This is a genomic window from Mesorhizobium sp. RCAM 05099, from assembly GCF_059683685.1.
Window position 1 is genome coordinate 2,882,680 of record NZ_CM185035.1, and the last position, 111,356, is coordinate 2,994,035.

A 111,356-nucleotide genomic window follows, 5' to 3' on the forward strand; every position below is an offset into this window, starting at 1 on the left:
CTTCTGGCAAAACTGCCTGATGTGGATGCGTCCCGCGCCAGCCTGCGCGAGCGGTTCGGACTGAAAGCGGACGTCAAGCTGTGCGTCGGGGTCGAACGCCTCGACTACACCAAGGGCATTCTCGACCGTTTCCAGGCGCTGGAAGAATTGTTCATCAAACATCCCGAATGGGTTGGGAAGCTGGTTGTGCTGCAGATCGCGGCACCCAGTCGCGGTACGCTGCCTGCCTACAAGCAACTCCACGACGAATGCCACCGCTACGCCGAAGAGCTTAACCAGCGCTATGGCAGCGAGGGCTATAGGCCGGTGGTCATGGTGGCCGAGCATCACTCGCAGGAACAGGTCTACGAGATCTACCGGGCCGCCGACATATGCATGGTCACCAGCCTGCATGACGGCATGAACCTTGTCGCAAAGGAATTCGTCGCGGCGCGCGACGACGAACAGGGCGTGCTGTTGCTCAGCACGTTTGCCGGAGCCTCGCGCGAGCTGCTCGAGGCCCTGATCGTCAATCCCTACGATCCGGCAATGATGAGCGAGGCGCTGTTGCAGGCGCTGACCATGACGCCCGACGAGCAGCGCCAACGCATGCGGCCCATGCGCGAGATGGTCCGCAACAACAATGTCTATCGCTGGGCCGGCAGCATGCTTCTGGATGCGGCGCGCTTGCGCAAGCGCGGTGACGTCGATCGGGCAACGAGCACTGCCGACCGGCCGCCAGGCATCGACAATGTCGTTTCCATGTTCGAACGCAAACGGGTGGCAATGTCATGAGCGACACCTTGCAAAGGCCGCAGGCCTTGCTGACAGGCGAATGGGCGCTGTTCCTCGACATCGACGGCACCCTGCTGGAACATGCGGAACACCCAGACGCTGTCTCGGTCAGTGACGAGCTTCGCTCTTTGCTGCGAGGCCTGGATCACAAGTTGAACGGGGCATTGGCCTTTATCACCGGCCGCTCCGTTGCGGCAGTAGACCATTTGTTTCAGCCTCTGAAACTGCGCGCAGCCGGGCTTTATGGCCTGGAACACCGGCTCCTGCCGGACGACGATGTCGAGGTTGCGGGAGAGCCGGCGGATATTGCCGCACTTGCCGAAGAGATCGAGGCGGAGCTCGGTCGTGGGCAGGTCTATATCGAACGCAAAGGCCGGGTGCTGGCCATCCACACACGCGCCGCCCCGCATCTGCTTCCACGCGCGACGCAGCTTGTCGAGCAAGCGCTGGCCAGCCTGCCCAAGGGCTACCGGGTGGTTCCGGGCAACGCCGGCGTGGAACTTTTGCCGCTCGAGGCCGCCAAGGGCGCCGCGATTCGGCGTTTCATGGACATCGCGCCCTTTACAGGCCGTCGCCCGGTCTTCCTGGGCGATGACACGTCGGACGAAAACGGCTTCGAAGCCGTGAATGATGCCGGCGGCATATCAATACGGGTCAGACCGCCAGCACATACCACCGCGCGGTACGGCCTTGCCGGTGTTGCCGAAACGCTCGCCTGGCTGAGAGGTCAACTTTAGGGCCAGCCGAGGACGCAACCGCGATCAGGCATCTTGGAAAAGGTATTTCGGCCAGGAAAGGAACGTCAATGGGACGCTTTGCACGTTTGGTTCGCGAGATCACGCCGAGCTGGCTTAGCCCTCAATCCTCCCGCCATGGGGCCGCCGGCGCGTCACTGTCCGGCGACGCGGATTCGAGTTGGCGGGAAGCGATCGACAACAAGATGTATGGGGCCGATACGTCGGACTATTCCCATGTCCCGGAACAACCTGCTTCAGGTGCGGCAAGACCGGCCGGCGACAGGCCCCTGGACGGCAAGAATATGCCTCCAAGGAAGGCCAAATGAGGTAGCAGGTCCTGTCGGTGCCTGATGCTCGCGGGGATCTCGTTCGCCGCGCCGGCTTTTGCCACTTTGACAGGTCTGGGACGGCCTCACGACCGCCACAATGACCCACGTCAGGCTGCAAACCGCAGGCCGCCGTCGCAGGTCAGCACCTGGCCGGTCATGAAGCCGTTCGAGACGAGAAAGGCGATGGCGCCGGCGACGTCCTCGGCGCGGCCGATACGGCCGACTGGTGTCTTGCCGGCATAGTCGGCAAAGATTGCCTGCCTTTGCTCTTCGCCCAGAAAGTCCCACCAGGGCGTGTCGATGACGCCAGGCGCCACGACATTGACGCGCAGTGGCTTCAACTCCACCGCCAGGATCGGCACCACGGTCAAAAGCATGCCGTTGATGGCGGCAATGCCGGCGACACCCGGTATGGCGAGCTGAGCCGAGACCGCCGAGATGAAGGTGACCGACCCGCCCTTGTTCAGGGTCGGCAAGGCGGCCTGCAGGCAGGACAATTGTGGCCTTACTTTCTCGTCGACGCCGCTGCCGATGTCGGTCAGGTCAAGCGTCTGGAAGGGGCCAAGGCCCTTGCCGCCGCTGGCCGCCAGCACCAGGTGATCGAAGGGGCCGAGACCGCTGAAGAAGCTGTCGACCTCGTTTGGCTTCGAGGCATCGAAAGCAGCCTTCTCGGCGGCGCCGCCAAGGCTCTTCCACGCGCTGTTGAGCTTGTCCTGGTTGCGGCCGGTGATGGTCACCTTCATGCCCGGCCCAATCAGCTTGCGCGCGGTCGCGAGGCCGATGCCGGAAGAGCCACCGATGATGACGGCGTGTTCGATCTTGTTGGTCATGAATGCTGTTCCTTGGATGTTGGGGAAGCCGGGCCGACGAGGTCTAGGCTCAAGGCTCGCAATTGCTGTCTTGCCCTGGTGTCGTAGGCCTGGGCGTTGGCGCGGGACTCGCGCAGGCCGTCGAAATAGAGGCCGCTGCGCCCTTCCAGTGCCGGGGAGGTGGCCAGATTGAGGATGGCGTCGGCGCCGGTCTCGACCGAACTCCATGGCGTCACGCCGGCCTGGCGGACCATGGTGGTGTTCATGTAGCTGGCCGGATGCAGCGCGTTGACGGTTACGCCGCTGCCTTTCAGGTCCTGCGCAAGGTCGACGGTGAACAGGATCTGCGCCAGCTTGCTCTGGCAGTAGGCGCGTACGCCGTCATAGGAACGGGTCAGCATGACGTCGCTGAAATCGATCGCCTGCTGGCCGGCCGAGGCGACATTGACGATGCGCGCCGGCGCGCTGGCCTTGAGCAACGGCAGGAGCTCCGTGGTCAGCAGGAAACCGGCGAGATAGTTGACCGCGAAGCGCAGTTCGTAGCCGTCGGCGCTGACCTGTCGTCTGGCGCCTTGGCCTGCCGTGCCGATGCCGGCATTGTTGATGAGGATGTCGAGCCGGTCGGTCCTGGCGCGTACGGTCTCGGCAAGGCGGCGGACCTCGGCCAGCGAGGAGAGGTCGGCGACCAGCAGCTCGGCCTTGCCGCCGGCGGCTTCGATATCGGCCACGGTCGCCTTGCCGCGCGCCGCGTCGCGGCCGTGCACCAGGACGCGGGCGCCCGCGGCGCCGAGCCTGTGCGCCACGACACGGCCGACGCCGTCGGTCGAGCCGGTGATGAGGATTATCTTGTCTTTCAGTTCCATGTTCGGAGCCTCCATTTCGTCGCTCCGAACCAAAGATGGGGCAGCTTGCGCGCGCCAAACAGTTCAAACTTTATCCTGGTATCAATACTGCTATAATAAGCTCATGGAATCCCGATCCCCCACTCAGTCCGCTGAAGACAGCCGCCGACGTGAGCTCGGCGCTTTCCTACGTTCGCGCCGTGAAAGGTTGACGCCCTCGGCAACGGGCATCGCCACCGGATTGCGGCGGCGCACGCCCGGGCTTCGGCGCGAGGAGGTGGCGATGATCGCCGGCGTCGGCACCACCTGGTACACATGGCTGGAGCAGGGGCGGGACGTCAGGCCCTCCGTGGAAGTGCTGACGGCCCTCGGCGAGGCATTGCGCCTCGATGCCGCCGAAAAACAGCATCTGTTCATCCTCGCCGGCCGCCAGCAGCCGGAGCGTCGTGTCGTGGCGCCGGAAAAGGTCGACGGTCCCTTGCTGCACATGCTGCAAAGCTTGGTCCTGCAGCCAGCCTATGTGATCGGCCGGCGCTGGGATGTGCTGGCCTGGAACCCGGCGGCGGTGGCGGTGTTCGGCGACTATGGTCTGCTGGAGGGGGACGCCCGCAACATCGTCCACATGGTGTTCACCAACCCGCACCACCGGCGCCTGCTGGTCGACTGGGAGCAAGTGGCGCGCACCGTGCTGGCCTCGTTCCGGGCCGCAAGCGCCAGATATGTCGGCGATCCGGATTTCGAGCGGCTGATCGAGTTGATGACGCGATCAAGCCCGGAGTTCCGCAGTTGGTGGCCGCAGCGCGACGTCGCGCGCCGATTGTCGGGGGTGAAGCATGTCCGGCACCCGATCGCTGGCGCGATGACGTTCGAGCATATGAGCTTTTCGATCGACGACGGCTCCGATATGAAGCTGATCGCCTACACGCCGCTTGCCGAGCAGAACTCGGTCGCCAAGCTGCAGACATTGCTGGACGCATTGCCGGCCGAGCGGCGCAGCGCGTGAGCCCCTCGGCCAGGGGTCAGCTTTTCGGCTTCAGCCCCTCGAGGAACAATTGCTCCAGGAAGCGGGCGGCGTCCTCGAAACGGCCGTCGCCGCCACGGTTCGGCCCAAGCACGGCGCGGACCTGAACGTCGAAATCGGCATAGTGCTGGGTCGTCGCCCAGATGGAGAAGATCAGGTGCCAGGGGTCGGTCCTGGCGATCTTGCCGGCCCGCATCCAGCCCTTGATGACGGCTGCCTTCTCGTCGACCAGCGTTTTCAGCTCGCCGGCCAGCAGCGGCATGATGCGCGGCGCCCCTTGCAGGATCTCATTGGCGAACAGCCGGCTCTCGCGTGGAAAATCGCGTGCCATTTCCAGCTTGCGCCTGATGTAGCTGCGCAATTCGGTCAGCGGATCGCCGATGTCGTCCAGTTCGCGCAGCGGCGCCAGCCAGGTATCGAGCAGCCGCTGCATCAGTGCCTCGTGGATGTCCTCCTTGCGGCGGAAGTAGTAGAGCAGGTTCGGCTTCGACATGCCGGCGGCTTCGGCGATCTGGTCGATGGTCGAGCCGCGAAAGCCATGGGTGGAGAACACCTCGAGCGCCGCCTCGAGTATGAGTTCACGCTTTTCCTGCTGGATGCGGGTGCGGCGAGGGGCGTCCATGCTGGTGTTCACCGTTGCGGGCCCTCGCGTTGACGGTCATCTGGACCAATTCTCTGGACCAGTTTTTCCTTAGGCTGTGGAGCGCGCTTCCGATGCCGCATTTCCGCTAGTAATCCCTTGACCGCCGACAGGGCGGTGCTAACGTTTGTCCAATCGGTCAAAAATTTGCGTAGCATGAAAACGTCGCGAAGACCAACAGTTGGGAAGACCAAGCGTTAGGCGCACCGAAACAGTTACAAGGGGAAGTCTTGGTCATGTCCAACCGGCTGAAAGTCACGCCGAACGATCTCAGCGCATTCTGGATGCCGTTCACGGCAAACCGGCAGTTCAAGCAGGCGCCACGCATGATGGTGTCCGCCAAGGACATGCATTACACGACGAGCGATGGCCGCAAGGTGCTGGACGGTACCGCTGGCCTGTGGTGCGTCAATGCCGGCCACTGCCGGCCCAAGATCACCGAGGCGATCCAGCATCAGGCCGCCGAGCTCGACTATGCGCCGGCCTTCCAGATGGGCCATCCGATCGTGTTCGAACTGGCCAACCGCCTGGTCGATCTCGCGCCGAAGGGCATGGACCATGTGTTCTTCACCAATTCCGGCTCGGAATCGGTCGAGACCGCGCTAAAGATGGCGATCGCCTATCACCGCGCCAAGGGCGAGGGCTCGCGCACTCGCCTGATCGGTCGTGAGCGCGGCTATCACGGCGTCAATTTCGGCGGTATCTCGGTGGGCGGCATCGTCACCAACCGCAAGATGTTCGGCACGCTGCTTGGCGGCGTCGACCACATGCCGCATACGCATCTGCCGGAGAAGAATGCCTTCACCAAGGGTGTGCCGGAACATGGCGCGGAACTCGCCAACGAACTGGAGCGCATCGTCGCCCTGCATGACGCCTCGACCATCGCCGCCGTCATCGTCGAACCGGTCGCCGGCTCCACCGGCGTCATCCTGCCGCCCAAGGGTTACCTGCAGAAGCTGCGCGAGATCTGCACCAAGCACGGCATCCTGTTGATCTTCGACGAGGTCATCACCGGCTTCGGCCGCCTCGGCACGCCATTCGCCGCCGACTATTTCGGTGTGACGCCCGACATCATGACCACCGCCAAGGGCGTCTCCAACGGCGTCATCCCGATGGGCGCGGTGTTCGTGAAGAAAGAAATCCACGACGCCTTCATGACCGGCCCCGAGCACATGATCGAGTTCTTCCACGGCTATACCTATTCGGGCAACCCGATCGCCTGCGCGGCGGCACTCGGCACGCTCGATACCTACAAGGAAGAGGGCTTGCTGACCCGTGGCGAGGAACTGGCGCCCTATTGGGAAGACGCGCTGCATTCGCTGAAGGGCGAGCCGAACGTCATCGATATCAGGAACATCGGCCTGATCGGCGCGATCGAGCTGGCGCCGATCGCCGGCCAGCCGACCAAGCGTGCCTTCTCGGCCTTCGTCAAGGCGTTCGAGCGCGGCGCGCTGATCCGCACCACCGGCGACATCATCGCGCTGTCGCCGCCGCTCATCATCACCAAGGGCCAGATCAACGAATTGATCGACCATGTGCGCGATGTGCTGAGGTCGATCGATTGACAAATTGGGCGCGGATATCCCTCCCCCTCGAGGGGAGGGTGGCCGCGAAGCGGTCGAGTGGGGTCGGTACGACGGGGCGCCGACCTGATCTTTTGCGAGGCCGCCACTAATGCCCCGCACTCGCGTGAGTTTCGAAATGCGCCAGAAGGCGCGGGCGCTTCGAGTTCACGCGACCAAGGGCGAATCCCTGCTGTGGTATGAACTGCGGGACCTGAAATCGGCCGGCATCAAGTTTCGCCGTCAGTGCCCGATTGGGCCGTATATCGTCGACTTCAAACGGTACGACGCCGTTCGTGATGCCTATCTGCGTTCGCTCGGGTTCGATATCTTTCGCGTTGACGAGCCCGATGTCATAAACAGCGCGTGGCATGTCGCGCAGGTGGTCAAAGGGAAGGTCGAGCTTATGTCAGGCGACCCCACCCGACCGCTTCGCGGCCACCCTCCCCTCGAGGGGGAGGGGAACCCCGCGCAATTGGAGAGGTTTTGAATGGCCGCGCCCGGCGAGAATCTGCGAATCAATTCAGACCGTTTGTGGGATTCGATAATGGAAATGGCGAAGATCGGCCCCGGCATTGCCGGCGGCAACAATCGCCAGACCGTGACCGACGAGGACGGCGAGGGCCGGCATCTGTTCAAGCGCTGGTGCGATGCGGCAGGGCTCGAAATGGGCGTCGACGAAATGGGCACCATGTTCGCCCGCCGCGAAGGCACCGATCCCAGCCTGCCGCCGGTCTATGTCGGCAGCCATCTCGACACGCAGCCGACCGGCGGCAAGTATGACGGCGTGCTCGGCGTGCTCGGCGGGCTGGAAGTGGTGCGCTCGCTCAACGATCTCGGCATCAAGACCAAGCACCCGATCGTCGTCACCAACTGGACCAACGAGGAAGGCGCGCGCTTTGCGCCTGCGATGATGGCGTCCGGCGTGTTCGCCGGCGTGCTTGATCAGGCCGATGTCTACGAACATGTCGACAAGGACGGCAAGAAGTTCGGCGAGGAATTGGAGCGCATTGGCTGGAAGGGCACCGAGAAGGTCGGCGACCGCAAGATCCACGCTTTCTTCGAACTGCATATCGAACAGGGACCGATCCTCGAGGACGAAGGCATCGACATTGGCGTCGTCACCCATGGCCAGGGGTTGAAGTGGCTGCAGGTGACGCTGACCGGCAAGGAGGCGCACACAGGGTCGACGCCGATGCCCAAGCGCCGCAATGCCGGGCTCGGCATGGCGCGGGTGATCGAGCTGGTGCACGAGATCGCCATGGACTACCAGCCCGACGCCGTCGGCGCGGTTGGGCACATGGAGGTCTATCCGAACTCGCGCAACATCATCGCCGGCCGCACCGTCTTCACCATCGACATCCGCTCGCCCGAGAAGGAAGTGCTGGATGCGATGGACGGCCGCATCCGCGAAGGCATCGACACGATCTGCGAGGCACTGGACATCCAGTACAAGATCGAGCAGGTCGGCCATTTCGATCCGGTCACCTTCGACAAGGGCTGCGTCAAGGCCATCCGCGATGCCGCCGAACGGCTCGGTTATACGCACCGCAACATCGTCTCCGGCGCCGGCCATGATGCCTGCTGGATAAACCGCGTCGCGCCGACCGCGATGGTGATGTGCCCCTGCGTCGACGGGCTGTCTCACAACGAGGCGGAAGATATCACCAAGGAATGGGCCTCGGCGGGCGCCGACGTGCTGTTCCATGCAGTGGTGGAGACAGCTGTCATCGTGGAGTGAGCCTAGAGATCTACATTCCAAACGCCGCTCACAAAGAAGCGCGAAGAGAACAGGGGAACGAGAAAATGACCAAAGTCATCAAGAACGGCACCATCGTCACCGCCGACCGCACCTGGAAGGCCGATGTGCTGTTCAGCCACGGCAAGATCGTCGCCATCGGCCCGGATCTGCATGGCGACCACGAGTTCGACGCCACCGGCTGCTACATCATGCCGGGCGGCATCGACCCGCACACCCACCTCGAAATGCCGTTCATGGGCACCTACTCGGCCGATGATTTCGAATCCGGCACGCGGGCGGCGCTCGCCGGCGGCACCACGATGGTGGTCGATTTCTGCCTGCCGGCGCCGCAGCAGTCGCTACTCGAAGCCTTGCAGATGTGGGACAACAAGACCTCGAAGGCGTCCTGCGACTACTCCTTCCACATGGCGATCACCTGGTGGGGCAAGCAGGTGTTCGACGAGATGGCCACCGTTGTCGACAAGGGCATCACCTCGTTCAAGCACTTCATGGCCTACAAGGGCGCGCTGATGGTGGACGACGACGAGATGTATGCGTCGTTCCAGCGCTGCGCCGATCTTGGCGCGCTGCCGCTGGTGCATGCCGAGAATGGCGACGTGGTCGCAGCCCTGTCGCAGAAGCTGCTGGCCGCTGGCAACAATGGGCCGGAGGGGCACGCCTATTCGCGTCCGCCGGAGGTGGAAGGCGAGGCGACCAACCGCGCCATCATGATCGCCGACATGGCCGGCGTGCCGCTCTATGTCGTGCATGTCTCCTGCGAGCAGAGCCATGAGGCCATCCGCCGGGCGCGCCAGAAGGGCATGCGGGTGTTCGGCGAACCGCTGATCCAGCACCTGACGCTGGATGAGAGCGAATATTTCAACAAGGATTGGGACCATGCGGCGCGCCGCGTGATGAGCCCGCCTTTCCGCAACAAATTGCACCAGGATTCGCTCTGGGCCGGCCTGCAGGCCGGATCGCTCCAGGTGGTCGCGACCGACCATTGCGCCTTCACCACAAGCCAAAAGCGCAACGGCGTCGGCGACTTCACCAAGATCCCCAACGGCACCGGTGGTCTGGAAGACCGTTTGCCGGTGCTGTGGACCACGGGCGTCAACACCGGCCGGCTGACGATGAACGAGTTCGTCGCGGTGACCTCGACCAACATCGCCAAGATCCTCAACATGTACCCGAAGAAGGGCGCCATCGTCGAAGGCGCGGATGCCGACATCATTGTCTGGGATCCGAAGCGCAAGAAGAAGATCACGGCCAAGAAGCAGCAGTCGGTGATCGACTACAATGTCTTCGAAGGGTTCGAGGTGACCGGACTGCCGCGCTTCGTCTTCTCGCGCGGCGAACTGTCGATCCAGGAAGCCGAGGTCAAGGCCAAGCCCGGCCATGGCGAATTCGTCGGCCGCGAACCGAATGCGGCGGTCAACCGGGCGCTGTCGACGTGGAAGGACATCACCGCGCCGCGCAAGGTAGAACGCACCGGCATTCCGGCGACCGGGGTTTGATGGTGAGGCGCGCGGGGCTCTTTTCAGCCGCTCTTCTTGTCCTGGCTGCCGGCCATGCGTCGGCCGCCGGCATCGATCTGTCCAAGCCCTATGGCAACAAGTCCGGCTGCATCAACAAGAACGGCCAGCAAGTCTATGCGGAGGACATGCTGCTGCTGAACGATACGGAATTCATCACCGCGACCAGCGCCTGCACCTTTACCGAGAAGAAGACACAGGCTGACGGGTCGCTGGTGGTGAAGTCAATGTGCGAGGCGGAAGGCGAGGATGGTCAGTCGCCGATACAGTTCACCGTGAAGCGCAGCCCCAAGAACGCCAAGAAGCTGGTGATTGCCGACGAGGACGGCACTGTCTACGGAGAAGTGTCCCGTTGCCGATGACGGCCTCTGCATCGATGCCGGCTTCAGGCGACCAGCGCATCCAGATCCGGCAACAGAACGACGCTTTCCTGTTCGTTGGGATCGGTGCGGGCAATGACGGCCGAGGCGGGAGCGCCGCTCAGATTGGCCGGCAGATGCGGCACACCGGCGGGAATATAGAAGAGATCGCCTGCCTTGACGACGATATGATGCTCCAGCCGGTCGCCATACCAGGTTTGGACTTCGCCGGAGAGCACATAGATCGCCGTTTCATGGCTTTCGTGCATGTGCGCCTTGGCACGGGCGCCGGGCGGCATGGTCAGCATGTGCATGCAGATGCCGGAGGAGCCGACCGTTTCGGCGGCAATGCCGGCGAAATAGGTCAATCCCTGCTTGCCTTCATAAGAGCTTTCAGGGCGGATAAGATGACAAGTCGGTTTAGGCGACATCGGGGAAACTCCGGGCGTCGATCGAGTGGGACAAGACCAGTGGGACGGGGCGAGTGGAAAACAACATCGCGATAAAAGCAATCGGAATCCAGCCGGCGCCCCAGGGACGGGAACAGGCAGGCCGCAGCCGATGACAGGGACCTCGCCAGCCGTCGTTGCGGCAAGCAGACTCGGACTGACCTTCCAGACCAATGACGGGCCGGTGCAGGCGCTGTCCAATGTCGACCTGACCATCGGCAAGGGTGAGTTCGTCTCCTTCATCGGGCCTTCGGGCTGCGGCAAGACCACCTTGCTGCGCGTCATCGCGGATCTGGAGAAGCCGACATCGGGGACGATTTCGGTCAACGGCATGACACCCGAACAGGCGCGTGAGAAACGCGCCTATGGCTATGTCTTCCAGGCAGCGGCCCTGTTTCCCTGGCGCACCATCGAGCGCAATGTGGGGCTGCCGCTTGAGATCATGGGCCTGTCCAAGGCTGAGCAGGCGGAGCGCATCAAGCGCACGCTCGACCTCGTCAACCTGTCCGGATTCGAGAAGAAATATCCCTGGCAGCTGTCGGGCGGCATGCAGCAGCGCGCCTCGATTGCCCGTGCGCTGGCCTTCGACGCCGACCTCCTGTTGATGGACGAGCCGTTCGGCGCGCTGGACGAGATCGTGCGCGACCATCTCAACGAGCAATTGCTGGAACTGTGGGGACGAACCAACAAGACCATCTGCTTCGTAACCCACTCCATTCCCGAAGCCGTCTATCTGTCGACGCGCATCGTCGTCATGTCACCGCGGCCGGGCCGGGTCAGCGACATCATCGAATCGACGCTGCCGAAGCAACGGCCGCTCGACATCCGCGAGACGCCGGAGTTCCTGGCGATCGCGGCGCGGGTTCGTGATGGCTTGAGGGCAGGGCACAGCTATGATGATTGAGCGGGCGGGAGATGAGTTCCCTCCTCTCCCCACCGGGGAGAGGGTGGCCGGAGCGAAGCGGAGGTCGGGTGAGGGGGCGGCGCCGACGTATCCAACCAAGAGGAAGGCCGGGGCCACGGAGCGCGCCCGAGAGCTGCGACTTGACGAAACCAAGGCCGAATACCGGCTTTGGGGGGAACTGAGAGGTCGTCACCTCAACGGCTACAAATTTGTACGGCAAGTGCCGCTCGGTCCTTTCATTGCCGATTTCGTTTGTCGCGAGAAAGGCTTAATCGTCGAACTTGACGGCAGCCAACACGCGGGTTCACCAACCGATCCGGCCAGAACAGCTTGGCTGAATGGCTATGGTTATTCGGTTGTTCGGTTCTGGAACCATGAGGTTTTGGCCGAGCGCCGAGCGGTCCTGGATACGATCTTGGCTTGCCTTGACGGAAAGATTTCTACCCCCTCACCCGGCCTCCGCTTCGCTCCAGCCACCCTCTCCCCGTTGGGGAGAGGAGGGCGCCTCACAGGCGAGGCCTGCTGATGGACTCCTTCCGCGACAAGCTGATCCCAGTTACCTCGATTCTCGCCGGCGTGGTCGTCCTCTGGTACGTTTTCGCCGTCATTCTCAACACGCCGTTCCAGCGCGATCTCGACCGCCGCGCCAATGAAACCCCTGCCTTGAGCGAATTCATCGGGAAGACGCTGTCGCAGCCGAAGCCGACGCTGCCGGCGCCGCACCAGGTGGCGGTGAACTTCTTCGAGAACACCTTCCTGCGGCCCATCAATTCGAACCGCAGCCTCGTCTACAACGCCTGGGTGACGCTGTCGTCGACACTGCTCGGCTTTGCCTTCGGCACGGCGCTCGGCATCATCATTGCCGTCGGCATCGTGCATGTGGCGACGCTCGACCGCAGCCTGATGCCGTGGATCATCGCATCGCAGACCATTCCCATCCTGGCGGTGGCGCCGATGATCATCGTCGTGCTGGCGGCGATCGGCATCACCGGCCTCATCCCGAAGGCGATGATCTCGACCTATCTGTCGTTCTTCCCGGTGACGGTGGGCATGGTGAAGGGGTTTCGCTCGCCCGAGATCATGCATCTCGACCTGATGCACACCTACAATGCCAGCGGCGCGCAGACCTTCTGGAAGTTGCGCGTGCCGGCCTCGGTGCCATTCCTGTTCACCTCGATGAAGGTGGCGGTGGCGGCAAGCCTTGTCGGCGCCATTGTTGGCGAACTGCCGACCGGTGCGGTCGCCGGCATCGGCGCCAAGCTGCTGGCCGGCGCCTACTACAGCCAGTCCATCGACATCTGGTCGGCGCTGGTCGCAGGCTCGGTGGTGGCGGCACTTCTGGTCATGGTGGTCGGCATTGCCGGCCGCATCGTCGACCGCGCCATGGGCGGGAGGCCGGCATGAGCTGGCTGAAACCCTCCGGCAAGCGGCGCTGGCCATCGTGCTGTGCGTGGCCGGACTTGCGCTTGGCGCGATCGCCGCGCCAAAAGTCGATCCGCTGGCGCAGCCCGCGGGGACGTTGATATATCCCTATGCGGCGACGAACTGGCTGATCTTCGGCGCGCTGCTTCTCGCGGCTTTGATCTCGATGGCCAGAATACCGTCCGTCGTCGAAGCCGTCGTGCTTTTCATCGGCGCCCATCTCGTGGCCTGGCTGCTGATTGGTGGCATCGCCGGCTTCGAAGGCCTGGCGCGGGCACCGTATTTCCTGCTGCTCACGGCGGCCTGGCTGCTCGGCTGGCGCTGCGTCGCCGTGCTGTCAGGACTTCGGCCGATGGCGAGCTGGGCCCGGAGCGCGCTGCGCCTGATCATCCCGGCTATCTTCGGCGCCTGGATTCTGATCATCTGGGAGGCGGTGACGCGCGGCGCCGGCATCCCCTTCATCCTGTTGCCGCCACCGAGCGCCATCGGTGCGCGCATCGCCAGTTCGCTGCCGGTGCTCGGCGCCGATGTCCGGCAGACCATCTTCAAGGCGGTGATCTTCGGCTACATCGTCGGCAGCGGCGCCGGCTTCATCACCGCCGTGCTCGCCGATCGCGTGCCGTTCCTGCGGCGCGGGCTTTTGCCGATCGGCAACATGGTCTCGGCGCTGCCGATCATCGGCGTCGCGCCGATCATGGTCATGTGGTTCGGCTTCGACTGGCAGTCCAAGGCGGCTGTGGTCATCATCATGACCTTCTTCCCGATGCTGGTGAACACGGTCGCCGGGCTTGCCGCTTCCGGCCATATGGAACGCGACCTGATGCGTACCTATGCGTCGGGCTACTGGCAGACGCTGCTGAAGCTCAGGCTGCCGGTCGCCGCGCCTTTCATCTTCAACGCGCTGAAGATCAACTCGACGTTGGCGCTGATCGGCGCCATCGTCGCCGAGTTCTTCGGCACGCCCGTCGTCGGCATGGGCTTCCGCATCTCGACCGAGGTCGGGCGGATGAACATCGACATGGTCTGGGCCGAAATCGCAGTTGCAGCACTTGCGGGTTCGGTCTTTTATGGCGTGGTCGCTCTGGTCGAAAGAGCCGTCACGTTTTGGCATCCCTCTGTCCGTGGTGGATAGGGGCGGTGGGTTTAAGGGTGCTAACTTCAGAGGGTAAAAACATGAAAAGACTTGTTATTCCTGTTCTGGCCGGCGCGATGTCGCTGGCCGCGTTCCAGGCGATGGCCGCAGACAAGGTGACGTTGCAGCTGAAATGGGTCACGCAGGCCCAGTTTGCCGGCTACTACGTCGCCAAGGCCAAGGGTTTCTATGAGGCCGAGGGTCTCGACGTCGACATCAAGCCGGGCGGCCCCGATATCGCGCCCGAGCAGGTCATCGCCGGCGGTGGCGCCGATGTCATCGTCGACTGGATGGGCGGTGCGCTGGCCGCGCGCGAAAAGGGCGTGCCGCTGGTCAACATCGCCCAGCCGTTCAAGAAGGCCGGCATGGAGCTGGTCTGCCCGAAGGACGGCCCGATCAAGACCGAAGCCGACTTCAAGGGCCACACACTCGGTGTCTGGTTCTTCGGCAACGAATATCCGTTCTACGCCTGGATGAACAAGCTTGGCCTCAAGACCGATGGCGGCCCGGATGGCGTCACCGTTCTCAAGCAGAGCTTCGACGTGCAGCCGCTGATCCAGAAGCAGGCGGATTGCATCTCGGTCATGACCTACAACGAGTACTGGCAGCTGATCGACGCCGGCTACAAGCCGGAACAGCTCACCGTGTTCAACTATTCGGCGATGGGCAACGACCTGCTCGAGGACGGGCTCTATGCGTCGGAAGACAAGCTCAAGGATCCGGCCTTCGAAGACAAGATGGTGCGTTTCGTGCGTGCCTCGATGAAGGGCTGGAAATACGCCATCGACAACAATGACGAGGCAGCAAGCATCGTCATGGACGGTGGCGGCCAGGACGAGAACCACCAGAAGCGCATGATGAGCGAAGTCGCCAAGCTGATCGACAATGCCGACGGCAAGCTCGACCCGGCGACCTACGAGCGCACCGCCAAGGCGTTGCTCGACCAGAAGATCATCACCAAGGAGCCGAAAGGCGCTTATACCACTGCCATCACCGACAAGGCGGTCAAGTAAGCCTACCGGATATCCTGATCATGAGAACGGCGCCTCTGGCCAAGTGTCAGAGGCGCCGTTCCTTTATGGTGTTCATGACGAAGCTGGTTTCGATCGAGGCGACGCACTTCAGCCGCGCGATCTTTTCCCTGATGAAGCGCTGGTATTGTTCGAGGCTGCCTGTCACCACCTTCAGCACATAGTCGCGCGAACCGGTGACGAGGTGGCATTCCAGCACTTCTTCCCAACCGCGGATCGCGTCCTCGAACATGACGATCTCGTCCTCGTTCTGGCGGCCGAGCCGGACGGTGGCGATGGCGACCATGCTCCAGCCGAAGGCGGCCGGATCGACCAGCGTGGTGTAGCCCCTGATAATTCCGGTCTCCTCCAGCCGCCGCACCCGCCTCAGGCAGGGCGACGGTGACAGGCCGATGCGCTCGGCAAGCTCGTTGTTGGGGATGCGGGCGTCGGCCTGCAGTTCACGCAGGATCTTGCGGTCGAAATCGTCGGCTATCTTCTGCTGCATTTTTGCGCTCTTTCAGCAATTTGTTGCGCAAACGCAGCCATGGCTGCCCAGAAATAGCAAGGACTGCGTGCTGAAGATCGCATAAATTGCCGCGCAACGCGCTCCAAAAGTAGGAAAAAGCCATGCCCGCACCACGCCCGTCGAAAACCCATATCGGCAACCACAAGCTCCATCCGGAGACGCTGATGCTGAGCTATGGCTTCGATCCGCAGCTTTCGGAGGGCGCGGTCAAGCCACCGGTGTTCCTGACCTCGACTTTCGTGTTCAAATCGGCCGAAGAGGGTCGTGACTTCTTCGACTACACGTCCGGTCGCAAGGAGCCTCCAACTGGCACGGCGTCCGGTCTGGTCTATTCGCGCTTCAACCACCCCAACAGCGAGATCGTCGAGGACCGGCTGGCGATCTACGAGGGGACGGATGCCTGCATCCTGTTTTCATCCGGCATGTCGGCGATCGCGACGACGCTGCTCGCCTATGCCCGTCCGGGCGACGTCATCCTGCATTCGCAGCCGCTTTATGGCGGCACCGAGACGCTTTTGACGCGCACGCTTTCCGGCTTCGGCGTCGCTGCTGTCGGCTTCGTCGATGGTGTCGACGAGACGGCGGTGCGCGCGGCCGCCGACGCAGCCGTCGCGAAGGGCCGCGTTTCGGTCATCCTGATCGAGACGCCGTCAAATCCGACCAACAGCCTTGTCGATATCGCGCTGATGCGAAGGATCGCCGACGAGATCGGCGCGAGCCAAGGTTCGACGCCGATCGTGGTCTGCGACAACACGCTGCTTGGCCCGGTGTTCCAGCGGCCCATCGAGCACGGCGCCGATGTTTCCGTCTATTCGCTGACCAAATATGTCGGCGGCCATTCCGACCTGATCGCGGGCGCCGCCATGGGCGGCAAGACGGTTACCAAGCCGATCAAGGCGCTACGCGGCGCGATCGGCACGCAGTTGGACCCGCATTCCTGCTGGATGCTCGGCCGCTCGCTGGAGACGTTGTCGATCCGCATGGAGCGGGCCAACGACAATGCGCGCCTCGTCGCCGAATTCCTGCGCGATCATGCCAAGGTCGAGAAGGTGCATTATCTGCCGTTCCTGGGCGAGGATACACAGGCGGGTCGCGTTTACCGGATGCAAAGCAGCGGCGCCGGCTCGACATTCTCCTTCGATATCAGGGGCGGGCAGAAGGCGGCTTTCGCCTTTCTCAACGGATTGCAGATCTTCAAGCTGGCGGTGAGCCTCGGCGGAACGGAATCGCTGGCCAGCCACCCGGCGGCCATGACCCATTCGGGCATTCCCTTCTATGTGCGCCAGCGCATCGGCGTGCTTGAGACCACGGTCAGGCTGTCCATCGGTGTCGAGCACCCCGACGACCTGATCGCTGATCTCACGCAGGCGCTGGCGGCCGTCTGACCATTGCCTTTCGCTTATTGAGGCGTTGATGGATGATCTGGGGTGTGCGGGCGCGACCGCCTCTTTTGCTCCATTGGTCATCACATATGCGTGCGCCCGCGGATACTTTTGGCCAGCCGACCGTTGTGCTGATACATCCATGCGGCCGGGGGGCCGCAAGGGTGTTACATCCAACGGAGGTTCTAAAATGCGAATGCATTCCTTTTCGCCGATCGTTTCGGCACTTGCCGTCTCTGCTTCCATCTTCCTTGCCTCGCCGGCCTTGGCCGACATGGAAAAGTTCAAGGCGACGCTCGATGGCGCCCAGCAAAATCCGCCCGTCACCACGAAAGGCAAGGGAACTGCCACTTTCACGTTCGACACGGCCAAGAAGAAGCTTAGCTGGAACGTCAAATATTCCGGCCTAAGCGGGCCGGCGGTGGCTGGGCACATTCACGGCCCGGCGGCGGTGGGTGAGAACGCCGGACCGGTGATCCCGTTCAAGAAGCTCAAGAGCCCGATCAAGGGTTCGGCTGTCTTGACCGATGCCCAGGCGGCTGACCTGGAGGCCGGCAAATATTACGTCAACGTCCACACCGCCGCCAACAAGGACGGCGAGATCCGCGGCCAGATCGAAAAGGCGATGTAGGGAAGCCACAACGCAAGGGGCGGGCAACCGCCCCTTTTTTTAGGCTTTGTCGCGAATCTGCGTCATCGTCCGGGTTGGCGTGATCGCCTCCGGGTCGAGCCTGATCTCGACGATCGCGGGCTTGCCGCTGGCGCGGGCACGCTCGAAGGCCGGGGCGAAGTCCGCCGTCTTCTCGACCGTTTCGCCATGACCGCCATAGGCGCGGGCTAGGGCAGCGAAGTCGGGATTCTTGAGATCGGTGGCGACGACGCGGCCGGGATACTCGCGCTCCTGGTGCATACGGATGGTGCCGTAGATGCCGTTGTTGACGACCACGACGATGATCGGCAGGTCATACTGCACAGCGGTGGCGAATTCCTGCCCGTTCATCAGGAAGCACCCGTCGCCGGCGAAGGCGACCACGGTGCGGTCCGGAAACAGCCCTTTCGCGGCGACCGCGGCAGGGGTGCCATAGCCCATCGAGCCCGAGGTCGGCGCGCCCTGGGTGGCGAAGCGGCGGAAGCGATGGAAACGATGGACCCAGGTGGCGTAGTTGCCAGCGCCGTTGGTGAGGATGGCGTCGTCGGGCAGCATCTTTTCCAGATAGTTCATGATCGGCCCCATCTGGACCGAGCCGGGGCCGCTTTCCGGCGGTGTCGACCAGTCGAGATAGGCGGCATGCAGCTTTGGCGTCTCGCCTGCCCAGACGGGTGCCGAGGCCGGCTTGCGCTTGGCGAAGGCTTCGACGAAGGCGGCGGGCGAGGCGTTGATAGCCAGTGTCGGCCGATAGACGCGGCCGAGCTCTCCGGCGTCGGCATGGATATGGACCAGCGTCTGGTCGGGGTAGGGGCTCTTCAAGAGCGTGTAGTCGGAGGACGGCATCTCGCCCATGCGGCCGCCGATGAGCAACACGAGATCGGCCTGCTTGACCGCCGTCGCCAGTTTCGGATTGATGCCGATGCCGACATCGCCGGCATAGTTCGGATGCAGATGGTCGAACAGCATCTGGCGGCGGAAGGAACAGCCGACCGGCAGGGACCACGCCTCGGCGATCGTGCGCATGCGTGCCACGGCCTCGGCGTCCCAGCGCGTGCCGCCAAGGATGACGAAAGGCCGCTTGGCCTTGCCGAGCAGCTTTTCCAGCGCATCGAGTTCAGCTTCGCCCGGCCATGTTTCGACCGGCGTGTGCGGCAAGGCAGCGGGCGCTTCGACGACACTGGTCAGCATGTCTTCAGGCAGCGAGATCACCACGGGACCGGGACGGCCCGATGTCGCCACCGCGAAGGCGCGGGTGACGAATTCAGGGATGCGCGAGGCATCGTCGATCTCGACCACCCATTTGGCGATGTCGCCGAAAAAGCGCTTGTAGTCGACCTCCTGGAAGGCCTCGCGCTCCTTGGCGTGGCTGGCAACCTGGCCGATGAACAGGATAAGGGGGATCGAATCCTGCATGGCGATGTGGATGCCGGCTGAGGCGTTGGTGGCGCCGGGGCCGCGGGTGACGAAGCAGATGCCGGGCTTGCCAGTCAGGCGGCCATGACAGTCGGCCATCATCGCCGCACCGCCTTCCTGGCGGCAGACAATGGTGCGGATCGGCGAGTCGTGCAGTGCGTCGAGCACCGCGAGGTAGGATTCTCCGGGCACGCAATAGATACGGTCGCTGCCATTGGCTTCGAGTGCGTCGACGATCAGCTGTCCGCCGGTCTTCATTTCTTGGACCTCTCCAGTTCGGCAAGGATTTCTTCGGTGTGTTCGCCCAGGCGCGGCGAGGGGCGCTCATAGACCAGCGGCGTGCCCGACATGACCATCGGCGCCCGCACCGAAGGCAGGAGATTGCCGTGGCCGTCGTCGAGATCGAGCCGCATGCCGCGAGCGATGGTCTGCGGGTCGGCGAACATCTGGCCGATCGTGTTGATCGGGCTCGCCGGCACGCCTGCCGCTTCCAGTCTTGCCAGCAGCGGGTCACGATCAAAAGTCTTCAGCGCTTCGATAACGTATTCGCGCAGCTTTACCCGGTTGACGACCCGGGCCGGATTGGTGGCGAAATCGGGATTGGCCGGCAAATCGTCCAACCCGACGGCGGCGCAGAATTTGGCGAACTGGCCGTCATTGCCGACCGCCAGGATGATGTGGCCATCCCGGACCGGCACCACCTCGTAAGGGGCGATGTTCATGTGCGCGTTGCCCATCTGGACCGGCGACTTGCCGGAGACGAGATAATTGAGGTTCTGGTTGCCGAGCGCCGAGATCTGGGTGTCGAAGAGCGCCATGTCGATGTGCTGACCCTCGCCGGTCTTTTCGGCATGACGCAATGCGGCCTGGATGGCGATGACGGAATAAAGACCGGTGAAGATGTCCGATATGGCGACGCCGGCTTTTTGCGGCTCGCGGCCGACCTCACCGGTGATCGACATCATGCCGGCCATGGCCTGGATGATGAAGTCGTAGCCGGCGCGCGGCGCATAGGGCCCATCCTGGCCGAAGCCGGTGATCGAGCAATAGACGAGGCGCGGGTTGATCCTACGCAGGCTGTCGTAGTCGAGCCCGTATTTCTTCAGGCCACCGAGCTTGAAGTTCTCGATCAGCACATCCGACGTGGCGACCAGTCGGCGCACCGTCTCGGCGCCCTCAGGCGTCGAGAAATCGATGGCGATGGAGCGCTTGCCGCGATTGCAGGAATGGTAATAGGCGGCCGACAGGTTCTCGCCGTCCTTGCCGATGACGAAGGGGGGACCCCATTTGCGGGTGTCGTCGCCGCCATCGGGGCTTTCGACCTTGATGACGTCGGCGCCCAGATCGGCAAGCAATTGCCCGGCCCACGGCCCGGCAAGGATGCGGGCGAGTTCGACGACGCGGACGCCTTTCAGCAGGGGTTCGGCCATAAATCACCGTGGTTGCCGCAATCACCGTGATTGCTGCGAAAGCAGAGCCTCTATCAAGCTGGGCAATGGCTGTCACGGCCCTTGCGATGGGCCAACGGTCCGGTTCGAAGAAGAGACGCGCCGCGTGACCGGGTCACGATTTCAGCACGCCGTCGGCCCAGGCGGCGAAATCGGCCATGATGACGTCGCGATTCACCTCGTTCAGGCTTTCGTGGCGGGTGTCGGCGTAAACCTTTGAAACGAGATTCGAAAAGCCCATCGCGCGCATGCGTTTCGCGAGGTGGTCGACAGCCTTGCCGTAATCCGAGGCAGGGTCCTTCTCGCCGCCGACGATGCTGACAGGCAGGTTGCGCCGCATCCCGGCAAAGCCGGCATCCTTGCCGCCATTCAGCGCCATGCCGACGACGTCGCGCCACATCGATACCGAGGCATTCCAGCCGCACAGCGGGTCGGCGATGTATTTCGCCACCTCGGCCTCGTCGCGCGACAGCCAGTCGAACAATGTGCGGTGATTGGGCACCGCCTTGCCCCAGGCCTGAAAGGTCAGCCTGGGCAGTATGCGCGACGGGACGTCGGAGCCGAGGCGGAACCGCTCCCAGGCGAGGATGCCGAGCGCCACCTGTCCGAGCAGGCCGGCCGAGAAATTGCCGTTCCAGATGGCGGCGGCGTGAACGCGAGCGGAGTGGCGCAACAGGAAGTTCAGCGCCACGGACGCACCCATCGAATGGCCGAAAAGGATGACCGGCAGGTTTGGCTGTTCGCTGGCGATCAGATCATGAATGGCATTGATATCGGCGATCACCTTGGCAGGGCCGTCCTTGTCAGCGAACCTGCCGAGCGGTGCGTCGGGAGCCTTTGTCGCGCCATGGCCACGGTGGTCGTGTGCATAGACATGGAAGCCGCGCTCCCCAAGGAAATCGGCAAAGCGGGCGTAGCGCGCGGCATGTTCGGCCAGTCCGTGATTGATCTGGACGACAGCGCGTGGCCGGCCATCGGCCTGCCTGATGAAAAGATTGAGGTCGGCACCGGTCGGCGAGCGAACCATGCGCTGCTGGCTGAATGACATGCCGCTCGGTCTCCAAGTTCCGCCGACCTTCGCGGCGCAGGCATTGTTTGCGCCGGCGCCGGTTTTGCGTCAATCCGCCACGGCTGCTTTTGCGCGACGATGTTTCTTGCGCTTGACCGGCGAAACATCGCAATTCTGACACGGAGACAGCGGCAGTCTGTCGCCCACTTTCTTCAGCCGGGGATTCCATATGCGCATTGGTTTTGTTTTCGGATTGGCCGTGCTGGCGGCGTCGCTGGCCAGTGCTGCGCGTGCCGACGTCAAGCTGAGCGGCACCTTCGTTGCCGACGCTGCCTGTCCGGCAACGCAGGCCATCAAGAACGGCAAGAATCCAGGCAATGTCTCGACCGATGCCGGGCAGGGCTACCAGCTGCTTGCCGGCAACAAGGATGCGCCGACGCACTATCTCATCCTGGTGCCGGGCGCCAATCCGGAGCGCCGCTGGGTGAAGGTCAGTTGCGGCCATGTGTCCGGCAGCAGCGCCGCGACAGTGCCGGCCGCGCCTGGCGGGCAGGGCAAGCCGGCGACATCCGCCTCAGGGAAACCCGACTATGTCTTCGCCCTGAGCTGGCAACCGGCCTTTTGCGAGACCAAGTCGAGCAAGACAGAATGCAGGGCGCAGAGCGCGAACGATTTCGACGCGACGCATTTCACCTTGCACGGCCTGTGGCCGCAACCGAGCGGCAATTTCTATTGCCAGGTAACGGCAGGCGACAAGGCTAACGACAATCCTGCCCACTGGAAGGATCTGCCGCCGGTCAATCTGGATGCCAGCACCCGCTCGGAACTCGACCGGGTGATGCCGGGTACTGCTTCCCAGCTCGAGCGGCATGAATGGATCAAGCACGGCACCTGCTACGGCAAGAGCCAGCAGGAATATTTCTCCGACGCGCTCAACCTGATGCGTGCGATGAACAGCTCGCCGGTGCGTGACCTCTTTGCCAAGAACATTGGCGGCAAGCTGACGGCGGACCAGATCCGCGGTGCCTTTGACACTGCCTTCGGCGCTGGAGCGGGCGACCGCGTGCGCGTGTCCTGCGTCATCGATCCGTCGAGCGGCCGGCGGCTGATCGGCGAACTGACGCTGGGCCTTGCCGGCCCGATCGGTCCCAACAGTTCGCTCAAGGATCTTTTGCTGGCCTCGGTGCCGACCAACAAGGCCGGTTGCCCGACAGGCACCGTCGACGCGATCGGGTTCCAGTAAGTACGGGGCGCGGACCCCAGTAAGCCGGCAGGGACTGTCGTCTCGCCCGCGAGGTGGTGCTATGCTGCCTCGCGCATCATTCGGCGGGACAGGCATTCGGCGGCAGAAGAAGCCGCAGCAAGAATACAATTACAGTTGCGCGGGCTTCGTCCATGCAACGGCGGTATCGGCCTCATGGCCAACGGGTTCGCCGACGACGCGATCGCGTCCGGTCGACTTGGCCCTGTAGAGGCGCTGGTCGGCAAGCGCGAAGATATCGGCAAGGCTGCGGGTCGTTTCGCTGACGCTGGAAACGCCGGCACTGACGGTCAGCTCGAAGCGGCTGGTGGTGGCTGACGTCTTGACCGCGTTGCGGATGCTTTCGCCAAACAGCCTGGCGACCGAGTGCGGACGCGTGCTGAGGATGGCGAATTCCTCGCCGCCGATCCGGAACACCTGGTCTTCGGCACCAGCCATTTCGCCAAGCAATGCCGCAACGGCTTTCAGCACCTTGTCGCCTTCGGCATGGCCGAAACGGTCGTTGATCGACTTGAAGTGGTCGACATCGATGATCAGCAGGCTGAGTGGCCTGGCCGTGCGCAGGCTGGCCTGAACCGCGGCTTCACCGTCGCTGTCGAAGCGCCCCCGGTGCAGCAGGCCGGTGAGGCCGTCACGGCCGACATGTTCGACCAGGGCTTCATAGCGCTCGCGATAGGTCAGTGTGTCGAAGATGTCGGTCAGCCCGCGCGGCACCGAAATCTCCCGGGCTTCGAACCATCTGAGATAGGCCACGAGCATGCCGCTGAAGGCCAGCGCCGCCGCCATCTTGGCAAACCAGCCACCGAAGAAGACCGCGATCGGCGCGCCGGCAACGAAATGCAGCGCGGTGAAGAACCCGGTCTGGTCGAAAGTGAGCACGCAGGCGACCGAAATCAGGATGCGCGCGAACTGTGCCCTGCGCAGGGTGCGCCCAAGCTTTTCATAGAGCAGGATGATCAGGATGGCGTCGACGAAGAGCAGCGTCGTGCCCCACACCATCAGCCAGCCCATCTCGTCGATGAAGCCGATGTCGGGGAGCCTGCCATCGGGAAGCGCGGCGATGGCGTGCAGGCGCAGGAGCAGCACCAGCGCAACCATCAGCGTATTGCCGAGCAGCAGCCCATAGATCGGCTGACGAACGGTGGCGGCGTCTTCCTTCATGTAGAGCAGCAAGAGCATCACCAGCTTGCCGGAAAACAGTACCGCCGAGCCCGGTGAGACCATGCCGAACGGCAGGTCGACATAGAAGACGCTGGCGAGATAGGTCTCGAGGAAGTGCATGACGCCGAGCGCGCAGACGAACACGCCGAGGCCGATACGCTTTCTGAAGCGGAAGAGCGTCACCATGACGCTGAAGTAGACGACCGCCTCGGCAAGGAGCAGGAAACTGTTCAGCAATGCCGTCGATCCGATCTCTCTCTCGAAATCGCGGCCAGCCAGCGATTCCACCCCATCCCTGTTTTGACGCGGAAGGGTTAACCGGAGCTTTCAGCGGGTTCGGTGGCCGGTGGAAAACCGCCCGGTTCGGCGGACACTTCCTCGTGTGACCGGACCGAAGCGGCGAAAGCGATTGCCGTTCGCCGCTGCATCGCCTACATAGCGGCCAACCTCCATTCAATTTGACAATCCAGTCAGTTTTTCAGGGAAAGCGCGCGTGGCACGCCAGTTCATCTATCACATGGCCGGCCTCAACAAGGCCTATGGCACCAAGAAGGTGCTCGAGAACATCCATCTGTCCTTCTATCCAGATGCCAAGATCGGCATTCTCGGCCCCAACGGTTCGGGCAAGTCGACGATCCTCAAGATCATGGCCGGGCTCGACAAGGAGTGGAGCGGCGAGGCCTGGCTGGCTGAAGGCGCCACCGTCGGCTACCTGGCGCAGGAGCCGGCGCTCGACGCGAACAAGACGGTGTTCGAGAACATCATGGAAGGCGTCGCCGCCAAGACCGCCATCATCGAACGCTACAACGAATTGATGATGAACTATTCCGACGAGACGGCCGACGAGTCGGCCAAGCTCCAGGACGAGATGGACCGGCTGAACCTGTGGGATCTCGAACAGCAGGTCGAGATGGCGATGGAAGCACTGGGCTGCCCGCCCAAGGATGCCGACGTCACCAAGCTGTCGGGCGGCGAGCGGCGCCGCGTCGCGCTCTGCCAGCTTCTGCTGCGCCAGCCCGACCTTCTGCTGCTCGACGAACCGACCAACCATCTCGACGCCGAGACGACCGCGTGGCTGGAAAAGCATCTGCGCGCCTATCCGGGCGCGGTGATGATCATCACCCACGATCGCTACTTCCTCGACAATGTCACCGGCTGGATCCTCGAGCTCGACCGTGGCCGCGGCATTCCTTACGAGGGCAACTACACCAAGTACCTCGAAGCCAAGGCCAAGCGCCTCAAGCAGGAAGGCCGCGAGGACGACGCCCGCCAGCGCGCGATCGGCCGCGAGCGCGAGTGGATCCAGTCCAGCCCCAAGGCCCGCCAGACCAAGTCCAAGGCGCGTATCCAGGCATTCCAGGATCTGCTGGATGCCGCCGACAAGCGGCGTCCGAGCGATACGCAGATCGTCATTCCGCATGGCGAACGGCTCGGCAATGTGGTGATCGAGGCGGAAGGCCTGTCGAAGGGCTTTGGCGACACGTTGCTGATCGACAATCTGTCGTTCAAGCTGCCGCCTGGCGGCATCGTCGGCGTCATCGGCCCGAACGGCGCCGGCAAGACGACGCTGTTCCGCATGATCACCGGCCAGGAAAAGCCGGACGCCGGCACGATCCGCATCGGCGAAACGGTCAAGCTCGGCTATGTCGACCAGAGCCGCGACCAGCTCGATCCTTCGAAGACCGTGTGGGAAGAGATTTCCGGCGGTGCTGAAGTGGTCAAGCTCGGCAAGTTCGAGGCCAACACGCGCGCCTATTGCGCGTCGTTCAACTTCCGTGGCGGCGACCAACAGCAGAAGGTCGGCAATCTGTCTGGCGGCCAGCGCAACCGCGTTCATCTGGCCAAGATGCTGAAGACCGGCGGCAATGTGCTGCTGCTCGACGAACCGACCAACGATCTCGACACCGAAACGCTGGCCGCCCTCGAAGACGCGCTGGAAAACTTCGGTGGCTGCGCCGTCATCATCTCGCACGATCGCATGTTCCTCGACCGTCTGGCGACGCACATCCTCGCCTTCGAGGGCGACAGCCATGTCGAATGGTTCGAGGGCAATTTCGAGGACTACGAGCAGGACAAGATCCGCCGGCTCGGGCCCGATGCCGTCAATCCACACCGCATGACCTACAAGAGGCTGACGCGGTAGGGGATCACTCTGAAGCGGTAAGGGCATGGGGCGGCGAATTCTCAAGGTGATATGAGGAGTTCAAATGGCTGATTGGTCCGCCGCCCAATATCTGAAATTCGAGGACGAGCGCACGCGGCCTGCGCGTGATCTCGTCGCGCAAGTGCCGGTGGACTTCCCGCGCCGGGTCGTCGACATCGGCTGCGGGCCGGGCAACTCGACCGAACTCCTGGTCGAGCGCTGGCCGGATGCTGAGGTGAGCGGCTTCGACACCTCTCCCGACATGATCGAAAAGGCGAGGGCGCGGCTGCCGAGCGTCACCTTCGACCTCGCCGATGCGTCCAAATGGCAGCCGGCGGAGCCGGTCAACGTGATCTTCGCCAATGCGGTCTTCCAGTGGCTGCCCGAGCACCCGGCGGTGTTCCAGCGGCTGATGGGCTTTCTGGCGCAAGGCGGCGCGCTCGCCATCCAGATGCCCGACAATATGGGCGAGGACTCCCATCGCCTGATGCGGGAGGCCGCCGCTGAAATGCCGTTTGCCGCAAAGATCAAGGGTGCGGCGCGGGCGCCGTTGCCGCCTGTGTCTTTCTATTATGACCTCCTGTCGCCGCTCAGCGGTCGGCTGGACATATGGCACACGGTCTACAATCATCCTCTGGCCGACGCCGAGGCGATCGTCGAATGGGTGAAATCGACCGGCCTGAAGCCTTTCCTCGATCCGCTGGAAGCCGGCGAGCGCAAGATGTTCCTCGACAGCTACACGGCCAAGATCGCCAAGGCATATCCGAAGACGGCGAACGGCAAGGTGCTGTTGCGCTTCCCTCGTATTTTCATCGTCGCCAAGCGGGTCGGCTAGGAAAGAATTATCTACATCGCCAGCAGCCAATCGCGGCTGCTTGACCCGGTTTCGCCACCGTGCGCATTTCATTGCCGCGGGAATTCGGTCAAGCTTGCGCGGCAGGGGGTGGATGATGACACTGGGAAAATTGCTTTTCGCCGGCAGCGTGTGCGCGGCGACATTTCTGGCCCTGTCGGTGTCGGCCGAGGCCAAGCGGGCGCGCTGCTTCACCAGCGATGACGGTTATTTTCCGTGCAGCTATCGCGCGATCGACGGTGCCGGCAGCTTCCGCATCTCGGCGCCGGGCTATCCGACCTATGTGCTGGAGGTCGACGGGCCAGGCTTCGCCTATGGCTATGTCAATCTCGGCCGCCGCAACGTGCCGCTGCCGGGACAGTTCGTGCGCAGCCGCGACGATGGCGCCTGCTGGAACAATCCGCAGACCAACACCAAGGTCTGCGCCTGGTGAAGTCACGTTTAAGTTGGCGTAAACCGCCTCAGTGAGAAAAGTGTTGCGCCGGAGCGTTACGGCGCCCACATGAAGCCGCAACGCTGCGGATGGGACAGACTGGACATGCATCGCGTCATCATCGGCGGCATCGGCGTTGAAATTCCTGAACCCTCGATCACCAATGAAGAACTGGTCGCCAGCTTCAATGCCTGGGTCGACATGGAGAATGCGCGCCGCCAGGGCACCGACGAGCCGCCGCTGCAGAAATCGGACAGCGACTTCATCGTCCACGCTTCGGGCGTGCGCACTCGCCATGTGATCGAGCGCGAAGGCATTCTCGATCCGACCCGCATGACGCCGCGCATTCCAGCGCGCCCAGACGATGCGCTGTCGCTCGAAGCCGAGTTCGGCATCGCCTCGGCCAGGAAAGCGCTCGACCATGCCGGGCTGCAGCCTTCAGATATCGACCTGATCATCTGCTCGGCCTCGCACCACCAGAGACCCTATCCGGCGATCGCCATCGAAATGCAGGAGGCGCTGGGCACAAAGGGCGCCGGCTTCGACATGGGGCTTGGTTGTTCGTCGGCGGCGGCAGCACTTCACATGGCGGTCAATCTGGTGCGCTCGGGCGCGCACAAGCGCATTCTGGTGACGACACCGGAAATCATCACCGGTCATCTCAATTTCCGCGACCGGCAGACGCATTTCATCTTCGGTGATGCCTCGGTGTCGATGGTGGTCGAGGGGCTCGCCCTGGGCGAGAGGCGACCGGGACGCTTCGAGGTGCTCGACACGCGGATCTGGACGCAGATGTCGAACAACATCCGCACCAATCTTGGCTACTACACCCGTACCGCCCAGGATGATCCCTATATGATCAATCTCGAAGGCAATCTGATCAAGCAGGTCGGCAACAAGGTGTTCAAGGAAGTCACCGTCGCCGGACACAAATTCATTGTCGAGTTCCTCGCCGAGCAGGGATTGACGCCACAGGCTGTCAGGCGCTTCTGGTTGCATCAGGCCAATGCCCGCATGAATGCCATGATCCTGAAGCTGTCGTTCGGCCATGAGGTCGACCATGACCGCGCGCCGATGGTGCTGGAAAAGCTTGGCAACACGGCGGGCGCCGGCGCCATCGTCGCGCTGTCGCAGAACCATGCCGACATGAAGCCGGGTGACCACGGCCTCATCTGCGCCTTTGGCGCGGGATACTCGATAGGTGGCGCGCTTCTCAGAATGCTCTAGCGTGTGCTGATATTCAGCCGGCCTGCGGAAGGCGGCGTCCCGCACTTCCTTACCAAGGCACGCTTCGTTCGGAGTCTCGAAATCCGACCAGTCTGGCCGATTTCTACTCCCCTCAGCCTGACCTCAATCTCGACTGCTCCCGGCGTTCGGGAGGGGTCTCACTTTGAAATCAACGCGATCTCACTTCAAAAAGGAGGGTTTTCCAATGGCTGATGCCCGATGCAGTTGCGGGGCTCTCACGTTAACGCTTCCAGGAGCGTCGAAACTGGTTGTCGCCTGTCATTGCCTTGACTGCCAGCGCAGAACCGGCGCGCCATTTGGCGTCGGCGCTTTTTATCCAGTCGACGCCGTCGGCATTTCCGGAACTGTCAAAGAGTTCACCAGGGATGCGGCAAGCGGCGGGAGGGTCCACAGCTACTTTTGTCCAAACTGCGGCTCAACGATCTATTGGAAGGCCGACAGGCTGCCGTCGCTGATCGGCGTTGCGGTCGGCGCGCTGGCGGACCCAAAACACCCACCCCCCATCAGGTCGGTTTTTGAGCAGTCGAAACATGACTGGGTTCAAATTGACGGTGCCGTCGAACATTTCCAGCAAGGCAGTGTAGCAAAAAATTCAAACTGAGCTGGCGCTCCACACGTCTTGTCGCTTCAGACTGGCGCGAACGGCACCAGCATCGGCACGCGCCTGGCGTAGTCGTCATAGGCGCTGCCCAGTTCGCCGCGCAGGAAGCGCTCTTCCAGTCTTGCCTTCATAACGATGCCGATGGTCAGCAGAATGGCGCCGGCAACACCCCAGACAGTGCCTTTCGCCGCCATGGTGGCGAGGATCGCCAGCAGCAGTCCGGTGTAGATCGGATGGCGGACGAGACGGTACGGGCCTGTGTCGACCACATGGTGCTCGGCCTTGGCGGTGACCGTGCCTGACCACAATCGACCGAGATGCACGCGCGCCCACCAGCAGAAGGCGAGGCCGACGGCAATCAACGCGACGCAGATCCAGGCCTCGGCAAGATTGGGAAACCACAGGCGAAGCCGCCCGACATAGCCGTGCGCCGGAATGAAGAGCAGGATGGTGCCAAGCATCAGGACCGCCCGGTAAGGCGCCTCGGCCTGAAAGCCGGCGCGCTTCTCGACCCGGTCGGCCCAGAAGGCGGCGGCGGCCCATGTCGCGGCCCAGAACAGCCAAAGCAGTGTGATTGCCGTCCCCGGACGCATGATGAGCTCCCTCCTATCTGGGCGGTATCATCAAACCGGCATGGCGCGGCGGCAATGCGGCGCGGTCCCGAAACAGGTCGGTTTCAGGTAAGAAGGTCGTGATCGAATCCCGATGCGTTCGCGGGGCCGGAGCATTCGCCCGCCTATCCCCAGATAAGGATCACCGGGGAGGCCAGGAACAGAATGCCGGCAAGGATCCACCGGCTACTGCCGTAAGATTGCACCTCCGAAAGCGGCAGCCACCAGCGTACCAGCGCATAGCCGACGGCGATGGCAATGCTGTAGATCAACGCCCACAGGAATATATGCCACCCCCCACCAAAAAGGCCGATGGCCAAACCGAAGCCCGTCAAGGCGCCAAGAACGCCATAGCCAACGTCGAACATCAGCGTCGTGGTCATGGAGAGCGGTCGCCAGATTACGGGAAATGCAATCGCGACGGCAGCTGTCAGAAGCCAGATGCTGATGATCGCCTGAAGCGTGGCGGAACTCGCGATCGAGGCGGCAACCCCGGTAAGGTGATCGGGTGTGGAAAGGCGCACAATCTGCGCAATCCGATCAATGAGCGCGGCCCAAATCCATAGCAGGAACGCGCAAGCCGCAAAGATCAAGAAGTTTCCGCCTGATCGTTTTATGATTTCACTTTGTTCCATTGCCGCCTCCTGCTGTTCTGAAAGCTAGCATTGAAACCGACGCACTGGAACTTCGATGGCTGGAAGCCCTCCTGATGGAAGAGCCTGGCAGCATCAGCCGCCAGAACAGCTGAACATCCATTGCACGCCAAATGGGTCCACGATCATGCCGAAGCTGGTTCCCCAGTATTGCGGCGCCAACGGCACGGTGATCCGGCCACCCGCCGCCATACGATCGAAGAGAGCCCGCATGGCGGCGAGGTCGTCGAAGTCCAGCATCAATGCCGAGCCTTTCATAGGCTCCGCGTCATCATTGTCGGAAGCATGAAACAGCACCCCTGGACCTTCGAACCGGGCATGCAACACCTTTCCACGCATAGCTTCCGTGCGCACCGGCATGTTGTTGTCGCCCCAGCGCAGCAGGATTGTTCCCCGGCCAAGGCCGCACTGTTCATAGAAGGCCAGCGCCAGCTCGCAATTGGTGGTGAAGAACAGCGAAGGGGAGAGCCGCATGGGTTCGCTTCCGCTCATCGCCAGATCAGTGCGCGGCTGCGGTGGCGGCAGCGACAAGCGCGTCCCCGGTATATTGCCTGTTGCCGATACCCCAGCCGCCATCGGGCGCGTTGACGATGTTGATCCAGGTGTTTTCAGGCCGGTGGCCGGGCACACAGAGCTCTTCGACAATGCCGCAGGCAGCGGTGATGAAGTCCTTGCGGGCTTCGATCGAGCCAAGGCCGATGTTGGGCAATTTCAGTTCCACCATGACGACCGGCCGATTGGCGCCGCCGGCATAGATGTGGTGAGGCGGCAGGACGTGGACCGTGCCGCCGACGATCGCGGTGAAGAACGAATTGCCGGTGGCGCCGGAGGCTTCGATGAGGGCGGCGCTAAGACGCGGCAGGATTTCGCGCTCTCCCGCCGGGGTCAGTACGCCTTCCGGCGCGGTCACGGTGATTGGCATTTGGCTCTCCTTGCCTTTGGTTGCATGGCCTTGCTGGCAGGATTTCATTCCGCTTGCCATGTTTCGTATCAATTGTTACGTTATGGGGGCAAGGCAAGTCAATAGGTTTCGTATCGATCACTATGGATAAATTGGAAAAACCTAGGGGTGGCCGGCCGCGCGCATTCGACCCCGACCGGGCGCTGGATGCGGCGATGCATCTGTTCTGGGAGCATGGCTATGAGGCAACGTCGCTGGCTATGCTGCGCGAGACAATGGGGCTGACGCCGCCGCAGATCTACAACGCCTTCACAGACAAGGAGACTTTGTTCCGCAAGGCGCTGACGCGCTATCACCAGACCGAGATAGGGTTTGCGCTCGAGGCATTGAGCGCGCCGGTGCCGACGCGGGAGGCGATCCGGCGGTTGCTGCTGGGCGCGGCAGAGGCCTATTCCCGGCCCGGCAAGCCCGGCGGATGCCTGTTCGTCAGCGGTGCGCTGGCGACCTCGCCGCAGGCGCAAGCCATTGCGGATGAGCTGAAGGCCTATCGCAAGGCGAGTGAAGCGGCGATCGCGGACCGGCTGGCCAACGGCAAGGCAGTGGGCGACCTGCCGGAAAACCTCTCGGTCGAAGGCTTCGCCAAATACCTGGCAGGTGTCATGAACGGCATGTCGATCCAGGCGCGGGACGGCGCATCGGTCGAAGAGTTGCGCGTTTTGGCCCAAACCGCCCTTGCGGCCTTGCCGGCCGAAGGGCAAAAACAAACGGCATCATCCAAGGAATGAAGCCATGCTGGATCTCTTCCCCGAGGCTGAAAAGCCAGTCGAAATCGTCCCGGCGCGAAAGCTTGCCGCCAGGGCGGCAGCACTTTACCTCGCGCCATCGGATCATTTCGAGACACGCCCGGTGGACGAGTTGCGCCTGGGCTTCGACGGCATATCAGGCGATTTCCATGCCGGATCGACGCGGCGTTCGGGCGGCCGCGAGCCATGGTATCCGCGCGGCACCGAAATGCGCAACGAACGGCAATTGTCTATCGTGGCGGCGGATGAACTGGCCGTCGTCGCCGAACGGATGGGGCTCGCCGAAATCAAGCCGGAGTGGATCGGCGCCAATCTGGTGATCGAAGGCGTGCCGCATTTGTCCATGCTGCCGGCCGGCACGCTGCTGTTCTTCAAGGGCGGCGCGACCATCAAGGTCGACGCGCAGAACGGACCTTGCCGCATCTCCGGCCGATCGATCGCCGAAAACGCCGGCATGGCCGACGTTGAGGCCGGCGCGCTGTTGTTCCCCAAGGCCGCCAAGCGGCTTCGCGGCCTCGTTGCCTGGGTCGAGAAGCCGGGAACGATCAGGGCAGGCGAAGAAATCTCGGTGCGCGTGCCGGAGCAGTGGATCTATCCGGCTTAGCAGGGCAGGGCTACGCCACCGGAGGCGGCGTAGCGGGATTTTGCATCGTCTAGGCTGCCTTGCGGTTCTTCTTCGCGCCTTGCGCCATGACGGAAACGTGGTCCCACTTTTCCCAGGTGGCGAGACGGTTGGCGTATTCCTGTTTGATCATCGGCAGGCCGCCATCGCCGAAGAACACGCGCAGCGGCGGCTCGGCGGCGTCAACGATGGCCAGCATCGCCGGGCCGGTGGCCTCGGGATCGCCGGCGACCGAATTGGCGCGGCGCTCGGCCATCTTTGCGCGCGCGGGAGCGTAGGCTTCGATCGGTTGGGAGACCTTGGCCGAGGGGCCGGCCCAGTCAGTGGAGAAGCCGCCGGGCTCGACCAGCGTGACATGGATGCCGAATTCCGCGACCTCGATGCTCAGCGACTGGCTGAAGGCTTCCAGCGCCCATTTAGAGGCGTGGTAGAGGCCGAGCGAGGCAAAGGCATTGACGCCGCCGATCGACGAGATCTGGATGATGTGGCCGGAACGCTGCGCCCGCATGATCGGCAGCGCGGCCTGGGTCACCCACAGGGCGCCGAACACATTGGTTTCGATCTGGTCGCGTGCTTCCTGTTCGCTGACTTCCTCGATGGCGCCGAAATGGCCATAGCCGGCATTGTTGATGACGACGTCGAGCCGGCCAAAGCGCTTGTGCGCCTCCGCTATCGCGGCATCGACGGCTTGCTTGTCGGTGACGTCGAGCTTTATGGCGGCAATGTTGTCGCCGTATTTCTCGACGAGATCGGCGAGCGTGCCGGCATCGCGAGCGGTCGCGGCGACGCGGTCGCCTCGCGCCAGTGCGGCCTCGGCCCAGACGCGGCCAAAACCCTTGGACGATCCGGTGATGAACCAAACCTTGCCTGTCATGATGGGAATCCTTGCCCCTGCGGGCGCGATTTTTCTGATGAAAGCGGAGGCTTCTCCGCTTCCGCGCATATACTGCGGATCCCGGGATTTTCCAGAGGTGAGGGAAATTTTTTGGGCAGCCGCCCCGTTTGATCAGGGATAGCGCACCGGGCTCGACCATGCCGGATCGTCATGCTTCTCCCAGTAGCGCGCCATCAGCCGGCTGGTGATCGCGCCGACCTTGCCGTCCGCCACCGGGGCGCCGTCGATCCGCGTCACCGGCATGATGCCACCGGCGGTCGAGGTGATGAAGACTTCGTCGGCCGCCTTGAGGGAGGCGACGCCGACATCGGCGGCCGTAGCGACAAGTCCGGCCTCGGCGCAGAGATCGAATACGGTGCGGCGGGTGATGCCGGGCAGCACGCCGACGGCCGGCGTCGACAGTTTGCCGTCCTTGACGCAGAAGACGTTGAAGCCCGGGCCCTCGGCGACATTGCCGTTGAAATCGAGGATGAGCGCGGTCTCGGCACCACGGTCATAGGCATCATAGAGGCCGCGTACCAGGTCGAGCCAGTGGTAGTTCTTGATCGCCGGGTCGATCGAGGCTGGCGGAATGCGCACCTTGTCGCTGACCGCGACATGCAGGCCGCGCCGCAATTGCTCGGCATTGGCGACCGAGCCGAACGGCACGGCGAAGGCCATGAAGCGGTTGACCGCCTGGCGCGGGTCACGGCTGAAGGTCGGTGAGGCGCCGCGCGTGCACAGCATTTCGACATAGGCTTCGCGATGACCCGACAGCGCGACGCAATTGTGCAGGATTTCAGCCACGCCTTCGCGGTCGAAGGGGATCGTCATCCGCAGCTTTTCCAGCCCGCCGAAGAAGCGCTCGAGATGCAGGTCGAGGCGGAAGAAGCGGCCGTTCCAGACATGCACCGTGTCGTATGTGGCGTCGGAATGCAGAAAACCCCAGTCCAGCACTGAAATCCTGGCTTGCGACATCTGCAGGTACTGGCCGTCCAGGAAGGCGATGCCCTGGGGATAGGAATGCGGGTCGACGTGGCGGTCGCTGACCGCGGGCAGTGGCTTCGCGTCCTGTATTGCCGTCGTCTGGCTCATCGGGGCCTCCTCTCGCGCAAGGCGGAATCCGCAGGCTATCGGCCCCAGGCGCAAGCGATAGAGCCACCCACCCGGCGCTGTTCGTCCTCCCTGGCGAACCGGCTGATACATTGGACTGAAATTGCCATACAATTGTGGGGCTCTGAACGGGAGGGGACATGGGCAGGCTTGGGACCGTCATCGCAGGCATGTTGATTTTCGCCGCCGCGGGCGAAGCCAGTGCGCAGTGCGCGAAAGAAGGCGAGGAGCCTGTGCCAAGGCGGCCAGACTTATCGCTGCGAGAAGACGGGCAGCGAATTGACGCCGATCTTCCAGAACGTTCCTTGCGGGGTGCCGACGCTGACCGGCACCTGGGTCGGCAACGGCCACCAGAGTCCGGCCGGCGACGCCGGCGCCGACTGGTCGATCGCCATGACGATCAATGAGGGCGGCGCGTCGATCGATTATCCATCGCTCGGCTGCGGGGGATCGCTGTCGCAGACGTCCAGGGACGACACCTCGGCGCAATACCATGAGAGCATCACTTACGGCCAGGACAAGTGCATCGACGGCGGCGACATCACCGTCAGGTTTTTCAAGGGGAAGTTGTCCTGGACGTGGGTCGGCCAGGCGGACGGCCAGCCCTACAATGCGGTCGCCGTCCTGACGCGGCAATAAGCGGACTTACTGTCTTATTCATCCTCGTCATCGGCGTCGAGCAGCCGTGTCGCGCGCCAGCGGGTGAGCACGGTGTTGGTCTGCTCGATGACGAAGAACCGCGCCGAGTCGCGGTCGTAGCCCTCGCTGAGCAGCTTCTCGTAGTCGGTGTGCATGTGGCGGATATGGGCAATGGTTGCGAGCCACACGGCGATGGTAGGCGGCAAGGTCTTCATATGAACCGCGCCAGCGTCGGTACGGATCTTCTCCATGTCGGCATAGGGCGCCAGCGGCAGAAGCGCGGTCAGCGCCTTGGCGATGGCGCGACGTCGGCCGGTCGGCGCTTTCATCGCTCGTCGCGGCCTTCAAAGGTCGCCTCTGATATGGCGTCGGTCGAGGCGAAATAGGGCTTGATGTCGATGACCGGCGTGCCGTCGAGCACATCGATGGCGTCAAGCTCGATGCGCCCGGTGGCGATGTCGAGCCCGACCAGCCTGGCCACATGCAGGCCGACCGGGTTCGGCCGGGCAGGGGAGCGCAGGCCGAATACACCTTTCGCTTCAGCCGCATGGCGGGGTTTCTGCACAATCAGATTCCGCGGCGCGTGGTGCAACCAGGACAGGATGATGACGTGGCTGGCTCGTTCCAGTCCCCGCAGGCCTTCACGGTAAGGCGCGTCGATGGTCAGCCTCGCCGGCTGCCCGGTCTCGCGCGCGCTGCGCATGTTTTTCGGGCAGGTGTCCCGCGTCTTCCATGGCGAGGCGATGCGGCCGATGAAGACGATCCCGCCATCTGGCGGCATCGTTGCCGGGTCGGTTTCCAGTCTCCGCTCGCCTTCGCGTGCCTCGAACATCTCACGCGGTGCGGTCATTCTGCCCATCTTCCTGTTAGCGCATGTCCTTGTCCCAAGATCGCTACACCGTTTTGGAAGGCATGGAGCGGGAAATCACGCATGCGGCATTTTCTTGTCCGGAAGCGACATAGCGCTTGCAAGGTTTCGAAAATCGACATAAACATATGTTTATATCTTTTTCAAAGAGAATGCGCTGATGCATGTTTCGCTCGACACCATGGTGGACACACTGAAGGCGGCGGCCGAATCCAGCCGGCTGCGCATATTGGCACTGTTGTCGCGCGGTGACCTCACCGTTTCCGATCTTACCGAAATTCTCGGCCAGTCGCAGCCGCGCGTTTCGAGGCATCTGAAGCTGTTGCTGGAGGCTGGGCTGATCGGCCGCTACCAGGAAGGGTCGTGGGCGTTCTTCCGCCTATCGGACACCGATTCCGCGCGCGACTTCGTGATGGGGCTGGTTTCCGGCATTCGCGGTGCCGACCCGCAGGTCGAGCGCGATCTCGAGCGGCTGGCCTCGGTGAAGCGCAAGCGTCAGGACCGCGCCACCGAATATTTTTCGGTGAACGCGGCGAGCTGGGACCATATCCGCTCGCTGCATGTGCCGGACCGCGCCGTCGAAGCCGCGATGCTGAAGCTGGTCGGCAAGCGGCCGTTCCAGTCGATGCTCGACCTCGGCACCGGCACCGGGCGGCTGCTGGAGATATTCTCGCCGCTCTACCGGCGCGGTGTCGGCATCGACATGTCGCGCGAGATGCTGACCGTGGCGCGCGCCAATCTTGACAAGGCAGGCATTTCGAATGCGCAGGTGCGGCAGGGCGACATCTTCGCGCCGCCGGTCGAGCGCGATGCCTTCGATCTCGTCACCATCCACCAGGTGCTGCACTATCTCGACGACCCCGCCCGCGCCATCCACGAGGCGGCGCGGCTTTTGCGCCCGGCCGGGCGGCTGGTCATCGTCGATTTCGCGCCGCATGCGCTGGAGTTCCTGCGTGACGAACACGCGCATATGCGGCTTGGCTTTTCGGACCGGCAGATCAAGGAGTGGTTTTCCGAAGCCGGCCTCGATCTCGAGGATGCCCAAGAGTTCGAGCCGCGCGGCGGCAATGAGGCCAAGCTCACCGTCAAGCTGTGGCTTGGCCGCGACCGGCGCCTGCTGATCGCCGATCCTTCCAATGAAAGCCGCCAGGCCAAAGTTAGCTCGATAGGGGAAATCGCCTGATGAACCAGTTCCGTTTTTCCCGCCGCCCGGACATTGGCGACAAGGTCAGCGTTTCCTTTGAATTCTTCCCTCCGAAGACCGACGAGATGGAAACGAGGCTGTGGGATACGGTCACCCGGCTGGAGCCGCTGAAGCCGAAATTCGTCTCGGTGACCTATGGCGCCGGCGGCTCGACCCGTGAGCGCACCGCACGCACCATCGGCCGTATCCTGAGAGAGACCAGCCTGACGCCGGCGGCGCACATGACCTGCGTGGACGCCGCCCGCCATGAGGTCGACGCGGTGATCCAGGAATTCGCCGACATGGGCGTGAAGCGCTTCGTCGCCTTGCGGGGCGATCCGGCCGCCGGCGTCGGAACCGCCTACCGTCCGCATCCCGACGGCTACGCCAACGGCGCCGAACTGGTGGGGGCGCTGAAGGATGCAGGCGATTTCGACATCTCGGTTTCGGCCTATCCGGAGAAGCACCCGGAAAGCCCTGACTTTGCCACCGACATCGACATGCTCAAGCGCAAGGTCGACAATGGCGCGACGCGGGCAATCACCCAGTTCTTCTTCGACAATGATCTCTACGAGCGCTATGTCGAGCGCGCCCGCCGCGCCGGTATCTACATCCCGATCGTGCCCGGCATCCTGCCGGTGCACAATTTCACCCAGGTCGCCAATTTCTCGGCGCGCTGCGGTGCGCTGGTGCCGGCTTGGCTGGCCGAGCGCTTCGACGGTTTGCAGAACGATCCGCAAACGCATGCGCTGGTGGCTTCGGCGGTGGCGGCCGAACAGGTGCTGGACCTGGTCGAGCGCGGGGTGGGCGACTTCCACTTCTACACCATGAACCGGGCTGACCTTGTCTTCGCGATCTGCCACATGATCGGCATCCGCTCGCATGAAGTGGAGGCAGCCGGGTCAGCCGCGGCATGAACAGGCTGAAAAAGCGAAAGGCCGGGTAAAAACCCGGCCTTTCGAATCGGTTGGACTATTGGGTGCTGGTCTTCCCGTCTTGGCGGGTCAGGGAAGAAAGCCCATAATAAGGGCTCCGATGAAGGCGAACGCAGCACAGATCATCAATGCGTTGATTGGCCTCGTAAGTCCCATGATATAGCCTCCTCTTAAAGAGCTATGGCTGGGAGTCTAGGTTCATTTGTGCCACAGGCAAGCGGAAAATGTGCTGCATTGCGACGTGATTGTGGGATTTGCGACCTCGGTTTTGCCGTTAGGTGTTGAAACTCCTAGGCAAAAACCGGGTTCGGACCTGTGAATAAATTATGGCGGTGGTGTGTCGCTGCCGTGGCATGGCAGCGCTACCGCATCGGCTCGAAAGTCGAATTCGACTTCCGGAAAGCACGATGAGGCGATTCAATCAAAGGGGCTGGAGCGTCCTTCGCGCGTCCAGTTGGACGCGGTGCTCTAACCTCGAGCGAACACTCGCCCGTCGATGGTGACGAGGCCAAGCGCGATCAGCACCACGCCGCCGATTTCGAACAGTTCGAGCCGCTCGCCGAGGAACAGGAAACCAAGCAGCATGGCGCTGGCCGGCACGATGAGCGTGACCAGCGAGGCGTTGGTGGCGCCGGCCGAGGCGACGAGGTTGAAATAAAGGATGTAGGCGAAGGCGGTGGACAGCAGCGCCAGCGCCAGCACCGCCGCCCACACCGGGGGCGAGGCCGAGAACAGGCCAGCCGGGCCATAGGTGAAGAGCACGATCGGGATCACGATGATGGTCGAGGCGGTCAGCTGTCCGGTGGCGATGACCGGCGAGGGCACGCCCTTGAAGCGGCGGGCGACCATCAGGGCAATCCCATAGGACAGCGAAGCGCCGATCAGCGCGAATTTGGCCCAGACCGGGCCGCCGAGCCCGGCAAGCAGGCCGGGACCGATCATCACCGCCGTGCCGGCGACGCCGAGCGCAATGCCGACGAGTTTGTTCCAGGAGAGTTTTTCGTCTGATGTCAGCGCGTTGGCGAGGATCAGCGTCCAGAATGGCGTCGTCGCGTTGAGCACCGAGGCGACACCGGCGCCAAGCTGGGTCTGGCCGGCGAAGATCAGCGAGAAGGGGATGACATTGTTGGTGAGCGCCAGCAGGAAGAACAGCCCGGCGTGAGGAAAAGCGAGCCGGAAAGACGGTCCGCGCAGACCGAGATAGATCTGCAGCGCGATCGCGGCGATGGCGACGCGAAACAGCACCAGCACCAGCGGGTGAAGCTCAGCCACCGCGATGCGGGCGAAGAAGAACGAGCCGCCCCAGATCGCGCCGAGCAGCAGGAGCTGTCCCCAGTCCTTGAGCACCATCGGCCCGCGTGGCGTGGATGTCGCGGCTATTGCCATGTGATCGTCCTCCCAGACGCCCTGAATGCCAGCCAGTCAGGCGGAAGGCATATCGGGTTTGGCGACAAGGGCCACCCGAAACCTGATTGATGGCAGACGTTGCCGTCAAAGACCTAGCGCCGCTGCGTCAGGGCCGCGAGACACAGAATTGTTTTCATTAGCCGCTAGCTTGGATTAATTGTGCGCAGCCGAGGTGAGGATTCGTCCATGCAGCGATTCGAGAATGCCCGCGAGGCGGCACTGGCGCTTCGCCCGGACGATCCGATCTATTGCTTCCGCCCGCAGGTGCTGAAGGCCGACGCGCGGCAGTTCATGGGCATGTTCCCGGGCAAGACCGCCTATGCGGTCAAGACCAATGGCGAGCAGATCGTGCTGAAGACCCTGGTCGAGGCCGGCGTCAATGCCTTCGACGTCGCTTCGCCCGGCGAGTTCGCCGCCGTGCGCGCCGTCTCCGCCGACGCCGAGATGCTCTACATGCACCCGGTCAAGGCGCAGTCGGACATCAAGCTGGCGCTGGAGAAGTACGGCATCCGCGTCATTTCGCTCGACCATGAGGACGAGATCACCAAGCTGACGCGGGTGGTGCGCGCGCTCGACATCGATCCGGGCTCGATCAGCGTGTTCGTGCGGGTGCAGACCAAGGGCCTCGCGGCCTACGAACTGTCGAAGAAGTTCGGCGCCGGGCCTGCCTATGCGGTCGAACTGGCGGAGCGGCTGAACCGCACCGGCTACAAGGTTGGCCTGTGTTTTCATGTCGGCAGCCAGATCGAGGATCCCGATACTTATGAGCGGGCGCTGGCTTCGGCCGACTGGGTGCGCAACCGGCTGACCTTCGACATTGCCGGGCTCGATGTCGGCGGCGGTTTTCCGGCCGAATACGGGCACGATCCCAACCGCAAGCAGATCGAAATGCCGTCGCTCGGCCAGATCATGTCGCGGCTGTCCGGCGACCTGAAAGAATACCAGTTCGACCAGATGCCGCTGGTCGCGGAGCCGGGCCGGGTGATCGTCGCGCGCTGCCTGTCGCTGATCGTGCGCGTGCTGCTGCGCAAGGGCAAGCGGCTCTACATCAATGACGGCATCTGGGCATCGCTGTCGGATTCATGGACCGGCAAGATCACGCTGCCGGCACGCTTCATTCCCGACCCGGCGATCCGCTCGCGCAATGGCGAGGAAAAGAACATCGTGCCGTTCAAGGTCTGCGGGGCGACCTGCGATTCCGTCGACATCCTGTCGCGGCCGTTCTGGCTGCCGGAAACAGTCGACACCGGCGACTGGATCGAGATCGGCCATATCGGCGCCTATTCGCTGTCGCTCAGGACCCGCTTCAACGGCTTTTATCCCGACACTTTCGTCGAGGTGACGACGCCGTTCGACGAGGGCGACGCGCCACAAGGGTTTGCGAGTTTGGAGACGATGGCGGATTAGGGAACAGGAGGATTTGCCGAGACAGCGGAAAGCCTCGCCAGCAGATCCGGCGTTGGCCAGCCATCCACTGGCAGGCCAAGCCGCATCTGCTCCTTGCGGATCGCTTCGCGGGTGTTGGTGCCCAGGATGCCGTCGACCGTGCCGACGTCGTAGCCCCTGGCTTCCAGCTTGGTCTGCAAGGCCTTCATCTGCTCATTGTCGAGGCCGGTCTCGGGATCGCGCGGATCGAACTGTGGCGCGCCCGCCAGCCTGTTGGCGAGATTGGCCGCGGTCAGCGCGTAGGTAAAGGACTGGTTCCACTCGAGATAGACGTCGAAATTGTCGTAGGTGAGGAAGGCAGGACCCTTGCGCCCCATCGGCAAGGCCAGGCCGGCCTTCAGGCCGTTGTCGACCAGCGGCGTGCCGTTCGGATTGGTGACCCCCCACAGCGCCCATTGCGACAGCGGCAATTTGTTGGTGCGTCCGGTCTGGTCCCACGGCATGTCTTCGGGCAGGCGGACTTCCTCGATCCAGGGCTGGTCGCGCTTCCAGCCGCGCGACAGCACCTTGTTGGCCGTGGTCATGATGACGTCCGGGACACTGTTGCGCAGGTCGACCTTGCCGTCACCGTCGCCGTCGACGCCACGCGCCAGATAGTCCGAAGGCAGGATCTGCGTCTGGCCGATCTCGCCGGCCCAGGCGCCCGTGACGTTCTCCGGCAGCACACCGCGATCGATCAGCGTCAAAAGAGGGATGAGTTGCGGCCGGAAAAGCTGTGGGCGGCGGCAATCATGGGAGAGCGTCACCAGGGCGCTCAGCGTGTGGAAATCGCCCTGCACGGCGCCGAAATCGGTTTCCAGCGCCCAGAAGGCTGCGATGATCGGTGCCTGGACGCCGAACTGCTGGTCGGCGCGAGCGAAGACGTCGGCGTATTTCTTCAGGTTTGCCGCACCCTGCTTCAGCCGGTAGGCCGAGATCATACGGTTGGAGAATTCGATGAAGGTCTGGGTAAAGACGCCCTGAGCTCGGTCGCGCGCCAGAACCTTGTCGTCGATGGTCGCATCCTCCAGCGCGTCGAGGCCGGCGGCGCCGACGCCAGCCGCCTTGGCTTCCGCCGCCACGCCCTGCTTCCAGGCTTCGAAGTCGCCGCCGCATTCCTGCGCCATCGCCGGCAAGGCCGTGGCGCACAAGAACAGCGCCGCGAGGGCTTTCGAACGCAGTCGCATCGGCTTCCTTTCGACATTCAGAATTCCAAGGCGTCCTTGCGCAGCCATAAGGGCGCGGAGCTTCGGAGTACCGGCGGTTGCAGACTTTACCGCTGGCTGTGTCGAAAAGCAGGCGGCAAGCCCGGTGTCAACGGGTGTTCTGCCGCAGCCTGTTGTTGCTGGCGGCTTGGCTGCCGTTGAATCTGGTTAAACGGCAACTCTGCTGGAGCGACATGGTTCAGTGGCTCGCAGCCGTTGAACCTGACATCAACGGGTGTTCTGCCGCAGCCACTTGTTCCAGGCGGCTTCACTGCCGTTGAAGACGTTGATGTCGGACTTGCCGGTCATGCCGGGAACGATGCCGGTTCCGGTATACTGCCAGAAGGTGAAGGGGTGGCTGCCGTATTTCTCGCGCGGATGGCCGGCAACGGAGCGCAACCAGTAGGGATAGCCGCGGAAGGTCGACAGCTGGTTGTCGTCGAAGAAATCGACAGAGGTGTAGATGATCGGTTTCTTGCCGTAGTGCCGTTCGACGATTTCGAGGAAGGTGGTCATCTCCGCGCGCACCGTGGCGGCGTCGGGGCGCAGCCTGCAGGTCGGCGATTTCGGGTTCCATTCCATGTCGAGGACCGGCGGCATCGCCGAGCGATCGACGGGGACATTCTGGATGAACCAGCGCGCCTGCTGGGCCGCGGGGGTGCAGAAATAGAAGAAATGATAGGCCGCGCGCGGAACACCGTTGGCTTTCGTGCGGGCCCAATGCTCGTTGAAATAGTCATCGAAGCGGTCGCCGCCCTCCGTCGCCTTGATGAAGGCGAATGAGATGCCGCTGGCCTTGGCCGCCGACCAGTCGACCGAGGTCTGGTATTTGGAGACGTCGGTGCCATGAACGGCATAGTTCCAAGGCGCGCCGCTGTCCCATTCATGCGGCTTGGAATCGCCGAAGCGGGGGGCGCGCACGGCAACCGTCTGACTGCTGGAGGGCGACAGCGGCGAGAGATCGTCCACGGTCGAGCAGCCGCCGAGCAGCGTCAGCATGAAAAGGGCCGCAAGACGGCGCATCGCAATTCCCGAGCCGGATTCAGCCGGTCGCTGATGGGTCTGTGCACTGATGGCCGCCGCTTGGTCAGGCCCCCTCCGAGCGATCGCCCCACAGCATCGCCCAGCATCATTTCATGCATGTCGTTGTCCCGAAACCGCTGCGCACTTTTGGGCGACATGCATCCTGTGATCGCCGATCATGGTTGATAATCAGTTGACGGCGCTCGACAAGCACTACGATTTGCGGAAGCAATGGCGGCAAATCGATGACATAAGGCTCAGGCGAGAGCCTGGGGGGAAATAAATGCGGATCGTCGTCAAGCTCATCAAATGGCTTCTCGGCCTGATCGTGCTGGCGGTCGCCGCCTTGTTTGCCTGGCTTTACATCGCGCCGCCCGAATTGATCCGCGTCGGCGCGGGCTATTCGGCCAAGATCGTGTGCTCCAATGTCTTCATCGCCGGCCGCGACCCCAAGGAGGTGCTTGCCGTCGACGTGCAGGCGCCCGGCCATCCTTTGCTGCGGCTGATGCAGGTTTCGGTGGACAAGAACCGGGGCACGGTCTCGGCGGGGCTGCTTGGTTTCCTCGGCAAGAGCATCGCCGTCGCCCGCGACGGGCTGGGCTGCGCCTCGGTTCCCGATGGCGATGTCGGCAAGGCGCGGCACACGGTGATCCATGGCGAGCCGTCGGCGACCAGTCAGGATGCGCTGTGGCCGGAAGGCGAGCGGGTCGATGCATCGCAGGACCCGGTGATTGCAAAGCTGCTCGACGATGCAGCGCTGACCGGCACCGGCATGCGCGCGGTGGTGGTGGTCAAGAACGGCCGCGTCGTCGCCGAGCGCTACGGCGCCGGCTTCTCGGAAAAGACGCCGCTGCTCGGCTGGTCGATGACCAAGACTGTGAACGCCGCGCTCATCGGCACGCTGGTCAAGGATGGCAAGATGGCTGTCACTGACAAGGGGCTGTTCGCGCCGTGGAAGGCCGACGGCCGTGCCGCGATCACCCTTGCCGACATGATGGCGATGTCAAGCGGGCTGGAGTTCAACGAGGATTATGGCGACGTCGCGGATGTCACGCGCATGCTCTACCTGGAACCCGATATGGCGGGCTTTGCCGAAGCCAAGCGGCTGGTGGCCGAGGTCGGCAAGGTGTTTTCCTATTCGAGCGGCACGGCGGTGATGCTGTCGCGCCTCTGGCAAAGCGCGATCGGTGACAAGGCCAAGGCGCTGACGTGGCCGCGCACGGCGTTGTTCGAGCCGCTCGGCATGCACAGCGCGGTGCTCGAGACCGACGAGCAGGGCACCTTCGTCGGCTCGTCCTATCTCTACGCCACGGCGCATGACTGGGCGCGCTTCGGCCAGTTCCTGTTGCAGGGTGGTGTCTGGAACGGCAACCAGGTGCTGCCGGCCGGCTTCGTCGACTGGATGCGGGAGCCGGCGCCCGCCTCGAAGGTCTACGGCAAGGGCCAGCTGTGGATCGAGGCACCGGGAGACGAGGATAGCCCGGGCGCCGGTGTCGCAGCCGGCCTGCCCAAGGACACCTACTGGATGGAAGGGCATGACGGGCAGACGGTCACCATCATTCCTTCGGAGCAGCTGGTGGTGGTGCGGCTCGGACTGACACCGGCCAAGCTCGGCTACCGCCCGCAGACGATGGTGGGGGCGCTGGTGAAGGCGCTGCATTAGCAGCCTACCGGGGCAACCCTATCACGCCGAGCCAGGCATAACCGCGATAAAGCGTGCGGAAACGGAAGCTTGCGCCGGTTCGCCGAGATTCCGATTCCAGAAGCTCGCGCAGGGTCGAGCGTGGTGCGACGTGGAATTTCCTGAGCCAGCCGCGCAGCAGGGTCCGGAACCAGCGCGGCAGGCCCTCCTGCTGGCCGAAGTCGACGACATGCAGCGAACCGTTGGGGGAGAGGGCGGCAAGTGCCGCCGACACCGTCTTCTCCCAGCCAGGGATCATCGACAGCGAATAGGACACGAAGATGCGATCGAAGCCAACGCGTCCGAACAGTGCCTTGGCATCGAATGCCGTGGCGTCGCCCTGGGCGAGCGTGACACGATCGACCAAGCCTTCGCGGGCAATCGCAGTGCTGGCCGTCTCCAGCATTTCGGCTGAAATATCGAGACCGAAGAAGCGGGCGTCTGGGTAGCGGCGGGCGGCGAGGACGATGTTGCGGCCGGTGCCGCAGCCGAGTTCCAGCGCGGTGCCGCCGGCCGGAACATCCAGCCCGTCGATCAACCGGTCGCGGCCGAGCAGGTAATATTTGCGGGTCAGGTCGTAGATGTGGCGCTGCCAGCGGTAGACGCCGTCCATCAGTTCGGCATGGCTGGCCGGCAGCTCCGTCGTGCTCATGCGGCGCGCTTCACATAGAGGTGGAAGCCGCCATAGATGGCCGAACGGTCACGGGCCGAGAATTCGCGCGAGGCCTCGTTCTGGTAGTCCCATTGGTCGAGCAGCGAGTTGGAGACGCGGCCGGGCAACAGGCTGGGTTCGGCGGCGGTGCGGAAGATTACGCGGGCGCCAGTGGAAGCGGTGCGGGTGATTTCCGCCCACAGCGCATTGAGCTGCTCGTCGGTCATCCAGTCCTGCGCGTCGAGCAGGACGAAACGGTCGACCGAGCCGGCATCCTTGCCAGCGAGGAACTCGATCAGATTGGCATGGTGGATGGCGACGCGGTCGATGTTGCCGCGGATGGTGTCGTAATTCTGCTTTTCCAGATAGGCGGGCAGGGCGGCCTCGCCGGGTTCGGGATAGCGGCGGGCGAAGGCCTGCCAGGCGAAGTAATTACTCTGCAATGGGAAATCGCAGGCAAGCTTTTCCAGTCGGGCTTTCAGCACGCTGGCCATGGTGCCGTCACCCGAGGTGATCAGCGAATCGTACTGCGCTGGTGGAATGCCGAGGCCGAACAGCGAAGCCTTGCGCGAGGTCGCCCATTTCAGCAGCGGTTTGTCGAAGACCGGCGCCAGCTCCTCGTTGAAGAAGCGCCGCTGCTCGCCGATGTTGCGGGCCTGCATGATACCGGCCGGGTCGACGCCGAAGAACTTCGCCGTGCGATGGCCCATGGCGATGAACAGGCCGAGCAGGCCGGTCTGGTAGAAATTGCGGTCGAAGACGGCGATGCGCTGGCGGCCGCGCCAGTTGCGGCGCTCCCAATAGTGACGGCTGACCGGATCGAGATGCCGCGCGATGAAGCGATCGTAGGCTTGCGAATTATGGCTGGTGTCGGCGGCGCCGAAGAAGCGGAACAGGTCGCCCTGCGACGGCAAATGGCGCACCGCCTCCAGCTTCATGCGGTTCAGCGCGATGTGCGCGGCGTTGAGGTCGACCGCGTCGACCCGTGCCGGCGAGCGGGTGAGGTAGGCGAGGATGTTGCAGCCGCCCGAGGCGATGGTGACGACGCGGTGGCCCTGGCCAAGCTGCATCGCTTCCATGTCGACATCAGGGTCTTCCCAGATCTGCGGATAGACGAGGCCGGAAAACAGGAAGGCGAACAGCCGCTCCGAAATGCCGGCTTTCGACAGCGGGCGGTTCTGGTAGACGGCTTTTCCAACTTCCTTGCCGCGGCGAAAAACCAGATCTGCGGAAACGTCCGTCATGGCAAGCTGATTCCCCATTTGCTTTGCCGCAAGCGGGTAGCGCAGGGTCATGACAGGCCGGTGACAGCCTGTTGACGTCAGTTCAGGCCTTGCCGAATCCGCCCGGCGTCGGTGTCGTCAGAATGACGGCGTCGCCCGCCTGAAGCACGGTCTGGTCACAGGCCTTCAGCATTTCGATCGTACCGTTCTTGCGACGGATCCTGGTCGAGCCGACCTCGCCGTCGCCGCCGCCGTCCAGGCCTCGCGGAGGTCGGTTGCGGTGCGAGGACAGGATCGCGCACTCCATCTTTTCGAGGAAGCGGATGGTGCGTTTGGTGCCGTCGCCGGCATTCCATCGGCCCTTGCCGCCGGAGCCTTCGCGGATGTGGAAATCCTCGAGCAGGACGGGAAAGCGCAGTTCCAGCACTTCCGGGTCGGTGAGGCGCGAATTGGTCATGTGGGTGTGGACGCCGGAGGTGCCGGCAAAGCCGCGTCCGGAGTTCATGTGCCCGGCCGGTGAGCCGGAGCAGATCGTTTCGTAGTACTGGTACTGCTTGTTGCCGAAGGTGAGGTTGTTCATCGTTCCCTGCGCATTGGCCATGGCGCCCATGGCGCCGAACAGAGCGTTGGTGACATGCTGCGAGGTCTCGACATTGCCGGCGACGACTGCCGCCGGATAGGAAGGTTTGAGCATGCAACCGTCGGGAATGATGATGTTGATGGGCCGCAGACAGCCGGCATTCATCGGGATCATGTCCTCGACCATGACGCGGAAGGCGTAGAGCACCGCGGCGCGCGCGACCGGTTCGGGCGCGTTGAAATTATTCTTCATGACAGGCGAGGTGCCGGTGAAATCGACCGTTGCCTCGCGCCTTTGCCGGTCGACCGTGATCTTCACCTTGATGACCTGGCCGGTGTCGGTGGGATACTCGTATTGCGAGGAATCCGGCAGCCGTTCCAGCACGCGGCGCACGCTTTCGGCGGCATTGTCCTGGACATGACCCATATAGGCCTCGACGACATCGAGGCCGAAATGCGCGACCATCTTGCGCAGTTCGGCGACACCCTTTTCGTTGGCGGCGATCTGCGCCTTGAGGTCGGCGATGTTCTGATGCGGGTTGCGGGCCGGGTAGCGGTGGTCGGTGAGCAGCGTATGCAATTCCTTCTCGCGGAATTTTCCACGATCGACGATGCGGAAATTGTCGAACAGCACGCCTTCCTCGTCGACCGTGGTGGCGAGCGGCGTCATCGAGCCGGGCGCCGTGCCGCCAATGTCGGCGTGGTGGCCGCGCGAGGCCGCCCAGAAGAGGATGTTCTGCTTGATGTCGTCGAAGACCGGCGTCACCACGGTGATATCGGGCAGATGCGTGCCGCCATTGTAGGGGGCGTTGAGGGCAAAGACGTCGCCAGGGTGGATGTCGCCGGAATTGAGCCGGATGATGGTTTCGACCGAACGATCCATGGAGCCCAGATGCACCGGCATGTGCGGCGCATTGGCGACCAGGGCGCCGCTGTGGTCGAAGACGGCACAGGAAAAATCCAGCCTTTCCTTGATGTTGACGGAATAGGCGGTGTTCTGCAACGTCACGCCCATCTGCTCGGCGATCGACATGAAGAGGTTGTTGAAGACCTCCAGCATGACCGGATCGGCTTCGGTGCCGAGCGCCGCTTGCCGGCGCTTTTTCTCGACGCGGCGCAAGAGCACATGGTTCCTGGCGGTGATTTGGGCCTGCCAGCCCGGCTCGACGACAACGGTCTGGTTCGGCTCGATGATCAAGGCGGGACCGGCAATGCTGTTGCCCGGCTTCAACGCGTCGCGAAGGAAGACGCCGGAAGCACGCCACGCCCCTTCGGTGAAGATTTCGCGGGTCTGCGAAGGGCTTAAGGTGAGATCTTCGGTTTCTGAATCATTTTCGTCGCGGCGAGCACCGCCGGTGTCGGTGCCTTCGACGCCGACTGTCTCGACGATCATCGGCTTGTCGTCATAGACGAAACCGAACTGCGCCTTGTGGGCGATTTCGAAATCGCGCTTGGCCTGGAAAATCGAGTCCTCCTCGAAATTCACCGGCAGTGTCGTGTCAGTGCCGTCATAGCGTATGTGCAGCACTGGCTTCGCGGCAACGGCACCCTCGGTGATGCCTTGCGCCGCGAGTTCGGCGATGACGGCTTTTCTCAAGGTGGCAATGAGGGTGTCGATCTCGGTTCTGGACTCTTCGGCAAGAGGCTTGAGCAGCGCCTGCTGACGCGAGGCAAAGACCGAGGCCAAACCGATGCCGTAGGCTGAAAGCAGACCGGAGAACGGGTGGATCAGCACCGCCTCCATGCCGAGCGCGTCGGCGACCAGGCAGGCGTGCTGGCCGCCGGCGCCACCAAAGCAGTTCAGGAGATATTCGGTGACGTCGGAGCCACGCTGCACGGAAATCTTCTTGATGGCGTTGGCCATGTTCTCGACGGCGATGGTGATGAAGCCTTCGGCAACTGCTTCCGGCGGCCGGCCATCGCCGATCTCGGCGGCGAGCGCCGCGAATTTCTCGCGCACGATCCCGACATCGAGCGGCTCGTCCTGGCCGGGGCCGAAGATCGCTGGGAAGAATTCCGGCTGCAGCTTGCCCAGCATGACGTTGGCGTCGGTGACGGCCAGGGGGCCGCCGCGCCGGTATGCGGCCGGGCCTGGATTGGCGCCGGCGGAGTCCGGCCCGGCACGAAAGCGGCCTGCCTCATAGTGCAGGATCGAGCCGCCGCCGGCGGCGACGGTGTGGATGCGCATCATCGGGGCCCGAACGCGCACGCCGGCGACTTCGGTATCGAAGGCGCGCTCATACTCGCCGTCATAGTGGGCGACGTCGGTGGACGTGCCGCCCATGTCGAAGCCGATGACCTTCTCGAAGCCGGCGAGCTTCGCCGTCTCGACCATGCCGACAACGCCGCCGGCCGGCCCGGACAGCAGCGCATCCTTGCCCTGGAACATGTCGGCGGCGGTGAGGCCGCCAGACGACATCATGAACATGAGATGCGGGGATTGGTCGCTCTCTCCCGCCGTGACGCCCAGCTCCCCCGCCACCCTTTGCACATAGCGCGACAGGATCGGCGACAGATAGGCGTCGACCACCGTGGTGTCGCCGCGTCCGACCAGTTTGATCAGCGGGGACACCTCGTGGCTGACCGAAACCTGGCCGAAGCCAAGCTTGCGGCAGATTTTTGCCACCGCCTTCTCGTGATCGGGATATTTCCAGGCATGCATGAAGACGATGGCGACGGCGTCGATGCCATCGGCTTTCGCCTGCTCGATCGCCGGCCGGCAGGCGGCGACGTCGAGCAATCGTTCGACGCAGCCGTCGGCGAGCACGCGCTCGTCAACCTCGATGACGCGCTCGTAGAGCTGCTCGGGAAGGATGATCTCCTTGGCGAAGATGTCGGGCCGTGCCTGATAGGCAATCCTGAGCGCATCGCGAAACCCCTTGGTGATAAGCAACAGGACGCGGTCGCCCTTGCGCTCCAGCAACGCGTTGGTGGCCACCGTGGTGCCCATCTTGATGTCGCCGATCAGGCCGGGTGGGATCGCGGCGCCGGAGCGCAGGCCGAGAAGGTCGCGAATGCCCTGGATGGCGGCATCGGCGTAGGCTTCGGGATTTTCGGATAGAAGCTTGCGCGGATGCAGGCCGCCTTGCGGGTCACGACCGATGACATCGGTGAAGGTGCCGCCGCGGTCGATCCAGAAATCCCACTTCGCGGTCATGCGGCATGCTCCGGCATTCTTGTCGATGCAATCTGTTAGTTCGCAATGGCTTAACCTGCAACGGCCATGCGCATGATGTTACATGCGGACATGCAACGTTACGAAACCCATATCCATCTGATGCATTTTCTCTTCGACCGCCTACCGGCAACGGGGGCGTTACTAGAAGGAGAGATATCATGAAGAAACTTATTCTTGCTTCAGTTTCGGCTCTTGCCTTGCTTGGCGTCGCAGCCTGCAGCGACAGCGGCAAAGATAACACCACCACCCAGAGCACCAACCCGCCGGCCGCCGAACAGCCGATGAAGCCTGCTGCTCCGGCCGATAATTCCACCAAGCCTGCCGAGCCGGCTCCGGCAACGCCTGCTCCTGCGCCCGCGCAGTAGTTAGTCCCAGTAGCAGTAGTTTGTATCAGTAAGTGTGTCTTGGGAGAGAAGGCCGGCCTCGCGCCGGCCTTTTCTTTGCCGGGGTCCTCTTTGCGGGGGGCTTCACAACCCCGACACCGGCCGTTATTGGCTTGATAGCGGGGACCGGTTGGCTCTATGAAGCGGGCCATGTCGATTTGGGATCGCCTCGGCGACTTCATCACGCGGGTTTCGTCTTCAGCCACGTCGGGTGTCGCCGACGTCGTCGAGGCCGTGCGCACGGTTTTCTCCGGCGATGCCGACCTGCGTCGCCGCGTCGCCTTCTCCGTGGCAATGATCGCGCTCTCGGCCAAGATGGCCAAGGCCGACGGCATCGTCACCCAGGATGAGGTGCGTGCCTTCCAGGAAATATTCGAAGTGCCGCAGAAAGAAGCGCGCAACGTGGCGCGGCTGTTCGATCTCGCCCAGCGCGACGTGGCCGGTTTCGAGACCTATGCCGAGCGGATGGCGCAGCTTTGCGGCTCGGGCCATTCGAACTGCGTGATGCTGGAGGACATACTCGACGGCCTGTTCCACATCGCCAAGGCCGACGGACTGGTGCATGAGCGTGAAGGCGTTTTCCTGCACCGTATTGCCGAGATTTTCCGCATCGACGAGGCGCATTACGAAAGCATCATGGCGCGGCACGTCAATCTCGGCGCCGGGGATCCCTATATCGTGCTCGGCATCGAGCGCGGCAAGCCGTTCGAGGAAGTCAGGAAGCGGTATCGCAAGCTGGTTTCCGACAACCATCCCGACCGGCTGATCGCGCGCGGCCTGCCGCAGGAGTTCATCAAGATCGCAACGACCAGGGTCGCGGCGATCAATGCCGCCTATGAGATGATCGAGCGGGGCCTGCGGCACGCATGAGCGGCTTCCTGCCCGACGAGCCGCGTGCCGAGGTCAGGGTGTCGCCGAATTTCGGGCCAAGGCGCGACATGCTCGGACCCGACATGATCGTGCTGCATTACACCGGCATGGCGACAGGCGCCGGGGCTGAAGCGTGGCTGTGTGATCCGGCCAGCGAAGTCTCGTCGCACTATCTCGTCCATGAGAATGGCCACATCGTGCAGATGGTCAGGGAAAGCGACCGCGCCTGGCATGCCGGGAAGGGCTCGTGGTTCGGACGCACCGACATCAATTCCTGTTCGGTGGGCATCGAGATCGTCAATCCGGGACATTCGCTCGGCTATCGCGATTTCCCCGGGCGACAGATCGACGCCGTGATTGGCCTGTGCAAGGGGATCGCCAGGCGGCATTCGATCGTTGCCGAGCGGGTGCTGGCGCATTCCGACGTGGCGCCGGGGCGCAAGATCGATCCGGGCGAGAAGTTTCCGTGGAAAGCCCTGTTCGAAGCCGGTGTGGGCCATCTCGTGCCGGCGGCCCCGGTCAGGCGAGGGGCCGCGCTCAAGATCGGCGCCGTGGGCGCCGAGGTCGAGGCGCTGCAGTCGATGTTGGCGCTCTATGGTTATGGTGTCGAAATATCGGGCATTTTCGACCAGCGCACGGAGATCGTCGTCGAGGCGTTTCAGCGGCATTTCCGGCCGCGCAAAGTGGATGGCGTTGCGGATGGCTCGACGCTGCGGACGCTGCAAAGACTGCTGGCTTCCGTGAGACCCTGACCCGGAGGAAGGTCTTGGCCAAGTAATCCTTTTCCAATCCTTAGGTTACAACGTGTCACGCAAAGTGACTTGCCCGGCCTTGTTTGACACCAAATCGAGCGTCAAACGCCTGACGTGCAGATATCGGACCCCCAGCCCCCCGGATGTTCCGATATTAATTGAGCGTTGCTGCGTGAATATCTTCGCGCGGTTCAGACAGAACAGGATCACATGCAGAAATTGACCGTTGTAACGGCAGCTCTTGCTGCCGGCGTAATGACTTTTGCGTTCAGCACCGCGAATGCCGCGCCACTCAGCCAGCGGGGCGATCAAGGTTTCATCGCGGTATCCGCAAAAAGCGGCAAGGCCACGTTGGCCAAAGGCGGCAAGACGCAGGCAAGCCACGGCGCGAAGCGGATTTCCGCCAAAGCGGAAAAGGTAAGCTGGAAAAGGAAGTCCACCGCCAAAAGGCCGACGAAGCGCGGCCGCAAGACCATCGACATGACGACAACGGCATCGATTGGTCTCAGGAACGCGGCGGCGTCGACAGCCGCAGTGGCCAGCAGTGGTCAGTATTCCGCGATCGTAGCACGCTATGCCGCGAGCTACGGCGTACCGGTTTCGCTAGCGCAGGCAGTCATCAGGATCGAGAGCAACTACCGGCCGAACATGGTCGGCAGCGCCGGCGAGATCGGCCTGATGCAGATCAAGCCGGCGACGGCACGGATGATGGGCTACAACGGTTCGGCCAAGGGGCTCTTCGATCCGGATACCAACATCAAATACGGGATGAAGTATCTCGCCATGGCGCAGGATCTCGGCGGTGGCACCACCTGCGGCACGATCCTGAAATACAATGCCGGCCATGCCGCGACACGGATGAACCCGGTGTCGGCCGCCTATTGCAGCAAGGTCAAGGTGCAGATGGCGGCGCTGTAGCCATTTGGCTGTGGGGAGCCGGCCGCTTAGAGCGACGTGTGGTCATTCGACCGCACAAAGTACGCTCTAACTCTTTGAGCTATGCCGGCTTTTTCGTTTGCGTTTTCGGACGTGAACCCCTTTATACGCCTTGCCAGCTGGCCGGGCGGCCGCACCCACAAATGCCGAAAGGCTGTGGGTGAGGAAAGTCCGGGCTCCATGGAAACACGGTGCCGGTTAATGGCCGGCGGGGGCGACCCCAGGGAAAGTGCCACAGAAAGCAAACCGCCACGGTTTACCGTGGCAAGGGTGAAAGGGTGGGGTAAGAGCCCACCGCGCGACTGGCAACAGGAGCGGCACGGTAAACCCCACCGGGAGCAAGACCGAATAGGGGCGGTGCGAGGGGAAACCCTCGAGGGCTGTTTCCGGCTCACCGTCCGGGTAGGTTGCGTGAGGCGCATGGCAACATGCGCCCAAGATGAATGGCCGCCACGTTCTCGCGCCGCAAGGGGCGAGGGCCATACAGAACCCGGCTTACAGGCCAGCTGGCAATTTTCTCCCACGATATCGAAGAGAAATCTTTTGAGATCAGCAGGTTGCGCTTTCGGGCGGGCCTGTTGATTCAAGCTGTCAGCTGTTTATCTAGGCGATGTAGCACTGGTCGTTGCTTGAACCTGGTGCGATTAAATCGTACCATCGATTAGCGAATGCCATCAGGAGCCTATCATGGGACAGGTCGACAAACGCAGCATCACGCTGTCGCCGGAACTGGCGGCGGCGGTGGACGATGTGGTCGCCGCCGGCGAATATGCCTCGGCGAGCGAAGTGATCCGCGATGCGCTCAGGCAATGGAAGGACCGGCGCGATCTGCATGGCTACACCGTCGAGGAACTGCGAAAGCTGGTGCGGGAGGGAATCGACAGCGGGCCCGGACGATTTGCGTCGATGGATGAAATCAAGGCCGAGGCACGGAGACGTTTGCGATCTGACGACGCGGCATGAATTTGCTGCCCATCGTTCGGAACACGCGCGCTGAAGACGATCTGATCGCGATCTGGCTCCATGTCGCGCGCGACAGCGAGGCTGCAGCTGACCGGTTGCTCGACCGCATCGAGGCACGGTGGCAGCAACTGGCAATCTATCCTCTCTCAGGCGCGCCGCGCGACGATATCGGGCCCGGCATTCGTCATCTGGTCGTCGGCGACTACCTCACCTTGTATCGTGTCGGTAGTGGCGCGATCGAAATCATCCGCGTGCTGCATGGCAAGCGCAACATCGAAGCCGACGATCTTGGCCCGTAGCCCATTTCTCAGCCGCTGATTTTATCCAGCGATGCCTCGATCGCCTTCCAGAGTTCTTCCACAGGCTCGCAGCCGACCGACAGGCGGACGAAACCGGCGGGCACCGCATCGCCTCGCTTCAAGCGCCGTTCGGCGGAGGTGTGGACGCCGCCGAAGGACGTCGCGGCCTCGATCAGTTGGCAATTGTTGATGAAATCCTCGGCCTTGGCTTCCGAGGCGAGTTGGAAAGAGATCAGGAAGCCGAAGCGCTCCATTTGGGCGCGGGCAAGGTTGTGCGACGGATCGCTTTCGAGGCCCGGAAAACGAAGTCCGCTGATCGCCGGGTGGCCTTTCAGCCGCCGTGCGATCACTTCCGCCGACGAGCACATGCGGTCGAAGCGCACCTCCAGTGTTTCGAGGCCGCGATGCACCAGCCAGGCTTCAAACGGCCCGGGAATGCCGCCGGCCATTGCGCGCCAGTCCGTCACTTTGGTGACGATGTCGGCGTTGCGGCTGGCGACGTGGCCGAACAGCACGTCCGAGTGGCCGTTGACCGCCTTGGTGTCGGCGGAGACGACGAGATCGGCGCCGAAGTCGAGCGGACGCTGGCCGAATGGCGTCATCGTCGTGTTGTCGACGACAAGGATCCCGCCCTGTTCGCGGACAGCCTTGGCGACGGCCGAGATGTCGCAGATGTCCAAACGCGGGTTGGATGGGGTTTCCACGAAGACCAGCGAGTAGCCTCCGAAGCCGCCGTCAAGGAAGGTCGGCGTCGGCCTGGTGTCGCAGGTGACGCCGAGCGGCTTCAGGAAGCGTTCGGCCATGGCGCGCGTGGCATGATAGCCGTCCGCCGGCAGGAGCACGCGATCGCCCGATTTCAGCAGCGCGAAAAACACCGACGAAATCGCGCCCATTCCAGAGGGAAAACTCACGCATTTGGCGTCTTCCAAATGGCCGAGCACATGTTCCACGGCGCGCCAGGTTGGATTGTCGTAGCGGCCATATTGATCGACCCCGGTCTCGGCGCCCGGCGTGTGAAAGATCGAAGCCATGGTCAACGGCAAGGGGATCGGATCGCCGTTGGCAAAATCGCGGCTGCGCAAATGGGACAGTTCGGCGGCGCGTGACTTTGCCGTCTCGGACATGAACTCGATCCTTGTTATCTGGGCGGAAGACGTCGCTCGACGCTATGCGCGCGGGGGATCGGCGGCAAGCCACGTCTTTTGGGCCAGAGGGCTCTAAACGCTTCGTTAGGCTTAATGATCCATAAAGACGAGACGTGCCGTCAAGGCTGCTCTCATTGGTCGCGGTGCGCATGCTTGTGAAGCCTATTCCCGTTGACGCCCATAGTGCCCCATGATATCCCATTTCGACATCAAAGCCTTCGTTCCGCGTCAGGGTAAAACGTACGCCAATCGGGCAGCCGCGGCGGCTGCGCGTTTGCCGGGTTTTGCCTATGCGGACGAGGCTGGTACGGGGCAGGGAACGCGCTGCGGCGGTGCGTTTGACAAGATGAAGAGGGGTGCGGCGGCGCAAGCGGCTGTAACGCGTGATGGATCGGTTTCTGTCAAACACGGTGAGCAGGATCGATGCGAAGGGACGGGTGTCCGTTCCGGCGCATTTCCGCGCCGTCGTGCAGAAGCGCGGCTATTCGGAGCTCTACGCGCTGCGCTGCCTGGACCTGCCGGCGATGGATGTCGGTGGGCTGGACCTGCTCGACCGCTACGAGCAGCGTATCGCGCTCGAGGATCCCTTCTTGCAAACGGCGGACGACATGTCGTTCTTTTGCCATGGCGACGGCACCTTCCTGAAGCTCGATCAGGACGGCCGCATCACGATGAGCGAATTCATTCGCGAGCACACCGGCATTTCGGCGGAAGTGGCCTTTGTCGGGCGCGGAAATTTCTTTCAGATCTGGGAGCCGGGACGGCTTGCTGCCTATGGCGCGCAGGCGCGGGCCCGGCTTTTGCAGCTTCGGCAGGGGACGAAGCCTGGGGAGCGACCGGAATGACGGTGGGCCACGGCGATGACCTTCACGCCGTTGGCGGATCGGCCCGCCACATTCCGGTCCTCCTTGGCGAAGTGCTCGAGGCACTGGCGCCGGCGGAGGGCGACATCATCATCGACGGCACGTTCGGCGCCGGCGGCTACACCAGGGCCATTCTGGCCACCGGGGCTTCCGTGGTGGCCATCGACCGCGACCCCGACGCCATCGCCGCCGGGCGCGATCTCGAAGCGCAATCAGGCGGCAGGCTGAGGCTGGTCCAGGCGCCGTTCTCGACGCTGGACGAGCATGTCGAGAACGCCGACGGCGTCGTGCTCGACATCGGTGTGTCCTCGATGCAGATCGACCAGGCCGAGCGCGGGTTTTCGTTCCGCGCCGATGGACCACTCGACATGCGCATGGCGCAAGCGGGCCTCAGCGCCGCCGATGTCGTCAACAGCTTCAAGCCGGGCGACCTTGCCCGCATCTTCGGCTTCCTCGGCGAGGAACGTCATGCTGGGCGCATTGCCCGCATGATCGAGGCTCGCCGCGAAAAGCGTCCGTTCGAACGCACGCTGGAACTCGCCGATGCTATCGAGACGCATGTCGGGCGTGCGCCGAAGGACAAGATCCATCCGGCCACGCGCGTCTTCCAGGCGCTGCGCATCTTCGTCAACGACGAACTCGGCGAGTTGGCCAAGGCCTTGTTCGCCGCCGAACGCGTATTGAAGCCGGGCGGGCGGCTCGCCGTGGTGACGTTTCATTCGCTGGAAGACCGCATCGTCAAGCGCTTCATCGCCGATCGCGCCGACGTCGCGACCGGCTCGCGTCACCTGCCCGAGGCTCATGCGCGCACCGCGACCTTCCGCAAGGCGGGTGGCGGCGTGACCGCCGGCGACGCCGAGGTCGCGGCCAATCCGCGCGCCCGTTCGGCCAGGCTTCGCGCGGCGATCCGCACCGAGGCGCCGGCGCGCAGCAGCGACTTTTCGATCTTCGGCCTTCCAAAGCTTCCTGGCATCGACCTGCCGGGAGAGAGGTGAGCACGTGTTTCGTACCAGCGACATTGTCCTGATCGCCGTCATGGTTTCGGCGGCCGCCCTTACCTACAAGACCAAACGCGAGGCCGAGGAACAGCTGGCGGCGGTGCAGAAGATCCACGCCCAGATCCGCTATGAGGAGGACACGATCGACCTGCTCAAGGCCGACTGGAGCCTGCTCACCCAGCCGTCGCGGCTGCAGAAGCTGGCCGAACTCTACAAGTCGCAGCTCGAGCTCGAGCCAGTCAGTGCCCGCCAGATCGTCGGCATCGGTGATCTGCCGGCAAAGGCCCTGGACATTCAGGACATCCTGAAAGGGCGCCAGGACGGCATGGCCGACAATTCCGACAAGGCGCCCTCGGGCGACAAGGATCCAGTGGTTACCGGAGGCATCGCCCAATGATCGGCAAACTGCTGAAACGCCGCGCGAGCACGGGTGAAGCCGGATCGATCGTGGTCGAGGGCGCCCGCAAGGCGACCGGCGGCAAGGGCAGGACGCGCATCATGATGACGATGGCGGTGTTCTTCGGCATCTTCTCGATCATTTCCGGGCGGCTGATCTATCTCGGCTTCCAGACCCCCGACATGTCGGGCGGCCCGCAGAGCCGGGTGACGGCATCGCGGCCCGACATTGTCGACCGCAATGGCGAGGTGCTGGCGACGGACATCAAGACGGCGTCGCTGTTTGCCGAACCGCGCCGCATCGTCGACGCCGACGAGGCGATCGAGAAGCTGTCGACGGTACTTCCCGAGATCGATTACGAGCAGACCTACCACAAGCTGAAGAGCGGTGCCGGCTTCGTCTGGCTGCAGCGGCAGCTGACACCCAAGCAGCAGGCCGACATCATGCAGCTTGGCATTCCGGGCTTCGGCTTCCGCACCGAAAAGCGCCGTTTCTATCCGAGCGGCGAGACCTCATCCTACATTGTCGGCCTCACCAACATCGACAACCAGGGCATCTCCGGCATGGAGAAGTATATCGATGAGCAGGGCCTGAGCGACCTGCAGGCGTCGGGCCTGGCGGTGGCGAAGGATTTGAAGCCGGTGAAGCTGTCGATCGATCTGCGCGTCCAGCATATCGTGCGCGACGAGATCGCCGCCGGCCTGGAGCGCTATCGCGCCATCGGTGCTGGTGCCGTTGTGCTCAACGTCAAGACCGGCGAAGTGGTGGCCATGGGCTCGGTGCCGGATTTCGATCCGAACAATCCCTACAATGCACAGGAAAAGGACCGGCTGAACCGGATGTCGGCGGGCCTCTATGAAATGGGCTCGACCTTCAAGAGCTTCACCTCAGCCATGGCGCTCGATTCCGGCAAAGCGACGATGGCGAGCCGCTTCGACGCCTCGCATCCAATCCGGGTCGGCCATCAGGCCATTCACGATTTCCACGGCAAGAACCGCGTGCTGTCGTTGCCTGAGGTGTTCCTTTATTCGTCCAACATCGGGTCGGCCAGGGAGGCCGAACTGGTCGGCATCGAGGGGCACCGCGAGTTCCTGCATCGCCTTGGAATATTGGACAGGATGCAGACCGAACTGCCGGAAGTCGCCCGCCCGACTGAACCGAAGGTCTGGAAACAGGTCAATTCGTTCACCATCGCCTTCGGTCATGGTGTGTCGACGACGCCGCTGCAAGCGGCTGTGGGCTGCGCGGCGCTGATGAATGGGGGCTACCTGATCGAGCCGACATTCCTGGTCCGCAGCGAGCAGGATGCGATGGCGGTGGCCAAGAAAGTGGTCAGCGACAAGACGGTCGAAGGCATGCGCTACCTTTATACGCTCAACGCCGAGAAGGGCTCGGCCAGAAACGCCAGGGTCCCCGGCTACCGCGTTGGCGGCAAGACCGGAACAGCCGAGAAGGTCATCAATGGCCGCTATTCGAAGGACTTGAATTTCAATACCTTCGTCGCCGCCTTCCCGATGGACGATCCGCAATACCTGGTGTTCACGATTGCCGACGCCCCGCACCCGGAAAAGCCTGGCATGACAGACGTCGCGGCCGCGAATGCTGGGGTTATAGCCGGCAATATCATCAGGCGCTCAGCGGCCATACTTGGCGTCAAGCCAGATTTCAGCCATGAAAATGGTGCAACGCTGGTTTCCTATCAGTGATTCTTGGGGCGCGCCGGCAACTGCGCGCTATTTTGTTGTGGTGAACGGGACTCGATGAAGCTCAGAGATCTAGCCGGTATCCTGCCAGTCGAAGGAACAGCTTCCGCCGATCTGGAGGTTACCGGGATTTCGTCGGATTCCCGCCAGGTAAAACCGGGCGTCGTCTTTTTTGCGCTCGCCGGCACCAAGGCGGATGGCGCGGCCTATGCCCCCGACGCGGCCGGGCGTGGGGCCATCGCGATCGTTGCAAGCCAGGGCAGTGACCTTGCCGGTCTGTCCGTTCCGGTGCTGGCAGTCGATGATCCGCGCCTGGCGCTGGCGCTGAGTGCGGCACGCTATTTCGGCAAGCAGCCACAGACCATGGTCGCGGTGACCGGCACCAGCGGCAAGACGTCGGTCGCTGCCTTCACCAGGCAGATCTGGGAACAGGCCGGCCATGCCGCCGCTTCGATCGGCACCACCGGCGTCGTGGCGCCGGGCCGCAACGACTATGGCTCGCTGACCACGCCCGATCCGGTCGCGCTGCACCAGTTGCTCAGGGAATTGGCGGATGCCGGCGTCACGCACGCCTCGATGGAAGCCTCCAGCCATGGGCTCGACCAGCGCCGCCTCGACGGCGTGAAGCTCGCCGCCGGCGGCTTCACCAATCTCGGCCGCGATCATATGGACTATCATCCGACCGTCGAGGACTACCACCGCGCCAAGCTGCGCCTGTTCGACGCGCTCCTGCCGAAGGGCGCACCGGCCATCATCTTCGCCGACGATCCGTGGTCGGCGCCGACGATCCAGACGGCGCAGGTCGCCGGGCTCAAGGTGCTGACGGTTGGCCGCCATGGCGATTTCCTCAGGCTGAAGCGGGTCGAGCACGAGCGCCATCGCCAGCGCGCCGAGGTCGAGGCCGACGGCGTGCTCTACGAGATCGACCTGCCGCTTGCGGGCGATTTCCAGATTTCGAACGCGCTGGTTTCGGCGGGACTTGCCATTTCCACCGGAACACCTGTCGCCAAGGCCTTGATGTCCTTGGAGAAACTTAAGGGCGCGCCGGGCCGGCTCGATCTCGTCGGCACCACCGCCAACGGTGCGCCGGTGTATGTCGACTACGCCCACAAGCCCGACGCGCTGGAAAATGTGCTGGCCTCGGTGCGTCCGTTCACCACCGGCCGTGTCATGGTCGTGTTCGGCTGTGGCGGCGACCGCGACCGCGGCAAGCGGCCGATCATGGGCGAGATCGCGACACGGCTCGCCGATGTCGTCATCGTCACCGACGACAATCCGCGCTCGGAAGTGCCCGAGACGATCCGCGCCGCCATTCTTGCCGCCGCACCCGGGGCGATCGAGATCGGCGACCGGCGCCAGGCGATCCACGAGGCGGTCGGCATGCTGCATGCCGGGGACACGCTGATCGTTGCCGGCAAGGGCCACGAGGAAGGCCAGACGATCGGCTCCGAGACCTTGCATTTCTCCGATCATGAGGAAGTGCGCGCCGCGCTGCGGGAGCGTGCCGCATGAGCTTGCTTTGGACCTCCGAGGCTCTGGTTGCCGCCATGGACGGCCGGCCGCTCGGGCCGATGCCGGACGGCATAACGGGCATTTCGATCGACAGCCGCAGCCTGCAGCCTGGCGATGCCTTCTTCGCCATCAAGGGCGAGGCGATGGACGGTCATGACTTCGCTACATCAGCCATCAAGGCCGGCGCCGGCGTGCTGGTGGTGGCCGAAGGCAAGCTGCCTTCGCTCGGCCGGCTGACGGCGCCGATCATCGTCGTCGAGGACGTGCTGGCCGCACTTGAAAAACTCGGTGTCGCGGCGCGCGCCCGCTCGAGCGCCAAGATCATCGCGGTGACCGGTTCGGCCGGCAAGACCACCACCAAGGAAGCACTGCGCCACGTGCTGTCGGCCGTCGGCAAGGTGCATGCCTCGGCGCAGTCCTTCAACAACCATTGGGGCGTACCGCTGACATTGGCGCGCATGCCAGATGATTGCGACTATGCCGTGTTCGAGATCGGCATGAACCATCCCGACGAGATCCGGCCGCTGGTGAAAATGGTGAGGCCGCATGTCGCGATCGTCACCATGATCGCGGCGGCGCATCTCGGCTTCTTCCGCAACCTGGACGAGATAGCCAGGGCCAAGGCTGAGATTTTCGAAGGGCTGGAGCCCGATGGCGCGGCGGTCCTCAACCGCGACGACGCGCGTTTCAAGCTTCTCGACAAGATGGCGCATGCCGCCGGCGTCGAGCATGTCTACGGCTTCGGCGAAAATGCGCGCTCGAACTTCAAGCTGGTCAAATGCGAGTTGCATGCCGACCATTCCGATATCGCCGCCAGGATCGGCGGCCACGATATGATCGCTCGTATCGGCGCTCCCGGCCGGCATATGGTGCAGAATGTGCTGGCGGTGCTGGGGGCGGCGCATCTGGTCGGTGCCGATCTCGACAGGATAGCGTTGGCGCTGGCTGATCTTTCGGCCGAGCGCGGGCGTGGCAAGCGCCATGTGCTGCGTCATCCCAAAGGGCCGATCACGCTCATCGACGAGAGCTACAATGCCAATCCGGCGTCCATGGCTGCCGCCATGGCGCTGCTCAACGCAACGCCGGTGACGGGCGAGGGCCGGCGCATCGCCGTGCTCGGCGACATGCTGGAGCTCGGCGACCATTCTGCCAAGCTGCATGCCGCTCTGGCGGATCTTATCGTAGGCACCGGGACGCAGACCGTCTTTCTCGGTGGCCCGAAGATGCGGGCGCTGGCCGAGGCATTGCCAAGCGAGGTCAAGACGGAATACCGCGCTGGCGCCGAGGAACTGAAGCCGGTGCTGCTCGCCGCCCTGCAGCCGGGCGACGTGGTGATGATCAAATCGTCGAAGGGCATCGGTTTTGCAAAACTGGTCGATGCGCTGCTGGGCAAATTCCCGGCGGAATCCGCAACCAGCAAACTGACCTAGGTCAAGTCGGGGGACGAAAAGCGCATGTTTACACTACTCGTCGATTTTGCGGACAAGATCTCGGTCTTCAATGTCTTCCGTTACATCACCTTCCGCACCGGCGGGGCGCTGATCACATCGGCGCTGATCGTCTTCATCTTCGGGCCGACGATCATCAATTCGCTGCGGCTACGGCAAGGCAAGGGCCAGCCGATCCGCGCCGACGGGCCGCAGACGCATTTCAAGAAGGCCGGTACGCCGACCATGGGCGGGCTGATGATCCTGTCGGGCATCATCGGCTCGTCGCTTTTGTGGGCGAACCTGTCGAGCATCTATGTCTGGGTGGTGCTGCTGGTCACGCTGGGTTTCGGCTCGATCGGCTTCTACGACGATTATCTGAAGGTGACGAAGCAGTCGCATCTCGGTTTTTCCGGCAAGGCGCGGCTGGCACTTGAATTCGTCATCGCCGGCATCGCCGCGTGGGCGATCATGCATAACGGCCAGGCGCCGTTCTCGTCGTCACTGACATTTCCCTTCGCCAAGGAATTCATCATCAATCTCGGCTGGTTCTTCATTCCGTTCTCCTGCTTCGTCATTGTCGGCGCCGGCAATGCGGTGAACCTGACCGACGGCCTCGACGGGCTGGCGATCGTGCCGATCATGATCGCGGCGGCCTCCTTCGGCGTCATCGCCTATCTGTCCGGCAACGCCGTGTTCGCCGAATATCTGCAGATCCATTTCGTGCCCGGCACCGGCGAACTGGCTGTCGTGCTCGGCTCGGTCATTGGCGCCGGCCTCGGCTTCCTCTGGTTCAATGCGCCGCCGGCGGCGATCTTCATGGGCGACACCGGATCGCTGGCCATGGGCGGCCTGATCGGCACGGTCGCGGTCGCCACCAAGCACGAGATCGTGCTGGTTATCGTCGGCGGCCTGTTCGTGGTCGAAATCCTGTCTGTCATCATCCAGGTCGGCTACTTCAAGATGACTGGCAAGCGGGTGTTCCTGATGGCGCCGATCCACCATCATTTCGAAAAGCTCGGCTGGACTGAAAGCCAGGTGGTGATCCGCTTCTGGATCATCGCCGTGATCCTGGCGCTGGTCGGCCTGTCCACCCTGAAGCTGAGATAGGAAAATCCCTTGATCCCCGCCGCATCCTTCGCAGGCAAGCGCGTTTCACTCTTCGGGCTCGGGGGCTCGGGGATCGCCACGGCGCGCGCACTGATTGCCGGCGGCGCGGAGGTGCTGGCCTGGGACGACAATCCCGACAGCGTCGCCAAGGCGGCGGATGTCGGCATCGCAACCGCCGATTTGCGTGGCGCCGACTGGGCGAAGTTCTCGGCTTTCGTGCTGTCGCCGGGCGTGCCGCTGACACATCCCAAGCCGCACTGGACGGTGGAGTTGGCGAAGGGCGCAGGTGTCGAGGTGATTGGCGACATCGAGCTGTTCTGCCGCGAGCGGATGCTCGGCGCACCAATGTCGCCCTTCATCGCCATCACCGGCACCAACGGCAAGTCGACGACGACCGCACTGGCCGCGCATATCCTGAAAGCCGCCGGACGCGACACCCAGATGGGCGGCAATATCGGCCGTGCGGTGATGACGCTCGATCCGCCGCAGCCGAGTCGACACTATGTGGTCGAGTGCTCGTCCTACCAGATCGACCTCGCCCCCTCGATCAACCCGACGGCCGGCATCCTGCTCAATCTGACGCCCGACCATCTCGACCGCCACGGCACCATGCAGCACTACGCTTCGATCAAGGAGCGGCTGGTGGCCGGCAGCGAGACGGCCATCATCGGCATCGACGATTCCTGGTGCGCGCAGATCGCCGAGCGGCTGGAGCGGGCGGGGCGGCATGTGATCCGCATTTCCAAGCGCCTGCCGCTGACCGATGGCTATTTCGCCGACGCTGGCAATCTGATGGAAGCGGTGCACGGCCGCTACAGCCGTGTCGCCTTCCTCGAAGGCATCGGCTCGCTGCGCGGCCAGCACAATGCGCAGAACGCGCTGGCAGCGGTTGCCGCTTGCCTCAAGGTCGGGCTGGACCTCGGCGAGATCCAGTCGGGACTGGAGAGCTTTCCCGGCCTCGCGCATCGCATGGAGCAGGTCGGCCGCAAGGATCATGTGCTGTTCATCAACGATTCCAAGGCGACCAATGCCGATGCGGCGGCACCGGCGCTGTCGAGCTTTCCGCGCATCTACTGGATCGCCGGTGGCTTGCCCAAGGAAGGCGGCATCGAACCGTTGCGCGGCTTCTTTCCGCGCATCGCCAAGGCCTATCTGATCGGCGAGGCGGCGCCTGCCTTCTCGGCGACCCTGGGCGAGGCCGTGCCCTACGAGATATCGGGCACGCTGGCGGCGGCGGTCGAGCACGCCGCGCATGACGCTGCTCGAGACGAAAGCGGGGAGGTGGTGGTGCTGTTGTCGCCGGCCTGCGCCAGTTTCGACCAGTTCAAGAATTTCGAAGTTCGGGGCGAAGCCTTCAGGCAAGCTGCGAATGCTATCGAGGGTGTGAAACCCATCGGAGGGGCACGATAATGCAGAGCCGTCTCGACAAAAGTCCGGTTGCGACATGGTGGTGGACGATCGATCGCTGGTTCCTGGCGGCGTTCCTGTCGCTGATGGGGCTCGGCATCGTGCTTTCCTTCGCGGCCAGCCCGGCGGTGGCCGAACGCATCGGCCTCGACAGTTTCCACTTCGCCACTAGGCAGATCATCTTCACGGTTCCGGCGCTCGGCGTGATGCTGGCCGTCTCCTTCCTTGAATCGCGGCAGATCCGGCGCATGGCGCTGATCATGCTGTGCCTCATGCTGGTGCTGATGGTGGCGGTGCTCTACATCGGCGTCGAGGTGAAGGGCGCTCGCCGTTGGGTGTCGCTTGCCGGCCTGTCGATCCAGCCCTCGGAATTCCTCAAACCTGCCTTCGTCATCATGTGCGCCTGGCTGTTCGCCGAGCACAAGCGCCAGCCCGACATTCCGGGCAATCTGTTCGCGATGCTGCTGCTTGCCCTGGTCGTCTCGCTGCTGGTCGCGCAGCCGGATCTCGGCCAGACCATGCTGGTGACCGGCACCTGGGGGGTGATGTTCTTCATGGCGGGACTGCCATGGCTATGGATCATCGCGCTTGGCGGCGCGGGCGTGGGCGGTGTGTTCGCCGCCTATTCGGTGTTTCCGCACGTTGCCCTGCGCATCGACAAGTTCCTCACTGGCGAAGGTGACACCTTTCAGGTCGACATGGGACGCGAGGCGCTGATCAATGGCGGCTGGTTCGGCGTCGGGCCGGGCGAGGGTACCGTCAAGCGGGTCATTCCGGACAGCCATGCCGACTTCGTCTTCTCGGTCGCCGGCGAGGAGTTCGGGCTGATCATGTGCTTCTTCATCATGTCGATCTTCGCCTTCATCGTGCTGCGCGGTCTCAATACGGCGCTGAAGGAGCATGACGATTTCACTCGGTATGCGGTCGGCGGGCTCGTGACCGTCTTTGGTCTGCAGGCCGTTATCAACATGTGCGTCAACCTGCAGCTGGTGCCGGCCAAGGGCATGACGCTGCCTTTCATCTCCTATGGCGGCTCCTCGCAGATCGCCATCGCCATCTCGATGGGCATGGTGCTGGCGCTGACGCGCAAGCGGCCGGAAAAGCGCAAGCAGATGGGCTTTGCCCTGTCGCAACGCGCCGTGCCGGCGGAATGAGGCTGGATGTCCAAGGGTGTCATCCTTCTCGCGGCGGGCGGAACCGGCGGACATCTCTTTCCGGCCGAGGCGCTGGCGCATGAGCTGAACGAGCGCGGCTGGAAAGTCCATCTGGCGACGGATGACCGCGCCGAACGTTTTGCCGGCCACTTCCCGGCCGCCGCCGTCCATCCCATCCAGTCGGCGACGATGGGTTCCAAAAATCCTTTCGCCCTGCTTGGCGCCTTCTGGAAAATCTGGCGCGGGGTGCGCCAGGCCTCGGCCATCATTGCCAGGATCAAGCCGAATGCCGTCGTCGGCTTTGGCGGCTATCCGACCCTGCCGCCGCTCTATGCGGCGACGCGGCGCAAGGTGCCGACGCTGATCCACGAGCAGAACGCCGTGATGGGCCGCGCCAACCGGGCGCTGGCCGGCCGTGTCGACGCGATCGCCGGCGGCTTCCTGCCGCAGGACACGAGTGCGGCCGGCGTCAAGACGGTGACGACCGGCAACCCGGTTCGCCCGCAAGTTCTGGAAGCAGCCAAGACGCCTTATGTGGCGTCGACCGGGGAACAGCCGTTCCGCCTGCTGGTGTTCGGCGGCAGCCAGGGCGCCCAGTTCTTTTCCGATGCCGTGCCGGCGGCCATCGCGCTGCTTTCCGATGCCCAGCGCAAGCGGTTGGTGATCACGCAGCAGGCGCGCGCCGATGACGTGGCGCGGGTGAAGGCGGCCTATGCAGCGCTTGGTGTCGGTGTCGAGGTCTCGCCCTTCTTCACGGACATGGCAGCGCGCATCGCGGCGGCGCATCTGGTGATCTCCCGCTCCGGCGCTTCGACCGTCTCGGAGATCGCCGTCATCGGCCGGCCGGCGCTGCTGGTGCCTTATCCCTATGCGCTCGACCACGACCAGGCGGCCAACGCGGCGGCCCTTGCCGCCGCCGGCGGTGGCGAAGTGCACCCGCAATCCTCGCTTTCGCCCGAGCGCATCGCAACGCTCGTCGGCGGACTGATGGACGATCCCGAGCGGCTTGCGGCAATGGCCGCGGGCGCGAAATCGGCCGGCAGGCCGGACGCGGCACGGTTGCTCGCCGATCTCACAGAGGCTATTGCGTCGAAAAAAACCGTTTCGGATTTCAGGAAGGGGACGCACGCATGAAGATGCCGCAGACGATCGGCCTTGTGCATTTCATCGGCATTGGCGGCATCGGCATGAGCGGCATTGCCGAAGTGCTGCACAATCTCGGCTACAAGGTGCAAGGGTCCGACCAGGCCGAGAGCGCCAATGTACAGCGGCTGCGCGACAAGGGCATCGAATGCTTCGTCGGCCACAAGCCCGAGAATCTCGGTGATGCCGAGGTCGTGGTCGTCTCGACGGCGATCAAGAAATCCAACCCCGAGCTGAAGGCCGCGCGCGAGAAGCTGCTGCCGATCGTGCGCCGTGCCGAGATGCTGGCCGAGCTGATGCGCTTCCGCCAGGCGGTGGCGATCGGCGGCACGCATGGCAAGACGACGACGACCTCGATGGTGGCGACCTTGCTCGAGGCCGGCGGGCTCGATCCGACCGTCATCAATGGCGGCATCATCAATGCCTATGGCACCAACGCGCGCATGGGCGATGGCGAGTGGATGGTGGTCGAGGCCGATGAGAGCGACGGCACCTTCCTGAAGCTGCCGGCAGAGATCGCCGTCGTCACCAACATCGATCCCGAGCATCTCGATCACTATGGCAGCTTCGACAAGGTGCGCGAGGCGTTCCGCCAGTTCGTCGAGAACGTGCCGTTCTACGGCTTCGGGGTGATGTGCACGGACCATCCCGAGGTGCAGGCGCTGGTCGGCCGCATCGAGGACCGCCGCGTCATCACCTATGGCGAGAATGCGCAGGCCGATGTGCGTTTCACAAACCATCGCATGGCCGGTGCTGTTTCGGAATTCGACATCGTGATCCGCGACCGCAAGACCGGCGGCCATACGACGATATCGGACCTGCGGCTGCCGATGCCCGGCCGTCACAACGTCTCCAACGCGACAGCGGCGATCGCGGTCGCGCATGAACTCGGCCTGTCCGCCGAGGCGATCAAGAAGGGCCTGTCGTCCTTCGCCGGCGTCAAGCGCCGTTTCACCCATACCGGCTCCTGGAACGGCGTCGACATCTTCGACGACTATGGTCATCATCCGGTCGAAATCGCGGCGGTGCTGAAGGCGGCGCGCAGCGCCACCAAGGGACGCGTCATCGCCATTGCCCAGCCGCATCGCTTCACCCGGCTGCATGATCTGTTCAACGAGTTTTCCACCTGTTTCAACGATGCCGACACGGTGATGGTGGCGCCGGTTTACGCAGCGGGCGAAGAGCCGATCGATGGGGTGACCTCGGACGCACTGGTGTCGCGCATCCGCGCCGGCGGCCATCGCGACGCCCGCTACATCGACGGTCCGGCAGCAATCGCGCCGATCATCCGCGACCTGGCCAAGCCCGGCGACTTCGTTGTCTTCCTCGGCGCCGGCAACATCACCCAATGGGCCTATGCGCTGCCCAAGGAGCTTGGCGGGACCGTCTCATGATGCACGGCCAGGCTTTGATCGACAGACTTGGCGACCGGCTCGCCGGCCTGCGCGGCCGCCTCACGCCGAATGCCGAGATGGACAAGATCACCTGGTTCCGCGCCGGAGGGCAGGCCGAAGTGCTGTTCCAGCCGGCCGACGAGGAGGATCTTGCCGCGTTCCTGCGTGCGGTTCCCGAAGAGATCCCGCTGACCGTGGTCGGCATCGGCTCGAACCTTCTGGTCAGGGATGGCGGCATTCCGGGCTTCGTCATCCGCCTTTCGGCCAAGGGTTTTGGCGAGGCCGAGGTGATTGGCCCCACCACGATCAAGGCGGGGGCCGCGACGCCTGACAAGCGTGTCGCGGCAGTCGCCTGCGAGGCCGGCATCGGGGGCTTCCATTTCTATCATGGCATTCCGGGGGCCATTGGCGGCGCGCTTGTCATGAATGCTGGCGCCAACGGTGTCGAAACGCGCGAGCGCGTCATCGAACTGCGGGCGCTCGACCGCAAGGGCAATATCCAGACCCTGAGCAATGCCGAAATGGGCTACGCTTATCGTCATTCGTCGGCACCTTCCGGGCTGATCTTCACCTCGGCCGTCTTCGAAGGTTTTTCCGAGGACAAGGCGGCGATCAAGGCGGCGATGGATGCGGTGCAGAACCACCGCGAGACCGTGCAGCCGATCCGCGAAAAGACCGGCGGCTCGACCTTCAAGAATCCCGAGGGAACATCGGCCTGGAAGGAGATCGACAAGGCGGGCTGCCGCGGTCTGATGATCGGCGGCGCGCAGATGTCGCCAATGCACTGCAACTTCATGATCAACACCGGAACCGCGACCGGCTACGACCTTGAATATCTCGGCGAAACGGTGCGCACGCGGGTGCTGGAGAATTCGGGCATCCGGCTGCGGTGGGAAATCAAGCGCATCGGCAATTTCCGGCCGGGCCATGCTGTCCAGGAGTTTCTTGGGCAGCTACTTTAGCACCGTTGAAGTTCAAGTGATGCATGAACTTCAACGGGACCAAAAATAACGGTGTGACCGTTGCTGTAATGGCTCAACGGCACGGTTTTCGCATCCATTTTCTCAGAAAGTGAATCTCTCGGAATCGTAAGCACTTGCCAGTGAATCAACTCTCTGATTCTCTGCTGGAAAGCGTTTCCTGATTTGAGTCGTTCGACGCGTTACCCGCGTTTTCCGTCTGGGGGGCAACCTGCCGGGAGACTCGGACTCAATGTTGCGGAAAATCTTGGTTTTTGGTCCGCCGTGAGAGGGGATGCCGGGGAATGAAAAGCAAGCATGTGGCCGTCCTGCTGGGTGGTTTTTCGTCCGAGCGGCCCGTGTCTCTGTCCTCCGGAAAGGCTTGTGCCGATGAACTGGAGAAGGAAGGTTACCAGGTCACGCGCGTCGATGTCGGGCGCGACGTCGGGTCGGTGCTCGCCGAGCTCGGGCCCGATGTCGCCTTCAACGCGCTGCATGGTCCATTCGGCGAGGATGGCACCATCCAGGGCATCCTTGAATATCTCGGCATTCCCTATACCCATTCCGGCGTGCTCGCCTCGGCGCTGGCCATGAACAAGGAGCAGGCCAAGCGGATTGCCAAATCAGTCGGCGTCCCGGTCGCCGAATCGAAGGTTGCAAGCCGCTTCGCCATCCAGAGCAAGCATCCGATGAAGCCGCCCTATGTGGTCAAGCCGGTCAATGAGGGTTCGAGCTTCGGCGTCGTCATCGTGCATGAGGGGCAGTCGCATCCGCCGCAGGTCATCGGCTCGTCGGAGTGGAAATATGGCGATACCGTCATGGTCGAGCGCTACGTCCATGGGCGGGAGCTGACCTGCGCGGTGATGGGCGATGTGGCGCTCGGTGTCTGCGAGATCATCCCGACCGGCCATTCCTTCTACGACTATGATTCAAAATATGTCGCTGGCGGATCAAAGCACGAATGCCCCGCAAAAGTTTCACCGAATATTTACCAAAAAATACAAACACTGGCGCTCAAGGCTCACCAAGCGATCGGCTGTCGGGGCGTTTCCCGGTCGGACTTCCGTTATGACGATCGTCACTCCGAAAACGGCGAGGTTGTCTGGCTCGAGGTCAACACCCAGCCGGGCATGACGCCGACGTCTTTGGTGCCTGAAATCGCCGCCCAGGCCGGGCACTCGTTTGGCGATTTGTTGAGTTGGATGGTGGAGGACGCTTCGTGTCTGCGTTGAAATGGGGACAAGGCAAGGGGGAGGGCGTGGCTGGGCCGGCGCTGTTCGGTCTGCCGTTGTCGTCAGGCCATTTCGTGCTGCCGCGTGTGCTTCGCCGCCCGGTGCGCATTCTGGCGCGCCTGGGCGTGGGTGATTTCCAGGCGCCGCGCTTTTCCGCCGCGATTCTGTCGGGCGTGCTGATCGCCTCGAGCAGTGCCTATGGCGCCTATCTCGGTGGTGATGTCGATGGCATCGTTCAAGGCATCACGGCCCGCACCGGTTTCGCCGTCGATCAGGTCAAGGTGGTCGGCAATCGCCAGACTTCCGAGATCGATATCCTCGACAGGCTGGAACTCGACGGCTGGACGTCGCTGATCGGTTTCAATGCCGAGGCGGCGCGCGAGCGGATCTCCAGCCTGCCGTGGATCGAGGTTGCCGCAGTCCGCAAGGTCTATCCGCATACGCTGGAGGTGCGCGTCGAGGAGCGCGAGCCCTTCGCGCTCTGGCAGCAAGGCAATGATCTGTCCGTCATCGAGAAGGATGGCGCCGTGATCGCGCCGTTCTCGGGTGGCAAGCAGGTGCTGTTGCCGTTGCTGATCGGCGCCGGCGCGCCGGCCAAGGCGCCGGATTTCCTAGCCAAGATCGAAAAATATCCCGAGCTCGCGAGCCGGGTCAAAGGCTATGTCCGTGTCGGCGAGCGGCGCTGGGACCTGAAGCTGGACAACGGCATCACCGTCAAGCTCCCCGAGGATGGCGAGGACCAGGCGATCGCCGAGCTCGTCAGCATGGATCATGACAAAGGGCTGTTGTCGCGCGACATCGCCGCCGTCGACATGCGCCTGTCCGATCGGCTGGTCGTGCAGCTGACGCCGGAGGCGGCGACGCAGCGCGAAGCCGCACTCAACGAGAAACCGAAGAGCCTGAAGCGCAAGCCGGAGACGAAGATATGAGCTGGCTTGGCGGTCATGGCGATGCCTCGTCGCGCCGATCCGGCACCTTGACGGTGCTGGATGTCGGTTCGAGCAAGGTCTGCTGCATGGTGGCGAAGCTGAAGCCGCGCGATGACGGCCAGTTGCTGCGCGGCCGTTCGCACCGCATCCAGGTGATCGGCATCGGCCATCAGAAGTCGCAAGGCGTGAAGTCGGGTGTCGTCATCGATCTCGACCGGGCCGAGCATGCCATCCGCCTTGCCGTCGACGCGGCCGAGCGCATGGCGGGGCTGACGGTCGATTCCCTGATCGTCAACATGACGGCCGGCCGGCTGAAGAGCGAAGCTTTCGCCGCCACCATCAACCTTGGCGGCCACGAGGCCGACGAGGCCGACATCAAGCGCGTGCTTGGCGCCGGCGCAAAGCAGGCGATGAAGGCCGAGCGCGAGGTGGTCCATTCGCTGCCCGTGGGCTTCTCGCTGGATGCCGAACGCGGCGTGCGCGATCCGCGCGGCATGGTCGGCGACGCGCTCGGTGTCGACATGCATGTGCTGACGGGTGACGCAGCACCTATGCGCAATCTGGAGCTTTCCATCAACCGTTCGCACCTGTCGGTCGAGCGTATGGTGGCGACGCCTTATGCCAGCGGGCTGGCGGCCCTGGTCGACGACGAGCTGGAAATGGGCGCTGCCTGCATCGACATGGGCGGCGGCACGACCACGATCTCGGTGTTTTCGGAAGGCAAGTTCGTCCATGGCGATGCGATCGCCATCGGCGGCAACCATGTCACGCTGGACATGGCCAAGGGGCTTTCGACCTCGCTCGATGCCGCCGAACGGCTGAAGGTGATGCATGGTTCGGCGCTGCCGGGCAGCGCCGACGACCGCGACCTGGTTTCGATCCATCCGATCGGCGACGATGGTGACGTGCCGCTGCAGATCCCGCGTTCGGTGATGACGCGCATCGTGCGCGCCCGCATCGACGAGACGCTCGAACTGTTGCGCGATCGGCTGAACAAGTCAGGCTACGGCAATGCGGTGGGCAAGCGCGTCGTCCTGACCGGCGGCGCCAGCCAGCTTGCCGGCCTGCCGGAGGCGGCGCGGCGCATCCTGGGACGCAATGTACGCATAGGCCGACCGCTCGGCGTGGCTGGCCTGCCGGAAGCGGCGAAGGGGCCGGCCTTCTCGGCCGCGGTGGGGCTTCTGATCTATCCGCAGATGGCGAGCTTCGAGAGCCATCCGGCAAAGGAATTTCCGGTCTCAGGATGACCGGAACGGGCGGAAAACTGCATCGCATGAGTCAGTGGTTGAGAGACAGTTTCTAATTGACGGGGACAGCCCCAATAGGCGGCCGCGGCGGCGAAGCGGCGTGAAAGGCAAAGGACGGAGACAATGACCATCAATCTGCAAAAGCCGGACATCACCGAGCTTAAGCCGCGCATCACCGTGTTCGGTGTCGGCGGCGGCGGCGGCAATGCCGTCAACAACATGATCACCGCCGGCTTGCGCGGTGTCGAGTTCGTGGTGGCCAACACCGACGCGCAGGCGCTGACCATGTCGAAGGCCGATCGGCTGATCCAACTCGGCGCGCATGTCACCGAGGGCCTCGGCGCCGGGTCGCAACCCGAAGTCGGCCGCGCGGCGGCGGAAGAATGCATCGACGAGATCATCGATCACCTGTCCAACACCCATATGTGCTTCGTCACCGCCGGCATGGGCGGCGGCACCGGCACCGGTGCCGCTCCGGTCGTGGCGCGCGCTGCCCGTGAGAAGGGGATTCTCACCGTCGGCGTCGTCACCAAGCCGTTCCACTTCGAAGGCCAGCGCCGCATGAAGACCGCCGATCTGGGCATCGAGGAACTGCAGAAATGCGTCGATACCCTGATCGTCATCCCCAACCAGAACCTGTTCCGGCTGGCCAATGACAAGACCACCTTTGCCGACGCCTTCGCCATGGCCGACCAGGTGCTCTATTCCGGGGTTGCCTGCATCACCGACCTGATGGTCAAGGAAGGCCTGATCAATCTCGACTTCGCCGACGTGCGTTCGGTCATGCGCGAGATGGGCAAGGCGATGATGGGCACCGGCGAGGCTTCCGGCGAGGGCCGCGCGATGGCCGCCGCCGAAGCGGCGATTGCCAACCCGCTGCTCGACGAGACCTCGATGAAGGGTGCCAAGGGCCTGTTGATCTCGATCACCGGCGGGCGCGACTTGACGCTGTTCGAAGTCGACGAGGCGGCGACCCGCATCCGCGAGGAGGTCGACCAGGACGCCAACATCATCCTCGGCGCCACCTTCGACGAAGAGCTGGAAGGTGTCATCCGCGTCTCGGTGGTCGCCACCGGTATCGACAAGACGGCGGCGGAGATTGCCGCCGCGCCGATCTCGATCCGCACGGCGCCGCCGAAGCAGGCCAGCCGTCCGGCCGTTGCCGCGGTGGAAAGCCGCCCTGCGCCGGTCCAGCAGGCAGTGTACGAGCCGCGCGGTATGGACCCGGTCGCCGAAGCCATCCATCTGGCCGAGGCCAATGCCGCGGCCATGGCCCAGGCCCGCCCGGCTCCCGTCGCCCAAGCGGACGATTTCCGCCCGCAGAGCAAGATCTTCCAGGCGCCGCCCGCACAGCCGCAGCCGGTGGTCCAGCAGGTGATGCAGCCATCTCCGCAGCCGCGTGAGATGCTGCAGCGCGAAGCCCCGCAGCCGGTTGCGATGGCACCGCAGCGGATGCCTCGCGTCGAGGACTTCCCGCCCGTCGTGAAGGCCGAGGTGGATGCCAAGAGCCGTCCGGCCGACCATGAGAACAACAGCGGACCGATGGGCCTGCTGAAGCGCCTGACCAACGGCCTGACCCGCCGCGAAGAAGAGCCAGCAAGGCTGCAGCCGGCCCAGCCGCGTGAACCCAAGCTGCGCCAGGCCGCACCGGAAGTGCGCCGTCTCGCCAGCCAGGATGCGCAGCTCTATGCGCCGCGCCGCGGTCAACTGGATGACCAGGGCCGCCTGACGCCGCAGGTCAGATCGACTCAGGACGACGATCAGCTGGAGATTCCGGCGTTCCTGCGCCGCCAAGCCAACTGATTGGTAAACGGGTTGTAATAATTATTAACAGGCGAGCAAGGAATTGCTTGCCTGTTAACGTTTTAAATCCTGTAATTTCAAGCGCTTAGAAAGTCGCGCACGTTCCATCTCGCGGTTACAAAGGGTAAGAAACCGTGATTTGGAGACTCCCTCCCGGGACATTATCTTCGCTGCCTACCATAGTCGGTTTGCCGGGATTTCGGGGGAAGTAGCCCTGCCTGCCGATTTCAAACAAGAGCCGCGCCCTCGGGCTGGAGAAGCGGACCTAGGCATTACGGGCTTATGGGGATTGTCTTGCACGACTATCAGACGACATTGAAGACGCGCGCGTCGCTTACTGGCACCGGCGTCCACAGCGGCAAGGAAGTTTCCATAAGCTTTGTGCCAGCGGATGCCGACACTGGCATCGTTTTCCAGCTTTTCAAGGGTAGCGAACAGGGCCGCGAGTTCCGCGCCCTGGTCTCCGAGGTCGGCGCTACCGACCTGTGCACCATGCTTGGCGATCCCGCGGGCGAGCACATCGCCACGGTCGAGCACATCATGGCCGCGCTGTTCGGGCTTGGCATCGACAATGTCGCCATCGAGATCGACGGCCACGAGGTTCCCATCCTTGATGGCAGCGCCATGGCGTTTGTCGAAGCCATCGACCAGGCGGGGATTGAGACGCTGCCGATCAAGCGGCGCTACATCAGGGTCATGAAGCCGGTCCGCATCGAGAACGGCGCCTCCTGGGCGGAATTCAGGCCCTATGACGGCACCCGCTTCGAGATCGAGATCGACTTCGAAAGCCCCGCAATCGGCCGTCAATTGTTCGCTTCCGACCTCAATGCCGATATTTTCCGCCGCGACATCGCGCGCGCCCGCACCTTCGGCTTCATGAAGGATGTCGAGCGGTTGTGGGCCGCCGGCTACGCGCTCGGCTCGTCGCTCGAGAACTCGCTGGTGATCGGTGACGACAACCGCGTCATCAACATGGGAGGCTTGCGCTATCCCAACGAATTCGTTCGCCACAAGACGCTTGACGCCATGGGCGACCTGGCGCTGGCCGGCGCCCGCTTCATCGGCTGCTTCCGCTCCTACCGGGGCGGCCACAGGCTGAATGCCGCCGCATTGCGCCGTCTGCTGTCGGACCGTGCGGCGTTCGAGATTGTCGAAACGACGCGCCGCGAGCGCGGCCGCGCGGCCGAGATGAACGCCGTCAATGCGCCCCTCTACGCGCCCTGGATGATCTGATTTTCTCAACTTTTTCGGATTCCACGGCGGGGAGCTGGTGTTGCATGAATGCACCACCTGCCGGCGAAATAGCATGGATGTTCAAGCTGCGTCCGACCGCCACAAAAATGTGCGATTGGCCGGAGATAGCGTTGCCGGGTAGGGCGATTATGGTTTATGGCTGCTGCCGTTGACTGGTGCATGTCGCCCAAAAGTGGGAGCCGGTTTTGGGACAACGACATGCAGAGCACATTAAAGTAACGCCGAAAGGGCGGAATCCAATCATGTTCTTCAAGCGAGTTGGTCAATCGAAAGCGCCGCAGCGGGCTGTTTTCCTGGCGCTTTCGGTGGTTGTTCCATCGCTCTTCCTGTCGGCCTGCATGTCGTCGGAGAAAGATATCGACCTGTCGACCTATGTCGACCAGACCGAACCGGCCGATGTTCTCTACAATCAGGGCCTCGCCAATCTGAATGCCGGGCGCCTGCAAGAGGCGAGCCGCAAGTTCGACGCGGTCGACCGCCAGCACCCCTATTCGGAATTCGCTCGCAAATCGATGGTGATGGGCGCCTTCGCCGATTATCGCCAGGGCAACTACGATGAGGCCATCGGTTCGGCCAAGCGCTATCTCACGCTTTACCCGTCGACCGATGATGCCGCCTATGCGCAATACATCATTGGGCTGAGCTACTATCGCCAGATCAAGGACGTGACGCAGGACCAGAAGGAAGCGCGCCTGACCATGCAGACGATGCAGGATCTGGTGACGCGCTGGCCGACATCGGAATATGTCGACGACGCCAAGGAAAAGATTCGCTTCGCCAACGATCAGCTGGCCGGCAAGGAAATGCAGATCGGCCGCTACTATCTCGAGCGGCGAGAATACATCGCCGCGGTCAAGCGCTTCCGTAACGTGGTTGAGAACTATTCCAACACGCGCCATGTCGAGGAAGCGTTGGCTCGCCTGACCGAAAGCTATTACGCGATGGGGCTGACCTCGGAGGCGCAGACCGCCGCCGCCGTGCTTGGCACCAACTACCCCGACAGCCCGTGGTACAAGGATTCATACAAGCTGCTACAGAGCAATGGGCTTGCGCCGCGCGAGAATGCCGGGTCGTGGATATCCAAGGCCGGGAAGCTGATCACCGGCGCCTGACCCCAGAGCATCGGACCGAAGCGTGCGCAGCGGTTTTCGGATTGATCCGATGCTCAAACAAAAAGATAGTGCGACGCTGCGATTCCAATTGGTCGCATGCCGCTCTAGGTCCAGGTTCTGATGCTATCCAGACTGTCGATCCGCGATATCGTCCTGATCGAGAAGCTGGACATTGATTTTGCGCCGGGTCTTTCGGTGCTGACCGGCGAAACCGGTGCCGGCAAATCCATCCTGCTCGATGCCTTGTCGCTGGCGCTCGGCGCGCGCGGCGACGCCTCGCTGGTTCGCCATGGCGCGGCGCAAGGCCAGGTTATCGCCGTTTTCGACGTGCCGCGCAATCATCCCGCCCGAGCGCTGCTTGCCGACAACGCAATCGACGATGATGGCGACATCATCCTGCGCCGCCTGCAGACGGCCGACGGCCGCACCCGCGTCTTCGTCAACGACCAGCCCTCCAGCGTAACCTTGATGCGCGATGTCGGCCGCGCGCTGGTCGAAATCCACGGCCAGCACGATGAACGCGCCCTGGTTGATCCCGGCGCCCATCGCGAGGTGCTCGATGCTTTTGGCGGCCATCTCGGAGCCGTTCGTTCAACCGGCGAGGCATGGCGGCACTGGCGCGCCTGCGAGCAGGAGCTTTCCCGACATCGTGCCAAGGTGGCGGCAGCAGCGCGCGAGGCCGATTATCTGCGTGCGGCGGTCGCGGAGCTGACAAAGCTCGACCCGCAGCCGGGGGAGGAGACCGATCTTGCCGAGCTGCGCGCGTCGATGATGCGGGCCGAGAAGATCGCATCGGAAATCCATGATGCGCAGGATGTGCTTTCCGGCCCGTCCTCGCCCCTGCCGCAACTGGCGAGCCTGTTGCGCCGGCTGCAACGCAAGGTGACGGAGGCGCCCGGCCTGCTCGATGACGTGGTCAAGTCGCTCGACGAGGCGATGCTGTCGCTCGACGCGGCGCAGTCGGGCGTCGAGGCCGCACTGCGCGCCACCGAATATGACCCGCAGCGGCTGGAGAAGGCCGAGGAGCGGCTTTTTTCATTGCGCGCGGCTTCCCGCAAGCACAGCGTCGCCGTCGACGACCTGGCGCAATTGCGCGATACGATGTCGGCCGACCTCGCCGATCTCGATGCCGGCGAGGAGCGCCTGCACGGGCTGGAGAAGCAGGCCGCCGCGGCGCGCGAGACCTACGACATTGCCGCCGCACAGCTCTCCTCGCTTCGTCATGCGGCCGCGGTCGGCCTGACCAAGGCCGTCATGGCCGAACTGCCGGCGCTGAAACTCGAGCGCGCCGCCTTCATCGTCGAGATGAAGAGCGAGGCCGAGAGCCGCATGGAAGAAGGCATCGACCAGATCGAGTTCTGGGTGCGCACCAATCCCGGCACACGGCCCGGGCCGATGATGAAGGTGGCGTCCGGTGGCGAACTCTCGCGCTTCCTTTTGGCGCTGAAGGTGGCGCTGGCCGATCGTGGCTCGGCGCCGACACTGGTGTTCGATGAAATCGACACCGGTGTGGGCGGCGCCGTCGCGGACGCCATCGGCCAGCGGCTGGCGCGACTGTCGAAGCGCGTCCAGGTGCTTTCGGTGACCCACGCGCCACAAGTGGCGGCGCGCGCGGCGACGCATTTCCTGATCTCCAAGTCGGGCAGCGCCGATCGCGTCGCGACCGGCATTGCCGAGATGGACCGACCGGCGCGGCAGGAAGAGATCGCGCGCATGCTGGCCGGCGCCACCATCACCGACGAGGCGCGCGCCGCCGCCGAGCGCCTGCTGCGCGAGAACACGGCCGCTTCCTGACCGCATGGTCGCCGAGCCGGCATGATCCGGGCTTTGGCACGGAGTCAGCTTGTGGCGCCATCCTGCTGTTTCGGCGCGGTTTTGTCAGAATTTTGGCTCCCTTGAATCCGAAAGCTGATCTATGGTCGCGGACCACCAAAGCGCGTCGCGTCCGAACGGATTCGGGCGACGCGCTTTGGGTCTTTGTTTTATGCATGTCGTTCTCCCAAAACCGGAGCCACTTTTGGGCGGCATGCACTGGGAGCCGGATCTGAAACCATGTCGGAAAAACCAGTCGATGCCCTGACGGAAAGCGAGGCCGAGGCCGAGCTGAAACGCCTGGCGGAGGAGATCGCCGAGCACGACCGGCACTACCATACCGAGGACGCGCCTGTTATCACGGACGCGGAATATGATGCGCTGACGCGGCGCAACCTCGCCATCGAACAGCGCTTCCCCGCGCTCGTGCGCGAGGATTCGCCATCACGCAGGGTGGGTGCAGCGCCGGCCGAAGGTTTTGCAAAGGTACGCCATGCCGTGCCGATGCTCAGCCTCGCCAAGGCCTATACCCATGAGGATGTCGCCGATTTCATCGAACGTGGCCGGCGGTTCTTCGACCGCGACAAGGACCTCGACATCGCCTTCACGGCCGAGCCGAAGATCGACGGGCTGTCGGCTTCGCTGCGCTATGAAGGCGGCGTGTTCGTGCAGGGCGCAACGCGCGGCGACGGCACGGTCGGCGAGGACATCACCGCCAATCTCAAGACCATCGCCGACATCCCAAAGACCTTGAAGGGCTCGGGCTGGCCGGAGGTCATCGAGATACGCGGCGAGGTCTACATGACCTACGCGGAATTCGAGGCACTGAAGGAACGGTCGGCGGCGGCCGGCGGTCAGGATTACGTCAATCCGCGCAACACGGCGGCAGGGTCGCTGCGGCAGAAGGATCCATCCGTCACCGCCAGCCGCAACCTCAAATTCTTTGCCTATGCGTGGGGCTATACAACGGAGGATCCCGCTCCGACCCAATATGAATCGGTGCAGAGATTCGCCGATTGGGGGTTCAAGATCAGTCCGCTGATGGTGCGGGCGAAGTCGGCCGACGAGTTGATCGCGCACTATCATCGGATCGAGGAACAGCGCTCGTCGCTGGGCTATGACATCGATGGCGTCGTCTACAAGGTCGACCAGCTGGAACTGCAGCGCAGATGGGGTTTCGTCACCGGCGAACCGCGCTGGGCCGTCGCGCACAAATTCCCGGCCGAACAGGCGATGACGATCGTGCAGAAGATCGACATCCAGGTCGGCCGCACCGGCACGCTGGCACCGGTTGCGCGGCTTGCGCCTGTCACGGTTGGCGGCGTCGTGGTCGAGAATGTCACGCTTCACAACGAAGATTATATCAAGGGTCTGGACAGTACCGGCCAGCCGATCCGCGACGGCATTGACGTGCGCATCGGCGACACGGTGGTGATCCAGCGGGCAGGGGACGTCATTCCGCAGATCGTCAGCGTCGTCATCGACAAGCGTCCGCCCGATGCCGTGCCTTACGAATTCCCGCACACCTGCCCGATCTGCGGTTCGCCGGCCACGCGCGAGATCAACGAGAAGACCGGCAAGGAAGATTCGCGCCGACGCTGCACCGGTGAACTGATCTGTCCGGCGCAGGCCGTGGAAGGACTGCGCCATTTCGTGTCGCGCGGCGCCATGGATATCGAAGGCCTGGGCGCCGAGAACATCGATATCTTCTTCAATGCCGGACTGATCAAGACAGCCGCCGATATCTTCACGCTCAGGGATCGGCGCTCCGCCGTCACCAAGGCGCTGGCCGAGCGGCGCGAGGAGCAGGCCGGGCAGCGCGAGGCCGCCTCGGGCAAGACGCGCAAGAATGTGCGCAGTGTCGAGGAACGCAACTACGAAGGCCTCGACAAGCTCTTCGCTGCCATCGACGCTCGCCGCGAGCCGGAACTCGATCGTTTCATCTTCGCGCTGGGCATCCGCCATATCGGCGAAACGACGGCCGCCGTGCTTGCCCGAACCTTTTCGACCATCGAGGAACTGATCCGTGTCGGCAAGGAGACAGCGGCGGCGGCCGATCCACACACCGTTTTCCCATCGGTCAACGGCATCGGCGACACGGTGATCGGCGCGCTGCGCGATTTCTTCGGCAATGAACGCAACGACGATGTGCTCGAAGCACTGCTCGCGCAGGTCAAGCCGAAGCCGTACATCGTGAACGTCTCGGCGGACAGCGTGGTCGCCGGCAAGACGATCGTGTTCACGGGCTCGCTGGAAAAGATGACGCGCTCCGAAGCCAAGGCGATGGCAGAACGTCTCGGCGCCAAGGTGGCGGGCTCGGTTTCGGCGAAGACCGATCTTGTCGTGGCCGGACCGGGCGCCGGCTCCAAGCTCAAGCTGGCCAGCGAACTCGGCATCGAGGTGATCGACGAGGACGCCTGGCTGGAGCGGATCGGCAAGGCGTGATGGAAAGTGCATTCAAAGGCTTCGGCCAAAAGGCCATTCCGTTCCTGAAGGCGCTCGATTTCCACCAGAGCCGGGAGTGGTTCCTGGAAAACCGAGACCTGTTCGAAAGGGAATTGCGCGAGCCGTTTGGCGATCTGGTCGAAACGCTGACGGAGCGTTTCGCGGCAGCGGGGCTCGGCCTGCGCGGCGACCGCAAGAAGTCGCTGTTCCGGATCAACCGCGACGTGCGCTTCGCCAAGGACAAGCGGCCTTACAACCGGCATTTGTCCGCCATTCTGTCGCCCGACGGCACCAAGATGGAGCAGGGCGTGTTCTACGTCCATATCGGGCTTGAAGGTTGCTTTGCCGGCGTTGCCTGGTGGCAGCCGGGGGCCGTGCTGCTGTTGGCGATGCGCAGGGCCATCGCGACGCAGCCCGACAAGTTTCGCGCCATGGTGAAGGCGTTGAAGAAAAACGGACTCGAACTCGACACCGAAGGCTGCATGAAGCGCACGCCACGCGGCTTCGATGATGTCACCGACGCGGATCTTGTCGCCGCCATCCGCAATCGGCATTTTGTCGTTCGCCACGCAATCGATCCGGCTGGAATCCATGATCCGGCACTGGTCGACGAACTCGTCGATTTTACCGTACGCGCCAAGCCGCTGCTCGACTGGGGCAGGGCGATAGAGGGCAAAGTCCTCGCGGACTAGCCATTCGACAGGGCGCCGTGACGATCATTTCCGCTGATCGTTTGGCTCAAGCGAATTCGTGTGACAAGGCCGGCGGCGCTTCCTACATCAGGCCCTTGCCCAGGGAGTGGTCATGACGGCAGAAGCAATTTCCGAAAGCCGCGCGAAGAGCGATTTCTGGCAGGGCGTGCGGCTCTCGATGCCTGTTGTCGTGGCGTCGGCGCCGTTCGCGGTGCTGTTCGGGGCGCTTGCCGTCGACAATGGCTTCTCGGTCTTCGAAGCCTTTCTGATGAGCGCGCTGGTCTTTGGCGGCGCCAGCCAGATGGTCGGCATCCAGCTGTTTGGCCAGCATGTCGCGCCGTGGCTGATCGTGCTGTCGATCTTTGCCGTCAACTTCCGCCATGTTCTCTATTCCGCCGGCATCGGCCGGCGCATCGCGCATTGGCCGATCATTCAACAGGCGCTTGGCTATTTCATCCTCACCGATCCGCAATTCGCGGTGGCCGAGGCGAGGGCGGCGTCCGGCCGGACGGTCGGCTTCGCCTGGTATCTGGGACTTGGCCTGCCGGTCTATGTGTTCTGGGTGATCGAAAGCGCGCTCGGCGCGGTGTTCGGCAAGCTCATCCCCGACACGCATGCGCTGGGGATCGATTTCCTATTGCCGATCTATTTTCTCGGCCTCGTGATGGGCTTCCGCAAGCGGCCCTTGTGGCTGCCGGTGGTCATCGCCAGTGCCGCCGCTTCCATCATCGCCTACAAGACGGTGGGCTCGCCCTGGCACGTCTCGATCGGCGCCGTTGCCGGCGTGCTGCTTGCCGTCATCCTGCCTCCCCACCACAGCGGCGTGAAGGCACGGCCATGAGCACGACATTCTGGATCATCATTGCCGGCGCGCTCGCCACCTATCTCACGCGCATCGGCGGGCATCTGGTCATCTCGCGCTTCGACAACATCCATCCGCGCGTCGAGGCCGGCCTCAACGCCGTGCCGGCGGCTGTGCTGACGACACTGGTGGCGCCGGAGCTTTTGAATGCCGGGCCGGCGGAATGGGCGGCGCTGGTCGTCACGGCCGTGGTTTCGCTGCGCGGCGGGCTGATGTCGATGTTCCTGGCCGGTGCTGCGGTGCTGATCCTCGCGCGGCAGTTCGTCGGATAGGCGTATCGATATTCAAGGTGATGACGGCCTGCAAACGGCTGATACCAGCGCTTCCGGTGCTCACGTACAGAAAAGCATGCTCCGCTCCGGTTCTCGGAAACCATCTTGTTTGGCCGCTTCGCGCCCGTCTTCGACTCCGGCTCGTCCTGACCTGAATCTCAATACGCCTTAGCCCCTCAAAAAATCAGATCTTCGCGTCGTGCGGCAGCGGTGCTGTCGCTTTCTCCAGCCAGGCCAGCGTTTCACCATCGAGCATCGGCCCGATCTCGGCCAGCACGCGCGCATGATATGCGTCGAGCCATTGCAGTTCGTCGCGCGTCAGGAGGTCGGTGCGCACCAGCCGCTTGTCGATCGGCGCGAGCGTCAGCGTCTCGAAGCCGTGCATGGCGATGTCGCCGCCTTCGACCTGTGCCGCCGGAGTGACCAGGATGAGGTTCTCGATGCGGATGCCGTAGGCGCCTTCCTTGTAATAGCCGGGCTCGTTGGACAGCATCATGCCCTCGAGCAGCTTTTCGGTTCCGGTGCGGGCGATGCGCTGTGGGCCTTCATGCACGGCAAGGTAGGAGCCGACGCCATGGCCGGTGCCGTGGGCGAAGTCGCAGCCATGCTTCCACAGCGCCATGCGCGCGACGGCATCGATCTCCGAGCCGCGCGTGCCGGCGGGAAAGCGCAGCGTGGAAATGCCGATCATGCCTTTCAGCACCAGCGTGAAGCGTTCTCGCATTTCCTCGGTCGGCTGGCCGACCGGCACGGTGCGGGTGATGTCGGTGGTGCCGTCCTGATATTGCCCGCCGGAATCGAGCAGGAACAGTTCGCCGGCCTGCAGCTTGCGGCTGGTGGCGCGCGACACCCGGTAATGCATGATGGCGCCGTTCGGGCCGGCGCCGGAAATGGTGTCGAAGGACACATCGCGCAGCGGCATCTGGGTTTCCTCGCCGGTCTGCCGGCGCGTCTCCTCCAGCCTGGTGACGACCGATATCTCGTCGAGCGAGCCCGGCTCTTGGCGCTCCAGCCAGCACAACAGCTTGGCCACCGCGGCGCCATCGCGGCGATGCGCGGCGCGAGAACCGTTGATCTCGGCCTGGTTCTTCGTCGCGCGCGGGATGCGGGCGGGATCTGGCGCGGCAATCACGGTGCCGCCATTGTCCTCGACCAGCATGCGCAACCTGTCGGCCGCCAGCACCGGGTCGAGCGCGATTTTCGCGCCACCCTTGGCGAGAGCCAAGATCGCCGCTTCGAATTCGTCGGGCTCGTGCAGATCGGCAAGCTGGGTGAGGTAGGCCGCGACCTGACGCGAGAATTTGCGCCGATCCATGAAAAGCTGGTGCGATCCGTCGGTCGCCAGTATGGCGAAGCCGAGCGCCAGCGGCGTGTGCGGCACGTCGCCGCCACGGATGTTGAAAGCCCAAGCGATGGAGGAGGGGTCGGTCAGCACGGCATGGGTGGCGCCGTCCTTGCCGATCGCCATCGCCAGCCGCGCCAGCTTGTCCTTGGCGAGTTCGCCAGCAAAGCCGATCGGGTGAAGCTCGACCAGGGCCACCGGCGCCTCGGGCTGATCCTTCCAGATGATGTCGATCGGGTTCTTGTCGAGTGGCACCAGCACGGCGCCGGACTTGTCGGCCGAGGCCTGCAACGCCTTGACCTCGCTTATGGTGTGCAGCCAGGGATCGAAGCCGAGCCGCGCACCCTTGCCGATGTTTTCCCAGAGCCAGGCAGCCGGCGGGTTGTCGACAAGGCTTTCGATCGAAAAGATGTCGAGATCGACCTCGCCCCGCACCTGCAGCGTATAGCGTCCATCGACAAAGACGAAGGCGCGGTCGCGCAGAACGATGGCGACACCGGCCGAGCCGCTGAAGCCGGTCAGCCATTTCAGCCGCGCCGAACGGTCGGCGACGTATTCCCCCGGTGCTCGTCGGCGCGTGGCACGATGAAGCCGTCCAGCCCGTTGGCCGCCAGCCATTGGCGCAGCAGCGCCACGCGCGGCTTGCCGACTGTCGGGTCGCCGGCGGAATCGAAGGTCTGGAACATGGTGGGCCTCCTTGTACTCGCGCGACCGTAGCGTATGGCCCTGGAAAGCGGAATCGATTTCCAGCCGGCGCAAACTGCTACAGCGCTGCCTGGCTGACAACCAAACGCGCTTGGTCCAGGCCGGCCGGTCTTAATGCTTGAGATGGATCGTTACCCAGCCTTCGCGGTGCAAGGTGCGCACGTGGCGGAAGTTCTGGCCGACATAGGCCGAGATCACGGCGTCGCGCTGGCGTTCGAGGATGCCTGACAGCACGATCGAGCCGCCTAGCGCGATGTGATCGGCCATTTGCGGCGCAAGCCGCATCAGCGGCCGAGCCAAAATGTTGGCGACGATGAGATCGAAAGGCGCGCGCTTGCCGAAGATCGGGTGATGAAAGCCCGGCGCGGTCACCGTTTCGACCAGCGCCTTGACGTGATTGAGCCGCGCATTGGCGGCAGCGACCCTCACGGCCACCGGATCGATGTCGGTGGCGAGCACCGGAATATGCGCCAGCTTGGCGACGGCGATGGCCAGCACCGCGCTGCCGGTGCCGAGGTCGAGCGCATTGCGCGAATGTTCGCGCCGCACGACCCTTTCCAGCATCTCCAGGCAGCCGGCGGTGGTGCCGTGGTGGCCGGTGCCGAAGGCAAGGCCGGCCTCGATCTCGATGGCGAGTTCGCCGCTGTGGCGCTTTCTGCGATCATGGGCGCCGTGGACGAAGAAACGCCCGGCACGCACCGGCTTCAACCCTTCCAGCGAGCGCGCCACCCAGTCGATGTCGGGCAGGGACTCACGTTCGACCGGCCTGGACAGCGCGAGGCCAGCAAGAACGTCCTTCACCCGCGCCTCGACCGCGTCGACATCGCCATCGGCATAGAGCGAGACTTCGTGGATGTCCTGGTCCTCATCGACCCCGAGCACGGCGATCGGCAGGCCCTCATCCTCGAAGGCGGCCTCGAACGCCGCGAAAATGAGGTCTGCCTCGCTCTTTCGGGTGATGAAATGAAGCCGCGTCTGGGTCATGAATGCGTTTCTTGTTTGAGCATGATCTCTGGACAAACGGAACCGTTTGTCTGAGAAAACCGGTTCCCGCTCTTGGGGATCATGCTCTAGCCCTTCGCCGCCAGCCGCTTCAATTTTGCGATTGCCGTATCCGCGCTTTCGCCATAGGCGATCGTGCCGGCGAATTCGCCCTTGGCGTTGAGCAGCAGCACCGAGGCGGTGTGGTCCATCGTGTAGTCGCCGTCGCCGGTGTCGACCTTCTTCCAATAGATGCCGAACGACTTGGCCATGGCATGGACCTTGTCCGGGTCGCCGGTGATGCCGGTGATGCGGTCGGAAAAATTGCTGACATAGGCGTTCATCACTTCCGGCGTGTCGCGCTCCGGATCGACAGAGACGAAATAGGCATCCAGGTTCTTGCCGTCGTCGCCGAGCGTCTTCAGCCAGCCGGCCAGCTCGAACAGCGTCGTCGGGCAGACCTCGGGGCAATGGGTGAAGCCGAAGAAGACGACGCTGGGCTGGCCCCTGAACGCGCCTTCGGTGATCGGCGTGCCCTTCTGGTCGACCAGGGTAAAGGCGGTGCCGAAAGGCTCGCCGCCATAATGGCCGCGGTACCAGTCGAAGGTCAGCCAGCCGATGCCGGCCGCCATCAGTACGAGAATGCCGACCAGAATAGAACGCATCATCAGTAAGGTCCGTCTGCAGAAACCATCGGTGGCGCCGGCTCCATGCCGCGCCAGCGCGACAGTCTTAGCGGTTCGACCCCGTCCAGGCAAAGTGCCGCGTTGCCGCAACAGCATATGGTGTTGACGTATCTGCTTGCAAAGCCAAGCTGTTCGCCCCACCTGAGACCGGAAGACTCGAACCGCGGGAGACTCCCTTGCGAAAACTGATCGGCGGCGCGCTGGCCGCATGTGTTGTCCTTGGCGCCGGTGCGGCCGTCGCCGAGGAAGTCGGCAAGGTCGGTGTCGACTGGCTCGGCAACGACATCATCGTCGAGGCGATCAAGGATCCGAGGTGGAGGGCGTGACTTGCCACGTCTCCTATTTCGATCGCGGCATCATCGACCGCCTGCACAAGGGCAACTGGTTCGAGGATCCTTCCGATTCCTCGATCTCCTGCCGCCAGACCGGACCGATCACCATCGGCGACATCGACATGAGCGAGGCCGGCGAGGAAGTTTTCAAGCAAGGCATCAGTCTGATCTGGAAGAAGCAGGTGGTGAACCGCATCTACGACAAGGCCAACGAGACGCTGATCTATCTGTCGCATTCGCGCCAGGTGCAGAACGGCTCGGCGAAAATGTCGGTCACCACCGTGCCGCTTTACGGCCAGAACGTCGTGTGGACCAACGGCAAGCCGAAGTAGGTGGATCTAACTCTTTCCCGGAACTGGTCTGACGGACGATTGGCCCCGCTTGCGGGGCCAATCGTCCGGGGGTAAAGCCGCCGGCATGGATCGTTCAGAACGTCTCGTCCCGAAGGACCCCGAGCCGCGCATCCATCCGACCGCGGAATTGAAGGGGTGCAAGCTCGGTCGCTATGCCTCGATCGGCGAGCGGGTGGTGCTGCGCGAAGTGACGGTTGGCGACTTCTCCTATTTCGAGCGCCATTCGGAAGCAATCTACGCGACGATCGGCAAATTCTGCTCGATCGCCGCCAACAGCCGCGTCAATGCGCTGGACCATCCCATCGAGCGGCTGACCCAGCACAAGGTCAGCTACCGGCCGAACGAGTATTTTCGCTGGCTGGGCGTCGATGCCTCGTTCCGCGAGCGACGCCAAGCGCAAGCCGTGACCATCGGTCATGACGTCTGGATCGGCCACGGTGCGGTGATCATGCCGGGCCTGCGTATCGGCAATGGCGCCGTCATCGGTGCCAATGCGGTGGTGACGCATGACGTGCCGCCCTACACGATCGTCACCGGCGTGCCGGCCAGACCACTCAGGCCACGTTTCGTCGCCGACATCGCGGCGCGCATCGAGCGCCTTGCCTGGTGGGACTGGCCGGTCGAAAAGCTGGCGAGGGCGGTTCCTGACATGCAGGCCATACCGATCGAGGCCTTCCTCGATCGCTGGGAAGACAGCGCGGTCTAAGCCGCATGCGAGCGCTTGAGCGTTCAGGGCATCAACGGGCCTATGCTCCGCGCCATGCGGGGTGGCGCGACGGAAGGCGCTGGAGGCAAACGCTGTGAAGCGGAGGGAGCAGGCTCTCTGCCTGTGGGAGTGGGTGTGTTTCCGCTTCTTCGCGCGAAGCGTGTATTGAATTGTGCCGGTTGTATTGTTTCCGGCGGGAACCTGAAGCGCCGCCAGTTGTTTCTCGTCGCACGGCAGCCATCGAGGGATCTCGATAATGGAAAAGCTCTTCACAAGGATCGCCAACACCGTCGCCCATCTCGCCGGCCTGCCGCCGACATTTGCCGCCTGTTGCCTGATCATCATCGTCTGGGCGCTGAGTGGGCCGCTGTTCGGCTTTTCGGACACCTGGCAGCTGGTCATCAACACCGGCACGACCATCATCACCTTTCTGATGGTGTTTCTCATCCAGAACACCCAGAACCGCGATGGCGCGGCGATCCAGGCCAAGCTGGATGAGCTGATCCGGGTCAGCGAGGGCCATAACCGCTTTATCGGCATCGAGCACCTGACCGAATCCGAGGTCGAGGAAATCCGCGACAAATGCGAGCGGGCGGCGAAGCGGCATGACGAGAAGATAGCAACGATGGCGGCAAAAAAGGCCGTGGCGCGCAAGCGCGGGCCGAAAAAGCAGGCGGCCTGAAGCGTCAGGGACTTAATTCGGAACCAGCATCGGTTTCTTGTTTGGCCATGATCTCTCCACGCCGGAGGTCAGTGCATGCAGTCATGTTCATTGTTTCATGAACGCAGCGAAGGGCTCCTTGTAGTCCGGATGCCAGCGCGACAAAGCGGGCCGGTTCTCGATGATGTCGCCGATCGCCCATGCCATGCGCTTTTCATCCAGCGGCCGTGCCGCCTCATTGTCCGGGCACAGGATGTAGAAGTCGCCCCTGGTCAGGGATTCCAGCATGAAATCAACAACCTGTTCGCCGGTCCAGGCGCCGGCCGGCTTCTCCGTCGCGCCTTCGGTCAGGCCGGTATAGGTGAAGCCGGGGATGAGCAGATGGGCGGCGACATGGGCGCCGGGTTCGTTGCGCAAGGCATGCGCCAGGCCTTCGGTGAAGGTCTTCACCCCGGCCTTGGAAACATTGTAGGCAAGATTGCCAGGCGGCGTGGTGATGCCTTGCTTGGAGCCGGTGTTGATGATCAGGCCGGGCTTGGCCGATGCCAGCATGCGCGGCGCGAACGCCTCGACGCCATGCACGATGCCCCAGAAGTTGATGTCCAGCAGCCGCTTCCAGGCGTCGCGGTTTTCCCAGGGCTTTCCCGGGTTGTTGCCGACGCCGGCATTGTTCATCAGCAGCGACACGTCGCCGAAGGCGCCGAACGCCCTGTCGGCGAGACGGTCCACGTCTTCCGCCTTCGAAACGTCGGCGGCGACAGGGAGCACCGCATCATCTCCGGCAATGGCCGCCACCGCGCGGGAGGCATCGTCAAGGCGTGCGCCGGCAACATCGGCGAGGACGATCTTCATGCCCATCAACGCAAGCCGTTTGGCGGCCGCGAGACCAATACCGCTGGCCGCGCCGGTGATGACGGCGGTGTTGCCCGGGCCAAGCGCGGGCAGGGCGGTCTGGATCTCGGCGTCGGTGATCATGGGCTATCGGTTCCTTCTTTCAGTGACGCCGAACTTAGCGCTGGAACGGGCTTGCGCAAGCCCGTCTCCACCCTTGTCCGCGTTCCACGGTTGTCCGGGTTGACCACTCCGGCCGAGGCTGCGCATGCTGCCTTGGCAAAAACGGAGATTTCCTGATTGACGGACTGGGTCGAAATTCTGAAGCAGCAGACCGCCACCGGCGACCAGATGGGCCGCGAGGTGCCACAGATGCTGGCCAACCCCGATATCAGCGAGGCACAGGTGAAGACGCTGTTTTCCGCGTTGGAGAAACAAGCCGAGTTCGTCGAGAAGCTGCGCATGGCGCTGGAAAAGTTCGGCCATGATTTCTCGATCATCAAGGCGGCGGAACGGCTGGAGGAACGCTATGCCGATCTTGCCGCTTCGGTGGCGGAAAAGCTGAAAGCGATGCGCACGTAGAGCAATTCCAGGAAAAGTGTGGAGCGGTTTTCCGTCCGGAATTGCGTCAAACAAAAGAGCTACTTTTCGACCATCCGAGCGAAACGCGTATCCGGCACGAGCCATACGGTCGCGACCATTACGTAGATCGCGACGCCAATCCATTGGCTGACAAAGGTGAGCGGGATCGCCGCGAGGTAGAAGGCGAGCGAGATCTTGCCCTTGCGGTCGCTGCCGAGAGCCCTGGCAAAGGCGCTGTCGCCGCCGTGAAGCCGGTGCAGAGCGCTGGTCAGGATGTTGAAGCCAATAGCGCATAGCGCAAGGTCGGCGCCATAGACGGCGACCGGCACCGGCGCGAAATGATTCTCGCCCATGAATGCCGTCGTTGCCGGCATCAGCGACAGCCAGAACAGCAGATTGAGGTTCGCCCACAGCACGCGGCCGTCGACGCGCTGCACCGTGTGGAACATGTTGTGCAGATTGTTCCAGTAGATGCCGACATTGATGAAGGACAATACGTAGCAGAGGAAGACAGGCCACAGCGGCACCAGGGCTGAAAGGTCCTCGCCATGCGGAACCTTCAGTTCAAGCACCATGATGGTGATGATGATCGCCACCACGCCATCGGTGAATGCCTCGACCCTGCCTTTGCCCATGGAACTCCCCCGAATGTCGGGCGAAATCTACGCGATGGCGGGACGTGCGGCTACCCGCCATGTGGCCGGGCGACCGGAAGATGGCCCGCACTTTGTGCAGGCGGACCATGAGAGCCATTGAGTATTGCCTGGCCGGCGGTCGACGAACCCCCGCTGGTGCCAGATCGTTCAGCCGTTCGGTGTCTCGGGCGTCATATGCGCGCGCTGGCGTGGCACGCCAAGCCCGGTGTCCGGCGGCTCGCCGGCGGCCGGCCTGTTCTCGATCATGTGCATGGTGCGCCAGCGGCCGAAACGGTAGTAGGCCGCGGCCAGCATCAGCGACGTGATCGAGCCGGCTGGAAAACTCCACCACAGCGCCTCCTCGCCGATCACGCCGCGCATGAAATAGGCAAAGCCGGTGCGCACGACCAGCACAGAGATCACCAGGATGATCAGCGGCGGCATCACCGCACCCGTAGCGCGTACCGTGGCGAACAGCACGATGGTGATGCCGAACAGGATGAACGACCAGGAGGCGACCTTGTTGATGTGGGCGGCGATGTCGATCGCCGTGCTGTCGCTGCTCAGGAACAGGCTGAGGATCGAGCGATCGAAGACCCATAGCAGCGCGACGAGAGCGCCGGTCAGGACAAGGTTGAAGCCAACGCCGGAGGCGGCGATGCGGCCGATCCGGTCCCAGCGCTTGGCGCCGACATTCTGCGCCGCCATTGAGGAGACCGCCGCACCGATGGCGAGCGCCGGCATCTGGATGTAGGTCCATAGCTGGGCGGCGATGCCATAGGCTGCGGCGACCCGCGAGCCGTAGGAATTGACGATGCCCATCACGGTTAGTGCTGCCGCCGAGATGACGATCATCTGCAGGCCCATCGGCACGCCCTTGAAGACGACGATGCGCAGCAATGCGGGATCGGGCCGCAGCAAGGCGAGATTGGCGCCGGCCAGCCGCAACGGATGCTTGCGCGCATAGAGCACGACGAGGATGGCGATCACGCTCACCGTCTGGCCGATCAGCGTCGAGGTAGCCGATCCCGCGATCCCGAGTTCGGGAAACGGGCCGATGCCGCGGATAAGCAGCGGGTTGAGCACGATGTCGAGGACGACGGCGAGCGCCATGAAGATGAAGGGTGTGCGCGAATCGCCGGCGCCGCGCAGCACGGTCATGACGAAGGACAGAAGGTTCATCATCGGCACGGCGACGAAGATGATGCGCAGGTAGGAGCGGGCGAGCGGCAAGGCGTCGGCCGGCGTGCCGAGCGTGTTGAGGATGCCGTCGACCCAGATCCAGCCGCAGACCGCGAAGACGACCGAGACAAGGAAGAAGAAGGTGGCGCTGGTGCCGACGATGCGGCGGGCTTCGGGCAGGTCGCGGGCGCCGACCGACTGTGCCACCAGGATGGTCGCCGCCATGCCGATGCCGAACACCGTGCCGAGGATCAGGAACAGCACGAGGTTGGCATTGGAGGTGGCGGTCAGCGCCGCTTCACCAAGGAAACGGCCGACCCAGACGGCGTTGATCGAACCGTTGAGCGACTGCAGCACGTTGGAGCCGAGCACCGGCAAGGCGAACAGCAGAAGCGTGCGCGGGATCGGACCGCTGGTCAGGTCGCCGGTGCGCCGACGCGCGGGCATTTTTTCGTCCATGGCTGGCAACTCGGCGAAGCTTCCGTGAGTCCGGTTCGCGATGATCGCCGATTCAACGAGGCAGGTCGATGCGGCATCGGAAAAGATTGGCCTGAGATGATCTGGCGTGCCTCGATCCAATCATGTTCTCAAAGCCTCTGGAATAGGATATTGATCGTCGCCGCGTGGGGCCGCATATCTTTGTTTGAGCATGATCTTTCCGAAAACCGGTTTCCACTTTTCGGGATCATGCTCTGAAATCTGATGGATAGACCGGGGGGTTCATGTCCGATATTCCGCTTTTTTCTGAGCGCCTGAGCCGGCGCGCGTTTCTTGGTGCGTCCGCTTTGGGCGCGGCCTCCGTGGCTCTTTCGGCGTGCACCACGACGGAGGTGGTGACACCACCGGTGACAGCGCCGCCACCCGAGCCGGCTTTCGGCGATGCCGCAAGCATGTACGCGGCGCGCGTCGACGAGGGCTATCAACTGCCGGCAATCCCGGTGGCCAAGCTCGATCCGAAGTTCGTGCGCCAGATCGTGTCCGATCCGACCGGGGAAAAGCCCGGCACGATCGTCGTCGATGTCTCCGAGCACTTCCTCTATCTGGTGCGCGACGGCGGCAAGGCTATCCGCTATGGCGTCAGCCTCGGCAAGGCCGGTTTCGGATGGACCGGCAGCGCCGTGGTTCAGGCGAGGAAGAAGTGGCCGGTCTGGACGCCGCCACCGGAAATGATCCAGCGCCGGCCGGAACTGGCCAAATACAAGGACGGCATGCCGCCCGGCCCGCAGAGCCCGCTGGGCGCCCGCGCGCTCTATCTGTTCCGCGACGGCAAGGACACGATGTACCGGCTGCACGGCACGCCGGAGTGGGATTCCATCGGCAAGAACGCATCGTCGGGCTGTGTGCGCTTCATGAACCAGGACATCATCGACCTCTACAGCCGCGTCAATGGACCCGCGCCGGTCTTCGTGCGTCCCAACCTGTCGGCTGCCGGCAAGATCATGGCCGTGTCGAGCAGGACGGCCGATCCGATCGATGCCGGCGTGCCGAAGGACGCCGAGTTCTTGAAGTAAGCCTTCACCCTCTGCTCGGGCGGACGCGCCAAGCGCGCCCGCCCCGCAGTGATCGCTACTTCCTGGCGAGGCCTGGAAGCGTGACCTGATAGACCAGGAACATGGTGTCGACATTGGCGCCGTCATCGGCCTTGTAGGGCGCGCCGACCTGGAAACCGTCCTGTGTGAGGAAGTCGTTGTCGTTGGCGACGAACAGGAAATAGTCGTCGGGCAGCTTCGGGTCGAGCACGCTTGCGAGCGACATCGCCTCCCATTTCTCGGACAGGTTGTTGTGGTCGTTCGGCGCGCCATTGTGCAGGGCGAAGCGGCCAAGCTCGGCGTTGTCGTTGATGTCGATGAACGGCGTCAGCTTGGCTGGTGTCACCGAGGGATCAAGCACGCCCTTTGGCGCCACCGGCTTGTCGGCAGAGTCGAAGGCGCCGCCGGCGATGTCGGTTGCCGAGGAGAGATCGACGATGTTGATCTCGCGGTAGAGCGAGGTGTCGCCTTTCAGCCCCTGGCCGTTGTTGCTGTCGCGCGTGATCATCAGAAACGTCTGGTCCGAGAGCGCCACGATCTCGCTCTGCGCAGCGATTTTGGTCTTGCCCTTGGCATCGGTGAACACCGGCAGCGGCACGATATATTCATGCGCCAGTTTCAGATGGGCGAAGTCGGAGGCGTCATAGACCAGGGCGCGGGTGTTCTGGCGCGTCGAGCCGGAATCGCCGCCATCCTGCCTCGCCGCCGATTGCAGCACGGCGATCAGGAACTTGCCGTCCGGCGTCATCGCCATGCCTTCGAGGCCCTGGTTGTTCTGGCGGCCGGTGTCGGGATCCTTGGGATCGGGGTCGGTCGCGCCGGGGCCGGGGTTGTCCGAGGAGAAGTTCGGCGCGCCCTTGCGCATCGGCACCAGCGCCGCCGGTGGCTGGGTCGCCGACAGCAGGCGGCCTTCGGCGGAAAACCGGTAGATGTTGGGGCCATATTCATCAGAGATGAACATCGAGCCGTCGGGCAGCCGCACGATCGCCTCGTTGTCGAGGGCGAGCTTGCCATTGGTTGCGGCGGGCAGCATCGGCATGTCGCCGGCGGCCGGACGCACATCCGACAACGGATCGAGCCCGGTGGTGTCCGCGCCCTTGTCGTCGGTGAGAAGCAGGCTGTCGGCCAGCGTCGCCTTGACGCCTGTCTGCTCCTGGCCGGCAGCAGGAGCGGCGCCCGGCGCGACGGGGGAGAACTCGATGGCGATGGTGTTGAGGCGCGGCCGGTAGTCGGTGGTGCCGGCGACATTGTAGCCGCGATCCGGCAGTAGCCAGAGCGAGCCCTTGTAGCCAGCCGCATCATGCGTCCAGCCTGATGTGTCTATCGCCATGCCGGAGCCCGAGCCGAACGTCTCGCCGAACTTGTCGCGCAGACCGGCCGGGATGCGGCCGACGCCGACCAGGCCCTTGTTGACGAGGCCGCCGACGGTCGCGGTGCTGTCGGCGAGCGCCGGCGTCAAGGCGGTGAACAATGCCAGCGCGACGCCAAGCGACGCGGTTCGGTACAGGTGTTTCATGGATGATCCCTTGTGACAAAGCGAGCCGAAGCGGCCGAAGGATGAAAGCTGAAAGAGGCGCCACATCGACGATGCCGCGCGCGCCTCTCCAAAAACGGTCTACGGCGCGAACATGATGCTTGCATGACAGCGGGCCACGCATGCCCGCCGGCTTGCTCACGCGTCGATAAAACCGTGCGCTGGCGCCACAGGATTGGTCACCCGGTCACGCATGGTTCGACTAGGCATGATGTGTTTGCGTTGCACTAGACACTTATGTCCAGTGCATATATGGTGCCGCTTCTGACAGGGAGGGGGATGCGTTGAAATCGCGCTACCGTGCAGTCGTCATCGGAGGTGGCGTGGTCGGCGCCTCGGTGCTCTACCACCTGACGCGGTTCGGCTGGAGCGATGTGGCGCTGATCGAGCGCGCAGAGCTGACGGCCGGTTCGACCTGGCACGCCGCGGCCGGTTTCCACGCGCTCAACGCCGACCCCAACGTCGCGGCGCTGCAGGACTACACCATCAACCTCTACCGCGAGATCGAGGCCGAATCCGGCCAGGACATCGGCCTGCACATGACCGGCGGCGTCAATATCGCCAGTGATCCCGCGCGCTGGGAATGGCTGAAATCGGCCTGGGCGGTGTTCCAGTCGGTCGGCATCGAGACAGCCCGCCTCGTAACGCCGGAAGAGATCAAGGAAATCTGCCCGGTCGTCGATGTCACGGGTGTGCTCGGCGGCCTGCATGATTCCAACGAAGGTCATCTCGATCCCTATGGAACGACGCATGCCTATGCGGGCGCCGCGAAGAAGCGCGGTGCCGACATCATCCTGCGCAACCGGGTCGTCGAGCTGAAGGCGCGCGCCGACGGAAGCTGGGACGTCCTCACTGAACAGGGCACCATCGTCGCCGAGCATGTCGTCAATGCGGGCGGGCTGTGGGCAAAGCAGCTCGGCCGCATGGCCGGCGTCGACCTGCCGGTGACGCCGATGGAGCACCATTATTTCATCACCGAGGACATTCCGGAGGTTGCCGCTCTCGACAAGGAGCTCGGCCTTGCCGTCGATCTCGACGGCTTTTCCTATCTTCGGCAAGAGCGCAAGGGCGTGCTGCTCGGCGTCTATGAGCAGAACCCCAAGCACTGGAACATGGATGGCGCGCCGTGGGACTACGGCATCGAGCTGATCCCGGAAGATATCGACCGCATCAGCCCGGAGCTGTCCAAGGCCTATGAGCGCTTTCCTTGCCTGGCGACGGCCGGCATCCGCAAATGGGTCAATGGCGCCTTCACCTTCACCCCGGACGGCAATCCGATCGTCGGGCCAGTGCGTGGCCTCAGGAACTACTGGGTCGCCTGCGGCGTCATGGCAGGCTTCAGCCAAGGTGGTGGCGTTGGAAAATCGCTGGCCGAATGGATGATTTTCGGCGAGCCGCAAGCCGACATCTTCGGCATGGATATTGCCCGCTACGGCGCCTTCGCCGCCAACCGCTGCTATCTCAAGCAGACGACGCGGCAATTCTATTCGCGCCGTTTCGTCATGACCTTTCCCAATGAGCGGCTGCCCGCCGGCCGGCCGCTGAAACGCCCCGGCGCCTATGACGGCATGACGGCGGCGGGCTGCGAATGGACGGCGTCATGGGGGCTGGAAATTCCGGCCTATTTCGCGCCGATGGGGTTTGCCGAGAACACGACGTTGCGGCGCTCCAACGCCTTCGACATTGTCGGCGACGAGGCGCTGCAGGTGCGGCGCGCCGCCGGCCTCGTCGATATCTCGGCCTATTCGCGCTATGCCGTGTCCGGGCCCGGCGCGGAGGCATGGCTCGACCGGCTGCTTGCCTGCAGGCTGCCAAGGCCGGGGCAGGCGAGGCTCGCGCCGATGCTCGGCCATGACGGGCGGCTGAAGGGCGACCTCACCGTCTTCAACTGGGGTGGCGGCGACTATTGGCTGATGGGCTCCTACTATCTGCGTGAGTTTCACATGCGCTGGTTCGAGAGCCATGCGGCGGCGGGCGTCACCGTCACCGACCTTTCCGACACGATGAGCGGCTTCCTGCTGACTGGACCGAATGCGCGCAGGATCCTGGAACGCACGACGCATCAGGATGTGTCCGGCGCGGCACTGCCATTCATGGCCTGCGGCGCATTCGACATCGGCATGGTGCAGGCTCGCATGGCTCGGCTGTCGATCGCCGGCGAGCTCGGCTTCGAGATCAGTTGCCCGGTGACCATGCATGCCAGCCTGCGCGAGACACTGCTGGCCGCCGGCGAGGATCTCGGTTTGGCCGAGATCGGCTACTACGCGCTCAACGCGCTGCGGCTGGAGAAAAGCTTCGGCATCTGGTCGCGCGAATTCACGCAGGGCTACACGCCCGGCCAGACCGGTCTCGACCGCTTCATCGCTTTCGACAAGGGCGACTTCATCGGCCGCGCGGCGGCATTGAAGGAGCGCGATGGCGGCGATGCTTGCCAATGCGTGGTGACATTGGAGATCGATGCCATCGACGCCGACGCCAGCGGCTTCGAGCCGGTCTGGCACCGGGGCCGGCGTGTCGGCTTCGTCACCTCAGGCGGCTACGGCTACGCGGTCGGCAAAAGCCTGGCGCTGGCGCTCGTCGACCGCGATTTCGCGGGCGAGGGCACCGCGCTTTCGGTCCATATCATTGGCATAGAGCGGCCGGCGCGCGTCATCGCGGCCTCGCCCTACGATCCCCAGGGTAACGCGATGCGGCAATGAGGAGGATTTCCGATGATCGATGACGCGGCACGAGACAGCAGGCGCGAACGCCGGCGCGGGCGTACGGGCGAGGCCGGCAGCGAGAGCAGCCGCCATCCCAACTACCGTTCACTGAAGAACCCGTTCCTGCCACAGCCGATCTTTTCCGCCGATCAGGTCGCTTCGATTCACGACACGGCATTGCGCGTGCTGGAAGAGCTCGGCATCAAGGTGCTGCTGCCGCGGGCGCGTGAGGTTTTCGCCGACGCCGGCGCCCTGGTCGACCCGGACACCGACATGGTGCGCATCGGCCGCGACATGGTGACGGCGGCACTGGCCTCGGCGCCGAAATCGATCCTCGCTCATGCCGGTTCTCGGTCCCGCGACCTCAGCCTCGAACTCGGCTCGATGACCTTCCTGGCCGGATGCGGGGCGCCGAACGTCACCGATCTCGGGCGCGGCCGGCGGCCGGGAACGCTGGCCGATTTCGAGGACCTGATCCGGCTGGTGCAGCATTTCGACGTGCTGCATATGCTGGGACCGTGCATCGAGCCGCAGGATGTCGACAACCGTTTTCGCCATTATGCCGTCAACCGCGCGCAGCTGACGCTGTCCGACAAGTTTCCGTTCGTCTTCGCGCGCGGCACGCCGCAGGTCGAAGACGGCTTCGAGATGCTGCGGCTGGCGCGTGGCCTGTCGGAGGACGAGTTCCTGGCAAATGCCCATTGCTACACCGTCATCAACACCAACTCGCCGCGCCAGCTCGACATTCCGATGGCGCAAGGCATCATCGATTTCGCCAGGGCCGGGCAGGTCTCCGTCATCACCCCGTTCTGCCTGGCGGGGGCCATGGCGCCGATCACGGTCGCCGGTGCGCTGACGCTGCAGCATGCCGAAGCGCTGGCCGGGCTGACGCTGGCGCAGATCGTGCGGCCCGGCGCGCCGGTCGTCTACGGCTCCTTCTCCTCCAATGTCGACATGAAATCGGGTGCGCCCGCCTTCGGCACGCCGGAGCACGTCAAGGCGACACTAGGGGCCGGCCAGCTGGCGCGCTTCACCGGCCTGCCGTGGCGGTCGGGCGGCGGCAGCGCGGCGAACATCTCCGACGCACAGGCGGCGCACGAGACGCAGTTCGCGCTGTGGGGTTCGGTGCTGGCCGGAGCGACGATGTGCATTCATGCCGCCGGCTGGCTGGAGGGGGGCCTGAGTGTCTCCTTCGAGAAGCTGATCACCGACATCGAGGCGCTGCAGACGGTGGCTGAACTGTGTGCCGCGACGCCTGGCGACACCGATACGATCGGCTTCGAGGCGATCGCCGAAGTGCAGCCGGGCGGCCATTTCTTCTCGGCCGGCCACACGATGGCACGCTACCGCACCGCTTTCTATGAGCCGCTGGTGGCCGACTGGTCGAATTTCGGCAACTGGACGCAAAGCGGGTCGAAGACGGCAAGCGAGCGCGCCACCGGTGTCTGGAGACGCACACTTGCCGATTTCGTACCGCCGGCAACGGCTGCCGCCACATCAGGCGTGCTCGACGAATTCATCGCGCGGCGCACCGCAGAGGGCGGGGCAGCACCGGTGTCGTGAGGCGCGAGTAGCCGCCAGAGACCCCCGCGCCTGCCGCAACTTTCGCGGTGCGATGGGTCCTTGCCATTGGCAATTGGCGCATGCCGTGCAGAAATGAGCGGCATGCGCGAAGCCTTGATCGCAGTGATGATTTTCCTGTGCCTGGTGGCGGCGCCGCTGGTCAGCATGGCGGTCTGGCCCAAGCTGCCGGCCAGACATCGCGATGACGACACCAACAATGTGGTCCGGCTTGCCGCCAACCTGTTCGGGGTGATGACCTCGCTGGTGCTCGGCCTGATGATCAACTCGGCCAAGAACACCTTCGAGTCGGTCGATCACAATGTGCACGCCTATGCGACGGAGCTGATCCTGCTCGACAGGACCTTGCGCCAGTATGGCCCGGAAACCGACGCGGTGCGCCAGCCGTTGGTCGCCTACGTGCAGAGGGTGGTGGCCACCTCGTCACAGACGAGCGAAACGCCTATCGTCGCCAACCAGCTGTCCGAACGTCTGCTGACGGAGATCGGCTCACGGCTGAATGCGCTGACGCCGCCCGACGCTGTCCGTGGCTCCCTTCTGCAGGATGGACGCCAGCGCCTGCAGAAGGTGCTGGAATTGCGCTGGATTCTGGTCGAGCAGTCGGAAGGTGCGATCCCTTGGCCGCTGATTGCCATGCTGGTTGCGTGGCTGGCGCTGATCTTCGCCAGTTTCGGGTTCAGGGCACCGAAGAATGCGATCACTGTCGCAACCTACGTTGTTTCGGCCGTGCTGATCGCCGGGGCACTCTACCTGATCCTCGACATGGACGTGCCGTTCTCCGGCCCGATCCAGATTTCACCGATGCCGCTGGAGAGGGCGCTGGCGGAATTGCAGCGATGATGCGGAACCGCGCGACATTCCCAGGCATTCATGGGGATGAACCACGGAGGACGACATGGGTTTCGACCAGTATCACGAACCGCCTGAAGAACTGTCGCAGAAGGTACGGACCTTTGCCCGCATGATCACCTCGCTGATCGAGGAGGCGGAAGCGATCGGCTGGTACGAACAGCGCATGTCGGTGGAGAAGGACCCGCAGGCGCGCGCCATCATGAAGAACGCGCAGGGCGAGGAGTTCAAGCATTTCGGCATGGATCTCGAATTCCTGCTGCGCCAGAAAAAGGACTGGCGGGCGGAACTGAAGGAAATCCTGTTCACCACCGGCGATATCGTCAAGGCCGGCGAGAGAGGCGAGAAGAAGGTGGATTGAGGCCGCCGGCCTTTGACGCGGCAGCCGCTGTGTCAAATCAATCGCTGTCGCGCGCCACCAGTTCCAGCGGCCAGACCTCGCGGATGATGCGGGGACCTTCCGGACCGGCGAAGGCCGGGATCGAAGCCAGCAGCATTTCGGCCAGCCGCTGTCCCATCGGCTCCAGCGACGGACGGAAGGCTGTCAGCGCCGGGGAAAAATAGCGGCAAAGCGGCGTGTCGACGATGACGATCACTGCAATATCATGGCCGGGCCGGATGCCCATCTCGGCCAGCGCCTTGCAGCCGCCGAGCGCCATGGCGTCATTGTTGAAGATGATGGCGGTGGGCCGATCCTTGGAGAGCATTACGTCCGCCGTCACCTGATAGCCGCCGGCCTCGTTGATGAAGCCGTCGGCGATCAGGCCGGGGTCGACTTCAATGCCGTGCCGCTCCAGCGCCTTGCGATAGCCGTCCAGGAACAGGTAGCCGAAGTTGAGATCGTGCGAAGGGCGGATGGCAGCGATGCGGTGATGGCCGCGCGCGACCAGCCGGTCGACGGCTTCATCACCCGCCCTCTCGAAATCGATATCGAGCGAAGGATAGGTGTCGCCGCCGGATTGACTTCGGCCAAGCGTTGCAAAAGGAAAGCCGGCCTTGCTGAGATAATCGATCCGATCGTCTTCCCGCCGTGTGTTGGCCAACACAACCGCGTCGGCTCGGCGCGTCTCAACCACACGGCGCAGCCTCTCCTGCTGATATTGGCCGGGCTCACCCATGACGACCATCAGATCCAGGTCATAGTCGGCGAGCCGCGCCTGCAGACCAGTCAGGAACGGGATGAAGAACGGTTCCCCATATTGCTGGTCGCCGGGATGCGGCTGCAGCATGAAGGCGATCGAACGGGTGGCGCCCTGGCGCAGGCTGCGGCCGGATTGGTTCGGCGAATAGTTGAGCTTTTTGGCCGCTTCGAGCACGCGCTGGCGGGTGTCGGCATTGACGTCGGCGCGGCCATTCAGCGCCCGCGACACGGTGCCGATCGAAATGTTCAGGTGACGCGCAAGGTCGTGGATGCTGGACGCCAAGGACAGTTCTCCCCCGACCCTTGGCTAGCACCGGCTGCCGCTCAGGCCAAGGCTTCGGGATGATTTTCGCAGGCAGCCGATTGACATTCTACGCTATCGGGTGTGTTCTCGTAAACGTTTACGGGAAAACGTTTACGGTGATGCCGTGAATGCCGTGACATTCGGTCTGGAGGGACCGGACGGGAGGAATGCCGGATGATGAATGTCGTCCTCGTCGGCTGCGGAGCGATGAGCAGGCAGTGGCTCGATGCCGCCAGGCAGATCGACGGGCTTGCCATTGTCGGCCTTGTCGACCTCGACGCCGAACGGGCGAAGGCGAGGGCGCGCGAATACGATCTCACCAGGGCCGTCATCGGCACCAGCCTCGACGCGGTACTCGATCAAACCAGGCCCGACGCGGTGTTCGATGTCGTGGTTCCCGCCGCCCGGCGCGAGGTTGCGTTCTCCGCCTTTGCCCATCATTGCCATTTGCTGACGGAAAAACCGCTCGCCGACAGTCCGGAGAATGCGCGCGCCATCGTCGAGGCCGCGCGCCAGGCCGGGCATGTCCATGCCGTCGTCCAGAACCGGCGCTATGTCGCCAATGTCAGGCGCATCAGGCGCTTTCTCGACTCCGGCGCCATCGGTGCCGCGACCAGCATCCATGCCGAGTTTTTCGTCGCGCCGCATTTCGGCGGATTTCGCGAGGAGATGGCGCATGTGCTGCTGCTCGACATGGCGATCCATACATTCGACGCCGCCCGCTACATGGTCGCCGGCGAACCGGCCAGCGTCTATTGCCTGGAATGGGAGCCGGCCAATTCCTGGTACCGGCAGGGATCGTCGGCAGCCGCGGTCTTCGATCTCGGCGGCGGCAAGCGGTTCACCTATGCCGGTTCCTGGTGCGCCGTCGGCTTCCGCACCAGCTGGGAAAGCACATGGCGCATCGTCGCCGAGCGCGGCAGCCTCATTTGGGATGGCAACGACGCGCTAAAGGCAGAGGTGGTGGTGCCGGGCCGCGACGGCTTGTTCGACAAAATCGAGGCGATCGAGGTTCCGCCGCTCGATCCCGCCGACCGCATCGGCGGCCATCTCGGCATCATCCAGGATTTCATGCGCGCGATCGAGACCGGCACCGAGCCGGAGACGCGCGGCACCGACAACATCAAGAGCCTGGCCATGGTCTTCGGCGCCATCGAGAGCGCCGAGACCGGGCGCCGGGTGGCGATCCCCACACAGGAAGGACAATGATGCCAAACCCGCTTCTCGACATCCGGATCGGCACCATGGTGCGGGCCAACCTCGACGATCCGGCCGCCTACATCAAGGCGATCCTGCCGCTGGGATTCGAGAGCATCCAGCCCTTCTTCTGGCAGACGCTGGGCGGCAAGGACCTGCCGCGCCTGGCCGGTCAGATCCGCGAGGCGATCGGCGATGCCGACGTCACAATGTCCTCGATCGGCGTCTTCGGCAATCCGCTGGAGAGCGGCGATGTCGATCGCGGCGTGCTCAAGGCCCGGGAAACGGTGATCGACAACGCGCATCTGTTCGGCGCCTCGACGGTCAGCGGCTTCACCGGTCGCCTCCGCGGCAAGCCGCTGCCGGAGAGTCTGCCGCGCTTCAAGGAAGTGTGGGGGCCGCTGGCAAAACGCGCCGCCGACAAGGGCGTGCGGATCGCTTTCGAGAACTGCGCCATGGACGGCAACTGGGCTGGTGGAGACTGGAACATCGCCCACAACCCGGACGCCTGGGAGCTGATGTTCAACGAATTGCCCGACGAAAATCTCGGGCTGGAATGGGAGCCCTGCCACCAGCTCGTCTACCTGATCGATCCGATCCCGCAAATCCGCAAATGGGCACCGCGCATCTTCCATGTCCATGGCAAGGACGCGACGGTGCGCTGGGACGTCATCCGCGAGCACGGCGTGTTCGGCCGCCTGCCGTTCGTGCAGATGCGCACGCCTGGCTTTGGCGACAGCGACTGGACGCGGGTGATCAGCGAATTGCGGCTGGCCGGGTACAAGGGCGCCATCGACATCGAGGGCTGGCACGATCCGGTCTATCGCGGCGACCTTGAAATTACCGGTCAGGCGCGGGCGCTGGATTATCTCAAGCAATGCCGGGGAGGTGCCAGCTACCTGCAGAATCCGGCGTGAGTGCGGGCCGGCGGGAGGGCCGGCCAGCGAAGATTGCGGCGCATTGCCGAAGCGATCGTCCAAAACCCTCGGCTAGCGAGGAAACAAAGGGAGGATAAGTGCATGAGCATGACGATGAGAAGGACACTTCCGCGCTTGACGGTCGTGGCTGCCGCCACGGCGCTCGCCGCCGCAATCTCGACCCCGCCGGCGCAGGCGCTCGACGCCCAATGGTGCAAGGACGTCCATATCCGCTTCTTCGTCGGCGGCGCCGAGGGCGACGCCTTCGGCACCATCGTCTACAATGGCGCCAAGCAGGCGGCCGCCGATCTCGGCCCGAAGGTCGACTACATCTTCTCCGGCTGGGACGTCGAAAAGATGGTGCAGCAATTGCGCGAGGCGGTAGCGGTCAAGCCCGGCGGTATCGCCATGATGGGCCATCCCGGTGATGACGCGATCATGCCGCTGGCCCAGCAGGCGCACAAGGACGGCATCAAGATGATGTACCAGAACGTGCCGGTGCCGAAGGTGACGGCGGCATTCGGCGGCGGCTATGTCGGCGCCCAGCAGGAGCAGCAGGGCCGCGCGCTCGGTGCCGAGGCGTTCAAGCTGGCCGGGCTGAAGTCCGGTGACAAGGCGATCATGATCGGCCCGTTCGACAATGAGAGCCGGGGCGCACGCGAGCGTGGGACGGTGGCCGCGCTGAAAGAGGCCGGCGTCGATGTCATTCAAATCAATTCCGTACCCGAGTGGGCAGCCGATCCGAATCTCGCCATCCCGGTGATCACCGCGGCACTGCTCAACAATCCCACTGTGAAGGCGGTCGGCTATCCCGGCGGGCAGATGCTCGGCAATGTGCCGACCTACATGCAGGCCGCAGGGCGGAAGCCGGGCGATGTCTTCAATTTCGGCTTCGACACCAGCCCGCAGATCGTCGAGGGCTTCAAGGGCGGATGGGTGCAACTGACAGCCGACCAGCAGCCGTTCCTGCAGGGCTATCTGCCGATCCTCAGCCTTTGCCAGCAAGTGGTGCTGGGGCTGGCGCCGATGAATGTCGACACCGGTGCCGGCTTCGTCACGCCGCAGAACTACGAGATCGTCTCAGAGCTCGCCAAGCAGGCGCTGCGCTGACCTCCCAAGGCTGCCGGCCGGGCCGAGCCCGGCCGGCAGGACCGCCGGTGAAGATGTACGGCAACCAACAATGAAAAGCGAGGATCCGATGGCCGAACGCATCATCGAACTGCGCGACATCAGCAAGTCCTACGGCCATGTCTATGCACTGGGCGGGGTCAATCTCAGTGTCGACCGTGGCGAGGTGGTCGGCCTGATCGGCGACAACGGCGCCGGCAAGTCGACGCTGATCAAGATCCTCTCCGGCGTGGTCAAGCCGACCAGCGGCGAGATCCTCATCCGCGGCAAGCCGGTGACGGGATGGAGCGCGGCGCGCTCGCGCGAAGCCGGCATCGAGACGGTGTTCCAGGACCGGGCGCTGGCGGTGCAGCAGACGATCGTGCGCAACATCTTCATGGGCCGCGAACTCACCGGCTGGCTCGGCTGGCTGAAGGTCAACAAGGAGATCGAGGAGGCCAGCCGGCTGATGCGCGAGATCGGCTTCACCTCGAAAGTGTTCACGCCGCATTCGATCGTCGGCCAGCTTTCGGGCGGCGAGCGCCAGGGCGTGGCGATCGCGCGGGCCATCTACAAGCAGGCGGAACTGATCATCCTCGACGAGCCGACGACGGCACTGTCGCTGACCGAGACCGCCAAGGTCTTCCATTTCGTGCGCCAGGTGCGGACGAGCGGCCGCTCGATCCTGTTCATCGGCCACAACATCCACCACGTCTTCGACATCGCCGACCGCTTCGTGGTGATGGACCGCGGCAAGGTGGCGCTCACCGCCGACCGCAGCGAGGTCAAGTCGGCGGAAGATCTCATCAATTTCATGGAAGACGTAGCGCATCCCGGCGGATTGCCGGGATTGCACGAGGCCGGTGACGTGGGGAGCGCAGCGCTATGAGCAAGACCATGGAACCCGATCTGCAGAATCCTCTGGGCCTGTCGCACGGCGAGCCAGCCCGGAAAGAGTGGAAACACCCGTCCGATCACTGGCTGCGCGGTTTCGTCATCGACAACCGCGCGGCACTCGGCACGCTCGGCGTGTTCATCGTCATGATGGCGGTGTTCATGATCGCCAACCCGACCGTCTTCACCACCTGGTATCTCTACAGTTCCGTGCTGACCACGCTGCCGGTGGCGCTGTTCGTGGTGGTGCCTCTGGTCTTCGTCGTCACCTGCGGCGAGATCGACCTGTCGTTTCCGGCAACGATGGGTTTTGCTTCCTGGGTCTTCGCGCTGGTCGTGCAGGCCGGCTACGATCCGTTCCTTGGCATCGCCGCCGCGCTCGTCACCGGCATGCTGCTCGGTTTCCTGGTCGGCTCGCTGGTCGTCTATGGCGGGCTGTCATCGCTGATCGCCACGCTCGGCATGAATTTCCTGTTGCGTGGGCTGATCCAGATCATCAACGAGGGCAAGTCGATGGCGCTGACCAGCCTTGCCGACAGCTGGGCCTACAAGATCTTCTCCAGCCAGGTCTATGGCATTCCGGTGCAGATCTTCTGGGCCATCGCCTTCGTCGTGCTGTCGGCGATGCTCTATAACCGCCACCGCTTCGGCGCGCAGGTGAGGGTGGTCGGTGACAACCCCGACAGCGCCCAGCAGATGGGCATCGACGTCAAGCGCGTCCGGGTCAAGGTGTTCGTCTTTGTCGGCATCGGCGCGGCGATCGCCGGCACCTTTTCGGTGATGATCAACTTCACCTGGTGGCCGACCGCCGGCGACGGCTATCTCTTGCCGGTGCTGGCCTCGGTGTTCGTCGGCGGCACGCCGACCTGGGGCGGCATCGGCACCGTTGTCGGTGGCGCGATCGGCGCCGTCACGGTCTCGTTCATCCAGACCGGCGTCGTGGCAGCGGGCTTGAGCGGCTTCTACGTCCAGTTCTTCAACGGGCTGATCATCATCCTGTCTCTGCTCGGCCATAAATGGAACCAGGCGCGCTATCGGTGAACAGCTGCCCGGAAGGCACCGGCCGCTAGGCTGCCCCTTCGGAAAGCAGGAGCGGCTTTCTACCGCCAAGGATATAGGCGACGGCCTCGAGGATGATGCCGTTGGTGTTGATGTCGGTCACGGGGACGGCTTTGCCCGTCTTTTCCGAAATGCCGGAGGAGAATCCCATGCTGGGCATTTTCGCCTTGTTCCTGATCAGCTCGACGAGGGTACTCGAATAGTCGCCGGGACGCGCCGCATGCCAGAGATATGCACCCTTGGCGCTGACCAGGCGCAATGAATCAGCAAGTTTGGCTGCCTTGTCGGGCGACGAGGTTTTCTGCGTATCGACGGTGAAGGTCCCTCCATCGTTGGTCAACTGATAGCCCTGGTAGGTGAAGTAGGGCGCGCCGGCCATGGCGGATTCGGTGACGCAGGTGGCTATTCCGGTTTCGCGGTAGCGCTTGAGCTGAGCCGCATAGAGGATATCGGCCATCAGGCGGCCATGCGGCGAACCGCCGAGCTCGATCTCCTCGGTGACATGCGGTTCGGTGGCGATGCGGCCCCGGCGCTGGATTTCCGTCAGCGCGAGAACCGCGTCGTCCATGCTGTGGCCGGGATCCGTCGTGCCGAAGACAGGCTTGATCTCTTCGCCCCAGAGGCTGTAGCCGCGACCGGCATAGCCGGCATAGCTGTTCGCATGGACCGACGAGATCCGGCCTTTGTCATTCACGACATGCATTTCGCCGCCCTTGAGCACGGGCTTGAAGGACCAGCCGGACACGAGATCGAAAACAGGGAATGCGCCGGCTGTGTAGTTGTCGAGAATCTTGAGGGCAATCAGCAAGCGTCCGGTGTCGGCGCTATCGAAGCCGTCGCGCTGGCCGTCCTGCGGTTTCAGCGCCCGCTCGGTGTGGGGCAGTTTTCCGCCCGCATAACGGAAGTTCGTCTCCCCCAGGAACGCAATGATGCGGCTGATGGTCGTCTCGAATTCCGCTTGGCCGATGATGCCCAGGCGTTCTGCCGACAAGGCGGCGAGGATGTGCGATCCCACGTCCCACATCGTCGTGAACGGATAACCCGTCTGCTTGCCGAACTCGACCCATGAGGTGGCCGGGACCATGCCGTTGTAGTTCTTCGCGCCCCAGTCGAAATAGCTCCAGGCCAGGGCCGCGTCCGCCTTCAGCACGCCGTCGTCCAGCGGATACGGATCCGGCCTCTTCCAGTCGCGCACGGATACATCGGCGCGCGCGCTTCGAATGAGATCGACCTTGGGCATCGCCGGACTGACGGCGCGGTAATATTCGTCGAAGTTCACGAGTTTCGTGCCGCGCTGGCTGGAAAGCTCGGCCAGCATGTCCAGGATCAATGCCTGCTTTTCAGGCGTATTGGCGGTGCCGGGATGGATGCAGAACACCGCATCGTTCTCGGTGCCAAAATAGTCGAGCACTTGCTGCTTGGTGAAATAGGGAAGGTCGGGGGTCCAGGCCTTCTCGAATTTCATCGTGTTCGAGACATGCAGGATGCCGCGTTTGTCGAGGCCGCTGAACCGGCGCAGATCGCCTTTTTCGGCGCTGAAAACCGGCGTCCCGGTGGCAGCCAGCGCATTCAGCGTGTTGTCGTCGAAGGCGTCGTTTGGCGGGATGTAGGAGGTCGGGAACTTGCCCGTCGAGCGATAGACCTCGCTTATGCCGTCCCTGATCAGGTCGAAATTCTTTTGCGACGAATTGCCGAGCAGTTCCTGCGGCGTGTGGTTCCAGCCATGCGCGGCGATGTCGTAGTGCTTTTCCGGCAGCATGGCGCGCAAAAAGGCCTTGCTCTTTTCATCCTTGGACAAAAGGCCCGACCGCGGCGAAGGGATTATCGCATCGGTAACGGGGTAACCGTCCTCGATCAGCCCGTAGACAAAAGCCATGTGGCTCGGGTCGGTGTCGGTGTCCAGCCTGAGATCATCGACCCGGACGACGATGAGGCGGCTGGTCTGCTTGCTCTGGACGTAGAGTTTCTTCGGCAGAATGCCCCGTACCTTGCCCGTCGATATGGCGGAAAGAACTGCTTGTGCGACATTGGCCGCGTAATCCGCGAGATCGCCGTCGCCGAGGGCTGCCAGCGCCGCGAACGGGACATCGATAACGATCGGGTTACCGCCGGCAGCCAGGCCGGCGATGTTCGCGCCGAGGGTCTGCACATCCATTGGTCCCGCACCGGCGACCGCCGGTCTGGTCGAGGTCAGGGCGGAGGCGAAGACGTTGACCAGGTCGGTGGTGGTGCTCCAGTAGCCGCCATCGTCGGGCTGCAGCCTGACCTTGTCCTCGAGCCCGCCACGCAGCCTGATGAGCGAACGGATTCCGGCCGCGCGCAGCGACGACGCGTCCTGGTGCGAGCGCAGCGGCGAATTGGTTGTCATCGTCAAAGCCGTGATCACGGCCTTCGACTGATATCTCTGGTATTCGTTGACCAGATAGGAAAACGCGGCCTGGATGTCGCTGGCCTGCCGTGCCTGGAAGTACGGATCGTCCGACGTGATGGTGTTTGTGTGCGCGCCGAATTCGATACCGTCCGTATTGAGCAAGGCCATCTGGCGCAGCCATTTGGCCACCTCGGAATTGTAATCGAGCAAATTGCCCGCGGGATCGATGGGCGCGACCGTGACAAGGATCGGCACCTTGCGGGTCAGGAACGCATCGGTGAGCGCTGCGAGCCGGGCAGGCTTTGCCGTGGCATCGAGCCCGCTGATCGTCACGATCAGCGGGTTGGGCAATTTCTCTGCGGCCTCGGTTCGCGAAATGCCGTTGCCCGCCAATGCCAGCAGCGGCATCGCCAGGCCACCAAGAACAGCGGTGCGACGGGTTATGTTCATCTCTACCTCCCTGCGGGAATGGCCGCCGTGTACCGTTCCGGACTGACCCAACGGCCATCGGATTGCACGGAGAATGACTTGAACAGCGCGCGCAGGAAGAGCGCTGCGTCGAGAAGTCGAATGACCGGGAACGCGATACCGTAGAGGAGCATGCTCGGCCGGCATTCGATGACCGCCACAACAAAGGTGAGCGCGTAATCGACGGCGAGAAACAGTGCCAGGAGGCCAAGCGGCGATACGGGGTGCACGGCGAGTTCGCTTAGCGAGAGGGCCGGTGTTTCGAAGCCGGTCGCCAAATAGAGGATGGCGGCCAAGGGGAGCGCCAGCGCAAACAGCGAGATGACGAGCAGTTCGGCAAGCAGACCGCCCAGTGATAGCCAGAAGCGGCTCGGCCAGACCCCGTGGCGCCGCACTGTCTGCCAGAAACCGAGATACCAGCGCTGAACCTGCTTGCGGTAATCGTTGAGGGTGAACGGATCTTCCGAAGAGCACCGCGCCCTGGGCGAATAGGCAACGCGGCCCAGCCCTTTGCGCTGGACCTCGAAGGTCATGTTGAAATCCTCGATGACAAGGCCGGGCGCCGTGATGTCGATCTGGCGAAGGGCGCTCGCGCGGTAGATGCTGGCGAAGCCGGGCGCGATGTAGCTGACATTCGTCCATTTCCAGGACTGCCCGTACT

Annotated in this window: 103 protein-coding genes, 1 other RNA gene and 3 pseudogenes (2 of these 107 only partly in view); 72 read left to right on the forward strand and 35 right to left on the reverse strand. The window is 63.6% G+C overall.

Going from position 1 to position 111,356, the window contains the following annotated elements:
* Positions 1-774, forward strand: partial view of an alpha,alpha-trehalose-phosphate synthase (UDP-forming) gene (locus tag AC56QQ_RS14190; protein WP_497128035.1) — the 3' end only. 1,005 nt of this gene lie to the left of the window's left edge; 774 of the gene's 1,779 nt are visible here — the last part of the coding sequence; its start codon lies off the left edge, out of view; its stop codon occupies positions 772-774.
* Positions 771-1,511 (forward strand): trehalose-phosphatase, encoded by a 741-nt coding sequence (gene otsB / locus AC56QQ_RS14195; RefSeq protein WP_489862145.1) that lies wholly within the window; start codon positions 771-773, stop codon positions 1,509-1,511. The genes AC56QQ_RS14190 and otsB overlap by 4 nt, the downstream gene beginning before the upstream one ends.
* A gap of 436 nt (positions 1,512-1,947) precedes the next feature.
* Here otsB and AC56QQ_RS14200 read toward each other — a convergent pair whose 3' ends face one another.
* Both AC56QQ_RS14200 and AC56QQ_RS14205 read right to left on the reverse strand, forming a co-directional pair.
* A complete protein-coding gene (locus AC56QQ_RS14200; protein WP_497128037.1) occupies positions 1,948-2,670 on the reverse strand; it encodes an SDR family oxidoreductase in 723 nt (240 codons plus the stop codon).
* Complete coding sequence (locus AC56QQ_RS14205) at positions 2,667-3,512, reverse strand: SDR family NAD(P)-dependent oxidoreductase (protein WP_497128039.1); 846 nt, start codon at positions 3,510-3,512, stop codon at positions 2,667-2,669. Before AC56QQ_RS14205 ends, AC56QQ_RS14200 begins: the two co-directional genes overlap by 4 nt.
* A 103-nt stretch (positions 3,513-3,615) precedes the next feature.
* Between AC56QQ_RS14205 and AC56QQ_RS14210 the strand changes: the two genes are divergently transcribed.
* Positions 3,616-4,494: a helix-turn-helix transcriptional regulator gene (locus AC56QQ_RS14210; RefSeq protein WP_497128041.1), complete on the forward strand. Its 879-nt coding sequence runs from the start codon at positions 3,616-3,618 to the stop codon at positions 4,492-4,494.
* 16 nt (positions 4,495-4,510) lie between these two features.
* Here AC56QQ_RS14210 and AC56QQ_RS14215 read toward each other — a convergent pair whose 3' ends face one another.
* Positions 4,511-5,134, reverse strand: a complete 624-nt coding sequence (locus AC56QQ_RS14215; protein ID WP_091580580.1) for a TetR family transcriptional regulator C-terminal domain-containing protein — start codon at positions 5,132-5,134, stop codon at positions 4,511-4,513.
* A gap of 254 nt (positions 5,135-5,388) precedes the next feature.
* Between AC56QQ_RS14215 and aptA the strand changes: the two genes are divergently transcribed.
* From aptA to AC56QQ_RS14240, 5 genes are all read left to right on the forward strand, one after another.
* Complete coding sequence (gene aptA, locus AC56QQ_RS14220; protein ID WP_379103532.1) at positions 5,389-6,717, forward strand: omega-aminotransferase AptA; 1,329 nt, start codon at positions 5,389-5,391, stop codon at positions 6,715-6,717.
* Between the two features lie 136 nt (positions 6,718-6,853).
* Positions 6,854-7,204, forward strand: coding sequence for an endonuclease domain-containing protein (locus AC56QQ_RS14225; RefSeq protein ID WP_497128043.1), 351 nt, complete (start codon positions 6,854-6,856; stop codon positions 7,202-7,204).
* Positions 7,205-8,455, forward strand: coding sequence for a Zn-dependent hydrolase (locus tag AC56QQ_RS14230; RefSeq protein WP_489862140.1), 1,251 nt, complete (start codon positions 7,205-7,207; stop codon positions 8,453-8,455).
* 65 nt (positions 8,456-8,520) lie between these two features.
* Positions 8,521-9,972 (forward strand): dihydropyrimidinase, encoded by a 1,452-nt coding sequence (hydA, locus tag AC56QQ_RS14235; protein WP_091580202.1) that lies wholly within the window; start codon positions 8,521-8,523, stop codon positions 9,970-9,972.
* On the forward strand, positions 9,972-10,352 hold the full coding sequence (locus AC56QQ_RS14240; RefSeq protein ID WP_497128045.1) for a hypothetical protein: 381 nt from the start codon (positions 9,972-9,974) through the stop codon (positions 10,350-10,352). The genes hydA and AC56QQ_RS14240 overlap by 1 nt, the downstream gene beginning before the upstream one ends.
* A gap of 23 nt (positions 10,353-10,375) precedes the next feature.
* Here the strand turns inward: AC56QQ_RS14240 and AC56QQ_RS14245 are convergent, their stop codons facing one another.
* On the reverse strand, positions 10,376-10,780 hold the full coding sequence (locus AC56QQ_RS14245) for a cupin domain-containing protein (RefSeq protein WP_497128047.1): 405 nt from the start codon (positions 10,778-10,780) through the stop codon (positions 10,376-10,378).
* A gap of 130 nt (positions 10,781-10,910) precedes the next feature.
* On the opposite strand from AC56QQ_RS14245, the gene AC56QQ_RS14250 reads away from it, so the two are divergent.
* Genes AC56QQ_RS14250 through AC56QQ_RS14270 form a run of 5 tightly spaced genes read left to right on the forward strand, consistent with a single transcriptional unit; the run spans position 10,911 to position 15,269 of the window.
* On the forward strand, positions 10,911-11,702 hold the full coding sequence (locus AC56QQ_RS14250; RefSeq protein ID WP_489862136.1) for an ABC transporter ATP-binding protein: 792 nt from the start codon (positions 10,911-10,913) through the stop codon (positions 11,700-11,702).
* Positions 11,695-12,228 (forward strand): endonuclease domain-containing protein, encoded by a 534-nt coding sequence (locus AC56QQ_RS14255; RefSeq protein WP_497128996.1) that lies wholly within the window; start codon positions 11,695-11,697, stop codon positions 12,226-12,228. Before AC56QQ_RS14250 ends, AC56QQ_RS14255 begins: the two co-directional genes overlap by 8 nt.
* Entirely contained in the window at positions 12,228-13,106 is an 879-nt protein-coding gene (locus AC56QQ_RS14260) for an ABC transporter permease (protein ID WP_497128049.1), read from the forward strand. The genes AC56QQ_RS14255 and AC56QQ_RS14260 overlap by 1 nt, the downstream gene beginning before the upstream one ends.
* Position 13,107: 1 nt before the next feature.
* Positions 13,108-14,256, forward strand: coding sequence for an ABC transporter permease (locus AC56QQ_RS14265; RefSeq protein ID WP_497128998.1), 1,149 nt, complete (start codon positions 13,108-13,110; stop codon positions 14,254-14,256).
* A 41-nt stretch (positions 14,257-14,297) separates the two neighbouring features.
* The gene (locus tag AC56QQ_RS14270; RefSeq protein WP_489862133.1) at positions 14,298-15,269 is read left to right on the forward strand and encodes an ABC transporter substrate-binding protein; all 972 of its coding nucleotides are present in this window, start codon (positions 14,298-14,300) and stop codon (positions 15,267-15,269) included.
* A gap of 46 nt (positions 15,270-15,315) precedes the next feature.
* Here the strand turns inward: AC56QQ_RS14270 and AC56QQ_RS14275 are convergent, their stop codons facing one another.
* Complete coding sequence (locus AC56QQ_RS14275) at positions 15,316-15,774, reverse strand: Lrp/AsnC family transcriptional regulator (protein ID WP_497128050.1); 459 nt, start codon at positions 15,772-15,774, stop codon at positions 15,316-15,318.
* Between the two features lie 122 nt (positions 15,775-15,896).
* Between AC56QQ_RS14275 and AC56QQ_RS14280 the strand changes: the two genes are divergently transcribed.
* Together AC56QQ_RS14280 and AC56QQ_RS14285 are read left to right on the forward strand one after the other, a co-directional pair.
* Entirely contained in the window at positions 15,897-17,180 is a 1,284-nt protein-coding gene (locus tag AC56QQ_RS14280) for a cystathionine gamma-synthase family protein (protein ID WP_497128052.1), read from the forward strand.
* Positions 17,181-17,367: 187 nt separating this feature from the next.
* Positions 17,368-17,808, forward strand: coding sequence for a CHRD domain-containing protein (locus AC56QQ_RS14285; protein ID WP_489862129.1), 441 nt, complete (start codon positions 17,368-17,370; stop codon positions 17,806-17,808).
* Between the two features lie 39 nt (positions 17,809-17,847).
* Here AC56QQ_RS14285 and AC56QQ_RS14290 read toward each other — a convergent pair whose 3' ends face one another.
* The 3 genes from AC56QQ_RS14290 to AC56QQ_RS14300 form a co-directional block, all read right to left on the reverse strand.
* A complete protein-coding gene (locus AC56QQ_RS14290; RefSeq protein WP_497128054.1) occupies positions 17,848-19,497 on the reverse strand; it encodes a thiamine pyrophosphate-binding protein in 1,650 nt (549 codons plus the stop codon).
* Positions 19,494-20,669, reverse strand: a complete 1,176-nt coding sequence (locus tag AC56QQ_RS14295) for a CaiB/BaiF CoA transferase family protein (protein ID WP_497128056.1) — start codon at positions 20,667-20,669, stop codon at positions 19,494-19,496. Before AC56QQ_RS14295 ends, AC56QQ_RS14290 begins: the two co-directional genes overlap by 4 nt.
* A gap of 133 nt (positions 20,670-20,802) precedes the next feature.
* Complete coding sequence (locus AC56QQ_RS14300) at positions 20,803-21,735, reverse strand: alpha/beta fold hydrolase (RefSeq protein WP_497128058.1); 933 nt, start codon at positions 21,733-21,735, stop codon at positions 20,803-20,805.
* A gap of 190 nt (positions 21,736-21,925) precedes the next feature.
* On the opposite strand from AC56QQ_RS14300, the gene AC56QQ_RS14305 reads away from it, so the two are divergent.
* Positions 21,926-22,939 (forward strand): ribonuclease T2 family protein, encoded by a 1,014-nt coding sequence (locus AC56QQ_RS14305; RefSeq protein WP_497128060.1) that lies wholly within the window; start codon positions 21,926-21,928, stop codon positions 22,937-22,939.
* Positions 22,940-23,068: 129 nt separating this feature from the next.
* On the opposite strand, the gene AC56QQ_RS14310 is transcribed toward AC56QQ_RS14305, so the two are convergent.
* Positions 23,069-24,355: a GGDEF domain-containing protein gene (locus AC56QQ_RS14310; RefSeq protein ID WP_497129000.1), complete on the reverse strand. Its 1,287-nt coding sequence runs from the start codon at positions 24,353-24,355 to the stop codon at positions 23,069-23,071.
* 256 nt (positions 24,356-24,611) lie between these two features.
* Between AC56QQ_RS14310 and ettA the strand changes: the two genes are divergently transcribed.
* The 5 genes from ettA to AC56QQ_RS14335 all read left to right on the forward strand — a co-directional run bounded on the left by ettA (position 24,612) and on the right by AC56QQ_RS14335 (position 29,396).
* Positions 24,612-26,261, forward strand: a complete 1,650-nt coding sequence (gene ettA, locus AC56QQ_RS14315) for an energy-dependent translational throttle protein EttA (protein WP_489862124.1) — start codon at positions 24,612-24,614, stop codon at positions 26,259-26,261.
* 64 nt (positions 26,262-26,325) lie between these two features.
* Entirely contained in the window at positions 26,326-27,096 is a 771-nt protein-coding gene (gene tam / locus AC56QQ_RS14320; RefSeq protein WP_497128062.1) for a trans-aconitate 2-methyltransferase, read from the forward strand.
* A gap of 115 nt (positions 27,097-27,211) precedes the next feature.
* Positions 27,212-27,547, forward strand: a complete 336-nt coding sequence (locus tag AC56QQ_RS14325; protein WP_497128064.1) for a hypothetical protein — start codon at positions 27,212-27,214, stop codon at positions 27,545-27,547.
* A 105-nt stretch (positions 27,548-27,652) separates the two neighbouring features.
* A complete protein-coding gene (locus tag AC56QQ_RS14330) occupies positions 27,653-28,774 on the forward strand; it encodes a beta-ketoacyl-ACP synthase III (protein WP_497128066.1) in 1,122 nt (373 codons plus the stop codon).
* Positions 28,775-28,979: 205 nt separating this feature from the next.
* The gene (locus tag AC56QQ_RS14335) at positions 28,980-29,396 is read left to right on the forward strand and encodes a GFA family protein (RefSeq protein WP_497128069.1); all 417 of its coding nucleotides are present in this window, start codon (positions 28,980-28,982) and stop codon (positions 29,394-29,396) included.
* Positions 29,397-29,422: 26 nt separating this feature from the next.
* Here AC56QQ_RS14335 and AC56QQ_RS14340 read toward each other — a convergent pair whose 3' ends face one another.
* The 4 genes from AC56QQ_RS14340 to AC56QQ_RS14355 all read right to left on the reverse strand — a co-directional run bounded on the left by AC56QQ_RS14340 (position 29,423) and on the right by AC56QQ_RS14355 (position 31,582).
* Positions 29,423-29,989 carry a methyltransferase family protein gene (locus tag AC56QQ_RS14340; RefSeq protein ID WP_497128071.1) on the reverse strand — a complete coding sequence of 189 codons (567 nt, stop codon included), beginning with the start codon at positions 29,987-29,989 and terminating at the stop codon, positions 29,423-29,425.
* A 143-nt stretch (positions 29,990-30,132) separates the two neighbouring features.
* Positions 30,133-30,642, reverse strand: a complete 510-nt coding sequence (locus AC56QQ_RS14345; protein WP_497128073.1) for a hypothetical protein — start codon at positions 30,640-30,642, stop codon at positions 30,133-30,135.
* A 93-nt stretch (positions 30,643-30,735) separates the two neighbouring features.
* Positions 30,736-31,134: a VOC family protein gene (locus AC56QQ_RS14350; RefSeq protein ID WP_497129002.1), complete on the reverse strand. Its 399-nt coding sequence runs from the start codon at positions 31,132-31,134 to the stop codon at positions 30,736-30,738.
* 25 nt (positions 31,135-31,159) lie between these two features.
* The gene (locus AC56QQ_RS14355) at positions 31,160-31,582 is read right to left on the reverse strand and encodes a tautomerase family protein (RefSeq protein WP_091580250.1); all 423 of its coding nucleotides are present in this window, start codon (positions 31,580-31,582) and stop codon (positions 31,160-31,162) included.
* Positions 31,583-31,821: 239 nt separating this feature from the next.
* Between AC56QQ_RS14355 and AC56QQ_RS14360 the strand changes: the two genes are divergently transcribed.
* Both AC56QQ_RS14360 and AC56QQ_RS14365 read left to right on the forward strand, forming a co-directional pair.
* Positions 31,822-32,346 (forward strand): TetR/AcrR family transcriptional regulator, encoded by a 525-nt coding sequence (locus AC56QQ_RS14360; protein ID WP_497129004.1) that lies wholly within the window; start codon positions 31,822-31,824, stop codon positions 32,344-32,346.
* A gap of 4 nt (positions 32,347-32,350) precedes the next feature.
* Positions 32,351-32,968 carry an MOSC domain-containing protein gene (locus AC56QQ_RS14365; protein WP_497128075.1) on the forward strand — a complete coding sequence of 206 codons (618 nt, stop codon included), beginning with the start codon at positions 32,351-32,353 and terminating at the stop codon, positions 32,966-32,968.
* 49 nt (positions 32,969-33,017) lie between these two features.
* Here AC56QQ_RS14365 and AC56QQ_RS14370 read toward each other — a convergent pair whose 3' ends face one another.
* Both AC56QQ_RS14370 and AC56QQ_RS14375 read right to left on the reverse strand, forming a co-directional pair.
* Positions 33,018-33,860 carry an SDR family oxidoreductase gene (locus AC56QQ_RS14370; protein ID WP_497128077.1) on the reverse strand — a complete coding sequence of 281 codons (843 nt, stop codon included), beginning with the start codon at positions 33,858-33,860 and terminating at the stop codon, positions 33,018-33,020.
* Positions 33,861-33,992: 132 nt separating this feature from the next.
* The gene (locus AC56QQ_RS14375; RefSeq protein ID WP_497128079.1) at positions 33,993-34,955 is read right to left on the reverse strand and encodes a D-amino acid aminotransferase; all 963 of its coding nucleotides are present in this window, start codon (positions 34,953-34,955) and stop codon (positions 33,993-33,995) included.
* A 219-nt stretch (positions 34,956-35,174) separates the two neighbouring features.
* Between AC56QQ_RS14375 and AC56QQ_RS14380 the strand changes: the two genes are divergently transcribed.
* Entirely contained in the window at positions 35,175-35,612 is a 438-nt protein-coding gene (locus AC56QQ_RS14380) for a hypothetical protein (RefSeq protein WP_497128081.1), read from the forward strand.
* A gap of 14 nt (positions 35,613-35,626) precedes the next feature.
* Here the strand turns inward: AC56QQ_RS14380 and AC56QQ_RS14385 are convergent, their stop codons facing one another.
* A complete protein-coding gene (locus tag AC56QQ_RS14385; RefSeq protein ID WP_497128083.1) occupies positions 35,627-35,941 on the reverse strand; it encodes a DUF2293 domain-containing protein in 315 nt (104 codons plus the stop codon).
* Positions 35,938-36,462 carry a tRNA (N6-threonylcarbamoyladenosine(37)-N6)-methyltransferase TrmO gene (gene tsaA, locus AC56QQ_RS14390; RefSeq protein ID WP_497128085.1) on the reverse strand — a complete coding sequence of 175 codons (525 nt, stop codon included), beginning with the start codon at positions 36,460-36,462 and terminating at the stop codon, positions 35,938-35,940. The genes AC56QQ_RS14385 and tsaA overlap by 4 nt, the downstream gene beginning before the upstream one ends.
* A gap of 178 nt (positions 36,463-36,640) precedes the next feature.
* Between tsaA and AC56QQ_RS14395 the strand changes: the two genes are divergently transcribed.
* Both AC56QQ_RS14395 and metF read left to right on the forward strand, forming a co-directional pair.
* Entirely contained in the window at positions 36,641-37,663 is a 1,023-nt protein-coding gene (locus AC56QQ_RS14395) for an ArsR/SmtB family transcription factor (RefSeq protein WP_489862110.1), read from the forward strand.
* Positions 37,663-38,580 carry a methylenetetrahydrofolate reductase [NAD(P)H] gene (gene metF / locus AC56QQ_RS14400; RefSeq protein WP_489862109.1) on the forward strand — a complete coding sequence of 306 codons (918 nt, stop codon included), beginning with the start codon at positions 37,663-37,665 and terminating at the stop codon, positions 38,578-38,580. The genes AC56QQ_RS14395 and metF overlap by 1 nt, the downstream gene beginning before the upstream one ends.
* A gap of 486 nt (positions 38,581-39,066) precedes the next feature.
* Here the strand turns inward: metF and AC56QQ_RS14405 are convergent, their stop codons facing one another.
* Positions 39,067-39,984: a DMT family transporter gene (locus AC56QQ_RS14405; protein ID WP_497128087.1), complete on the reverse strand. Its 918-nt coding sequence runs from the start codon at positions 39,982-39,984 to the stop codon at positions 39,067-39,069.
* 207 nt (positions 39,985-40,191) lie between these two features.
* Between AC56QQ_RS14405 and AC56QQ_RS14410 the strand changes: the two genes are divergently transcribed.
* Positions 40,192-41,412 (forward strand): alanine racemase, encoded by a 1,221-nt coding sequence (locus AC56QQ_RS14410; protein ID WP_091580275.1) that lies wholly within the window; start codon positions 40,192-40,194, stop codon positions 41,410-41,412.
* Here AC56QQ_RS14410 and AC56QQ_RS14415 read toward each other — a convergent pair.
* Positions 41,409-42,617 (reverse strand): lytic murein transglycosylase, encoded by a 1,209-nt coding sequence (locus AC56QQ_RS14415; protein ID WP_497128089.1) that lies wholly within the window; start codon positions 42,615-42,617, stop codon positions 41,409-41,411. The genes AC56QQ_RS14410 and AC56QQ_RS14415 overlap by 4 nt on opposite strands.
* A gap of 246 nt (positions 42,618-42,863) precedes the next feature.
* Positions 42,864-43,658 carry a glycoside hydrolase family 25 protein gene (locus AC56QQ_RS14420; RefSeq protein WP_497128091.1) on the reverse strand — a complete coding sequence of 265 codons (795 nt, stop codon included), beginning with the start codon at positions 43,656-43,658 and terminating at the stop codon, positions 42,864-42,866.
* Positions 43,659-43,941: 283 nt separating this feature from the next.
* Here AC56QQ_RS14420 and AC56QQ_RS14425 point away from each other — a divergent pair, with 283 nt between their 5' ends.
* Positions 43,942-45,321 (forward strand): serine hydrolase domain-containing protein, encoded by a 1,380-nt coding sequence (locus AC56QQ_RS14425; protein WP_497128093.1) that lies wholly within the window; start codon positions 43,942-43,944, stop codon positions 45,319-45,321.
* A gap of 4 nt (positions 45,322-45,325) precedes the next feature.
* Here AC56QQ_RS14425 and AC56QQ_RS14430 read toward each other — a convergent pair whose 3' ends face one another.
* From AC56QQ_RS14430 to AC56QQ_RS14440, 3 genes are read right to left on the reverse strand one after another with little or no spacing between them, the layout of a single operon-like run.
* Positions 45,326-45,991 (reverse strand): class I SAM-dependent methyltransferase, encoded by a 666-nt coding sequence (locus AC56QQ_RS14430; RefSeq protein WP_497128095.1) that lies wholly within the window; start codon positions 45,989-45,991, stop codon positions 45,326-45,328.
* The gene (locus AC56QQ_RS14435) at positions 45,988-47,286 is read right to left on the reverse strand and encodes a BtaA family protein (RefSeq protein WP_497128097.1); all 1,299 of its coding nucleotides are present in this window, start codon (positions 47,284-47,286) and stop codon (positions 45,988-45,990) included. The genes AC56QQ_RS14430 and AC56QQ_RS14435 overlap by 4 nt, the downstream gene beginning before the upstream one ends.
* Positions 47,287-47,317: 31 nt before the next feature.
* Entirely contained in the window at positions 47,318-50,950 is a 3,633-nt protein-coding gene (locus tag AC56QQ_RS14440; RefSeq protein ID WP_497128099.1) for a hydantoinase B/oxoprolinase family protein, read from the reverse strand.
* A gap of 179 nt (positions 50,951-51,129) precedes the next feature.
* Between AC56QQ_RS14440 and AC56QQ_RS14445 the strand changes: the two genes are divergently transcribed.
* The 3 genes from AC56QQ_RS14445 (at position 51,130) to AC56QQ_RS14455 (ending at position 52,976) form a co-directional block, all read left to right on the forward strand.
* Positions 51,130-51,336 carry a hypothetical protein gene (locus AC56QQ_RS14445; protein WP_256751097.1) on the forward strand — a complete coding sequence of 69 codons (207 nt, stop codon included), beginning with the start codon at positions 51,130-51,132 and terminating at the stop codon, positions 51,334-51,336.
* A gap of 168 nt (positions 51,337-51,504) precedes the next feature.
* Positions 51,505-52,224: a J domain-containing protein gene (locus AC56QQ_RS14450; protein WP_091580597.1), complete on the forward strand. Its 720-nt coding sequence runs from the start codon at positions 51,505-51,507 to the stop codon at positions 52,222-52,224.
* Positions 52,221-52,976 carry an N-acetylmuramoyl-L-alanine amidase gene (locus AC56QQ_RS14455; protein WP_497128101.1) on the forward strand — a complete coding sequence of 252 codons (756 nt, stop codon included), beginning with the start codon at positions 52,221-52,223 and terminating at the stop codon, positions 52,974-52,976. The genes AC56QQ_RS14450 and AC56QQ_RS14455 overlap by 4 nt, the downstream gene beginning before the upstream one ends.
* A 45-nt stretch (positions 52,977-53,021) precedes the next feature.
* On the opposite strand, the gene AC56QQ_RS14460 is transcribed toward AC56QQ_RS14455, so the two are convergent.
* Complete coding sequence (locus AC56QQ_RS14460; RefSeq protein ID WP_497129288.1) at positions 53,022-53,288, reverse strand: hypothetical protein; 267 nt, start codon at positions 53,286-53,288, stop codon at positions 53,022-53,024.
* On the opposite strand from AC56QQ_RS14460, the gene AC56QQ_RS14465 reads away from it, so the two are divergent.
* The 4 genes from AC56QQ_RS14465 to AC56QQ_RS14480 all read left to right on the forward strand — a co-directional run bounded on the left by AC56QQ_RS14465 (position 53,187) and on the right by AC56QQ_RS14480 (position 55,174).
* Positions 53,187-53,894: a lytic transglycosylase domain-containing protein gene (locus tag AC56QQ_RS14465; RefSeq protein ID WP_497128103.1), complete on the forward strand. Its 708-nt coding sequence runs from the start codon at positions 53,187-53,189 to the stop codon at positions 53,892-53,894. The genes AC56QQ_RS14460 and AC56QQ_RS14465 overlap by 102 nt on opposite strands.
* Before the next feature lie 133 nt (positions 53,895-54,027).
* Positions 54,028-54,426, forward strand: an RNA gene (gene rnpB, locus AC56QQ_RS14470) — RNase P RNA component class A.
* A gap of 173 nt (positions 54,427-54,599) precedes the next feature.
* The gene (locus AC56QQ_RS14475) at positions 54,600-54,875 is read left to right on the forward strand and encodes a type II toxin-antitoxin system ParD family antitoxin (protein ID WP_489862100.1); all 276 of its coding nucleotides are present in this window, start codon (positions 54,600-54,602) and stop codon (positions 54,873-54,875) included.
* A complete protein-coding gene (locus AC56QQ_RS14480) occupies positions 54,872-55,174 on the forward strand; it encodes a type II toxin-antitoxin system RelE/ParE family toxin (protein WP_497128105.1) in 303 nt (100 codons plus the stop codon). The genes AC56QQ_RS14475 and AC56QQ_RS14480 overlap by 4 nt, the downstream gene beginning before the upstream one ends.
* An 8-nt stretch (positions 55,175-55,182) precedes the next feature.
* Here AC56QQ_RS14480 and AC56QQ_RS14485 read toward each other — a convergent pair whose 3' ends face one another.
* Positions 55,183-56,298, reverse strand: coding sequence for a cystathionine gamma-lyase (locus AC56QQ_RS14485; protein ID WP_497128107.1), 1,116 nt, complete (start codon positions 56,296-56,298; stop codon positions 55,183-55,185).
* 407 nt (positions 56,299-56,705) lie between these two features.
* Between AC56QQ_RS14485 and mraZ the strand changes: the two genes are divergently transcribed.
* From mraZ to AC56QQ_RS14600, 23 genes and pseudogenes are all read left to right on the forward strand, one after another.
* A complete protein-coding gene (gene mraZ / locus AC56QQ_RS14490) occupies positions 56,706-57,164 on the forward strand; it encodes a division/cell wall cluster transcriptional repressor MraZ (protein WP_497128109.1) in 459 nt (152 codons plus the stop codon).
* Positions 57,161-58,177, forward strand: coding sequence for a 16S rRNA (cytosine(1402)-N(4))-methyltransferase RsmH (rsmH, locus tag AC56QQ_RS14495; RefSeq protein WP_497128111.1), 1,017 nt, complete (start codon positions 57,161-57,163; stop codon positions 58,175-58,177). Before mraZ ends, rsmH begins: the two co-directional genes overlap by 4 nt.
* Before the next feature lie 4 nt (positions 58,178-58,181).
* Complete coding sequence (gene ftsL, locus AC56QQ_RS14500; protein ID WP_091580313.1) at positions 58,182-58,577, forward strand: cell division protein FtsL; 396 nt, start codon at positions 58,182-58,184, stop codon at positions 58,575-58,577.
* Positions 58,574-60,283, forward strand: a complete 1,710-nt coding sequence (locus AC56QQ_RS14505; RefSeq protein ID WP_497128113.1) for a peptidoglycan D,D-transpeptidase FtsI family protein — start codon at positions 58,574-58,576, stop codon at positions 60,281-60,283. Before ftsL ends, AC56QQ_RS14505 begins: the two co-directional genes overlap by 4 nt.
* A 54-nt stretch (positions 60,284-60,337) precedes the next feature.
* Positions 60,338-61,792: a UDP-N-acetylmuramoyl-L-alanyl-D-glutamate--2,6-diaminopimelate ligase gene (locus AC56QQ_RS14510; protein WP_497128115.1), complete on the forward strand. Its 1,455-nt coding sequence runs from the start codon at positions 60,338-60,340 to the stop codon at positions 61,790-61,792.
* Positions 61,789-63,222 (forward strand): UDP-N-acetylmuramoylalanyl-D-glutamyl-2,6-diaminopimelate--D-alanyl-D-alanine ligase, encoded by a 1,434-nt coding sequence (locus AC56QQ_RS14515; protein WP_497128117.1) that lies wholly within the window; start codon positions 61,789-61,791, stop codon positions 63,220-63,222. Before AC56QQ_RS14510 ends, AC56QQ_RS14515 begins: the two co-directional genes overlap by 4 nt.
* Before the next feature lie 24 nt (positions 63,223-63,246).
* On the forward strand, positions 63,247-64,329 hold the full coding sequence (mraY, locus tag AC56QQ_RS14520) for a phospho-N-acetylmuramoyl-pentapeptide-transferase (RefSeq protein WP_027029717.1): 1,083 nt from the start codon (positions 63,247-63,249) through the stop codon (positions 64,327-64,329).
* 9 nt (positions 64,330-64,338) lie between these two features.
* Positions 64,339-65,739 carry a UDP-N-acetylmuramoyl-L-alanine--D-glutamate ligase gene (gene murD, locus AC56QQ_RS14525; protein ID WP_497128119.1) on the forward strand — a complete coding sequence of 467 codons (1,401 nt, stop codon included), beginning with the start codon at positions 64,339-64,341 and terminating at the stop codon, positions 65,737-65,739.
* Positions 65,739-66,890 carry a putative lipid II flippase FtsW gene (gene ftsW / locus AC56QQ_RS14530; RefSeq protein WP_091580325.1) on the forward strand — a complete coding sequence of 384 codons (1,152 nt, stop codon included), beginning with the start codon at positions 65,739-65,741 and terminating at the stop codon, positions 66,888-66,890. Before murD ends, ftsW begins: the two co-directional genes overlap by 1 nt.
* A 6-nt stretch (positions 66,891-66,896) precedes the next feature.
* Positions 66,897-68,024: an undecaprenyldiphospho-muramoylpentapeptide beta-N-acetylglucosaminyltransferase gene (gene murG, locus AC56QQ_RS14535; protein WP_497128121.1), complete on the forward strand. Its 1,128-nt coding sequence runs from the start codon at positions 66,897-66,899 to the stop codon at positions 68,022-68,024.
* On the forward strand, positions 68,021-69,427 hold the full coding sequence (gene murC / locus AC56QQ_RS14540) for a UDP-N-acetylmuramate--L-alanine ligase (protein WP_489862091.1): 1,407 nt from the start codon (positions 68,021-68,023) through the stop codon (positions 69,425-69,427). Before murG ends, murC begins: the two co-directional genes overlap by 4 nt.
* Positions 69,424-70,389: a UDP-N-acetylmuramate dehydrogenase gene (murB, locus tag AC56QQ_RS14545; protein WP_497128123.1), complete on the forward strand. Its 966-nt coding sequence runs from the start codon at positions 69,424-69,426 to the stop codon at positions 70,387-70,389. The genes murC and murB overlap by 4 nt, the downstream gene beginning before the upstream one ends.
* 302 nt (positions 70,390-70,691) lie before the next feature.
* Complete coding sequence (locus tag AC56QQ_RS14550; protein WP_256751111.1) at positions 70,692-71,618, forward strand: D-alanine--D-alanine ligase; 927 nt, start codon at positions 70,692-70,694, stop codon at positions 71,616-71,618.
* Positions 71,606-72,547 carry a cell division protein FtsQ/DivIB gene (locus AC56QQ_RS14555; protein WP_497128125.1) on the forward strand — a complete coding sequence of 314 codons (942 nt, stop codon included), beginning with the start codon at positions 71,606-71,608 and terminating at the stop codon, positions 72,545-72,547. Before AC56QQ_RS14550 ends, AC56QQ_RS14555 begins: the two co-directional genes overlap by 13 nt.
* Positions 72,544-73,850, forward strand: a pseudogene (ftsA, locus tag AC56QQ_RS14560) (cell division protein FtsA). Before AC56QQ_RS14555 ends, ftsA begins: the two are co-directional and overlap by 4 nt.
* Before the next feature lie 67 nt (positions 73,851-73,917).
* Positions 73,918-75,597 (forward strand): cell division protein FtsZ, encoded by a 1,680-nt coding sequence (gene ftsZ / locus AC56QQ_RS14565; protein WP_497128127.1) that lies wholly within the window; start codon positions 73,918-73,920, stop codon positions 75,595-75,597.
* A gap of 282 nt (positions 75,598-75,879) precedes the next feature.
* Complete coding sequence (gene lpxC / locus AC56QQ_RS14570) at positions 75,880-76,830, forward strand: UDP-3-O-acyl-N-acetylglucosamine deacetylase (RefSeq protein ID WP_489862086.1); 951 nt, start codon at positions 75,880-75,882, stop codon at positions 76,828-76,830.
* Positions 76,831-77,093: 263 nt separating this feature from the next.
* Positions 77,094-77,963, forward strand: coding sequence for an outer membrane protein assembly factor BamD (locus AC56QQ_RS14575; RefSeq protein ID WP_497128129.1), 870 nt, complete (start codon positions 77,094-77,096; stop codon positions 77,961-77,963).
* A gap of 120 nt (positions 77,964-78,083) precedes the next feature.
* The gene (recN, locus tag AC56QQ_RS14580; protein WP_497128131.1) at positions 78,084-79,757 is read left to right on the forward strand and encodes a DNA repair protein RecN; all 1,674 of its coding nucleotides are present in this window, start codon (positions 78,084-78,086) and stop codon (positions 79,755-79,757) included.
* A gap of 258 nt (positions 79,758-80,015) precedes the next feature.
* Positions 80,016-82,220 carry an NAD-dependent DNA ligase LigA gene (gene ligA / locus AC56QQ_RS14585; protein WP_497128133.1) on the forward strand — a complete coding sequence of 735 codons (2,205 nt, stop codon included), beginning with the start codon at positions 80,016-80,018 and terminating at the stop codon, positions 82,218-82,220.
* A complete protein-coding gene (locus AC56QQ_RS14590) occupies positions 82,220-82,912 on the forward strand; it encodes a DUF2461 domain-containing protein (protein WP_497128135.1) in 693 nt (230 codons plus the stop codon). Before ligA ends, AC56QQ_RS14590 begins: the two co-directional genes overlap by 1 nt.
* A 112-nt stretch (positions 82,913-83,024) precedes the next feature.
* Positions 83,025-83,753 (forward strand): AzlC family ABC transporter permease, encoded by a 729-nt coding sequence (locus AC56QQ_RS14595; protein WP_497128137.1) that lies wholly within the window; start codon positions 83,025-83,027, stop codon positions 83,751-83,753.
* Positions 83,750-84,046: an AzlD family protein gene (locus AC56QQ_RS14600; RefSeq protein ID WP_497128139.1), complete on the forward strand. Its 297-nt coding sequence runs from the start codon at positions 83,750-83,752 to the stop codon at positions 84,044-84,046. Before AC56QQ_RS14595 ends, AC56QQ_RS14600 begins: the two co-directional genes overlap by 4 nt.
* Before the next feature lie 184 nt (positions 84,047-84,230).
* Here the strand turns inward: AC56QQ_RS14600 and AC56QQ_RS14605 are convergent.
* From AC56QQ_RS14605 to AC56QQ_RS14615, 3 genes and pseudogenes are all read right to left on the reverse strand, one after another.
* Positions 84,231-86,074 (reverse strand): annotated as a pseudogene (locus AC56QQ_RS14605) (aminopeptidase P family protein).
* A 130-nt stretch (positions 86,075-86,204) separates the two neighbouring features.
* A complete protein-coding gene (locus AC56QQ_RS14610) occupies positions 86,205-87,077 on the reverse strand; it encodes a 50S ribosomal protein L11 methyltransferase (protein ID WP_497128141.1) in 873 nt (290 codons plus the stop codon).
* 86 nt (positions 87,078-87,163) lie between these two features.
* Complete coding sequence (locus tag AC56QQ_RS14615) at positions 87,164-87,742, reverse strand: SCO family protein (RefSeq protein WP_497128143.1); 579 nt, start codon at positions 87,740-87,742, stop codon at positions 87,164-87,166.
* Positions 87,743-87,936: 194 nt separating this feature from the next.
* Here AC56QQ_RS14615 and AC56QQ_RS14620 point away from each other — a divergent pair.
* The 3 genes and pseudogenes from AC56QQ_RS14620 (at position 87,937) to AC56QQ_RS14630 (ending at position 89,833) form a co-directional block, all read left to right on the forward strand.
* Positions 87,937-88,424: pseudogene (locus AC56QQ_RS14620) on the forward strand (CreA family protein).
* An 85-nt stretch (positions 88,425-88,509) separates the two neighbouring features.
* Entirely contained in the window at positions 88,510-89,151 is a 642-nt protein-coding gene (locus AC56QQ_RS14625) for a DapH/DapD/GlmU-related protein (protein WP_489862079.1), read from the forward strand.
* Between the two features lie 256 nt (positions 89,152-89,407).
* Positions 89,408-89,833 (forward strand): low affinity iron permease family protein, encoded by a 426-nt coding sequence (locus tag AC56QQ_RS14630; RefSeq protein ID WP_489862078.1) that lies wholly within the window; start codon positions 89,408-89,410, stop codon positions 89,831-89,833.
* An 87-nt stretch (positions 89,834-89,920) separates the two neighbouring features.
* On the opposite strand, the gene AC56QQ_RS14635 is transcribed toward AC56QQ_RS14630, so the two are convergent.
* Positions 89,921-90,787 (reverse strand): SDR family NAD(P)-dependent oxidoreductase, encoded by an 867-nt coding sequence (locus AC56QQ_RS14635; RefSeq protein ID WP_489862077.1) that lies wholly within the window; start codon positions 90,785-90,787, stop codon positions 89,921-89,923.
* Positions 90,788-90,943: 156 nt separating this feature from the next.
* Here AC56QQ_RS14635 and AC56QQ_RS14640 point away from each other — a divergent pair, with 156 nt between their 5' ends.
* Complete coding sequence (locus AC56QQ_RS14640; protein WP_091580374.1) at positions 90,944-91,225, forward strand: hypothetical protein; 282 nt, start codon at positions 90,944-90,946, stop codon at positions 91,223-91,225.
* 59 nt (positions 91,226-91,284) lie between these two features.
* Here AC56QQ_RS14640 and AC56QQ_RS14645 read toward each other — a convergent pair whose 3' ends face one another.
* Positions 91,285-91,860, reverse strand: coding sequence for a TMEM175 family protein (locus AC56QQ_RS14645; RefSeq protein ID WP_489862076.1), 576 nt, complete (start codon positions 91,858-91,860; stop codon positions 91,285-91,287).
* A gap of 168 nt (positions 91,861-92,028) precedes the next feature.
* The gene (locus AC56QQ_RS14650) at positions 92,029-93,501 is read right to left on the reverse strand and encodes an MATE family efflux transporter (protein ID WP_489862075.1); all 1,473 of its coding nucleotides are present in this window, start codon (positions 93,499-93,501) and stop codon (positions 92,029-92,031) included.
* A 263-nt stretch (positions 93,502-93,764) separates the two neighbouring features.
* Between AC56QQ_RS14650 and AC56QQ_RS14655 the strand changes: the two genes are divergently transcribed.
* Complete coding sequence (locus AC56QQ_RS14655; RefSeq protein WP_497128145.1) at positions 93,765-94,553, forward strand: L,D-transpeptidase; 789 nt, start codon at positions 93,765-93,767, stop codon at positions 94,551-94,553.
* 55 nt (positions 94,554-94,608) lie between these two features.
* On the opposite strand, the gene AC56QQ_RS14660 is transcribed toward AC56QQ_RS14655, so the two are convergent.
* On the reverse strand, positions 94,609-96,087 hold the full coding sequence (locus tag AC56QQ_RS14660) for an esterase-like activity of phytase family protein (protein WP_497128147.1): 1,479 nt from the start codon (positions 96,085-96,087) through the stop codon (positions 94,609-94,611).
* 302 nt (positions 96,088-96,389) lie between these two features.
* Here AC56QQ_RS14660 and AC56QQ_RS14665 point away from each other — a divergent pair, with 302 nt between their 5' ends.
* The 4 genes from AC56QQ_RS14665 (at position 96,390) to AC56QQ_RS14680 (ending at position 101,598) form a co-directional block, all read left to right on the forward strand.
* Complete coding sequence (locus AC56QQ_RS14665; protein ID WP_497128149.1) at positions 96,390-98,804, forward strand: GcvT family protein; 2,415 nt, start codon at positions 96,390-96,392, stop codon at positions 98,802-98,804.
* 12 nt (positions 98,805-98,816) lie between these two features.
* Positions 98,817-100,370 (forward strand): trimethylamine methyltransferase family protein, encoded by a 1,554-nt coding sequence (locus tag AC56QQ_RS14670; protein ID WP_497128151.1) that lies wholly within the window; start codon positions 98,817-98,819, stop codon positions 100,368-100,370.
* Positions 100,371-100,472: 102 nt separating this feature from the next.
* Complete coding sequence (locus AC56QQ_RS14675) at positions 100,473-101,228, forward strand: bestrophin-like domain (protein WP_497128153.1); 756 nt, start codon at positions 100,473-100,475, stop codon at positions 101,226-101,228.
* 55 nt (positions 101,229-101,283) lie between these two features.
* Positions 101,284-101,598: a ferritin family protein gene (locus tag AC56QQ_RS14680; RefSeq protein WP_091580394.1), complete on the forward strand. Its 315-nt coding sequence runs from the start codon at positions 101,284-101,286 to the stop codon at positions 101,596-101,598.
* 37 nt (positions 101,599-101,635) lie between these two features.
* Here AC56QQ_RS14680 and AC56QQ_RS14685 read toward each other — a convergent pair whose 3' ends face one another.
* Positions 101,636-102,661, reverse strand: coding sequence for a LacI family DNA-binding transcriptional regulator (locus AC56QQ_RS14685; RefSeq protein WP_497128155.1), 1,026 nt, complete (start codon positions 102,659-102,661; stop codon positions 101,636-101,638).
* 195 nt (positions 102,662-102,856) lie between these two features.
* On the opposite strand from AC56QQ_RS14685, the gene AC56QQ_RS14690 reads away from it, so the two are divergent.
* From AC56QQ_RS14690 to AC56QQ_RS14710, 5 genes are all read left to right on the forward strand, one after another.
* Positions 102,857-103,891, forward strand: coding sequence for a Gfo/Idh/MocA family protein (locus AC56QQ_RS14690; RefSeq protein ID WP_497128157.1), 1,035 nt, complete (start codon positions 102,857-102,859; stop codon positions 103,889-103,891).
* The gene (locus AC56QQ_RS14695) at positions 103,891-104,796 is read left to right on the forward strand and encodes a sugar phosphate isomerase/epimerase family protein (protein WP_497128159.1); all 906 of its coding nucleotides are present in this window, start codon (positions 103,891-103,893) and stop codon (positions 104,794-104,796) included. The genes AC56QQ_RS14690 and AC56QQ_RS14695 overlap by 1 nt, the downstream gene beginning before the upstream one ends.
* 102 nt (positions 104,797-104,898) lie before the next feature.
* A complete protein-coding gene (locus AC56QQ_RS14700; protein WP_497128161.1) occupies positions 104,899-105,906 on the forward strand; it encodes a substrate-binding domain-containing protein in 1,008 nt (335 codons plus the stop codon).
* A gap of 88 nt (positions 105,907-105,994) precedes the next feature.
* Positions 105,995-106,792 carry an ATP-binding cassette domain-containing protein gene (locus tag AC56QQ_RS14705; RefSeq protein WP_497129006.1) on the forward strand — a complete coding sequence of 266 codons (798 nt, stop codon included), beginning with the start codon at positions 105,995-105,997 and terminating at the stop codon, positions 106,790-106,792.
* On the forward strand, positions 106,789-107,838 hold the full coding sequence (locus AC56QQ_RS14710) for an ABC transporter permease (RefSeq protein ID WP_497128163.1): 1,050 nt from the start codon (positions 106,789-106,791) through the stop codon (positions 107,836-107,838). Before AC56QQ_RS14705 ends, AC56QQ_RS14710 begins: the two co-directional genes overlap by 4 nt.
* Before the next feature lie 25 nt (positions 107,839-107,863).
* Here the strand turns inward: AC56QQ_RS14710 and AC56QQ_RS14715 are convergent, their stop codons facing one another.
* Both AC56QQ_RS14715 and AC56QQ_RS14720 read right to left on the reverse strand, forming a co-directional pair.
* The gene (locus tag AC56QQ_RS14715) at positions 107,864-110,677 is read right to left on the reverse strand and encodes a DUF3131 domain-containing protein (protein ID WP_497128165.1); all 2,814 of its coding nucleotides are present in this window, start codon (positions 110,675-110,677) and stop codon (positions 107,864-107,866) included.
* Between the two features lie 2 nt (positions 110,678-110,679).
* Positions 110,680-111,356: the 3' portion of a glycosyltransferase family 2 protein gene (locus AC56QQ_RS14720; protein ID WP_497128167.1), read on the reverse strand. Its footprint extends 595 nt past the window's final position; only the last 677 of its 1,272 coding nucleotides appear in the window; the start codon falls outside the window, past its right edge — the gene reads right to left on this strand; the stop codon is at positions 110,680-110,682.

Excerpts from the sequence above, each read along its gene's own strand:
- otsB (WP_489862145.1), top strand. The coding sequence starts at position 771 with ATGAGCGACACCTTGCAAAGGCCGCAGGCCTTGCTGACAGGCGAATGG.
- AC56QQ_RS14200 (WP_497128037.1), bottom strand. The coding sequence starts at position 2,670 with ATGACCAACAAGATCGAACACGCCGTCATCATCGGTGGCTCTTCCGGC.
- AC56QQ_RS14205 (WP_497128039.1), bottom strand. The coding sequence starts at position 3,512 with ATGGAACTGAAAGACAAGATAATCCTCATCACCGGCTCGACCGACGGC.
- AC56QQ_RS14210 (WP_497128041.1), top strand. The coding sequence starts at position 3,616 with ATGGAATCCCGATCCCCCACTCAGTCCGCTGAAGACAGCCGCCGACGT.
- AC56QQ_RS14215 (WP_091580580.1), bottom strand. The coding sequence starts at position 5,134 with ATGGACGCCCCTCGCCGCACCCGCATCCAGCAGGAAAAGCGTGAACTC.
- aptA (WP_379103532.1), top strand. The coding sequence starts at position 5,389 with ATGTCCAACCGGCTGAAAGTCACGCCGAACGATCTCAGCGCATTCTGG.
- AC56QQ_RS14225 (WP_497128043.1), top strand. The coding sequence starts at position 6,854 with ATGCGCCAGAAGGCGCGGGCGCTTCGAGTTCACGCGACCAAGGGCGAA.
- AC56QQ_RS14230 (WP_489862140.1), top strand. The coding sequence starts at position 7,205 with ATGGCCGCGCCCGGCGAGAATCTGCGAATCAATTCAGACCGTTTGTGG.
- hydA (WP_091580202.1), top strand. The coding sequence starts at position 8,521 with ATGACCAAAGTCATCAAGAACGGCACCATCGTCACCGCCGACCGCACC.
- AC56QQ_RS14240 (WP_497128045.1), top strand. The coding sequence starts at position 9,972 with ATGGTGAGGCGCGCGGGGCTCTTTTCAGCCGCTCTTCTTGTCCTGGCT.
- AC56QQ_RS14245 (WP_497128047.1), bottom strand. The coding sequence starts at position 10,780 with ATGTCGCCTAAACCGACTTGTCATCTTATCCGCCCTGAAAGCTCTTAT.
- AC56QQ_RS14250 (WP_489862136.1), top strand. The coding sequence starts at position 10,911 with ATGACAGGGACCTCGCCAGCCGTCGTTGCGGCAAGCAGACTCGGACTG.
- AC56QQ_RS14255 (WP_497128996.1), top strand. The coding sequence starts at position 11,695 with ATGATTGAGCGGGCGGGAGATGAGTTCCCTCCTCTCCCCACCGGGGAG.
- AC56QQ_RS14260 (WP_497128049.1), top strand. The coding sequence starts at position 12,228 with ATGGACTCCTTCCGCGACAAGCTGATCCCAGTTACCTCGATTCTCGCC.
- AC56QQ_RS14270 (WP_489862133.1), top strand. The coding sequence starts at position 14,298 with ATGAAAAGACTTGTTATTCCTGTTCTGGCCGGCGCGATGTCGCTGGCC.
- AC56QQ_RS14275 (WP_497128050.1), bottom strand. The coding sequence starts at position 15,774 with ATGCAGCAGAAGATAGCCGACGATTTCGACCGCAAGATCCTGCGTGAA.
- AC56QQ_RS14280 (WP_497128052.1), top strand. The coding sequence starts at position 15,897 with ATGCCCGCACCACGCCCGTCGAAAACCCATATCGGCAACCACAAGCTC.
- AC56QQ_RS14285 (WP_489862129.1), top strand. The coding sequence starts at position 17,368 with ATGCGAATGCATTCCTTTTCGCCGATCGTTTCGGCACTTGCCGTCTCT.
- AC56QQ_RS14290 (WP_497128054.1), bottom strand. The coding sequence starts at position 19,497 with ATGAAGACCGGCGGACAGCTGATCGTCGACGCACTCGAAGCCAATGGC.
- AC56QQ_RS14295 (WP_497128056.1), bottom strand. The coding sequence starts at position 20,669 with ATGGCCGAACCCCTGCTGAAAGGCGTCCGCGTCGTCGAACTCGCCCGC.
- AC56QQ_RS14300 (WP_497128058.1), bottom strand. The coding sequence starts at position 21,735 with ATGTCATTCAGCCAGCAGCGCATGGTTCGCTCGCCGACCGGTGCCGAC.
- AC56QQ_RS14305 (WP_497128060.1), top strand. The coding sequence starts at position 21,926 with ATGCGCATTGGTTTTGTTTTCGGATTGGCCGTGCTGGCGGCGTCGCTG.
- tam (WP_497128062.1), top strand. The coding sequence starts at position 26,326 with ATGGCTGATTGGTCCGCCGCCCAATATCTGAAATTCGAGGACGAGCGC.
- AC56QQ_RS14325 (WP_497128064.1), top strand. The coding sequence starts at position 27,212 with ATGACACTGGGAAAATTGCTTTTCGCCGGCAGCGTGTGCGCGGCGACA.
- AC56QQ_RS14330 (WP_497128066.1), top strand. The coding sequence starts at position 27,653 with ATGCATCGCGTCATCATCGGCGGCATCGGCGTTGAAATTCCTGAACCC.
- AC56QQ_RS14335 (WP_497128069.1), top strand. The coding sequence starts at position 28,980 with ATGGCTGATGCCCGATGCAGTTGCGGGGCTCTCACGTTAACGCTTCCA.
- AC56QQ_RS14340 (WP_497128071.1), bottom strand. The coding sequence starts at position 29,989 with ATGCGTCCGGGGACGGCAATCACACTGCTTTGGCTGTTCTGGGCCGCG.
- AC56QQ_RS14345 (WP_497128073.1), bottom strand. The coding sequence starts at position 30,642 with ATGGAACAAAGTGAAATCATAAAACGATCAGGCGGAAACTTCTTGATC.
- AC56QQ_RS14350 (WP_497129002.1), bottom strand. The coding sequence starts at position 31,134 with ATGCGGCTCTCCCCTTCGCTGTTCTTCACCACCAATTGCGAGCTGGCG.
- AC56QQ_RS14355 (WP_091580250.1), bottom strand. The coding sequence starts at position 31,582 with ATGCCAATCACCGTGACCGCGCCGGAAGGCGTACTGACCCCGGCGGGA.
- AC56QQ_RS14360 (WP_497129004.1), top strand. The coding sequence starts at position 31,822 with ATGCTGCGCGAGACAATGGGGCTGACGCCGCCGCAGATCTACAACGCC.
- AC56QQ_RS14365 (WP_497128075.1), top strand. The coding sequence starts at position 32,351 with ATGCTGGATCTCTTCCCCGAGGCTGAAAAGCCAGTCGAAATCGTCCCG.
- AC56QQ_RS14370 (WP_497128077.1), bottom strand. The coding sequence starts at position 33,860 with ATGACAGGCAAGGTTTGGTTCATCACCGGATCGTCCAAGGGTTTTGGC.
- AC56QQ_RS14375 (WP_497128079.1), bottom strand. The coding sequence starts at position 34,955 with ATGAGCCAGACGACGGCAATACAGGACGCGAAGCCACTGCCCGCGGTC.
- AC56QQ_RS14385 (WP_497128083.1), bottom strand. The coding sequence starts at position 35,941 with ATGAAAGCGCCGACCGGCCGACGTCGCGCCATCGCCAAGGCGCTGACC.
- tsaA (WP_497128085.1), bottom strand. The coding sequence starts at position 36,462 with ATGACCGCACCGCGTGAGATGTTCGAGGCACGCGAAGGCGAGCGGAGA.
- AC56QQ_RS14395 (WP_489862110.1), top strand. The coding sequence starts at position 36,641 with ATGCATGTTTCGCTCGACACCATGGTGGACACACTGAAGGCGGCGGCC.
- metF (WP_489862109.1), top strand. The coding sequence starts at position 37,663 with ATGAACCAGTTCCGTTTTTCCCGCCGCCCGGACATTGGCGACAAGGTC.
- AC56QQ_RS14405 (WP_497128087.1), bottom strand. The coding sequence starts at position 39,984 with ATGGCAATAGCCGCGACATCCACGCCACGCGGGCCGATGGTGCTCAAG.
- AC56QQ_RS14410 (WP_091580275.1), top strand. The coding sequence starts at position 40,192 with ATGCAGCGATTCGAGAATGCCCGCGAGGCGGCACTGGCGCTTCGCCCG.
- AC56QQ_RS14415 (WP_497128089.1), bottom strand. The coding sequence starts at position 42,617 with ATGCGACTGCGTTCGAAAGCCCTCGCGGCGCTGTTCTTGTGCGCCACG.
- AC56QQ_RS14420 (WP_497128091.1), bottom strand. The coding sequence starts at position 43,658 with ATGCGCCGTCTTGCGGCCCTTTTCATGCTGACGCTGCTCGGCGGCTGC.
- AC56QQ_RS14425 (WP_497128093.1), top strand. The coding sequence starts at position 43,942 with ATGCGGATCGTCGTCAAGCTCATCAAATGGCTTCTCGGCCTGATCGTG.
- AC56QQ_RS14430 (WP_497128095.1), bottom strand. The coding sequence starts at position 45,991 with ATGAGCACGACGGAGCTGCCGGCCAGCCATGCCGAACTGATGGACGGC.
- AC56QQ_RS14435 (WP_497128097.1), bottom strand. The coding sequence starts at position 47,286 with ATGACCCTGCGCTACCCGCTTGCGGCAAAGCAAATGGGGAATCAGCTT.
- AC56QQ_RS14440 (WP_497128099.1), bottom strand. The coding sequence starts at position 50,950 with ATGACCGCGAAGTGGGATTTCTGGATCGACCGCGGCGGCACCTTCACC.
- AC56QQ_RS14445 (WP_256751097.1), top strand. The coding sequence starts at position 51,130 with ATGAAGAAACTTATTCTTGCTTCAGTTTCGGCTCTTGCCTTGCTTGGC.
- AC56QQ_RS14450 (WP_091580597.1), top strand. The coding sequence starts at position 51,505 with ATGTCGATTTGGGATCGCCTCGGCGACTTCATCACGCGGGTTTCGTCT.
- AC56QQ_RS14455 (WP_497128101.1), top strand. The coding sequence starts at position 52,221 with ATGAGCGGCTTCCTGCCCGACGAGCCGCGTGCCGAGGTCAGGGTGTCG.
- AC56QQ_RS14465 (WP_497128103.1), top strand. The coding sequence starts at position 53,187 with ATGCAGAAATTGACCGTTGTAACGGCAGCTCTTGCTGCCGGCGTAATG.
- AC56QQ_RS14475 (WP_489862100.1), top strand. The coding sequence starts at position 54,600 with ATGGGACAGGTCGACAAACGCAGCATCACGCTGTCGCCGGAACTGGCG.
- AC56QQ_RS14480 (WP_497128105.1), top strand. The coding sequence starts at position 54,872 with ATGAATTTGCTGCCCATCGTTCGGAACACGCGCGCTGAAGACGATCTG.
- AC56QQ_RS14485 (WP_497128107.1), bottom strand. The coding sequence starts at position 56,298 with ATGTCCGAGACGGCAAAGTCACGCGCCGCCGAACTGTCCCATTTGCGC.
- mraZ (WP_497128109.1), top strand. The coding sequence starts at position 56,706 with ATGGATCGGTTTCTGTCAAACACGGTGAGCAGGATCGATGCGAAGGGA.
- rsmH (WP_497128111.1), top strand. The coding sequence starts at position 57,161 with ATGACGGTGGGCCACGGCGATGACCTTCACGCCGTTGGCGGATCGGCC.
- AC56QQ_RS14505 (WP_497128113.1), top strand. The coding sequence starts at position 58,574 with ATGATCGGCAAACTGCTGAAACGCCGCGCGAGCACGGGTGAAGCCGGA.
- AC56QQ_RS14510 (WP_497128115.1), top strand. The coding sequence starts at position 60,338 with ATGAAGCTCAGAGATCTAGCCGGTATCCTGCCAGTCGAAGGAACAGCT.
- AC56QQ_RS14515 (WP_497128117.1), top strand. The coding sequence starts at position 61,789 with ATGAGCTTGCTTTGGACCTCCGAGGCTCTGGTTGCCGCCATGGACGGC.
- mraY (WP_027029717.1), top strand. The coding sequence starts at position 63,247 with ATGTTTACACTACTCGTCGATTTTGCGGACAAGATCTCGGTCTTCAAT.
- ftsW (WP_091580325.1), top strand. The coding sequence starts at position 65,739 with ATGCAGAGCCGTCTCGACAAAAGTCCGGTTGCGACATGGTGGTGGACG.
- murG (WP_497128121.1), top strand. The coding sequence starts at position 66,897 with ATGTCCAAGGGTGTCATCCTTCTCGCGGCGGGCGGAACCGGCGGACAT.
- murC (WP_489862091.1), top strand. The coding sequence starts at position 68,021 with ATGAAGATGCCGCAGACGATCGGCCTTGTGCATTTCATCGGCATTGGC.
- murB (WP_497128123.1), top strand. The coding sequence starts at position 69,424 with ATGATGCACGGCCAGGCTTTGATCGACAGACTTGGCGACCGGCTCGCC.
- AC56QQ_RS14550 (WP_256751111.1), top strand. The coding sequence starts at position 70,692 with ATGAAAAGCAAGCATGTGGCCGTCCTGCTGGGTGGTTTTTCGTCCGAG.
- ftsZ (WP_497128127.1), top strand. The coding sequence starts at position 73,918 with ATGACCATCAATCTGCAAAAGCCGGACATCACCGAGCTTAAGCCGCGC.
- lpxC (WP_489862086.1), top strand. The coding sequence starts at position 75,880 with ATGGGGATTGTCTTGCACGACTATCAGACGACATTGAAGACGCGCGCG.
- AC56QQ_RS14575 (WP_497128129.1), top strand. The coding sequence starts at position 77,094 with ATGTTCTTCAAGCGAGTTGGTCAATCGAAAGCGCCGCAGCGGGCTGTT.
- recN (WP_497128131.1), top strand. The coding sequence starts at position 78,084 with ATGCTATCCAGACTGTCGATCCGCGATATCGTCCTGATCGAGAAGCTG.
- ligA (WP_497128133.1), top strand. The coding sequence starts at position 80,016 with ATGTCGGAAAAACCAGTCGATGCCCTGACGGAAAGCGAGGCCGAGGCC.
- AC56QQ_RS14590 (WP_497128135.1), top strand. The coding sequence starts at position 82,220 with ATGGAAAGTGCATTCAAAGGCTTCGGCCAAAAGGCCATTCCGTTCCTG.
- AC56QQ_RS14595 (WP_497128137.1), top strand. The coding sequence starts at position 83,025 with ATGACGGCAGAAGCAATTTCCGAAAGCCGCGCGAAGAGCGATTTCTGG.
- AC56QQ_RS14600 (WP_497128139.1), top strand. The coding sequence starts at position 83,750 with ATGAGCACGACATTCTGGATCATCATTGCCGGCGCGCTCGCCACCTAT.
- AC56QQ_RS14610 (WP_497128141.1), bottom strand. The coding sequence starts at position 87,077 with ATGACCCAGACGCGGCTTCATTTCATCACCCGAAAGAGCGAGGCAGAC.
- AC56QQ_RS14615 (WP_497128143.1), bottom strand. The coding sequence starts at position 87,742 with ATGATGCGTTCTATTCTGGTCGGCATTCTCGTACTGATGGCGGCCGGC.
- AC56QQ_RS14625 (WP_489862079.1), top strand. The coding sequence starts at position 88,510 with ATGGATCGTTCAGAACGTCTCGTCCCGAAGGACCCCGAGCCGCGCATC.
- AC56QQ_RS14630 (WP_489862078.1), top strand. The coding sequence starts at position 89,408 with ATGGAAAAGCTCTTCACAAGGATCGCCAACACCGTCGCCCATCTCGCC.
- AC56QQ_RS14635 (WP_489862077.1), bottom strand. The coding sequence starts at position 90,787 with ATGATCACCGACGCCGAGATCCAGACCGCCCTGCCCGCGCTTGGCCCG.
- AC56QQ_RS14645 (WP_489862076.1), bottom strand. The coding sequence starts at position 91,860 with ATGGGCAAAGGCAGGGTCGAGGCATTCACCGATGGCGTGGTGGCGATC.
- AC56QQ_RS14650 (WP_489862075.1), bottom strand. The coding sequence starts at position 93,501 with ATGGACGAAAAAATGCCCGCGCGTCGGCGCACCGGCGACCTGACCAGC.
- AC56QQ_RS14655 (WP_497128145.1), top strand. The coding sequence starts at position 93,765 with ATGTCCGATATTCCGCTTTTTTCTGAGCGCCTGAGCCGGCGCGCGTTT.
- AC56QQ_RS14660 (WP_497128147.1), bottom strand. The coding sequence starts at position 96,087 with ATGAAACACCTGTACCGAACCGCGTCGCTTGGCGTCGCGCTGGCATTG.
- AC56QQ_RS14670 (WP_497128151.1), top strand. The coding sequence starts at position 98,817 with ATGATCGATGACGCGGCACGAGACAGCAGGCGCGAACGCCGGCGCGGG.
- AC56QQ_RS14675 (WP_497128153.1), top strand. The coding sequence starts at position 100,473 with ATGCGCGAAGCCTTGATCGCAGTGATGATTTTCCTGTGCCTGGTGGCG.
- AC56QQ_RS14680 (WP_091580394.1), top strand. The coding sequence starts at position 101,284 with ATGGGTTTCGACCAGTATCACGAACCGCCTGAAGAACTGTCGCAGAAG.
- AC56QQ_RS14690 (WP_497128157.1), top strand. The coding sequence starts at position 102,857 with ATGATGAATGTCGTCCTCGTCGGCTGCGGAGCGATGAGCAGGCAGTGG.
- AC56QQ_RS14695 (WP_497128159.1), top strand. The coding sequence starts at position 103,891 with ATGCCAAACCCGCTTCTCGACATCCGGATCGGCACCATGGTGCGGGCC.
- AC56QQ_RS14700 (WP_497128161.1), top strand. The coding sequence starts at position 104,899 with ATGAGCATGACGATGAGAAGGACACTTCCGCGCTTGACGGTCGTGGCT.
- AC56QQ_RS14705 (WP_497129006.1), top strand. The coding sequence starts at position 105,995 with ATGGCCGAACGCATCATCGAACTGCGCGACATCAGCAAGTCCTACGGC.
- AC56QQ_RS14710 (WP_497128163.1), top strand. The coding sequence starts at position 106,789 with ATGAGCAAGACCATGGAACCCGATCTGCAGAATCCTCTGGGCCTGTCG.
- AC56QQ_RS14715 (WP_497128165.1), bottom strand. The coding sequence starts at position 110,677 with ATGAACATAACCCGTCGCACCGCTGTTCTTGGTGGCCTGGCGATGCCG.